The organism is Streptomyces panaciradicis, assembly GCF_023516615.1.
Taxonomy (GTDB): Bacteria; Actinomycetota; Actinomycetes; order Streptomycetales; family Streptomycetaceae; genus Streptomyces; species Streptomyces panaciradicis.
Map to the genome: position 1 here is coordinate 54664 of NZ_JAMGBF010000019.1, position 109819 is coordinate 164482.

Annotated in this window: 114 protein-coding genes, 1 tRNA gene, 4 pseudogenes and 1 riboswitch (2 of these 120 running past the window's edge); of the genes and pseudogenes, 67 read left to right on the forward strand and 52 right to left on the reverse strand. The window is 71.1% G+C overall.

Annotated elements, in window-relative coordinates; genetic code table 11:
* A protein-coding gene (ygfZ, locus tag M8J74_RS08110) for a CAF17-like 4Fe-4S cluster assembly/insertion protein YgfZ (RefSeq protein WP_249835744.1) crosses the window boundary here: on the forward strand, window positions 1–226 show its 3' portion. It extends 740 nt beyond the left edge of the window; the window shows 226 of its 966 coding nt (coding positions 741–966); the start codon falls outside the window, past its left edge; it ends in the stop codon at window positions 224–226.
* A gap of 50 nt (window positions 227–276) precedes the next feature.
* Here the strand turns inward: ygfZ and dtd are convergent, their stop codons facing one another.
* Window positions 277–702, reverse strand: coding sequence for a D-aminoacyl-tRNA deacylase (gene dtd / locus M8J74_RS08115; protein ID WP_249835745.1), 426 nt, complete (start codon window positions 700–702; stop codon window positions 277–279).
* A 159-nt stretch (window positions 703–861) separates the two neighbouring features.
* On the opposite strand from dtd, the gene M8J74_RS08120 reads away from it, so the two are divergent.
* The 3 genes from M8J74_RS08120 (at window position 862) to M8J74_RS08130 (ending at window position 4221) form a co-directional block, all read left to right on the forward strand.
* On the forward strand, window positions 862–1470 hold the full coding sequence (locus tag M8J74_RS08120; RefSeq protein ID WP_058924535.1) for an RsiG family protein: 609 nt from the start codon (window positions 862–864) through the stop codon (window positions 1468–1470).
* 126 nt (window positions 1471–1596) lie between these two features.
* Complete coding sequence (locus M8J74_RS08125) at window positions 1597–2853, forward strand: GNAT family N-acetyltransferase (protein WP_249835746.1); 1257 nt, start codon at window positions 1597–1599, stop codon at window positions 2851–2853.
* Window positions 2854–3297: 444 nt separating this feature from the next.
* Window positions 3298–4221, forward strand: coding sequence for a winged helix-turn-helix domain-containing protein (locus M8J74_RS08130; RefSeq protein WP_249835747.1), 924 nt, complete (start codon window positions 3298–3300; stop codon window positions 4219–4221).
* A 36-nt stretch (window positions 4222–4257) separates the two neighbouring features.
* Here M8J74_RS08130 and M8J74_RS08135 read toward each other — a convergent pair whose 3' ends face one another.
* Entirely contained in the window at window positions 4258–4446 is a 189-nt protein-coding gene (locus tag M8J74_RS08135) for a hypothetical protein (RefSeq protein WP_058924538.1), read from the reverse strand.
* A 169-nt stretch (window positions 4447–4615) separates the two neighbouring features.
* Here M8J74_RS08135 and M8J74_RS08140 point away from each other — a divergent pair, with 169 nt between their 5' ends.
* From M8J74_RS08140 to M8J74_RS08170, 7 genes are all read left to right on the forward strand, one after another.
* The gene (locus M8J74_RS08140) at window positions 4616–5494 is read left to right on the forward strand and encodes a GntR family transcriptional regulator (protein ID WP_249835834.1); all 879 of its coding nucleotides are present in this window, start codon (window positions 4616–4618) and stop codon (window positions 5492–5494) included.
* Between the two features lie 29 nt (window positions 5495–5523).
* Window positions 5524–6243 carry an HAD family hydrolase gene (locus M8J74_RS08145; protein WP_249835748.1) on the forward strand — a complete coding sequence of 240 codons (720 nt, stop codon included), beginning with the start codon at window positions 5524–5526 and terminating at the stop codon, window positions 6241–6243.
* Between the two features lie 333 nt (window positions 6244–6576).
* Entirely contained in the window at window positions 6577–7449 is an 873-nt protein-coding gene (locus M8J74_RS08150) for a GntR family transcriptional regulator (RefSeq protein WP_249835749.1), read from the forward strand.
* 339 nt (window positions 7450–7788) lie between these two features.
* Window positions 7789–9876 (forward strand): aminoglycoside phosphotransferase family protein, encoded by a 2088-nt coding sequence (locus M8J74_RS08155; protein WP_249835835.1) that lies wholly within the window; start codon window positions 7789–7791, stop codon window positions 9874–9876.
* Between the two features lie 81 nt (window positions 9877–9957).
* Entirely contained in the window at window positions 9958–10845 is an 888-nt protein-coding gene (locus M8J74_RS08160) for a hypothetical protein (protein WP_249835750.1), read from the forward strand.
* A 21-nt stretch (window positions 10846–10866) separates the two neighbouring features.
* A complete protein-coding gene (locus M8J74_RS08165) occupies window positions 10867–11472 on the forward strand; it encodes a TetR/AcrR family transcriptional regulator (protein ID WP_249835751.1) in 606 nt (201 codons plus the stop codon).
* A 69-nt stretch (window positions 11473–11541) separates the two neighbouring features.
* The gene (locus M8J74_RS08170) at window positions 11542–13578 is read left to right on the forward strand and encodes a HelD family protein (protein ID WP_249835752.1); all 2037 of its coding nucleotides are present in this window, start codon (window positions 11542–11544) and stop codon (window positions 13576–13578) included.
* 54 nt (window positions 13579–13632) lie between these two features.
* On the opposite strand, the gene M8J74_RS08175 is transcribed toward M8J74_RS08170, so the two are convergent.
* The gene (locus tag M8J74_RS08175) at window positions 13633–14481 is read right to left on the reverse strand and encodes a nitroreductase/quinone reductase family protein (RefSeq protein WP_249835753.1); all 849 of its coding nucleotides are present in this window, start codon (window positions 14479–14481) and stop codon (window positions 13633–13635) included.
* A gap of 178 nt (window positions 14482–14659) precedes the next feature.
* Between M8J74_RS08175 and M8J74_RS08180 the strand changes: the two genes are divergently transcribed.
* Both M8J74_RS08180 and M8J74_RS08185 read left to right on the forward strand, forming a co-directional pair.
* Window positions 14660–15289, forward strand: coding sequence for an RraA family protein (locus tag M8J74_RS08180; RefSeq protein ID WP_249835754.1), 630 nt, complete (start codon window positions 14660–14662; stop codon window positions 15287–15289).
* Window positions 15290–15332: 43 nt separating this feature from the next.
* Window positions 15333–15824: pseudogene (locus M8J74_RS08185) on the forward strand (HAD domain-containing protein).
* Window positions 15825–15869: 45 nt separating this feature from the next.
* On the opposite strand, the gene M8J74_RS08190 reads toward M8J74_RS08185, so the two are convergent.
* Window positions 15870–16382, reverse strand: a complete 513-nt coding sequence (locus M8J74_RS08190) for an AAA family ATPase (RefSeq protein ID WP_249835755.1) — start codon at window positions 16380–16382, stop codon at window positions 15870–15872.
* Between the two features lie 87 nt (window positions 16383–16469).
* On the opposite strand from M8J74_RS08190, the gene M8J74_RS08195 reads away from it, so the two are divergent.
* From M8J74_RS08195 to M8J74_RS08205, 3 genes are all read left to right on the forward strand, one after another.
* Entirely contained in the window at window positions 16470–17054 is a 585-nt protein-coding gene (locus M8J74_RS08195; RefSeq protein ID WP_249835756.1) for a helix-turn-helix domain-containing protein, read from the forward strand.
* 58 nt (window positions 17055–17112) lie between these two features.
* Complete coding sequence (locus M8J74_RS08200; protein WP_249835757.1) at window positions 17113–17781, forward strand: hypothetical protein; 669 nt, start codon at window positions 17113–17115, stop codon at window positions 17779–17781.
* Between the two features lie 131 nt (window positions 17782–17912).
* Window positions 17913–18251: a DUF2516 family protein gene (locus M8J74_RS08205; RefSeq protein ID WP_283947913.1), complete on the forward strand. Its 339-nt coding sequence runs from the start codon at window positions 17913–17915 to the stop codon at window positions 18249–18251.
* Between the two features lie 443 nt (window positions 18252–18694).
* Here M8J74_RS08205 and M8J74_RS08210 read toward each other — a convergent pair whose 3' ends face one another.
* The 3 genes from M8J74_RS08210 to M8J74_RS08220 form a co-directional block, all read right to left on the reverse strand.
* Window positions 18695–19999, reverse strand: coding sequence for a PP2C family protein-serine/threonine phosphatase (locus M8J74_RS08210; RefSeq protein ID WP_249835758.1), 1305 nt, complete (start codon window positions 19997–19999; stop codon window positions 18695–18697).
* Window positions 20000–20250: 251 nt separating this feature from the next.
* The gene (locus M8J74_RS08215) at window positions 20251–21318 is read right to left on the reverse strand and encodes a C40 family peptidase (protein ID WP_249835759.1); all 1068 of its coding nucleotides are present in this window, start codon (window positions 21316–21318) and stop codon (window positions 20251–20253) included.
* Window positions 21319–21512: 194 nt separating this feature from the next.
* A complete protein-coding gene (locus M8J74_RS08220; protein ID WP_249835760.1) occupies window positions 21513–22307 on the reverse strand; it encodes a class I SAM-dependent methyltransferase in 795 nt (264 codons plus the stop codon).
* A 340-nt stretch (window positions 22308–22647) separates the two neighbouring features.
* Between M8J74_RS08220 and mshA the strand changes: the two genes are divergently transcribed.
* Window positions 22648–23985 (forward strand): D-inositol-3-phosphate glycosyltransferase, encoded by a 1338-nt coding sequence (gene mshA / locus M8J74_RS08225; RefSeq protein WP_372500133.1) that lies wholly within the window; start codon window positions 22648–22650, stop codon window positions 23983–23985.
* Window positions 23978–24487, forward strand: a complete 510-nt coding sequence (locus M8J74_RS08230; RefSeq protein WP_249835762.1) for a type III secretion system chaperone family protein — start codon at window positions 23978–23980, stop codon at window positions 24485–24487. The genes mshA and M8J74_RS08230 overlap by 8 nt, the downstream gene beginning before the upstream one ends.
* A 44-nt stretch (window positions 24488–24531) precedes the next feature.
* Here M8J74_RS08230 and M8J74_RS08235 read toward each other — a convergent pair whose 3' ends face one another.
* On the reverse strand, window positions 24532–25353 hold the full coding sequence (locus tag M8J74_RS08235) for an AraC family transcriptional regulator (RefSeq protein ID WP_249835763.1): 822 nt from the start codon (window positions 25351–25353) through the stop codon (window positions 24532–24534).
* 49 nt (window positions 25354–25402) lie between these two features.
* On the opposite strand from M8J74_RS08235, the gene M8J74_RS08240 reads away from it, so the two are divergent.
* Entirely contained in the window at window positions 25403–25828 is a 426-nt protein-coding gene (locus M8J74_RS08240; protein WP_058924556.1) for a DUF2000 domain-containing protein, read from the forward strand.
* A 371-nt stretch (window positions 25829–26199) separates the two neighbouring features.
* A complete protein-coding gene (locus M8J74_RS08245) occupies window positions 26200–26424 on the forward strand; it encodes a hypothetical protein (RefSeq protein WP_058924557.1) in 225 nt (74 codons plus the stop codon).
* A gap of 137 nt (window positions 26425–26561) precedes the next feature.
* On the opposite strand, the gene M8J74_RS08250 is transcribed toward M8J74_RS08245, so the two are convergent.
* Entirely contained in the window at window positions 26562–27863 is a 1302-nt protein-coding gene (locus M8J74_RS08250) for an MDR family MFS transporter (protein ID WP_249835764.1), read from the reverse strand.
* 151 nt (window positions 27864–28014) lie between these two features.
* Between M8J74_RS08250 and M8J74_RS08255 the strand changes: the two genes are divergently transcribed.
* Entirely contained in the window at window positions 28015–28776 is a 762-nt protein-coding gene (locus M8J74_RS08255) for a phosphoglyceromutase (protein ID WP_249835765.1), read from the forward strand.
* Window positions 28777–28856: 80 nt separating this feature from the next.
* Here the strand turns inward: M8J74_RS08255 and M8J74_RS08260 are convergent.
* From M8J74_RS08260 to M8J74_RS08270, 3 genes and pseudogenes are all read right to left on the reverse strand, one after another.
* A pseudogene (locus M8J74_RS08260) lies at window positions 28857–29300 on the reverse strand (tyrosine-type recombinase/integrase); the annotation flags it as partial.
* A gap of 98 nt (window positions 29301–29398) precedes the next feature.
* Window positions 29399–29947 (reverse strand): hypothetical protein, encoded by a 549-nt coding sequence (locus M8J74_RS08265; RefSeq protein ID WP_249835766.1) that lies wholly within the window; start codon window positions 29945–29947, stop codon window positions 29399–29401.
* A 204-nt stretch (window positions 29948–30151) separates the two neighbouring features.
* Window positions 30152–30547: a hypothetical protein gene (locus tag M8J74_RS08270; protein WP_249835767.1), complete on the reverse strand. Its 396-nt coding sequence runs from the start codon at window positions 30545–30547 to the stop codon at window positions 30152–30154.
* Between the two features lie 285 nt (window positions 30548–30832).
* On the opposite strand from M8J74_RS08270, the gene M8J74_RS08275 reads away from it, so the two are divergent.
* The 3 genes from M8J74_RS08275 (at window position 30833) to M8J74_RS08285 (ending at window position 32781) form a co-directional block, all read left to right on the forward strand.
* Window positions 30833–31234: a hypothetical protein gene (locus M8J74_RS08275; protein ID WP_249835768.1), complete on the forward strand. Its 402-nt coding sequence runs from the start codon at window positions 30833–30835 to the stop codon at window positions 31232–31234.
* 258 nt (window positions 31235–31492) lie between these two features.
* On the forward strand, window positions 31493–31864 hold the full coding sequence (locus tag M8J74_RS08280; RefSeq protein ID WP_249835769.1) for a GIY-YIG nuclease family protein: 372 nt from the start codon (window positions 31493–31495) through the stop codon (window positions 31862–31864).
* A gap of 509 nt (window positions 31865–32373) precedes the next feature.
* On the forward strand, window positions 32374–32781 hold the full coding sequence (locus M8J74_RS08285) for an NUDIX hydrolase (RefSeq protein ID WP_249835770.1): 408 nt from the start codon (window positions 32374–32376) through the stop codon (window positions 32779–32781).
* A 20-nt stretch (window positions 32782–32801) separates the two neighbouring features.
* Here the strand turns inward: M8J74_RS08285 and M8J74_RS08290 are convergent, their stop codons facing one another.
* From M8J74_RS08290 to phoU, 4 genes are all read right to left on the reverse strand, one after another.
* Complete coding sequence (locus M8J74_RS08290) at window positions 32802–33026, reverse strand: hypothetical protein (RefSeq protein WP_203237707.1); 225 nt, start codon at window positions 33024–33026, stop codon at window positions 32802–32804.
* Between the two features lie 334 nt (window positions 33027–33360).
* Complete coding sequence (locus M8J74_RS08295; RefSeq protein ID WP_249835771.1) at window positions 33361–34152, reverse strand: glycosyltransferase family 2 protein; 792 nt, start codon at window positions 34150–34152, stop codon at window positions 33361–33363.
* A gap of 122 nt (window positions 34153–34274) precedes the next feature.
* Window positions 34275–34427, reverse strand: a complete 153-nt coding sequence (locus tag M8J74_RS08300; protein WP_174267409.1) for a hypothetical protein — start codon at window positions 34425–34427, stop codon at window positions 34275–34277.
* Between the two features lie 194 nt (window positions 34428–34621).
* On the reverse strand, window positions 34622–35323 hold the full coding sequence (phoU, locus tag M8J74_RS08305; protein WP_058924563.1) for a phosphate signaling complex protein PhoU: 702 nt from the start codon (window positions 35321–35323) through the stop codon (window positions 34622–34624).
* A 227-nt stretch (window positions 35324–35550) separates the two neighbouring features.
* On the opposite strand from phoU, the gene phoR reads away from it, so the two are divergent.
* Together phoR and phoP are read left to right on the forward strand one after the other, a co-directional pair.
* The gene (gene phoR, locus M8J74_RS08310) at window positions 35551–36813 is read left to right on the forward strand and encodes a two-component system sensor histidine kinase PhoR (RefSeq protein WP_249835772.1); all 1263 of its coding nucleotides are present in this window, start codon (window positions 35551–35553) and stop codon (window positions 36811–36813) included.
* A gap of 5 nt (window positions 36814–36818) precedes the next feature.
* Window positions 36819–37490 (forward strand): two-component system response regulator PhoP, encoded by a 672-nt coding sequence (phoP, locus tag M8J74_RS08315; protein ID WP_004000192.1) that lies wholly within the window; start codon window positions 36819–36821, stop codon window positions 37488–37490.
* Window positions 37491–37581: 91 nt separating this feature from the next.
* On the opposite strand, the gene M8J74_RS08320 is transcribed toward phoP, so the two are convergent.
* On the reverse strand, window positions 37582–38226 hold the full coding sequence (locus M8J74_RS08320) for a DUF461 domain-containing protein (protein WP_249835773.1): 645 nt from the start codon (window positions 38224–38226) through the stop codon (window positions 37582–37584).
* Between the two features lie 590 nt (window positions 38227–38816).
* On the opposite strand from M8J74_RS08320, the gene M8J74_RS08325 reads away from it, so the two are divergent.
* From M8J74_RS08325 to M8J74_RS08350, 6 genes are all read left to right on the forward strand, one after another.
* Window positions 38817–39299 (forward strand): CarD family transcriptional regulator, encoded by a 483-nt coding sequence (locus M8J74_RS08325; RefSeq protein WP_003953493.1) that lies wholly within the window; start codon window positions 38817–38819, stop codon window positions 39297–39299.
* Window positions 39300–39572: 273 nt separating this feature from the next.
* Window positions 39573–40325, forward strand: coding sequence for a 2-C-methyl-D-erythritol 4-phosphate cytidylyltransferase (gene ispD / locus M8J74_RS08330; protein WP_249835774.1), 753 nt, complete (start codon window positions 39573–39575; stop codon window positions 40323–40325).
* Complete coding sequence (ispF, locus tag M8J74_RS08335) at window positions 40312–40809, forward strand: 2-C-methyl-D-erythritol 2,4-cyclodiphosphate synthase (RefSeq protein WP_249835775.1); 498 nt, start codon at window positions 40312–40314, stop codon at window positions 40807–40809. Before ispD ends, ispF begins: the two co-directional genes overlap by 14 nt.
* A gap of 147 nt (window positions 40810–40956) precedes the next feature.
* Entirely contained in the window at window positions 40957–42357 is a 1401-nt protein-coding gene (cysS, locus tag M8J74_RS08340) for a cysteine--tRNA ligase (protein ID WP_058924568.1), read from the forward strand.
* A gap of 97 nt (window positions 42358–42454) precedes the next feature.
* The gene (gene rlmB, locus M8J74_RS08345) at window positions 42455–43396 is read left to right on the forward strand and encodes a 23S rRNA (guanosine(2251)-2'-O)-methyltransferase RlmB (RefSeq protein ID WP_249835776.1); all 942 of its coding nucleotides are present in this window, start codon (window positions 42455–42457) and stop codon (window positions 43394–43396) included.
* A gap of 117 nt (window positions 43397–43513) precedes the next feature.
* On the forward strand, window positions 43514–45169 hold the full coding sequence (locus M8J74_RS08350; RefSeq protein ID WP_249835777.1) for a DoxX family protein: 1656 nt from the start codon (window positions 43514–43516) through the stop codon (window positions 45167–45169).
* Window positions 45170–45310: 141 nt separating this feature from the next.
* Here M8J74_RS08350 and M8J74_RS08355 read toward each other — a convergent pair whose 3' ends face one another.
* The 3 genes from M8J74_RS08355 to M8J74_RS08365 form a co-directional block, all read right to left on the reverse strand.
* Window positions 45311–46042 (reverse strand): nucleotidyltransferase family protein, encoded by a 732-nt coding sequence (locus M8J74_RS08355; RefSeq protein ID WP_249835778.1) that lies wholly within the window; start codon window positions 46040–46042, stop codon window positions 45311–45313.
* A 103-nt stretch (window positions 46043–46145) separates the two neighbouring features.
* On the reverse strand, window positions 46146–46604 hold the full coding sequence (locus M8J74_RS08360) for a hypothetical protein (protein WP_249835779.1): 459 nt from the start codon (window positions 46602–46604) through the stop codon (window positions 46146–46148).
* Between the two features lie 229 nt (window positions 46605–46833).
* Window positions 46834–47970 carry an ABC transporter ATP-binding protein gene (locus tag M8J74_RS08365; RefSeq protein ID WP_200703756.1) on the reverse strand — a complete coding sequence of 379 codons (1137 nt, stop codon included), beginning with the start codon at window positions 47968–47970 and terminating at the stop codon, window positions 46834–46836.
* Between the two features lie 217 nt (window positions 47971–48187).
* On the opposite strand from M8J74_RS08365, the gene M8J74_RS08370 reads away from it, so the two are divergent.
* Window positions 48188–48261: transfer RNA gene (locus M8J74_RS08370), tRNA-Thr, on the forward strand.
* Between the two features lie 20 nt (window positions 48262–48281).
* On the opposite strand, the gene M8J74_RS08375 is transcribed toward M8J74_RS08370, so the two are convergent.
* Window positions 48282–48779: a GNAT family N-acetyltransferase gene (locus tag M8J74_RS08375; RefSeq protein WP_249835780.1), complete on the reverse strand. Its 498-nt coding sequence runs from the start codon at window positions 48777–48779 to the stop codon at window positions 48282–48284.
* A 10-nt stretch (window positions 48780–48789) separates the two neighbouring features.
* Window positions 48790–49713, reverse strand: a complete 924-nt coding sequence (locus tag M8J74_RS08380; protein ID WP_283947915.1) for an aminoglycoside phosphotransferase family protein — start codon at window positions 49711–49713, stop codon at window positions 48790–48792.
* Here M8J74_RS08380 and M8J74_RS08385 point away from each other — a divergent pair.
* The 3 genes from M8J74_RS08385 to M8J74_RS08395 all read left to right on the forward strand — a co-directional run bounded on the left by M8J74_RS08385 (window position 49712) and on the right by M8J74_RS08395 (window position 54537).
* On the forward strand, window positions 49712–50368 hold the full coding sequence (locus M8J74_RS08385; protein ID WP_249835782.1) for a rhomboid-like protein: 657 nt from the start codon (window positions 49712–49714) through the stop codon (window positions 50366–50368). The two genes, M8J74_RS08380 and M8J74_RS08385, sit on opposite strands and share 2 nt — an antisense overlap.
* 10 nt (window positions 50369–50378) lie before the next feature.
* Window positions 50379–51788, forward strand: a complete 1410-nt coding sequence (locus M8J74_RS08390) for an NAD(P)/FAD-dependent oxidoreductase (protein WP_249835783.1) — start codon at window positions 50379–50381, stop codon at window positions 51786–51788.
* A gap of 115 nt (window positions 51789–51903) precedes the next feature.
* On the forward strand, window positions 51904–54537 hold the full coding sequence (locus M8J74_RS08395; protein ID WP_249835784.1) for a glycosyl hydrolase: 2634 nt from the start codon (window positions 51904–51906) through the stop codon (window positions 54535–54537).
* An 86-nt stretch (window positions 54538–54623) separates the two neighbouring features.
* Here M8J74_RS08395 and M8J74_RS08400 read toward each other — a convergent pair whose 3' ends face one another.
* Entirely contained in the window at window positions 54624–56126 is a 1503-nt protein-coding gene (locus tag M8J74_RS08400; protein ID WP_249835785.1) for an MFS transporter, read from the reverse strand.
* Between the two features lie 56 nt (window positions 56127–56182).
* Complete coding sequence (locus tag M8J74_RS08405) at window positions 56183–57151, reverse strand: zinc-binding dehydrogenase (protein ID WP_249835786.1); 969 nt, start codon at window positions 57149–57151, stop codon at window positions 56183–56185.
* A 197-nt stretch (window positions 57152–57348) separates the two neighbouring features.
* On the opposite strand from M8J74_RS08405, the gene M8J74_RS08410 reads away from it, so the two are divergent.
* Together M8J74_RS08410 and M8J74_RS08415 are read left to right on the forward strand one after the other, a co-directional pair.
* A complete protein-coding gene (locus tag M8J74_RS08410; protein ID WP_249835787.1) occupies window positions 57349–58074 on the forward strand; it encodes a pentapeptide repeat-containing protein in 726 nt (241 codons plus the stop codon).
* 4 nt (window positions 58075–58078) lie between these two features.
* A complete protein-coding gene (locus tag M8J74_RS08415; protein ID WP_249835788.1) occupies window positions 58079–58699 on the forward strand; it encodes a hypothetical protein in 621 nt (206 codons plus the stop codon).
* Window positions 58700–58721: 22 nt separating this feature from the next.
* Here M8J74_RS08415 and M8J74_RS08420 read toward each other — a convergent pair whose 3' ends face one another.
* Complete coding sequence (locus M8J74_RS08420; protein ID WP_058924608.1) at window positions 58722–59222, reverse strand: hypothetical protein; 501 nt, start codon at window positions 59220–59222, stop codon at window positions 58722–58724.
* Window positions 59223–59260: 38 nt separating this feature from the next.
* On the opposite strand from M8J74_RS08420, the gene M8J74_RS08425 reads away from it, so the two are divergent.
* Window positions 59261–60667, forward strand: coding sequence for a M1 family metallopeptidase (locus M8J74_RS08425; RefSeq protein ID WP_249835789.1), 1407 nt, complete (start codon window positions 59261–59263; stop codon window positions 60665–60667).
* 37 nt (window positions 60668–60704) lie between these two features.
* Here the strand turns inward: M8J74_RS08425 and M8J74_RS08430 are convergent.
* Window positions 60705–61667: pseudogene (locus M8J74_RS08430) on the reverse strand (M4 family metallopeptidase); the annotation flags it as partial.
* On the opposite strand from M8J74_RS08430, the gene M8J74_RS44990 reads away from it, so the two are divergent.
* The gene (locus M8J74_RS44990; protein WP_372500137.1) at window positions 61665–62117 is read left to right on the forward strand and encodes a hypothetical protein; all 453 of its coding nucleotides are present in this window, start codon (window positions 61665–61667) and stop codon (window positions 62115–62117) included. The pseudogene M8J74_RS08430 and the gene M8J74_RS44990 sit on opposite strands and share 3 nt — an antisense overlap.
* Window positions 62118–62358: 241 nt before the next feature.
* Window positions 62359–62793 (forward strand): hypothetical protein, encoded by a 435-nt coding sequence (locus tag M8J74_RS08435; RefSeq protein ID WP_249835790.1) that lies wholly within the window; start codon window positions 62359–62361, stop codon window positions 62791–62793.
* 290 nt (window positions 62794–63083) lie between these two features.
* On the opposite strand, the pseudogene M8J74_RS45200 reads toward M8J74_RS08435, so the two are convergent.
* Together M8J74_RS45200 and M8J74_RS08445 are read right to left on the reverse strand one after the other, a co-directional pair.
* Window positions 63084–63482, reverse strand: a pseudogene (locus M8J74_RS45200) (site-specific integrase); the annotation flags it as partial.
* Between the two features lie 54 nt (window positions 63483–63536).
* Window positions 63537–64064 carry a GNAT family N-acetyltransferase gene (locus tag M8J74_RS08445; RefSeq protein WP_249835791.1) on the reverse strand — a complete coding sequence of 176 codons (528 nt, stop codon included), beginning with the start codon at window positions 64062–64064 and terminating at the stop codon, window positions 63537–63539.
* A 232-nt stretch (window positions 64065–64296) separates the two neighbouring features.
* Here M8J74_RS08445 and M8J74_RS08450 point away from each other — a divergent pair, with 232 nt between their 5' ends.
* Window positions 64297–64677 (forward strand): hypothetical protein, encoded by a 381-nt coding sequence (locus tag M8J74_RS08450; RefSeq protein ID WP_249835792.1) that lies wholly within the window; start codon window positions 64297–64299, stop codon window positions 64675–64677.
* On the opposite strand, the gene M8J74_RS08455 is transcribed toward M8J74_RS08450, so the two are convergent.
* The 3 genes from M8J74_RS08455 to M8J74_RS08465 form a co-directional block, all read right to left on the reverse strand.
* A complete protein-coding gene (locus M8J74_RS08455; RefSeq protein WP_249835793.1) occupies window positions 64656–65258 on the reverse strand; it encodes a Uma2 family endonuclease in 603 nt (200 codons plus the stop codon). The two genes, M8J74_RS08450 and M8J74_RS08455, sit on opposite strands and share 22 nt — an antisense overlap.
* Before the next feature lie 52 nt (window positions 65259–65310).
* Window positions 65311–66171: a helix-turn-helix domain-containing protein gene (locus M8J74_RS08460; protein WP_249835794.1), complete on the reverse strand. Its 861-nt coding sequence runs from the start codon at window positions 66169–66171 to the stop codon at window positions 65311–65313.
* A gap of 187 nt (window positions 66172–66358) precedes the next feature.
* Complete coding sequence (locus M8J74_RS08465) at window positions 66359–66841, reverse strand: ATP-binding protein (RefSeq protein ID WP_249835795.1); 483 nt, start codon at window positions 66839–66841, stop codon at window positions 66359–66361.
* Window positions 66842–66995: 154 nt separating this feature from the next.
* On the opposite strand from M8J74_RS08465, the gene M8J74_RS08470 reads away from it, so the two are divergent.
* Both M8J74_RS08470 and M8J74_RS08475 read left to right on the forward strand, forming a co-directional pair.
* Window positions 66996–67871, forward strand: a complete 876-nt coding sequence (locus M8J74_RS08470; RefSeq protein ID WP_249835837.1) for a helix-turn-helix domain-containing protein — start codon at window positions 66996–66998, stop codon at window positions 67869–67871.
* On the forward strand, window positions 67868–68071 hold the full coding sequence (locus tag M8J74_RS08475) for a DUF397 domain-containing protein (protein WP_249835796.1): 204 nt from the start codon (window positions 67868–67870) through the stop codon (window positions 68069–68071). Before M8J74_RS08470 ends, M8J74_RS08475 begins: the two co-directional genes overlap by 4 nt.
* A gap of 52 nt (window positions 68072–68123) precedes the next feature.
* On the opposite strand, the gene M8J74_RS08480 is transcribed toward M8J74_RS08475, so the two are convergent.
* A complete protein-coding gene (locus tag M8J74_RS08480) occupies window positions 68124–68699 on the reverse strand; it encodes a TerD family protein (protein WP_249835797.1) in 576 nt (191 codons plus the stop codon).
* Window positions 68700–68867: 168 nt separating this feature from the next.
* Between M8J74_RS08480 and arfB the strand changes: the two genes are divergently transcribed.
* Window positions 68868–69305, forward strand: a complete 438-nt coding sequence (gene arfB / locus M8J74_RS08485) for an alternative ribosome rescue aminoacyl-tRNA hydrolase ArfB (RefSeq protein ID WP_058928331.1) — start codon at window positions 68868–68870, stop codon at window positions 69303–69305.
* A gap of 53 nt (window positions 69306–69358) precedes the next feature.
* Window positions 69359–70234, forward strand: coding sequence for a sigma-70 family RNA polymerase sigma factor (locus M8J74_RS08490; protein WP_249835798.1), 876 nt, complete (start codon window positions 69359–69361; stop codon window positions 70232–70234).
* Here M8J74_RS08490 and M8J74_RS08495 read toward each other — a convergent pair.
* Together M8J74_RS08495 and M8J74_RS08500 are read right to left on the reverse strand one after the other, a co-directional pair.
* On the reverse strand, window positions 70231–70707 hold the full coding sequence (locus tag M8J74_RS08495) for a GNAT family N-acetyltransferase (RefSeq protein ID WP_249835799.1): 477 nt from the start codon (window positions 70705–70707) through the stop codon (window positions 70231–70233). The genes M8J74_RS08490 and M8J74_RS08495 overlap by 4 nt on opposite strands.
* A 70-nt stretch (window positions 70708–70777) precedes the next feature.
* Entirely contained in the window at window positions 70778–71362 is a 585-nt protein-coding gene (locus M8J74_RS08500; protein ID WP_249835800.1) for a flavin reductase family protein, read from the reverse strand.
* Window positions 71363–71700: 338 nt separating this feature from the next.
* Here M8J74_RS08500 and cdgB point away from each other — a divergent pair, with 338 nt between their 5' ends.
* Together cdgB and M8J74_RS08510 are read left to right on the forward strand one after the other, a co-directional pair.
* Window positions 71701–73356, forward strand: a complete 1656-nt coding sequence (cdgB, locus tag M8J74_RS08505) for a diguanylate cyclase CdgB (RefSeq protein WP_249835801.1) — start codon at window positions 71701–71703, stop codon at window positions 73354–73356.
* A 129-nt stretch (window positions 73357–73485) separates the two neighbouring features.
* Window positions 73486–74433, forward strand: a complete 948-nt coding sequence (locus tag M8J74_RS08510) for a carbohydrate-binding protein (RefSeq protein WP_249835802.1) — start codon at window positions 73486–73488, stop codon at window positions 74431–74433.
* On the opposite strand, the gene M8J74_RS08515 is transcribed toward M8J74_RS08510, so the two are convergent.
* The 3 genes from M8J74_RS08515 to M8J74_RS08525 form a co-directional block, all read right to left on the reverse strand.
* Window positions 74430–75359, reverse strand: coding sequence for a 1-phosphofructokinase family hexose kinase (locus tag M8J74_RS08515; protein ID WP_249835838.1), 930 nt, complete (start codon window positions 75357–75359; stop codon window positions 74430–74432). The two genes, M8J74_RS08510 and M8J74_RS08515, sit on opposite strands and share 4 nt — an antisense overlap.
* Before the next feature lie 107 nt (window positions 75360–75466).
* Window positions 75467–76612, reverse strand: coding sequence for an N-acetylglucosamine-6-phosphate deacetylase (nagA, locus tag M8J74_RS08520; RefSeq protein ID WP_249835803.1), 1146 nt, complete (start codon window positions 76610–76612; stop codon window positions 75467–75469).
* A complete protein-coding gene (locus tag M8J74_RS08525) occupies window positions 76612–77553 on the reverse strand; it encodes an ROK family protein (RefSeq protein WP_249835804.1) in 942 nt (313 codons plus the stop codon). The genes nagA and M8J74_RS08525 overlap by 1 nt, the downstream gene beginning before the upstream one ends.
* Before the next feature lie 109 nt (window positions 77554–77662).
* On the opposite strand from M8J74_RS08525, the gene M8J74_RS08530 reads away from it, so the two are divergent.
* The 3 genes from M8J74_RS08530 to otsB are packed head-to-tail and all read left to right on the forward strand — an operon-like array spanning window position 77663 to window position 80110.
* Window positions 77663–78928 (forward strand): ABC transporter substrate-binding protein, encoded by a 1266-nt coding sequence (locus M8J74_RS08530; protein ID WP_443744576.1) that lies wholly within the window; start codon window positions 77663–77665, stop codon window positions 78926–78928.
* Window positions 78929–78958: 30 nt separating this feature from the next.
* Window positions 78959–79192 (forward strand): DUF3263 domain-containing protein, encoded by a 234-nt coding sequence (locus tag M8J74_RS08535; RefSeq protein WP_058924627.1) that lies wholly within the window; start codon window positions 78959–78961, stop codon window positions 79190–79192.
* Between the two features lie 60 nt (window positions 79193–79252).
* On the forward strand, window positions 79253–80110 hold the full coding sequence (otsB, locus tag M8J74_RS08540) for a trehalose-phosphatase (RefSeq protein WP_249835805.1): 858 nt from the start codon (window positions 79253–79255) through the stop codon (window positions 80108–80110).
* Window positions 80111–80196: 86 nt separating this feature from the next.
* Here otsB and M8J74_RS08545 read toward each other — a convergent pair whose 3' ends face one another.
* Together M8J74_RS08545 and M8J74_RS08550 are read right to left on the reverse strand one after the other, a co-directional pair.
* A complete protein-coding gene (locus M8J74_RS08545; protein ID WP_249835806.1) occupies window positions 80197–81594 on the reverse strand; it encodes an alpha,alpha-trehalose-phosphate synthase (UDP-forming) in 1398 nt (465 codons plus the stop codon).
* Window positions 81595–81657: 63 nt separating this feature from the next.
* Complete coding sequence (locus M8J74_RS08550) at window positions 81658–82602, reverse strand: glucosyl-3-phosphoglycerate synthase (RefSeq protein ID WP_249835807.1); 945 nt, start codon at window positions 82600–82602, stop codon at window positions 81658–81660.
* Between the two features lie 171 nt (window positions 82603–82773).
* A riboswitch (SAM riboswitch) is annotated at window positions 82774–82928 on the forward strand.
* Window positions 82929–82946: 18 nt separating this feature from the next.
* Here M8J74_RS08550 and thrC point away from each other — a divergent pair.
* The 6 genes from thrC to M8J74_RS08580 all read left to right on the forward strand — a co-directional run bounded on the left by thrC (window position 82947) and on the right by M8J74_RS08580 (window position 90194).
* A complete protein-coding gene (gene thrC, locus M8J74_RS08555; RefSeq protein WP_249835808.1) occupies window positions 82947–84233 on the forward strand; it encodes a threonine synthase in 1287 nt (428 codons plus the stop codon).
* 112 nt (window positions 84234–84345) lie between these two features.
* Window positions 84346–84621 (forward strand): MoaD/ThiS family protein, encoded by a 276-nt coding sequence (locus M8J74_RS08560; RefSeq protein WP_249835809.1) that lies wholly within the window; start codon window positions 84346–84348, stop codon window positions 84619–84621.
* 442 nt (window positions 84622–85063) lie between these two features.
* Entirely contained in the window at window positions 85064–85270 is a 207-nt protein-coding gene (locus M8J74_RS08565; RefSeq protein WP_019057200.1) for a cold-shock protein, read from the forward strand.
* A 359-nt stretch (window positions 85271–85629) separates the two neighbouring features.
* The gene (gene groL, locus M8J74_RS08570) at window positions 85630–87252 is read left to right on the forward strand and encodes a chaperonin GroEL (protein ID WP_142153018.1); all 1623 of its coding nucleotides are present in this window, start codon (window positions 85630–85632) and stop codon (window positions 87250–87252) included.
* Window positions 87253–87426: 174 nt separating this feature from the next.
* A complete protein-coding gene (locus tag M8J74_RS08575; protein WP_249835810.1) occupies window positions 87427–88545 on the forward strand; it encodes an NADH:flavin oxidoreductase in 1119 nt (372 codons plus the stop codon).
* Window positions 88546–88670: 125 nt separating this feature from the next.
* Window positions 88671–90194, forward strand: coding sequence for a carboxylesterase/lipase family protein (locus M8J74_RS08580; RefSeq protein WP_249835811.1), 1524 nt, complete (start codon window positions 88671–88673; stop codon window positions 90192–90194).
* A 13-nt stretch (window positions 90195–90207) separates the two neighbouring features.
* Here the strand turns inward: M8J74_RS08580 and M8J74_RS08585 are convergent, their stop codons facing one another.
* From M8J74_RS08585 to M8J74_RS08595, 3 genes are all read right to left on the reverse strand, one after another.
* A complete protein-coding gene (locus M8J74_RS08585; protein ID WP_249835812.1) occupies window positions 90208–90777 on the reverse strand; it encodes a hypothetical protein in 570 nt (189 codons plus the stop codon).
* Between the two features lie 101 nt (window positions 90778–90878).
* Window positions 90879–91811 (reverse strand): N-acetylmuramic acid 6-phosphate etherase, encoded by a 933-nt coding sequence (murQ, locus tag M8J74_RS08590; protein WP_249835813.1) that lies wholly within the window; start codon window positions 91809–91811, stop codon window positions 90879–90881.
* A 61-nt stretch (window positions 91812–91872) separates the two neighbouring features.
* The gene (locus tag M8J74_RS08595; protein ID WP_249835814.1) at window positions 91873–92811 is read right to left on the reverse strand and encodes a MurR/RpiR family transcriptional regulator; all 939 of its coding nucleotides are present in this window, start codon (window positions 92809–92811) and stop codon (window positions 91873–91875) included.
* A gap of 54 nt (window positions 92812–92865) precedes the next feature.
* Between M8J74_RS08595 and M8J74_RS08600 the strand changes: the two genes are divergently transcribed.
* Together M8J74_RS08600 and M8J74_RS08605 are read left to right on the forward strand one after the other, a co-directional pair.
* Window positions 92866–93276, forward strand: a complete 411-nt coding sequence (locus tag M8J74_RS08600; protein ID WP_249835815.1) for a DUF8819 family protein — start codon at window positions 92866–92868, stop codon at window positions 93274–93276.
* Window positions 93273–93551, forward strand: coding sequence for a DUF4031 domain-containing protein (locus M8J74_RS08605; RefSeq protein WP_058924640.1), 279 nt, complete (start codon window positions 93273–93275; stop codon window positions 93549–93551). Before M8J74_RS08600 ends, M8J74_RS08605 begins: the two co-directional genes overlap by 4 nt.
* Here M8J74_RS08605 and M8J74_RS08610 read toward each other — a convergent pair.
* Together M8J74_RS08610 and M8J74_RS08615 are read right to left on the reverse strand one after the other, a co-directional pair.
* Window positions 93533–94591, reverse strand: a complete 1059-nt coding sequence (locus M8J74_RS08610) for a GNAT family N-acetyltransferase (RefSeq protein ID WP_249835840.1) — start codon at window positions 94589–94591, stop codon at window positions 93533–93535. The genes M8J74_RS08605 and M8J74_RS08610 overlap by 19 nt on opposite strands.
* Window positions 94592–94610: 19 nt before the next feature.
* A complete protein-coding gene (locus M8J74_RS08615; RefSeq protein ID WP_249835816.1) occupies window positions 94611–95273 on the reverse strand; it encodes an HD domain-containing protein in 663 nt (220 codons plus the stop codon).
* Window positions 95274–95318: 45 nt separating this feature from the next.
* Here M8J74_RS08615 and M8J74_RS08620 point away from each other — a divergent pair, with 45 nt between their 5' ends.
* Both M8J74_RS08620 and M8J74_RS08625 read left to right on the forward strand, forming a co-directional pair.
* A complete protein-coding gene (locus M8J74_RS08620; RefSeq protein ID WP_249835817.1) occupies window positions 95319–95993 on the forward strand; it encodes a maleylpyruvate isomerase family mycothiol-dependent enzyme in 675 nt (224 codons plus the stop codon).
* Window positions 95994–96094: 101 nt separating this feature from the next.
* The gene (locus M8J74_RS08625) at window positions 96095–96796 is read left to right on the forward strand and encodes a copper homeostasis protein CutC (RefSeq protein ID WP_249835818.1); all 702 of its coding nucleotides are present in this window, start codon (window positions 96095–96097) and stop codon (window positions 96794–96796) included.
* A gap of 4 nt (window positions 96797–96800) precedes the next feature.
* Here M8J74_RS08625 and M8J74_RS08630 read toward each other — a convergent pair whose 3' ends face one another.
* Complete coding sequence (locus tag M8J74_RS08630; protein ID WP_372500139.1) at window positions 96801–98861, reverse strand: HelD family protein; 2061 nt, start codon at window positions 98859–98861, stop codon at window positions 96801–96803.
* 307 nt (window positions 98862–99168) lie between these two features.
* On the opposite strand from M8J74_RS08630, the gene M8J74_RS08635 reads away from it, so the two are divergent.
* Window positions 99169–99351 (forward strand): hypothetical protein, encoded by a 183-nt coding sequence (locus M8J74_RS08635; RefSeq protein ID WP_200705676.1) that lies wholly within the window; start codon window positions 99169–99171, stop codon window positions 99349–99351.
* 111 nt (window positions 99352–99462) lie between these two features.
* Window positions 99463–99843 (forward strand): hypothetical protein, encoded by a 381-nt coding sequence (locus tag M8J74_RS08640; protein ID WP_249835819.1) that lies wholly within the window; start codon window positions 99463–99465, stop codon window positions 99841–99843.
* A 10-nt stretch (window positions 99844–99853) separates the two neighbouring features.
* On the opposite strand, the gene M8J74_RS08645 is transcribed toward M8J74_RS08640, so the two are convergent.
* From M8J74_RS08645 to M8J74_RS08655, 3 genes are all read right to left on the reverse strand, one after another.
* A complete protein-coding gene (locus tag M8J74_RS08645; protein WP_249835820.1) occupies window positions 99854–101497 on the reverse strand; it encodes a DNA repair helicase XPB in 1644 nt (547 codons plus the stop codon).
* 55 nt (window positions 101498–101552) lie between these two features.
* Complete coding sequence (locus tag M8J74_RS08650) at window positions 101553–102452, reverse strand: UTP--glucose-1-phosphate uridylyltransferase (RefSeq protein ID WP_249835821.1); 900 nt, start codon at window positions 102450–102452, stop codon at window positions 101553–101555.
* Window positions 102453–102532: 80 nt separating this feature from the next.
* Window positions 102533–105040, reverse strand: a complete 2508-nt coding sequence (locus M8J74_RS08655) for a helicase C-terminal domain-containing protein (protein ID WP_249835822.1) — start codon at window positions 105038–105040, stop codon at window positions 102533–102535.
* 133 nt (window positions 105041–105173) lie between these two features.
* Between M8J74_RS08655 and M8J74_RS08660 the strand changes: the two genes are divergently transcribed.
* On the forward strand, window positions 105174–106172 hold the full coding sequence (locus tag M8J74_RS08660; protein WP_249835823.1) for a hypothetical protein: 999 nt from the start codon (window positions 105174–105176) through the stop codon (window positions 106170–106172).
* Between the two features lie 66 nt (window positions 106173–106238).
* Window positions 106239–106898, forward strand: a complete 660-nt coding sequence (locus M8J74_RS08665) for an HAD family hydrolase (protein ID WP_249835824.1) — start codon at window positions 106239–106241, stop codon at window positions 106896–106898.
* Here the strand turns inward: M8J74_RS08665 and M8J74_RS08670 are convergent.
* A complete protein-coding gene (locus tag M8J74_RS08670) occupies window positions 106877–107125 on the reverse strand; it encodes a hypothetical protein (RefSeq protein ID WP_058924653.1) in 249 nt (82 codons plus the stop codon). The two genes, M8J74_RS08665 and M8J74_RS08670, sit on opposite strands and share 22 nt — an antisense overlap.
* Window positions 107126–107289: 164 nt before the next feature.
* Here M8J74_RS08670 and M8J74_RS44445 point away from each other — a divergent pair, with 164 nt between their 5' ends.
* Together M8J74_RS44445 and M8J74_RS08680 are read left to right on the forward strand one after the other, a co-directional pair.
* Window positions 107290–107673, forward strand: a complete 384-nt coding sequence (locus tag M8J74_RS44445; RefSeq protein ID WP_058924654.1) for a cold-shock protein — start codon at window positions 107290–107292, stop codon at window positions 107671–107673.
* 18 nt (window positions 107674–107691) lie between these two features.
* A complete protein-coding gene (locus M8J74_RS08680; RefSeq protein ID WP_249835825.1) occupies window positions 107692–108213 on the forward strand; it encodes a hypothetical protein in 522 nt (173 codons plus the stop codon).
* 55 nt (window positions 108214–108268) lie between these two features.
* Here M8J74_RS08680 and M8J74_RS08685 read toward each other — a convergent pair whose 3' ends face one another.
* The 3 genes in view from M8J74_RS08685 to M8J74_RS08695 are tightly spaced (each overlapping or abutting the next) and all read right to left on the reverse strand, a layout consistent with a single transcriptional unit that may run on beyond the window.
* Window positions 108269–109120, reverse strand: a complete 852-nt coding sequence (locus M8J74_RS08685) for a 1,4-dihydroxy-6-naphtoate synthase (RefSeq protein WP_249835826.1) — start codon at window positions 109118–109120, stop codon at window positions 108269–108271.
* Window positions 109110–109811: a futalosine hydrolase gene (locus M8J74_RS08690; protein ID WP_308406020.1), complete on the reverse strand. Its 702-nt coding sequence runs from the start codon at window positions 109809–109811 to the stop codon at window positions 109110–109112. Before M8J74_RS08690 ends, M8J74_RS08685 begins: the two co-directional genes overlap by 11 nt.
* A protein-coding gene (locus M8J74_RS08695) for a DUF2771 domain-containing protein (protein WP_249835828.1) crosses the window boundary here: on the reverse strand, window positions 109781–109819 show its 3' portion. It continues 474 nt past the right edge of the window; the window shows 39 of its 513 coding nt (coding positions 475–513); its start codon lies off the right edge, out of view; it ends in the stop codon at window positions 109781–109783. The genes M8J74_RS08690 and M8J74_RS08695 overlap by 31 nt, the downstream gene beginning before the upstream one ends.

The window sequence follows — 109819 nt, forward strand, 5'->3', positions numbered from 1 at the left end:
CCTGCACCTGGACGGCAGCGAGGTCCACCTGCCCGGCGCCGGTACCGAGATCCGCCTCGCCGACGAGGACCCCGACGGCCGCAAGATCGGCTTCATCACGACGTCCGTACGCCACCACGAGCTCGGCCCGGTGGCCCTCGCCCTGGTCAAGCGGAACGTGCCGGTGGACGCCCCGCTGATGGCGGGGGAGACGGCGGCGGCGCAGGAGGTCGTCGTCGAGCCCTGAGGTCCACGGATGTCCGGCCGGACATCCTGCGATGTCCGGCCCGACGTCCTTCAGATCTCCAGCAGGACGGTGAACGGGCCGTCGTTCGTCAGCGACACCCGCATCTGCGCGCCGAACCGGCCCGTCGCCACCGTCGCTCCGAGCGCCCGCAGCTGGGCCACGACCTCGTCGACGAGGGGTTCGGCGACATCGCCGGGGGCGGCGGCGTTCCAGGTGGGGCGGCGCCCCTTGCGGGCGTCGCCGTAGAGCGTGAACTGGCTGATCACGAGCAGCGGGGCGTCGAGGTCGCTGCACGACCTCTCGTCCTGCAGCATCCGGATCGACCACAGCTTGCGGGCGAGCTGGGCGGCCTTCTCCTTGGTGTCCTCGTGCGTGACCCCGACCAGGACGCACAGCCCCTCGCCGCTGATCTGCCCGACCGTCTCGCCCTCGACGACCACGCTCGCGCCGTCCACCCTCTGCACCACTGCACGCATGCGACCATCATGCCGGGCCGGCCACGATCCCCCGTGCGCGGGTCGATTATTGATCCTTAACCCCCCATCTGGGGCCGATCGGGGGCACTCGGTCACATAGCGGCCACTTGGGGTGGCACGATGCTGTCCACACGCCGGTCGAGGGGACGGTAGAGGCACATGAGCACACCGAGTACCGGGCGGCCTGAAGGGGCTGTCTCGTTGGTTCGAACGGGAGAGCGGATGGTCTTGCGGCCGCCCGTGCAGCGCACCGACAGCCCGGGTCCGCGGCTGCCCGCCGGTCCGCCCGAGCACGACCTGACCTTGCTGAGCCTCCCAGAGCTGCGCACCCTGCGCCGGGACGCCCAGCGTGACGAGGCCGACCTCAGCTATGTCCGCCGGCTGCTGCAGGGCCGTATCGACATCCTGCGCGCGGAACTGGCACGGCGGTCTCCGGCGGGGGCGGCGTCCGTGGTCGAACGGCTCTCGGAGATCCTCACGGACGCCCCGGCCCGCCACCGCTCCTCGGCCCGCCACGTCACGCTGGGCACCCCGTACAGCGAGGAGTACCGGCAACTGGCCGCCGACATGCTGGCCGAGGTCGAGCTCTCCGACCTGGCCGCCCGCACGGACCTGGAGCTGAACACCGCCATGGGCCGCCTCGTGCGCTACGAGCAGCAGGTCTCCCGGCGCCGGCAGCGGCTGCAGCGGACGACGGACGACTGCAGCGCCGAGATCACGCGGCGGTACCGGGAGGGCGAGGCCCAGGTGGACGACCTGCTGGTGTGAGGCGGGGGAGCGGGGCGCGGGCGCCGCGAGGGACGGGGTGCGGGCGCCGCGAGGGACGGGGTGCGGGCGCCGCGAGGACGGGAAAAAGCCCGCGACACCTCGGCGGCGTAGACCTACCGTGAGCCCATGAGCCTCTCCGCCGACATCGACGTCCGCCCGATCACCGAGGCCGAGTTCCCCGACTGGCTGCGCGCAGTGAACACCGGCTTCCTGCGCGAACCCACCCCCACGGAAGCCGAACTGGACGCCCGCCGCATCCAGTTCGAGCCCGGCCGCTATCTGGGCGCCTTCGACGGGGGCAGGTGCGTCGCGACGTACCTCTCCTTCGCGCAGGAGGTCACCGCGGTCGGCGGCGCACCGGTCCGGGCCGACGCGGTGTCCGGCGTCACCGTCACCGCCACCCACCGCCGGCGCGGCCTGCTCACCCGCATGATGAGCCGGGACCTCGCCGAGGCGAAGGAGCGCGGCGACGTCGTGGCCACACTGATCGCCGCCGAGTACCCGATCTACGGCCGCTACGGCTTCGGCCCGGCGACCAGCGCCGCCGAGTGGACCGTCGAGACCCTGCGCACCGGCCTCGACCCGCGCTGGTCCGGCCCCACGGACGGCGCCCGGGTCGACCTCGTGGACGCCGAGGAGGTCCGCAAGTTCGGCCCCGAGCTCCACGACCGCTTCCGCCGGGCCACTCCGGGCGCCGTCAGCCGCAGGGACTGGTGGTGGCAGGTCAACACCGGCGCGCTGCGCTTCCACCCGAAGTGGACCGAGCCGTTCTTCGCCGCGTACCGGGCGGCCGACGGCACGCTCGAGGGCCTGGCCGCCTACGAGGTGGAGGACTGCTGGGGAGAGGGCAAGCAGCAGCCGCAGGACACGGCGTCCGTGCGGGGCCTGATCGCGACGACCCCGGCCGCCGAGCGGGCCCTGTGGCTCCACCTCGCCTCGATCGACTGGGTCACGCGCGTCAAGACCGGCCCCCGCGCCCCCGACGACCTGCTCCCCCATCTCCTGCCTGACCCGAGGGCGGCCCGGATCACCTCGCAGGCGGACTGGCTGTGGGTGCGGATCCTGGATGTCGTACGGGCCCTGGAGGCGCGCACGTACGAGGGTTCGGGCTCGCTGGTGCTGGAGGTGAGTGACCCGGCCGGTTACACGGGCGGCCGCTTCCGCCTGGAGGCGTCACCACAGGGCGCGACCTGCGCACCGACGCGGGACACGGCGGAACTGTCTCTGGATGTGGCCGAGTTGGCGCGACTGTGGCTCGGTGACGAGTCGGCGGTGCGGCTGGCGGCACTGGGCCTGGTGCGGGAAGAACGAGCGGGCGCCGCCCTGGTGGCCGACGCCCTGCTGCGTACGTCCAGGCGGCCTTGGTGCCCGGACATGTTCTGACGTCCCTTCCGCTCGACGGCGTGTTGCCTGTTCATCCGTAGCTGTGCATTTCAGTGGTTGTGCTCTTCAGCGGTTGTGCTCTTCAGTTGTCGGGCTCTTCAGTTGTGACGGTGCGGGTGGAGCTGTTCGGTTGTGGCTGTGCCTGAGGCTGTTGAGTTGTGGCTGTGCGGGTGAGGCTCTTCGGTTGTCGGTGTTCAGTTGTGGCTGTGCGTCGGACTGACCGGGCTCCCGGCTCCCCTCCGGAAGGGAGCCCGGCCAGTCGAACCGGGATCAGGCCTCGAGTCCGGTGGACTTGCAGCTCCGGTGGACTCTGCAGCCAACCCTTCGAAAGCTTGACCATGTCGTCGAAGTTGGCGACCAACTTCACTTCACTTATCTCCGCTTGGAAGCGTCTCATAACCACCTTCCCCGGAACTGCCGGAAGATGGCGGGAAGTTGTAGTGTTTGGTTGTGGACCCGAAACACGCCTCCGCCAATGGAGGGACGCGGTCACAGCGGTCACAGGCGTCACAGGCGTCACACCAAGAGGTGGCCGACGAGCTGCGCGCCCGGATCAGGTCGGGCCGGCTCAGCGCGGGTCAACGCATGCCCACCCAGGCGAAACTGGCCGACGAGTTCGGCGTCGAGCGCGGCGTCGTACGCCAGGCGCTGCGAATCCTGCAGTCCGAACACCTGCTGACCAACGTATCGAAGGGCGCTCCCGCGACGGTGGCTCCCGATCCGGGGCTGGTCAGCGCCCTGACCGGCCCCGGAGCCCCACCGCTGCCCACGATGGTGGCCCTGGCTCCCCGGATGGCGAACGCCTTCGCGGCCCCGCACGTCGAGATCGACGCCCTCTGCCTGACCTCGGTGTCCCTCACCCTCGCCATCGGCGAACCACTGCGCCAGATCCACGCGGGGCGATGGAAACCGGCCAAGTTGGACGTCCGTGTGCTGCTGCCCAGCCGCGACATCGAACTGGCTTTCCCCACACCGGTGGACCCCGCCGTCGACGGCCGGCTGCAGCGCCGCTGGCTGGCCCAGCGCAACGCCCAGGGCCAGGTCCTCAAGCACAACCTGCTGGCCCTGCGGTCCACGCACGGCATCGACGTCCGCGTCACCTTCCGGGCCCTGCCCTTCACCCCGCCGGTGAAGCTGTACCTGCTGAACGGCGAGGAGGCCCTCTTCGCGTACTACACGCTGACGCGGCGCGAGGAGGAGATCGACCACGAGCATCTGGAGATGTACGACGCCGAGGGCACCCAGTCGATGCTGTTCGCCTTCAAGCAGGGCGCCGGCTTACGCGACACCACGTTCGTCGAGCAGTCGCACCTGTGGTTCAACGCACTGTGGGAGACGATCAGTTCGGAGCTTGTGCTCACGAGCTGAGGTCTCCCACAGCGTCCGAACGGGCGGTTCCTCGGTTCATAGGGCGGGCCCCGTGACCAGCAGGGCGAGCACGACGGCCCCCATCGAGCTGACGGCCGGGTTCTTGGCCTTGAGGCCCACGGTGAGCAGGAGCAGGCCGATGATTCCGGAGACGCCGTACTTCGACTGGATGGTCTGCTCGATACCGACGACGAAGATGGCGGAGAGGAGGGCGAGGGCAGGCACGGTGTTCCTCCTTCAGGTGGGGAGTCGGCGGGATCGAGAAGTCGAGGAAGCAAAACTTCCGCCAACTAGACCAAGTTGGCAACCAACTCCAACTAGGTTGTCCCCACTTGGTACCTACTCATAAACAACTCGCGGACAACTCCCGATAGATGGATGTGAGTTGTACCGTTTGGTCGTGACCCAGGAGAACGTGGCAGTGAACGGCAGCAGAAGGCTCTCCCCCCAGGAGATCGCCGACGTCCTGCGGGAGCGGATCAACGACGGCGACCTCAAGGCGGGCGACCGCCTGCCCACCCAGGCCGAACTGGCCGAGGAGTTCGGGGTGGAACGCGGCGCCGTCCGCCAGGCCCTGCGCGCACTCCAGGAGGACGGCCTCCTCACCAACGTCAGCAAGGGCAGCCCGCCGCGCATCGCCACGCCGACCCCGGCCGTCGGCGAACCACAGCCGACGATGGTGGGGTTGGCGCCACGGCTGACGGAGGCGTTCTCGGCACGGCACGTGCGCGTGGACGTCGTCTGCCACACCTCCGAGACCCTGATGCTGGCCCTCGGCGAACCGCTGCGCCGCATCCACGCGGGTGAACTCTGCCCGGCCTCGATCGCCTTCCGCGTCCTGATGCCCAGCCGCGAGATCAACCTCGCCTTCCCGGTGCCGGTCGAGCGGGACTCCGACATCGACACGGTCCACCACCGATGGCTGACGATGCGCAACGCCCAGGCCCAGGTGCTGCGGCACAACCTGTCCGCCATACGCTCCACGCACGGCATCGACGTACAGATATCCTTCCGCGCCCTGACCTTCACCCCGCCCGTGAAGCTGTACCTGCTCAACGGCGAGGAAGCGCTGATCGGTTACTACATCCCCACCAAGCGCGAGGAGGAGTACCAGAGCCAGACCCTGGAGATGTACGACGCCCTCGGCTCGGCCTCCGTCCTCTTCTCCTTCGTCAAGCGAGCAGGCCAGCGCGATGCCGCGTTCGTCGAGGAATCCCAGAACTGGTTCGACGCCCTCTGGGAAACCATCACGACGGACCTGACACTCTCCTAGTGACTTCTGATACGACGCAGACTGAAGCGGTGGCAGCAGAGACCGAGAACGACACGGAGAAGATTCGAGACCTGATCGCACGCACACGCGTCGTGCTGTGGGACTTCGACGGCCCGATCTGCCGGCTGTTCGCCGGCCATTCGGCGGAACGGGTGGCGAACGAACTCGCCGGATGGCTGGAGAGCCGAGGCCTGAACGGCCTGCTGACCGAGTCCGAACGGGAGTCCCTGGACCCACACGTGGTCCTGCGCGCGGTGGACCGCAGGCATCCGCGCAGCGACCTGGTGGTGGAACTGGAGGAACGCCTCACCCAGGAGGAACTGAGGGCGACGGCCACCGCATGGCCCACGGCCTACGCCGACGCCCTGATACGCACCTGGTCCGCCGTCGGCTCACGGCTGGCGATCACCACCAACAACTCCCCCCGCGCCGTCCGCAGTTACCTGGCAAGCCGCGACCTGACCTCCTGCTTCGCCCCGCACATCTACGGCCGTACGCAGAACCTCCACCACCTCAAGCCCGACCCGCACTGCCTCAACCGTGCCCTCAGCGCCACGGGGGCCTCTCCGTCGGCCGCGCTGATGATCGGCGACACCCCCTCGGACCTCGAAGCCGCGCAAAGGGCCCGCGTCCCGTTCCTCGGCTACGCGCGTAACGAACAGAAGGCCAAGCTCTTGAGGCAAGCCGGAGCCGAGGTTGTCGTCGCTTCTCTGAAGCCGCTGCTCGGGGCGTTGGGTTGGCGGGACTAGCGCCGCCGACCGCACGGCTCTGCGCTCCCGGCCGGCCTGCCCGCCGACGCCGCCGAGCCGTCAGGTATCCGGCAAGTCCGACGGCCCAACCGACTACTTGGAACAGTACGTCGAGGTCCACAGTGGTGCCCGGAACATGGAGGCCCACGGCTTCCACCTCTCCTGCCACATGTGGCGGATCCGACAACTTGTCGGTGGCCTTGCCTGGTTGTCGGTTCCAGTCGGGCATGCCCTGTCAACTAGATCCAGAAATAGGCAGGTTGAGGTGACTGTCGGTCCACTTGTCTTCCGTGAGGTGGTTTGCTTGTCGGCCGGAAGCGGAACGAAGGCGGTGTGACTGCCAAACGGAGCGGAGACGGACGGGCCTTCCAACGGGTGTCCGCCCAGATGCGGGAGCGGATCGCCGACGGCACCTATCCACTGGGCGCCCAACTCCCCTCCCAGGTGCAGCTCGCACGTGAGTTCCACGTCTCCCGCGACACCATCCATCGCGTGGTGCAGGAGCTGGGCAACGAAGGGCTGATCGACAACCGCCAGGGAAAGCGGGCCCGCGTCAAGAAGAACCAGCTCATCCACTCTCCGGCGCCCCGCGCCACCCGGTCGCGCCAGCAGATGACGCTCGGTCCCTTCATCAGCGAGGCCTTCGAGCGGCCCGAAGTCACCCTCGACGTCTACACGCTGACCTCCGAGTCACTCGAGACGCACATCAAGATGCAGGCGGAGCGGATCGTGGCGGGCGCCATCGCGCCCCAGCGGATCGCGCTGCGCATGCTCCTTCCCGCCGACTACCTGAATCTGCCCTACCCTCAGGTCAAGGGCGACCCGGACAACCCTCTGCTGCGGGAGCGGCTGAAGCGCATAGCGGCCCAGCACGAGGCGTCGCTGTGCCGGCTGCTGGGGAGTCTGAAGGCGGAGAAGCGGGTTTCGTCGGTGGAGTTGGAGATCCGGCGCACGCCTCTGACGCCGATGTTCAAGTTCTACCTGATCAACGGAACCGAAGTGCTGCACGGCCTGTACGACTTCATCGAGCGCCCGATCGTCCTGGAGGACGGTGGCGTGATCGAGGCACTGGACGTCCTGGGCTACGGCGCCGCTCTCACGCACCATCTGAGGGACTCCGACCCCACTTCACCGGGCTCGATCTTCGTGCACGACATGCAGAAGTGGTTCGACTCGGTATGGGGTCTCCTCGCTGCACAGGGGTAGTCGTCACGCGGAGCGAGGTGCGGACCGCCGACGGCAGACACACCTCTGACACGTTTCTGCGCTAGCATGCGCGCCATCTCCGGTGAACGACATCTCCGGTTCATGCGTACGGGATGGCAAAAACTACGCCAATCTCTGGCGACCAGATGCAGATTTGTGGCAAATCACCCATTGTGGCCACTCGAGTGTGTCGCTGGTCGTCTCCTGTAAGACGCTGCGGTCAGCGCTCTTGCCTTTTTGCTGTCTGTCGAACCGGTATCCGGAGGATCAGTGGATAAGGTGCCTGTCCTTCCTGATACGGCGGGGATCTACCAGGCTTTTCTGGCGCGCGCCGGGAAAATGGGGCAGGCGAGCAATGGCTTTCACAATCAGAACTACGTTCTACCGCTCACTCCACCCATGGCGCGGTTGCTGAATCGTGATCCCGGCGCTTCCGTCACTGTCCGTATCCGGCGAGCCTCCGCGCTTCCCGTGGTGATCAGGAGCTGGGAGGACGAAGCGGAAATTCTTCGGGCCGTCAGAGCAGTCCTGCCCGAAGGGCCGCAATGTCTGTTCAAAGGAGAAGGATTCGCAATCCACAGCTATGTGGAAGGCGTACCCCTTTCGAGTGTCTGCGGGAACGGTAAGCCCGTCGACACCCTGCTCATGAAGGCGCTGGCGGACCTCCTCGCGACGATGACGCAGGTGCCGCATGAGGCCCTGCCGAAGCTCCCGTCGTTCTGGCCCAGCGATCGCACGGACAGTCAGGGGTTCCTGCGAACGCTCGCCAGGATGGCCGACCGGCAGATCAGGGAACCCAATTGGCCGCAGTTCGGTGACCTGTTCGCCGCGCTCGGAATCCCCGAGGACGCACTGCTCCGGTTCGCCGACCGGGTCCCGGCCATGGCAGCGCGTCCCTACAGCCTGCTCCACGCGGATCTGCACCGCGACAACCTGATCATGTCGTACGACGGTGCTTCACCCCTCATCTGTGTGGACTGGGAGTTGGCCACCTTCGGGGATCCCCTGCACGACCTTGCGACCCACCTGATCCGCATGCGCTACCCGGAGCATCAAGCGGATGAGGTGGTGGACGCTTGGGTGTGTGCCATGGAAAAGGCCCGTCCTGAGGCCGCCACCGGAGTGGTCAAGGACCTGCGCCACTACATCGCCTTCGAACGGGCGCAGTCCGTCTACGCCGACGTGATGCGGGCGGCGCAAACCCTGAAGGGCCCGATCGACCAGAAGGGTCTGGATGCGGCCACCCAAGCGGTGCGGCGTGCTCTGGAGGCGGCGGCGAAACCGCTCTGGCTGGCGAAGGTGCCGGACGAGCATCGGATCGAGCAGATCCTGTTCCGTTGGCGGGCACGCGCGGGTGGTGGGTTGAGCCTGTACACCACGGGCTCCGACTGGCACCGGGACGAGCGGGTTCTCGAGCGGGACGACTTTCCTGAGCGGGCGGTGAACGACGCGCTGCGGGCCGAGGGCGAGGCACCGGCCAGCAGGGTGTTCAAGGGGACGGCGCACATCAACACAGTGGTGAGCGTGCCGAACGTGGACTCCTGTGTCGTCGTGAGGCGTGTGGTGCCTGGTGTGCGCAGGCGAGAGCGGGGCTTTCTCAGCGAGCACGCGGTTCTCGGCGCCATCGAGAAGTCCGGCGTCGAGGTGGCGGCCCCGAGGATCCTCGCCCTGGGCTGGAGCCACGACGGGGCTCGCTTCGCCATCCACACGTACGTCGGTCCGCAGGAGATCCACCGCTCGCCCAACCACCCGGTCAACGGCCTGCTTCCGCGTGAGGCCGACAAACTCGTGGACCAGCTCTGCGCTCTGACACAGGTCGACTACTTGCAGGTCGACCCGCTTGCGGGCCAGGGTCACTTCTACCGCTGGCTGAGCGACAATCTGGTCGAACTCGTGCGGGGGCTGCCCAAGGAGTCCCAGCAACTGGCCCGTGTGCTCGGGTTGCCCGACGCCGACCTGTTGGCGCAGATCCTCAACCGCCACATGGTCAGCCACAGGGCGCCGGCTCTGCTGCATGGCGACCTGAACCCCTGGAATCTCGTCCGCCGCGACGACGCTCTAGCGCTGACCATCATCGACTGGGAGATGGCGCTGGTCGGCGACCCGCTCTACGACCTGGTCCGGCACATGCATCTGACCCCCACGCGGCCGGAGATCCGCGATCGCATGTTCCGCCGCTGGGAGCGGCTGCTGCCGGTCCAGTACACGACCAACTGGCGGCAGGACTGGCGTGTCTACCGTTGGATCGAGAATGTGCGATCGGCCTACGTCGACCTGGACCGACTGGTGACGGGCGCGAGCCTGGACGCCCCCAACGTGCAGCGAGCCCTGAAGTCGTACGCCATGACCCTGGCCGCCGCCACTGCTTCACTCGGCCTGCGTGTCCGCCCGTCCGCGAACCCCTATCTTGCCCGCGCCCTGGCGTAGGGAGACCATGACACCACCACAGGCGGGCCTGTCCACGGGACGTGGTGCCCACTGGACGGCCGAGGGGTGGAGGGGCGGGGCATGGCCGAGCGGGGGAACGGGCAGGCCGAGGCCGGCATGGGCCGGCAGCTGAGGCGCTATCAGGAACGCTTTGAACCAGTGGTGACGCGCGTCCTGCTGCTCGGGATCTTCACCACAGGGCTGACGGCGCAATTCGTGAAACCGGTCGGTGACGCCTTGGAGGGCAAGGCGTATCTCGGCGGAGCACTGCTCAGCCTCGTCGGCTATGTGCTGTACGACCAGATGAAGGAGCTCACCGCGTCGGTCAAGGTGCCGACGCGCAATCTCGTGGCCTCGAGCGAGTTAGGCAGTTTCGTGAGCGACGCCTTCGAAGCCCGGAAGGTGGACATCAGCTTCCTCGGCTACACGGGGGAGACGCTCTACCACACGCTGTACCACCGCTTGGAGGGCCGGTTCGACAATCCGGGATCGACTCGGAGGGTCACCATCCGCATGCTGGTACCCGACTTCGGGCAGCCGATGATCGTGCCCGCCAGAGTCGGTGAGGGCACCAGCACCGTGGACGATCCCGACTTCCGCAAGCGGATGGAGCGGCGCTGCCGCGAGTACGACGGGATCCTGTCGGAGCTGGCAGACCGGCTCACCGCCACCACTCGTGTCTCCGTTCACTGCGAATACCGCCTCTACCCGGGCATCCCCCGGGACAAGATCTGCATCTTCAACCGCGAACAGGTCCTGCACGGCCTGTACGACCTTTCGGCGCGGACGCGCCTGTTCCACACCGGCCCCGAGTACATCGATCCCAAGGGCTACCGCACGGACCTCAACGTATGGTCCCGCGAGGGCACCGCTGCCGCCGGGGAAGCCGTGGCCCAGTGGAACAAGCACTTCGACGACCTCTGGGCGCTCGCCACGGTGCCGCAATGGCGGCAGCGATCGACCGTGTGACGGAGCCGTAGGCTCACCTCCATGACCGACATGGGCCTGCGGGAGCGCAAGAAGCAGCAGATGTACGAGGTCGTCTCCGAGACCGCCATCCGCCTCTTCCTGGAGAGGGGCTTCGACGCCGTCTCCGTGGCCGAGGTCGCCGCCGCGGCCGGGATCTCCAAGCCGACCCTCTTCCGGTACTTCCCGGCCAAGGAAGACCTCGTCCTGCATCGCATCGCCGATCACGAGCAGGAGGCCGCCCGCATCGCGGTCCAAGGGCCGACGCCGATCGCCGCCCTGCGCCGGCACTTTCTCGACGGGCTGGAGCGGTCCGACCCCGTCACCGGGCTCAACGATCACCCTGCCGTCCTCGCCTTCCACTCCCTCCTCTACGGCACCCCCTCCCTCGTCGCCCGCGTCCACGCCTACCAGCAGCGTTCCGAGGACGCGCTCGCGCAGGCGCTCGGCGGTGGGCTGGAGGCGCGACTGGCCGCGGGGCAGATCATCGCCGTCCAGCGGATCCTCGCGCTGGACAACTGGCGGCGCATCGCGGCAGGCGAGCCCGTCGACGACGTGCGGCCGGACGCCGTCGCCGCCGCCGAGCGGGCGTTCGGGATGCTCGCCGCCGGGCTGCCGCAGTTCGCCTAGCAGCAGCAACACTGCCGATACTCGGTAATAAATTTAACTCGGTTACATTTTGTCGGTACCCTCGTCCCCATGACGTCAGCCGACCCCGCCGCCCTGACCGACTCCCTCCACCAAGAACGCGCCCACCACGACCGCTGTCGCGCCGCCCTCGCCGCCATGGTCGACGGCGCCCAGGAACAGGTCGTCGTCGGTGAGGACGTCTCCGCCTCCGGCGCGGACGCCGAAGTCCTGGGCTACCGGTTGCGCAGCCAGGCGAAGCACATGCGTGAGCTGCCCGAAGGCCCCCTGTTCTTCGGACGGCTGGACCACGCCGAGGACGCGGGCGAGCACGCCGGGCAGAGCTACCACATCGGGCGGCTGCGGATCAGCGAGCAGCCCACCCTCCCGCCCCTCGTCGTCGACTGGCGCGCCCCCGTCTCCCGCGCCTTCTACCAGGCGAGCGCCCGCGACCCGCAGGACGTGGCGAACCGGCGGCGGTTCGGCTGGGCACCCGGCAGCACGGGCGACTCGGCGGACCTGACCGGGTTCGAGGACGAGCACCTCGCACGGGGCGAGTCACGCGTCAGCGACATCGTCGCCCGCGAGATCGAACGCCCCCGCGTCGGACCGATGCGGGACATCGCGGCGACCATCCAGCCCGAGCAGGACGATCTCGTACGAGGGGCTCTGGGGCTGTCGGTGTGCGTGCAGGGCGCCCCGGGGACGGGGAAGACCGCCGTCGGACTGCACCGGGCCGCCTATCTCCTCTACACCCACCCACAGCGCATCCGGCGCGGCGGACTCCTCATCCTCGGCCCCAACCGCACCTTCCTGTCGTACATCTCCGAGGTGCTTCCCGCCCTCGGCGAGACCGGTGTGCGGCAGTCGACGCTCCAGGAGGAGATCGCCCGGCATCCTGTGAAGGGGTACGACAGCGGCACGGCGGCCGCCCTCAAGCACGACGCGCGCATGGCGGAGGTGCTGCGCCGGGCGCTCTACGCGCGTGTGTCGGCCGAAGGCGTCGACGCCGTCGAGATCGCGGACGGGTCCTACCGGTGGCGGGTGCCGGCCGGTGAACTCGTGCGGATCGTGGCGGACGTGCGGGCGGAGGAGCCGCCGTACGCGACCGGGCGCGAGCGGGTGCGGTCGCGGGTGGTGCGGGCCGTGCAGCTGCAGGCCGAGCGACGGGCGGGACCGCAGAGCGGGGCGTGGGTGCAGAGGATCTCGCGGGCACGGGCGATCACCGCCTACCTGGACACGGTGTGGCCGCGCGTGCGGCCCGAGGAGGTCGTCGCCCAACTGCTGTCGGACGAGGACGACTTGAGTGCCGCCGCCGTTGGGCTCCTCGACACCGCCGAGCAGCGGGCCCTGCTGTGGGACAGGCCGCCGCGGTCCTGGAAGTCGGCCCGCTGGTCGTCGGCCGATCTCGTCCTGCTGGACGAGGTCGCCGGGCTCGTCGAGCACCCCGAGGGCTACGGCCACGTCGTCGTCGACGAGGCCCAGGACCTCTCCCCGATGGAGTGCCGGGCGATCGCTCGGCGCGTGCCCTTCGGATCGCTCACCGTCCTCGGCGACCTCGCGCAGGGCACCACGCCCTGGGCCGCGCGGTCGTGGGAGACGAGCCTGCGCCACCTGGGCAAGCCCGAAGCGGCCGTGGTGCCGCTGACCACCGGGTTCCGGGTGCCGGCGGCCGTCGTCACGCTCGCCAACCGGCTCCTGGAGCGGCTGGACGTCGACGTACCGCCGGGCCGGTCCCTGCGCCAGGACGGGGAGTTGAGGGTGCGGGCGGTCGCGGGGGAGGTGACGGCCGGGGTCGTGGACGCCGTACGGGACGCGCTGCGCGGAGAGGGGTCCGTCGGCGTCGTCGCCGCCGACGCGGACGCCGAGCCGGTGCGGGCCGCGCTGGAGGCGGCCGGCATCCCGGCCGCCGGACCGCAGGAGCTGGGCGCCCGCGTGGCCGTCCTACCGGCGAGTGTGGTCAAGGGACTCGAGTACGACCATGTCGTCGCCGTAGAACCGGCCGCGATCGCGGAGGCCGAGCCGCGCGGACTGCACCGGCTGTACGTCGTCCTGACCCGCGCGGTGTCACGGCTGGACGTGGTGCACGGGCGGCCGCTGCCGTTCTAGGACGCGTGTCGAAAGTCGACACATGCCCTGGCCCCGGCCGCCCGTGCGCCGCGATCAGTTCCCCGCGTCGAGGAGCGGGATCAACTCCTGCTCCTCATAGGTCAGATGGGCCTCCAGCTCCAGGGTCAGGCGCTCGACCTCGGCGCGGGCGGCCGCCGGGTCCCCGGTGCCGTCGGTCACGGCGCGGCGCAGGTCCGCCACGAGGACGGCGATGCGTTCGTGCTCCTCCCGCAGCCGCCGCAAGGCCGGGGCGGCCCCGGGATGGCGGTCCGCGAGCAGCGGGAACATGACCGTGTCCTCGCCGGCGTGGTGGGTGTGCAGGCCCTGGCAGAAGGTCAGGCAGTTGACGCGGAGCTGGGCGCCGAGGGTGCTGCCGCCCGTACCGTTCGCCATCTCCTCGCGGATCAGGGCGAGTTCGCGGCGGAAGACGTCGTGGACGAGCCTGATCGCCTCGCCGGGGGAGGAGGCGTTGATGTCCGGGGGACCGGGACGGGCGATCTCGTGGAGGGCGACGACGGGGATGAGCCGTTCGGTCTTCCTCTGGTACGCCGCCCAGCCCGCGTCGGCCTCCACCGCACGCGCCCAGGCGCGCTCCCGCTCCTCGCCGTCCAGGACGACGGCCCGGGCCTCGTACCGGAACACCCCGCTGTCGACGCTCACTTGGGGGTGTGCGAGGAGATTGCGGTACCAGTCGGGGTGCCGGTCCGAGCCGCCGGCCGAGGCGATGACGAGGACCCGGCCGTCTCCGTCGGGGAGATAGCCGACGGGGGTGGTGTGCGGGGTGCCGGTGCGGGCGCCGGTGGTGGTGAGCAGAAGGAGCCGGGCTTTTGCGAAGTACCCGGTCAGGCGGCCTTTGTTGGCGCGGAACTCGTCGATGACCTGTTGGTTGAAGTCGTTGGGCATGGGGTGGGTGCTGCTTTCTCTGCGGCTGCGGCGGGAATCTCGGGAGGTTCCGAAGGCGGTGCAGAGAAGGCGGCGGGCTCCTGGCCCGCCCCGGCCTCACTCAGAGGCCGGGCACCCAACTCGCTCACGGCACAAGGCCGACCCGGCAGTCATGGGAAGGGACGGTAGCGTCGCGTTCATGACTGACGCCAGCGAATTCCCGTTCCGGTCCGTCCCCGCCACCACCCTCGCCGACCTGCTCGGCCGGCGGCAGGTCATGGACATCGGGATCCGCCCGCTGTGGGGGCCCGTCGGGCGGGTGGCCGGTCCGGCCTTCACCGTGCGCTGCCCTCCGGGCGACAACCTCATGCTGCACGCGGCCATCCACCGGGCGCCCGCCGGATCGGTCGTCGTAGTCGAGTCGGGGGACACCGACTGGGCGCTGGCGGGCGGCAACGTGTGCGCCGTCGCCCAGCGGCGCGGCGTCGCCGGCTTCGTCCTGGACGGACTGATCCGCGACCTCGGCGAGGTCCGGGAGGCGCGGTTCCCGGTCTTCGCCCGCGGCGTCATCCCGATCCCGGGCGCCAAGGCCGCCGCGACGCCGTTGAACGAGCCGGTGACCTGCGGAGGCGTACGCGTCGAGGCCGGTGACATCGTGGTCGCCGACGAGGAGGGCGTGGTCGTCGTCCCCGCCGCGCGAGCCGGCGAGATCCTGGCGGCCGCCCGCGCCAAGCTCGCCAAGGAGGCCGCCGAGCCGCTGGAGGCGTGGGAGCAGGCGCACCGGGCGCGGATCGACAAGATCCTCGCGGAGCAGGGCTTCGAGGACTGACGCCCGTTTCCTCCCCCGCCCTCCGTCGCCGATGCTGTCCTTGATGCTTCTCTTCCTCGACATCGACGGAACGCTCCTGCCCTTCGGAGCGGCGACGCCCTACCCGTCGTACCTCGCGCTCCGCTCCGCCCGGCGCCGCGGCGGCGCATCCGCTGCTGGACCGCATCGACCCGGGGCTCGGCGTCCGGCTGGCGGCGCCGGGTGCGAGCTGGTGTGGGCCACGACGTGGCTGGACGACGCGAACACCTGCGTCGCCCCCTGGCTCGGACTGCCCCCGCTGTCCGTCGTCGACTGGCCGGACGCCGAGGACGAACCGGCCCGGCTGCACTGGAAGACCCGTCCGCTGGTGGCCTGGGCGGCCGGCCGCCCCTTCGTCTGGCTCGACGACGAACTCACCGCGACCGACCGCACCTGGGTGGCCGCCCATCACCCGGCGCCGGCATTGCTCCACCGGGTCGACCACCGGCACGGGGTGACGGACGGGGACCTCGCCGCGGTGAGGGAGTGGCTGCGGAGTCCGGCCGAACTCGCGTGACCGACGGCTTCGGGGTGCTGGAATGACTCCGGCGCCGGGCGCGGGTCACTTCCCGACGGCCCCGGCGATCCGCGCGGCCGCCTGCTCCGGCGTCAGGCGCGTCGTGTCGACGACCTCGGCCTCGGCGTGCAGCCACGTGCGGGCGGCCTCGGCGTAGGGCTCCAGGTACCGGAGGCGGAACGCGGAGGGGCCCATCACCGTGTCGCCCTCGATGCGCCGGCGTAGCGTCTCCTGGTCGGCGTGGAGGACGAAGTGCCGTACGGGGACGGCGAGTCCGGCGCTGATCTCGCGCCAGTACCGCTCGACCAGGACGGTCATGGGCATCACGAGGGTGCCGCCGGTGTAGTCGAGGACCCGGCGGGCGGTCTCGACCACGAGGGGCCGCCACGGCGGCCAGTGCTGGAAGTTGTCCGTCTCGGGCAGCCCGGGCCGGATGTCCATGAGCGTCTCGCCGACCTTCTCGGCGTCGAACACCCGAGACCCCGGTAGGAGCCGCTGTACGAGGGCACTCGTCGTCGTCTTGCCCACGCCGTGGGTGCCGTTGATCCACACGATCATGGCGTCACGCTAGCCCGACCGAGTGGTCTAGCGCACTATTGCAAGCAGCTGCTTGCAATAGTTAGCGCAAGGGTGCACAGTGGAGTCATGGCATCGCTCAACGTCGGCAATCTCGGTGAGTACCTGCGCGAGCAGCGGCGCAACGCGCAGCTGTCGCTCAGGCAGCTCGCCGACGCCGCCGGGGTGTCCAATCCGTACCTGAGCCAGATCGAGCGCGGACTGCGCAAGCCGAGCGCGGAGGTGCTGCAGCAGGTCGCCAAGGCCCTGCGGATCTCCGCCGAGACGCTGTACGTCCGCGCCGGCATCCTCGACGCCGAGCGGGACCGGGACGAGGTGGAGACGCGCGCCGTCATCCTCGCCGATCCCACGCTGAACGAGCGGCAGAAGCAGGTGCTGCTGCAGATCTACGAGTCGTTCCGCAAGGAGAACGGCTTCGGGGCCGAAGCGGACGGCGACGAGGACGACGCGGCCCGGACCAACGCCGCGGTCGTCGAGGCCGTCCGGTCCGGCGACGGCACGGTGGACACCGAGGGCGACGACACAGTCGTACGCCGCGACCGGAAGGCACCCGAGACCCGCGCGGCCGGCGGACGCAAGGACGCCGCGCGCCGCACCCGCACGTCCGACGGCAGCGACGCCGAACCGCACGACCCGCAGCAGCCTGCCGGCTGAGCAGAACTGCCCGGGACCCAAAACCCTCAGCTGAAAGCGACCGGGAAGGACCATCGTCATGGCCATCACCGACGACCTCAAGAAGACCCTCAGCAACCCGACGCCGCTCTACTTCGCCGCCGGTACCGCGGACCTCGCCCTCCAGCAGGCCAAGAAGGTGCCCGGGCTCGTCGAGCAGCTGCGTGCCGAGGCCCCGGCCCGCATCGAGGCCGTGCGCAACACCGACACCAAGGCCGTGCAGGAGAAGGCGCAGGCCAGGGCCAAGGAGGCGCAGGCCCGCGTCAAGGAGACGCAGGAGTCCCTCCAGGCCAAGGTCAACGAGTTCATCAGCACCCTCGACGGTGACTTCAAGAAGCTCGGCGCCACCCTCGACGCCGACCTGAAGAAGTTCGGCGAGACCGCCCAGGACATCGCCCTGCGCGGTGTCGGCGTCGCCGCCGAGTACGCCGTCAAGGCCCGCGAGACCTACGAGAAGGTCGCCGAGCACGGCGAGCAGGCCGTGAAGACCTGGCGCGGCGAGGCCGCCGAGGGCATCGAGTCCGTGGCGGAGAACGTCGAGGAGCTCGCCGTCGCCGTCGAGCCCAAGGCCGAGCCGGTCGAGGTCAAGACCGAGCCGGTCACGCCGGCCACGGCCACCGCCGTCTCCACGCCCAAGAAGCCCGTGGCCAAGAAGGCGCCGGCTCCCCGCAAGACCACCGCGAAGAAGACCACGCCGCCCGCCAAGTGACACGGACGGGTGAACGAGTACGGGCCGGGCACTCCAGAGGTGCTCGGCCCGTTGTTCGGGTAGCGGGAGTACGGCACCGGGTACGGTGACGGCGTAAGGACGAGCCGAGTCGGGTGGTGGACGTTGTGCTGATGCAGGGCTTCGCAGGGTTCCTGGGGCTGCTCTATCTGGCCATGGTGATCCTCGCCGTGGTGGCGCTGGTGATGGCCGCGCTCTTCCGCGACGACGCCTACCGGGCGGCCGACAAGCAGAACAAGGGCTTCTGGCTGATCATCCTCGGCGTCGCGGTGGCGGTGAACCTCCTGGTGCCGATGCTGTTCCTGCAGCTCGCGGGCCTGGTGGCCTCGATCGTCTTCTTCGTGGACGTCCGCCCCGCCCTCAAGCAGGTCTCGGGCGGCGGATTCGGCCGCCGCCGCGGTGGCGGCAGCAGCAGTGACGGCCCCTACGGCCCGTACAACGGCGGCCGCTGACCCGGAAGCCCCGCGCGAGGGCCGAGGCTCCCCGGCCAAGGCCCTCCGCCAAGGCCCCGACCCCCGAGGCCTCGGCCCACCCGGGGCCCCAGACCACCCGGGACGTCGGCCCACCCAGGAGGCATGCCCACCCGGACCTCGACCACCTGAGGCCTCAGACCACCCGGGACCTCAGGCCCCCCCGAAGCTAGCCTCAGACCACCCGGGCCCTCAGACCCCCAGAGCCAGCCTCCGACCACCCGGGCCCTCAGACCCCCAGAGCCAGCCTCCGACCACCCGGGACCTCAGGCCCCCCCGAAGCTAGCCTCAGACCACCCGGGACCTCAGGCCACCCCGAAGCTAGCCTCAGACCACCCGGGACCTCAGACCCCCAGAGCCAGCCTCCGACCACCCGGGACCTCAGACCCCCGAACCCCCGAACCCCCGAACCCCCGAAGCCGGCCTCAGACCACCCGGTCCAGCAACAGCACCGCGACGTCGTCCGTCAGCTCGCCGCCGTTGAGGTCGCGCACCTCGTTCACCGCGGCCCGCAGCAGTTCCTCCCCGCCGAGCCCCTCGCTCAGCAGCCGCCGGACCATCTCCACCATGCCGTCCTGCCCGAGCCGCTCCAGTCCCTCCCCGACCCGGCCCTCGATGAGCCCGTCGGTGTAGAGCATCAGGCTCCACTGCGGACCCAGCTCGACCTGCGTCCGCGGCCACCGAGCCCCGGGCAGCAGCCCCAGGGCGGGCCCGTTGTTGTCGTACGGCAGCAGCTTCGCGGGCCGGCCGGGCCGCGCGATCAGCGGCGAGGGATGGCCCGCCAGGCAGAGGCCGGCCCGCCGCCCGTCCGGCGCGATGTCGACCGTGCACAGGGTCGCGAAGATCTCGTCGTCGGCCCGCTCGTGCTCCAGCACCTGCTGCAGGGTCCCCAGCAGCTCGTCCCCGCACAGACCCGCGAGCGTCAGCGTGCGCCAGGCGATCCGCAGCTCCACGCCGAGCGCGGCCTCGTCCGGGCCGTGCCCGCACACGTCGCCGATCATGGCGTGCACGGTGCCGTCCGGCGTCCGTACGACGTCGTAGAAGTCCCCGCCGAGCAGTGCGCGCGACCGCCCGGGCCGGTACCGCGCGGCGAAGCGCAGCTGGGAGCCCTCCAGCAGCGGAGTGGGCAGCAGGCCCCGCTCCAGACGCCGGTTCTCCTGCGCCCGCAGCCGTCCCTCGGCGAGCCTCCGCTCAGCCGTGTCGGAACGTTTCCTCTCCACGGCGTAACGGATCGCCCGGCTCAGCAGCCGTGCGTCCAGCTCGTCGCGGAAGAGGTAGTCCTGGGCGCCCACCCGAACGGCCTCGGCGCCGCGCTCGGCGTCGCCGGAGGCGGTGAGCGCGAGCACGGCGTGCCGGGGGGCGAGCCGCAGCACGTGCTTGAGCACGCCGAGCTCGTCGTTCTCGGCACCCCGCCCGGGGGCGGGCAGGGCGAGGTCGAGCAGGATGCAGTGCACGTCGTCGGTGAGCAGCCGCTCGGCCTCGGTGAGGTTGCGGGCGGTGCGGACCCGGACGGGCGTGCCCGCCGAGTCCCGCAGTTCGGGTACGACGGTGGAGCCGCCCGGATCGTCCTCGATCAGCAGCAGCGTCAGAGGTGTGGTGGCGGCGTGGCTGTCGACCTTGGCTTCCTTGCTCGGGGACGGGTCCATGGAGGTGCCGCCTCGATGTGCGGCCGGCGCCTGACCACTCTCCGCGGCCGAGAACGCTCGCTGCCGCGGTATGGGTACGGGCATCGTCTTGAGTTCCTTCCCTCCCCCCGAGGGCGCGGTGGACCGAGGGACCTCGAACCACCGACGGGGACCATAGCGGTAGTCGGCGGGCGAGCGGAATGGTGTGGGCCACGTCGCCGGCACACCGGCCACTGTCATATGCCGCGATCCGTACCGCAGTTGGACAGGTCGGCCCACCAGCGGGAATGACGAAGGTCACGTCCGCACGGCGTTTGGATCCGTCCCCGGGTGCCGTGCGTCACGTGGCGCCGGTCTCACGCGTCCGGCCGCACCACTCCGAGGATCGGCATGGACCCGGCGCCCGCGATCGTCACGGTCCGCCCGGGCCGCGGGGCGTGCACGATGGCGCCGTCACCGATGTACAGGGCGACATGGCTGGCGTCGTCGAAGTAGATGATGAGGTCCCCGGGCCGCATGTCCTTGATGTCGACGTGCTTGAGCTGCTTCCACTGCTCCTGCGACGTACGGGGGATGGGGCGGCCGGCGTTCAGCCATGCCTGCGAGGTCAGCCCCGAGCAGTCGTAGGACTTCGGCCCCTCGGCGCCCCACACGTACGGTTTGCCGATCTGGTCGGTGGCGAACTTCACGGCCTTCCTGCCCTCTTCGGACGCCTTGCCGTTGATGTCCTTGAGGATGCCGGAGTCGAGCCAGGCGGTCTGCGCCTTGTAGGCGGCCTCCTGCTCCAGCTTCGCGAGCCGCTCCTTCTCCTCCTTCTGCAACCGCCCTTGAAGCTTCTCGGCCTCCGAGATCTGCTTCTCGATCTTCTTCCGGGCCGTGTCCTTCGCCTTGCGGTTGGCCTCCAGCTTCTTCCACTGCGCGGAGGCGTCCGCCGCGTACTGCTGCAAGTCCTGCTGGGTACGGGTCATTTCGGCGATGAGCCCCTTGGTGGCCCGCTGCCCCTCCAGCACCCTGCCCGCACCGTCGAGGAACTCCTGCGGATCGTCGCTGAGCAGCAACTGCGCCTCGTCGGGCAGCCCGCCCCCGCGGTACTGCGCGGCGGCGGCGGCCCCCGCCCGCTTCTTCAACTCGTCCAGCCGCTGCTGGCTCTTGACGATTTTCTTCGCCAGATCGACGATCGCGGCGGACTGCGTCCGTGCCCGTTCCTCAGCCGCGTTGTAGGAGTCCGTGGCCACGGCGGCGTCGTGATAAAGCCGGTCGAGTTCGGCCTGGACGGCCTCAAGCTCACTACTGGAGACAGGAGTCGCCGAAGCGCTCGGCGTGGGCGTAGGGCTCGCGAACGCCGTCCCCGGCGCCGCCAGTACGGTGACCGCGCAGACCACGGTCACGGCGGTCGCGATCAGACCGCGCTTGCCCGCACCCATACCGCTCCCCCAAACCTGATTTACCGTCAGTAACTTACGGTCGCTCGGGGGATCGTGCCACGGTCAGGCGCAAAACGACAGAGCCCGTCGCACCCGAAACTTCCCCCCGCCGCCTCCCCTCGTGACGATCTCCCCGCCTTTGTGACGAACGCCGCACCGCAACCGTTCCCCCCAGGTCACAGCCCCGAAAGCCGTCACCCCCGGGGCTTCAACGCCTCCCACGCCACCGTCACTTCGCCCTGCCGCCACCGCCCGGGCCCGTCCACCACGGGCCAGTCGCCCGCCAGATCCCGCACGGCCCGCATCCAGCGCTGCCGCGCACCATAGGAGGCATAGGGTGCCGCAGCAGCCCAGACCCGATCGAAGTCACGCAGAAACTCATAAACACCCTCCCCCGGAACATTCCGATGGATCAGAGCCTTGGGCAGCCGTTCCGCGAGATCCGACGGCCGCTCCAACGACCCCAGCCGCGTGGCGAAGGTGACCGTGCGGGGCCCCTCCGGCCCGAGCGCGACCCACACATGCCGGCGCCCGATCTCGTCGCAGGTCCCCTCCACGAGCAGCCCGTCCGGCGCCAGTCGCCCGCACAGCCGCTCCCAGACCCCGGGAACCTCCCCCTCGTCGTACTGCCGCAGCACGTTCGCGGCGCGGATCAGCACCGCCCGCCCCACAGTGGGAATCTCGAACCCGCCGTGCAGGAAGACGAGCCCGTCCCGCTCATAGCGCTTGGCCGCGGCGACCCTGGCGGGCTCGATCTCGACACCCACGACCCGCGTCCGCGGAGCCGCGCCGCGCAAACGCTCCAGCAGCTCCACGGCGGTCCACGGGGCGGCGCCGTACCCCAAGTCCACCGCGACGGGATCGACGGCACACCGCAGGGCCCGCCCCTGCACCGCCGCGATCCACCGATCCATCCGGCGCAGCCGATTGGGATGGGTGGTCCCGCGCGTCACGTTCCCCACGGGGCGATGGATGGCACGGGCGGTCATGCCTACGAGGGTAGGCGTCCGCCACGGGCGCAACGGCGAGAAGGGGCCGTGCCGGGGGGTGCCCGCCCGCAGTGTCGGGCGTCCAACACCGTCCACATGCACCCGACGGCACCGCCCGACCGAGGACGGACACCCCCCGGCACGGCCCCGACCCACCGCACCGCGCGCCCACCACCCACCCACCTCGCACCCACCACGCACCGCACCCACCACGCACCGCACCGCACCGCACCCACCCACCACGCACCGCACCCCCGAACAGTTGAGCGACATCCGGTAATGCTTCGGCAAAAACGTCACCCCCCGGAATGGGAACGCCTCCCTCCGCTGTTCACCCAGGTTGAAGGCCCCCGCCCGGCATGCCCGCAGCAAGGAGGAACGCCCAGTGAGCCGACTGAGGCTCCACCGCCGCCCCCGCCGCGTAGCCATGCTCTCCGTGCACACCTCCCCGCTCCACCAGCCCGGCACCGGCGACGCGGGCGGCATGAACGTCTACATCGTCGAACTGGCCCAGCGCCTGGCCGCGATCAACATCGAGGTAGAGGTCTTCACGCGCGCCACGAGCGCGACCCTGCCCCCCACGGTCGAGCTGTCCCCCGGCGTCCTGGTCCGCCACGTCGACGCCGGCCCCTACGAGGGCCTGGCCAAGGAGGACCTCCCCGCCCAGCTGTGCGCCTTCACGCACGGCGTCATGCAGGCATGGGCCGGCCACCGCCCCGGCTACTACGACCTCGTCCACTCGCACTACTGGCTCTCCGGCCACGTCGGCTGGCTCGCGGCCCAGCGCTGGGGCGTCCCCCTGGTCCACGCCATGCACACCATGGCCAAGGTCAAGAACGCCAACCTCGCCGACGGCGACACCCCCGAGCCCGCCGCCCGCGTGATCGGCGAGACCCAGATCGTCAACGCGGCGGACCGCCTGATCGCCAACACCTCCGAGGAGGCGGACGAACTCGTACGCCACTACGACGCCGCGCCCGCCAAGGTCGCGGTGGTCCACCCCGGCGTCAACCTCGACCGCTTCCGCCCCGCGGACGGCAGGGCGGCGGCCCGCGCCCGCCTGGACCTCCCGCAGGACGCCCTGATCCCCGTGTTCGCCGGCCGCATCCAGCCACTCAAGGCGCCGGACATCCTCCTGCGCGCGGTGGCGGCACTCCTCGACGACCGCCCCGACCTGCGCTCCCGCATCGTCGTCCCCATCGTCGGCGGCCCCAGCGGCAGCGGCCTCGCCAAGCCGGAGGGCCTGCAGAAGCTCGCCGCCCGCCTCGGCATCGCGGACGTGGTCCGCTTCCGGCCGCCGGTGGACCAGGACCAGCTGGCCGACTGGTTCAGGGCGGCGTCCGTCCTCGTCATGCCGTCGTACAGCGAGTCCTTCGGCCTGGTGGCGATAGAGGCACAGGCGGCCGGCACCCCGGTCCTGGCCGCCGCGGTCGGCGGACTCCCGGTGGCGGTCCGGGACACCGAGACCGGCTACCTAGTACGGGGTCACAACCCCGCCGACTACGCGCGCGTGCTCCGCGCCTTCGCCGACGACCCCGCGCTCACGCCCCGCATGGGCGCCGCGGCGGCCCGCCACGCCCAGTGCTTCGGCTGGGACACCGCGGCCGCCGCCACGGCGGACGTCTACACGGCCGCCATGCAGTCGCATCGCCGTCGCGTACGCTCCCACCATGGCTGACGGAGAGCAGGCGACACAGGCGGCCCAGATCGTCGAGACGGTCCTGAAGGACGCGGAACTGGAGTGGGAGAGCCCGGCCTCCGGCAACTACGTCGTCCAACTCCCGGGCACCCGCAAGCTCAAGACGACGGTCTCGCTCCTCATCGGCCGCCACTCCCTCTCGCTCAACGCGTTCGTCATCCGCCACCCCGACGAGAACGAAGGCGCGTTCCACCGCTGGCTCCTGGAGCGCAACCTCAAGCTCTACGGCATCAGTTACGCCGTGGACCACCTCGGCGACGTCTACGTCACCGCCAAGCTCCCCCTGTCCTGCGTCACCCCCGACGAGATCGACCGCCTCCTCGGCCAGGTCCTGGAGGCGGCGGACGGCAGCTTCAACACCCTGCTGGAACTGGGCTTCGCGTCGGCCATCCGCAGGGAGTACGAGTGGCGCGTCTCCCGCGGCGAGTCGACCCGCAACCTGGAAGCCTTCGCCCACCTGACCGAACGCCCCACGGACTGACTCACCCGCCTCACTCTGCCGAGCCGCGCCGCAGCACGTCGTACTCACAGGCCGGAGTGACCCGCTAGCCGTCCCTTTTTCGCCGCGTACCGACCCGGCGTCACCCCCACCAGTTTGCGGAAGTGGCGGGTGAGGTGGGACTGGTCGAAGAAGCCGGTCGCCGAGGCCACCTCGCCCGGGGGGCGGCCGTCGAGGAGCAGGCGGCGGGCGCGGTCGACGCGGCGGGAGTTGAGGTACTGGTGCGGGGCGATGCCGTAGGCGGTGGAGAAGGCCCGTACGAGGTGGGCGGGGTGGGCGTGGAGCAGGGCGGCGGCGTCGTCCAGGGTGAGCCCGGCGACGACGTGCTCGTCGAGGAGTTCGCGCAGCCGGCGGGCGAGGGCGGGGTCGGGGCGCGGGCCGTCCGTGAGCAGGCGGGGACGCAGGTGGGCGCGCAGCCGCTCGCCGATGAAGGTCAGCCGGCTCTCCGCCTCCAGTTCGTCGCCGGGGTGCGTCAGGGCGCCGTGGAGTCGGCCGACGCGGTGGCGCAGCTCCGGGTCGCGCAGGTCCGGCCGGTCGACGGCGGGGCCGATCAGGCCGTCGGGCAGGTGGGTGGCGTCGAGGTACAGGACGCGTTTGCGGAAGCCGTGCGGGGTGGCGGGGGAGCCGTTGTGCGGGACGTGCGGCGGGAGCAGGGTGACCGTGTCGTGCGGGGTGCCGTGCTCGTGCCGGTCGAGGTCGTACCGTACGGCCCCGTCGTCCACGATGAGCAGCGTCCAGGCGTCGTGGACGTGCATCGGGTAGGCGTACTCGGTGAAGTGCGCGTGGAAGACCTCCACGACGCCCGGCACGGTCGGGCGCCACGCGGAGACTTCCTGCGCGGTGGCCATGCAAAGAACGTACAAGACGAGGTCGCCGGGCGGTCGGCAGTCTCGTTCCATGAGCAGCGAACCCATCCGTTTCGACACCAAGATCGCCGTCCTGCTGCGGGAGGACCTGGAGCCCTGGCAGCGTCTGAACGTCACCGCCTTCCTGGTCAGCGGCCTGGGCACCCAGGTCCCCGAGGTGGTCGGCGAGCCCTACGAGGACGCGGACGGCGTCCAGTACCTGCCGATGTTCCGCCAGCCCGTGATGATCTTCGAGGGCACCAAGGAGACGCTGACGGCGGCGCACGCGCGCGTGCTGTCCCGGGCGCTCCCGCGCGCGCTCTTCACCTCCGACCTGTTCGCCACGGGCAACGACCGCGACAACCGGGCGGCGGTACGGGCCGTGGGGACCGGGGAGCTGGATCTGGTGGGGCTGGCGGTGTACGGGCCGAAGAACGCGGTGGACAAGGTGGTGAAGGGCGCACGGATGCACCCGTGACGCCTTCTGACCCCGCACAACCGGAACCCGATCGCATCGCGACCGAATCCCCGACCAAATCTGCACAGTGAATGCGCAACCCCGTTCCAAGCGGGTTCGGTTGAGGCCGAGTTGTCCGGTTCGGCAAGGCCGCCGCAACGGCTGCCATGTCCCCCGGCCGGGCGCGCCTGTAGAGAACCCGGCACCAACTGGTGTGGGCACCCACACGGTTCGCTCGCGAACGCGCCCAACTGCCCTGCCGCCAGCGGGTACGGACTGGATGCCCGGCACCCGGCGTGGTTTGATCCTGCGCACCGCGGCATGCCCGTCTGTACCCCCAGCGGGGCCGCCTCCCCCCCATGTGGACCATCCATGCGAAGGGCAGTTTCCCCATGAACTCCGCTCCCCAGGTGCAGACCGCCGAGATCTCCGACGCCGACCTCGACAACGTCTCCGGTGGCCTGAGCCCCCAGGCCGCCGTCACCGTCGGCTCCACGACGCTCGGCACCGCGGCCGTGCTGTCCGAGGTCGACTCGGTGAAGGCGACCGCCCTCGGTGTCGTCGGCGGCGCCCTCGGCGCGCTGCCGCAGCACGTCGGCGTGGACGTCTGCCTCTGACGAACGCGCGCGTCGCGATCCGCGAACGCCCACAGCACCGAGCCCCCTACCGGCGGAGAAGGCGGTAGGGGGCTCGGTGCGTACGTCCGCGTCCGCGTACGTCCGCGTACGTCCGCGTCCGCGCGCGTCCGTGCAGGTCAGCCGGCGGCGACCTCGGGAGCGGCGGCGCTCACGGCCCGCTCCACCACCGCTCCCTCTTCCGACGCCTCCTCCATCGCCTTCTCGGGTCCCTCTCCCCCCTCCGGCATACGGCGCATCAGCACGCCGTACCCCACGGCGGCCAGGGTGCCGACGACCGCGCACAGCCCCCACAGCCATCCGGCGCCGAAGTGGTCGATGACCACGCCGGACATCAGGGGCGCGATGAGCGCGGCCAGCGACCAGGACAGGGTGTAGACGCCCTGGTAACGGCCGCGGCCGTGGACGGGGGAGAGCCGGACGACGAGGCCCGTCTGGGTCGGCGCGTTGATCATCTCGCCGAGCGTCCACACGCACACGGTCAGGGCGAAGAGCCCGACCGACCCCGCGAAGGCGGTGAGCCCGAAGCCGTAGCCGGCGAGGACGGAGGAGACGACGAGCAGCCGCCGGGGGTCCCGGTCGGCGATGAACCGCGTCAACGGGATCTGCAGGGCGACGATCAGGATGCCGTTGACGGCGATGGCGAATCCGTAGTCGGCGGGCGTGAACCCGGCCGCGCCCATCGCGACGGGCAGGCCGACCGAGCCCTGCTGGAAGACGAGGGCGACGAGGAAGGACAGGCCGACGACGCCCATGTACCGCCCGTCGCGCAGGACCGTCCCGAGACCGATGCCCGCCTCCGCCTCCCGCTGCTTCGCCGTCCGCTCGGGCCGCGACTCGGGCAGCTTCAGGAACACGACGACCGCGCAGACGGCGGTCATGCCGGCCTCGATCAGGAAGCCGGCGACGTAGCTGAACTCGGCGATGAACCCGGCGGCCATGGAGGAGACGGCGAAGCCGAGGTTGATGGCCCAGTAGTTCAGCGAGAAGGCCCGTACGCGGTCCTCGGGCCGGACGATGTCGGCCATCATCGCCTGTACGGCCGGCCGGGAGGCGTTGGAGGCCATGCCGACGAGGAAGGCGACCCCGGCGATCGCGACGGGGTCGTGGACGAAGCCCAGCAGGGCCACGCAGGCCGCGGTGGAGGACTGCGCGATCAGCAGCGTGGGCCGCCTGCCCAGCCGGTCGGCCATCACCCCGCCGCCGAGCGAGGAGACGACCCCGCCGAGACCGTGCAGCGACGCGACGAGACCGGCGTAGGAAGCGGAGTAGCCGCGGTCCAGGGTGAGGTAGAGCGCCATGAAGGTCGCGACGAAGGCGCCGAGCCGGTTGACGAGGGTGCTCGTCCACAGCCACCAGAACTCGCGGGGGAGCCCGGAGACGGTCTCCCGGGCGGCACGTCTCAGACTGGCGACGGACATGACGGATCCCCCACAGGTGTAAGCGGCTCAGGCGGCAGGGACAACTTACGAAGTGGGGCTCAGGTGAGCCACTCAATTAACAGATGCCGTCAACTGTCCGGCCTTCGGGCAGCCACGCGACCGGGCGAATGCGTGGATTACGCTCTGACCCATGGCCGACGCACCGTACAAGCTGATCCTCCTCCGCCACGGCGAGAGCGAGTGGAACGCGAAGAACCTGTTCACCGGCTGGGTGGACGTCAATCTGAACGAGAAGGGCGAGAAGGAGGCAGTCCGCGGTGGCGAGCTTCTGAAGGACGCCGATCTTCTCCCCGACGTGGTCCACACGTCCCTCCAGAAGCGCGCGATCCGCACGGCACAGCTCGCCCTCGAGGCCGCCGACCGCCACTGGATCCCGGTCCAGCGCAGCTGGCGCCTGAACGAGCGCCACTACGGCGCCCTCCAGGGCAAGGACAAGGCGCAGACCCTCGCGGAGTTCGGCGAGGAGCAGTTCATGCTGTGGCGCCGTTCCTACGACACCCCGCCGCCGCCGCTCGAGGACGGCGCGGAGTGGTCGCAGTCCGACGACGCGCGCTACGCGACGATCCCGCCGGAGCTGCGCCCCCGCACGGAGTGCCTGAAGGACGTCGTCATCCGCATGCTGCCGTACTGGTACGACGGCATCGTCCCCGACCTCCTGGCCGGCCGCACGGTCCTGGTCGCCGCCCACGGCAACAGCCTGCGCGCCCTGGTCAAGCACCTGGACGGCATCTCGGACGCCGACATCGCGGGCCTGAACATCCCGACGGGCATCCCCCTGTACTACGAACTCGACGCCGACTTCAAGCCGCTCACCAAGGGCGGCAAGTACCTCGACCCGGAGGCGGCCGCGGCCGCGATCGAGGCGGTCAAGAACCAGGGCAAGAAGAAGTAAGCGCCCACGAATAAGCCCCCTGCCTGCGGTTTCTCCGCTGGGAGGGGGCTTTGCGCTGCCGCTGGGCCGTCTCTGGGCCGTCAGGTGCTGGAGGGGGCCGACCGGGCCGTGCCGAAGACGGCGGCGACCGCCTCGCGGGTGCGCTCCTGGCTCGACGGCATGAGATGCGCGTACACGCGGAGGGTCAGGCCCGGGTCCGAGTGGCCGAGGTACTCGGCGAGGGCCTTGATGTCTTCTCCCGCGTCCAGGAGCACCGAGGCGTAGAAGTGGCGGAGGGCATGCATGCCGTTCTCGCGCGACTCGGCGTACGACCCGCACGACTTCCGCTCGGGGATCGCACCGGCCGAGGCGAGGGCCCGCTTCCACACCTCCTCGTTGAGCGACGTACGCCATACGTGCCCGCCGCGCGGTCCGGTGAAGATCAGCCGCTTGGACACCGGAGGCCCGTCCGCAACCTTCCACGGCAAGGTGATCTCGACCGGTGGGAATCGCTTCATGTGGGCGCGGAGAGCGTCAGCCGTCCTCGCTACCAGGGAAACCCCAGGTCAGAGGCGCCTGGCCATACGCGTTTCCGCCCAGGGCTAGCCGTACGGCAAGATGAGGTGTTTCTCTCCAGCGGGACTCAGTCCTCACCCACCTGCAGCAACACCACGGTGTAGGAGCCGCCGGTCCCCGCAACGACTCCATCGAAGGTATGTCGAGTGACCCGGTCCCATGCCCGTGCTCGGGGCGAGAGGTCGTTGATGTTCGTGTACCAGACGGACTGCTGGCCCAGCAGGCGCACCACACGTTCCGCCGCTCGATGGGCGTGGGCACGGTCGCGGCGTCGCGTGCCCGGGAATACGAGGTCATCGGTCGCCAGGTAAGCCAAGAGCTCTACGGCGCGCTCACCGTCAATTTGCGAGAGTGCGTCCTCGACCTCTGCCGGTGTGTCAGGGCCGACTGCCCCCTCTACGGCATAGTCCTTCCAGACGTCTTCCGCCTTGGTGACCACTTGGTGGACGGCTTCCGCAACAGATCCGCCGGCCTGGTCGACTACGCCGCCGAAGACCCCTTCTTCCCGTGACAAAGAGCCGATCAGGGCGTGTAGTTCCGCAGCTACATCCACCGAGCCATTGTTCCACCCGGCCAATGCCGACCGTGCCACGGCTGTGCCGCAGCGTGCAGGCATGCGGTGAGTGTCTAAGTGCGTGACAACGCGGACGGACGGCGGCGAACAGGCGCGGACGCCTGTGGACCATCGCACCAGGTGAAAGCCACACCGGGGCCTGGCCGAACGGCTGCCCCGGTTGCTTCGGGACGAAGAGGTCCAGAGTTCAAGGCCTGAGAAGCCAGCAAACTAAGCGCTGGCTTCGCGAGTCGGACCCTCCTACGGTCAGGCAAGCGCAGGCATGAAGCCGCCGCGGGCAGTGCCCGAGGACAGCAGGGCGGACCACTCGAGTGCCTCGGGCAGGCGGTCCAAAGACAGCACGACTGCTCCGCCGGCCTGCTCCGCATCCGCGCACCAGTCGCCCATGCCGGCAGATGCTGTGTCATCGTCGGCCCCGCCGACCACCGGGGCGGCGAGAGCGGGGACGACGAGCCCGTGGTCCCCAGGTCCGTCCACCACGCACAGGGTGAGTCGGGGAACAATGCTCCAGCCCTCGCACAAGGGGACCCCCCTGTCCGACGCGGTCAGGAGCGGCAAGGCATCGTGGACAGGCGCATCGGCCAGTAGGAGCACGGGCGTGGCACCACGGACGAACAGCGTGTTCTCAGGATCCAGCAGCACGGGACCACTCTCGCAGACCGGAGCATCGGTGCCGCAGCGGGGTGCCGAGCCGGCCAGCGAGCACGCGTCGGCCACAGTCATCGAACCAGCGCCTGATATCCATCGTTGACGTCAACAGCCCGGAAACCGCGGGGAACACCGGGGAACCAGTCGACCGCCTACCAGGCCCCGACGTTTCGCAGGTTTGAATCCTGCCGGGAGCAAAGCCAGTAGGGCCAGCTCAGGAGCGACCGGCCTCGTGCCACGTCGGCCGCGCTGTCAGTCCTGGCCTGTACCTTCCCGCTCATGGCTGAGAGACCGACCACGAGCTGGCGTCACGGCATAGCGGAGGAGGCCGCGGAGCTCGCCGCCGGCATCCTCGACCCTGAGTGCGCGTGCATGGCAGGGCTGTTCCCCGAGGAACTGCTCACGGCGACCGATGCAGTCCTCTGCTCATTTGAGGGCCAGCTTGCCGGACTTGGTGATGCCAGCGACGAGCAGGTCTTTGCTGCAGTGGAGAGCGTCGTCCTGGCCCTCAACGCGGTGAACGAAGCCCACAACGGGAGCGCCTTCGAAACCGACGAGCGCGAGGAGCTGTGCCACTACATAGACCAGTCGCTCACCGAGCAGGGCGTCGACGTCGTCGCACTGACCGCTCGCCATGGACTGGGCCGTTACCAGCTCACGGACAAATGGCGGAAGTGGTAGGGACGCGCCCTGCTGGGCCAGGGACGCTCTGTCAACGTCGCCCAGTAGCCTGCGACGATCAACCGTGGCATGTCTGGAGGCTTCGTGGAGGCTACCGCTCTCGTCAGTCCTATTCGGTTGTGGTCGGCACTGGAGGTCTTGGAGCGTCCGAGCCCTGTGCCGGCTGCGGCAGGGGTCTATGGGTGGCACTTCAAGCAGCCGCCACATTCGGACCTGGAGGCTGGGCGTCTGCTCTACGTCGGAATAGCTCCGCGGTACATGGCGAACCGGACCAGCACGCAGAACCTGCGCAAGCGGGTTCGCTACCACTACCGGGGCAACGCCGCTGGCTCGACGCTGAGGCTCACCCTCGGATGTCTGCTCGGACTTGAGCTGCGCCGCGTGGGCAGTGGCAAGCGGATGACTTTCGGCAAGGTCGGCGAGGCCACCCTGAGCCAGTGGATGGCGGACAACGCGCGGGTGTGCTGGATCGAGCGGAGCGAACCGTGGGACCTGGAGTCGCAGCTCATCTCTCAGCTCGACCTCCCGCTGAACCTCGACCAGAACCGGCACAACGCGTTTCACACTCGCTTGAAAGAGCTCCGGGCCCGAGCACGTCAACAAGCACGGGAGTTGCCCATCAGCTCGTAGGCCGTCGAAAGGACGGCCGGGCCGTTGTCTGGGCCGTCCGAGGCCGCTCGACAGCGGCCAACGACGACCACCAGAAGCACGAGTCCGCCACCCCTGACCAGCAAAAACCCAGCTCCTTAAGATCCCAGGCAAGACCCAGGGCAAGAAGAAGTAACCGGTACCGATCAATCCCCCTGACCGCGGGTTCCTCGCCGACAGGGGGCTTGTCGCTGCCCCGGGTCCTCAGGACTTCAGCACGTCCGGCTCGGGCTGTTCCCTTCTGATCCGGAGCGGTCGAGAGCCGTTCGACGAGATGGACCGTTCGCTCAGGTCAGCGGCGGCCGATGGTCAAGCTGCGGCTTTGACGCCGTGCCCGTTGGCGCCTTCGGAACGCAGCGTCAGGCGGACCTGGTGGTCGAAGGCACCTTCATTCCCGTTCCCATGCCGACCCGATTGGCACAGCCGGCACGCACGGTGCGCAGCCGTCCACCGCATGCGTGAAAGGGCGGCCTTCGCTACCGTCCCGAGTCGTGGCAGAAGTCGGCCGTGTGCCCGAGAAGGTGGCGTGGGTTCTCGTCCGGGACGGGCGGGTGCTGGTGACGCGTAGTCGTGGCAGGGATCTCTTCTACTTCCCCGGTGGCCACCGTGAGCCGGGTGAGTCCGACGCCGAGACGCTGGTGCGGGAGATCGACGAGGAGCTGCGGGCGGCGATCGACCCCGGCTCCATGGGGCACTTCGGCACCTTCGAGATCGGCGAGGGCCATCCTGAGCACGGTCCCTTCCGGATGATCTGCTACACCGCAGATCACCGCGGTGAGCTCACTCCGTCGCGGGAGATCGCCGAGAAGGCGTGGTTCGCCTACGCCGACAGGGGCCGGGTCTCGGCCGTCGACAGGATGGTCTTCGACGCGCTGCGCGAGGCGGGCCGGCTTCTCTGAATCGCTGGCGGTGCGTGTTCTCAGGTGCCGCTCTCCGGCCCCCACCGCTCCGGACCCACCCCCCGCCAGTCGATCCACGGTGAGTCCGCGACCTCCGAGGGGTCGATCTCCAGGCCGGCGCGGCGGAGGAACTCGGCGACGTCGACGACGTTGTGGGCCAGGCCGAGGATCTCGCCGTCCACGCGTACGCGCCGGCCGCCCGTGGGCGAAGGCGGGTGCACGATCACGCGTATGGGTCCGGTCATGCCCTCAGGATCGTCCGGGACATACGGTCCCGCATTCCGGTACGTCATTCGAGGACTCCCAGCTCGGTGTCCGGACGGCAGAGGGCGCACGCCGCGATGTCGGGCCGGCGCATCAGGAGGCAGCGCGGACGCGGCCCGCACCTTCGCTGATCGCACCTTCAGCGACCGCACCCTCCGTGACCTCGCCGACCACGTCGACCTCGACCGAGCCGCTCACCTCACGTCCCACCCAACCGACCCGGGCCGATGGGGGACGGCGTTCCACTCCTGCTGTGCCTCGGCGGCCGGGTCGGCGGGAAACGATCGCATGCCTGAATTCAAGCATGTGTTCGATTTACGCGTCCAATGGCGGACGCCCGGTCCCGGTCCAGTTCCGCAGCGCGCGGGCGTGTTCGCGGATCAGCGACATGCGGGCCTGCCATTCCGGGCCGGCGGTGTGGTGCGGGTGCGCGGTGATCTGGGCGCCGTGCTTGCGGTAGAGCAGGCCCGTCTCGTCGTGGAACCACCCGTCCGCCAGGGCGTCGAGTCCGAGGAGGAGACCGGTGTCGCCGGACGCCGGCAGGGCCATCCACCCGCCCAGCAGCGCGAGCAGCGCACGCCGGACGCAGAGCGTGGCGGGGTGGACGCGCGGCCGGTGGTGCTCGTCCCAGAAGGGGAAGGCGCTGCCCCGGGGGAGCAGGCCGGGCGGCGGGTCGCTGAGTTCGAAGGAGACGGTGCTGCCGTCCTCGAGGAGGTCGCTGACGCGCGAGGTGGTCCAGCCGATCTCCGGCCGCTCCTCCAGTACGGCGATGTCGCGGGCGAGGACCCCCTCGGTCAGCTCGTCGTCGGCGTCGAGGTTCTTGACGTACCGGCCGGTGGACCGTGCGAAGGCCAGGGTGCGCGCCACATGCGGGCCGCCGTGGCGGGCCGTGGAGATCCGCACGCGCGGGTCGTCGTCGGGGAGGTGGGCGGCCGCGTCCACGCCGGGCCCGTCCTCCTGCACGCACCACTCCCAGGACCAGCCGTCGGGCAGCCGCTGGGTGCGCAGGGAGGCGTACGCGGCCGGGAGGAACCGTACGGCCTCGCCGTGCACCGGCGTGACGACCGAGACGACCTCGTTGTGGACGGGGGTGTGGGTGACGGTCATCCGCTCCGGCGCTCCCGAGACGTGTCGTGGATCAACTCGCCGCCGAGCCTATTACCGCCCTGCACACGGCCATGAGCGAAGGGCCCCGGTGCGCTCACCGGGGCCCTTCGCTCACTTGGGACTCATCCGCACTGACACGGATTGCCCGACTGGCACCCGCAGCCGCAGCCCGAGCCGCAACCGCACGCGCCGAAGAGCGGGAGGCTCTTGGTCTCGGCGGGCCGGTCCGTCTCGCGCTCCTGCGTCGGGTCGGGCGTGGTGGGGGCTTCGGCCATGGGTCCTCCTGGAGGCCTAGAGGCTGGTGCCTGTGCCCATTGCATGCCCGCTGTGCTGGGCGCATCAACGGCGCACGGTGGCGTCCGCACGCCCTGGCTCACCCGGTCACGCCCCTCGGCCGTGCCGTTCGCACGCCCTGGCGTCACCCGGTCACGCCCCTGGCCGTGCCGGCCGCACGCCCTGGCGTCAGCGGTCACGCCCCCTCGGCGCCCGCCACCTGCTGGATCTCCGGCTGGATGTCGGTCTGCAGCACGTCCGCGTGCTCACCGGTCACCAGGAACACCACGCGCTTGGCGACGGCCACCGCGTGGTCGGCGAAGCGCTCGTAGTAGCGGCCGAGGAGGGTGACGTCCACCGCGGTCTCGATGCCGTGCTTCCAGCGGTCGTCCAGCAGGTGCTGGAAGAGCGTGCGGTGCAGCAGGTCCATCTCGTCGTCGTCCTGCTCCAGCTGCATCGCCAGGTCGACGTCCTTGGTGATGATGACCTCGGCCGCCTTCGCCATGAGGCGCTGGGCGAGCTGACCCATCTCCAGGATGGTCGCGTGCAGGTCGTGCGGGATGGCCCGCTCCGGGAAGCGCAGCCGCGCGAGCTTCGCGACGTGCTGGGCGAGGTCGCCCGAGCGCTCCAGGTCGGCCGACATGCGCAGCGACGTGACGACGATCCGCAGGTCGGTGGCGACCGGCTGCTGGCGGGCGAGCAGGGCTATGGCCCTGGCCTCCAGGTCGTGCTGGAGCTCGTCGACCTTCTGGTCGCCTTCGATGACGGCCTCGGCGAGCTTCAGGTCGGAGTCGAGGATCGCGGTCGTGGCGCGCCCGATCGCCGACCCGACCAGTCGGGCCATCTCCACCAGACCGTCGCCGATCGAATCAAGTTCCTCGTGGTACGCGTCCCGCATCAGGGGTCCCTCTCTTACGTACGTGTGCCTCGGGGCTTCGGGGATCAGAAACCAGCCGCCGAACCGCTGCTGTGAACCCCACGCTCCCACGATCCGGCCGGAACGCGTCGGATTCCGTCATCCCAAATGAACCATCCCTGGCTCCAAGGTGAACTCTGGGCGACGAGTGTTCGAGCTCGCACGTCGACGGCTGTGGCGATGTCGTACCGCCTGCTTAACCTGTTTGCATGGACGTGAACGCGGCGGTCGCCGCAGCGGCAGCGATCGCCGGGGTGCTCACCGGTGTGATCGCCATGCTGGCGTTCCGCTGGAGCGAGCGGGAGCAGAAGCGCCCCACGCGTACCTCCCTGCACACCGACCCGGTGCTTCCCCCGGGGGTGGACACCGTTCTGTCCGTGCTCCGGTCGTCGGCCGTCGTCCTGGACGAGGCCGACGCCGTCGTCAAGGCCAGCTCCGCGGCGTACGCCCTGGGACTGGTCCGCGGTGGCCGGCTCTCGGTCGAGCCGATGCTGCAGATGGCGCGGGACACCCGGCGGGACGGGGAGATACGCCAGGTCGAGCTCGACCTGCCGCGCCGCGGGACCGGCCGGGGCGAGGCCCTCGCCGTCTCCGCCCGCGTGGCGCCGCTGGGCTCCCGGCTGGTGCTGCTGCTGGTGGAGGACCTCACCGAGGCCCGCAGGATCGAGGCGGTACGGCGCGACTTCGTCGCCAACGTCAGCCATGAGCTCAAGACCCCCGTCGGCGCGCTCTCCCTGCTGTCCGAGGCCGTCATGGACGCCTCCGACGACCCGGAGGCCGTGGAGCGCTTCGCCGGACGCATGCAGATAGAGGCGACGCGGCTGACCAACCTGGTGCAGGAGCTCATCGACCTCTCCCGGGTGCAGAACGACGACCCGCTGGAGGACGCCGAGCCGGTCCGGGTCGACGAGCTGGTCGCCGAGGCCATCGACCGCTGCCGCCACCAGGCCGGCGCCAAGCAGATCACCATGGCCGCCGGCGGCACCGCCGACCTGCACGTCTGGGGCAACCGCGGCCAGCTCGCCGCGGCCCTCGGCAACCTCGTCGAGAACGCCGTGAACTACTCCCCGGCCCGGACCCGGGTGGGCATAGCCGCCCGCAGGGTGACCGCGCCCGGCGGAGACCTGATCGAGGTCGCCGTGACCGACCAGGGCATCGGGATATCCGACAAGGACAAGGAGCGCATCTTCGAGCGCTTCTACCGCGTCGACCCGGCCCGCTCCCGTGCCACCGGTGGTACGGGCCTCGGTCTGGCGATCGTCAAGCACGTGGCCGCCTCGCACGGCGGGGAGGTCACGGTGTGGAGCGCCGAGAACCAGGGCTCCACGTTCACCCTCAGGCTGCCGGAGGCGGGTGCGGCCCGTGACCGCGCCCAGCAGCATCCCTACCTCGACGGTCTCGACGAAGAGACCGGCGAACCCCCCGAGTCATCCCCGTACGAACCGCTTCCCGCCCCGGAGGTCCTTCCGTGACCCGAGTGCTCGTCGTCGAGGACGAGGAGTCCTTCTCCGACGCCCTGTCCTACATGCTCCGCAAGGAGGGCTTCGAGGTCGCCGTCGCGACCACCGGCCCCGACGGACTCGACGAGTTCGAGCGCAACGGCGCCGACCTCGTCCTCCTCGACCTGATGCTGCCCGGGCTGCCGGGTACCGAGGTGTGCCGCCAGCTGCGCGGCCGCTCGAACGTCCCGGTGATCATGGTGACCGCCAAGGACAGTGAGATCGACAAGGTCGTCGGCCTGGAGATAGGGGCCGACGACTACGTGACCAAGCCGTTCTCCTCGCGCGAGCTGGTGGCCCGCATCCGTGCCGTCCTGCGCCGCCGCGGCGAGCCCGAGGAGGTCACCCCGGCCGCCCTGGAGGCCGGCCCGGTCCGCATGGACGTCGACCGTCACGTGGTGACGGTCTCCGGCTCCAAGGTCGACCTTCCCCTGAAGGAGTTCGACCTGCTGGAGATGCTCCTGCGCAACGCCGGCCGCGTGCTGACCCGCATGCAGCTCATCGACCGCGTCTGGGGCGCCGACTACGTGGGCGACACCAAGACCCTCGACGTCCACGTCAAACGGCTGCGCGCCAAGATCGAGCCGGACCCGGGCGCGCCCAGATACCTGGTGACGGTGCGCGGGCTGGGCTACAAGTTCGAGCCGTAGGCGGACCGCGGCCCGGCCGACGGGCCCATGGACGACGGACAAGGGCGGGACCTCATGACGAGGTCCCGCCCTTGTGTGCGTTCGGGCTTGCTCAGCCGGCCGACCCGCTCGCGGACGCCGAGCCGGTCGGGGTGGCCGGGGCCGAGGCCGAGGCCGAGTTGGACGGGCTCGGGGAGCCCGACGCGCCCTTCGTCGGCGTGGCGCTCGGGGCGGTCGTGGGGACGGTGCTCGGGCCCCACTTGGTGAAGTAGCTCTCGGCCGGGACGACGAAGCCGCGCAGGCTCACGTCACCGGTCTTGCTGAAGGTGAAGGTGATCTTCCGGACGCTGCCGTCCTGGACGGCCTCACGCCCGCTGGGCAGCACGGCGCTGGCGTTGCCCTGGCCGCCGATCACCACGGAGCCGTGCGCCGGGACGACGAGCTTGCCGTTGCCCTTGGCCGGCTTGACCTCGGCGGTCTGGTTGACGTTGGGAAGGGTGATGGCGTCCACGGTCTGCGCGGTGGCGCCGTTGTTGAACAGCGTCGCCGAGATCACGGCGGGACCGGAGGCCTGCGGATCGGGCTGGGTGATGATCAATGCGTTCTGGACCTGGATGTCGCCGACCTTGACGGCCGCGTTGTCCGGCTTGACCTGCAGGGTCTGGGCATCGGATCCGGCGCCGCACGCGGCGAGCGAGGCGATCGAGAACGCGATGGCGGCGGCGGCGAGTGCGCCGCGTCGAAGGCTGCTGCTCACGGCGGCGGCAACTCCTTGACTCGAACGTGGCGGCCGATAAAGCCGCCCTAAGTATCTGTCAGCGGCCATAGGTTACCGAGCCGTTCCCGAGCCGCCGCACCCGACCCTCCCTCAACGCGCGGGCTTCCCCCGGCAGGCGGGTGGCGTGGGGGCGCGTCCCCCATTCACATAAGCGCCCGAGTCATAGTCCGGGCCGGGGCACGCAAATCTTCGGTGAAGGAATGCGGGGTCCTTCCCGAAATTGATCACGCGGGCCACAACCGGTCCCGCGGCCACCCCCGGTGATCAATTCCGGAATCGACGCGGAAGTGACACCCGGCACCGAACGGAGTAGCGAAAGTCGCACATCTGGAACCGGACATTTGCGGATGTTCGGGCGCTCGTGGGGGCCTCCAGATGCGTGTAACGTACGGGTTTCACCTCCCCTGCAGAGCCCCTCCGACCTGCGAATACCTCCTTCCGCTCGGCCCGCGCAGCACGTTCCTGTTGCTGTTGTCAAGCCCCGAGATATGCCCTGACCTGCGAAAACGCCATTCAGAACCCGCCGTTTCCGTGTTACCCTGGATAGCCACGGAAGGGGTACCTGTCACATGACGTTCAAGGTTGGCGACACCGTGGTCTATCCCCATCACGGGGCCGCGCTGATCGAGGCCATCGAAACTCGCCAGATCAAAGGCGTGGACAAGACCTACTTGGTGCTGAAGGTCGCCCAGGGTGACCTGACGGTACGTGTGCCAGCGGACAATGCGGAGTTCGTCGGCGTACGTGATGTGGTCGGTCAGGACGGGCTGGACCGGGTCTTCGAGGTGCTGCGCGCGCCGTACGCCGAGGAGCCCACGAACTGGTCGCGTCGTTACAAGGCAAACCTGGAGAAGCTTGCCTCGGGTGATGTCATCAAGGTCGCGGAAGTCGTGCGTGACCTGTGGCGTCGCGAGCGTGAGCGCGGACTGTCCGCCGGTGAGAAGCGGATGCTCGCCAAGGCCCGCCAGATCCTGGTGAGCGAGCTCGCCCTCGCGGAGAACACCAACGAGGACAAGGCCGAGGCTCTGCTCGACGAGGTCCTCGCGTCCTGAACCACTGACGCAGGCGCAAGCCCGCTTCAGCACTCAGTACATCGAAATGCCGCGGTGCCCGATGACGTATTTCCGTCGCCGGGCGCTGCGGCATGTTCGTACCCAGGCGCGCCGTGCCGGTACGTCCTCTCGGGGTGGGCCCCCGATACTTGGTGTGCCGGGCCCGGGCAGCTGGCTCGACCAGGGTCACGGAAGGGTCCGGTCAAGGCGTCGCGCCCGGCACTTCCCAGGCCATACCCAACCAGGCCGAGCACACAAACCTGACAGGAACCGATGTCTGACGATTCGCGCCCTTCGCCCACGGAACCGCGCACCGCGGCCGTGATCCCGGCCGCCGGCCGAGGTGTACGCCTCGGCCCGGGCGCCCCCAAGGCGCTCCGCGCGCTGGGCGGAACCCCCATGCTCGTCCACGCGGTGCGCGCGATGGCCGCCTCCCGCGCGGTGTCCCTGGTCGTCGTCGTGGCCCCGCCCGACGGCGCCTCCGAGGTCAAGTCGCTCCTCGACGCCCACGCCCTGCCGGAGCGTACGGACTTCCTGGTGGTCCCCGGCGGCGACTCCCGCCAGGAGTCCGTGCGGCTCGGCCTCGACGCCCTGCCCCCCGACTACGACATCGTCCTGGTCCACGACGCCGCGCGGCCCCTGGTTCCGGTCGACACGGTGGACGCGGTGATCGAGGCGGTACGGGCGGGAGCACCGGCCGTCGTCCCCGCGCTGCCCCTCGCCGACACGGTCAAGGAGGTCGGTCCGGCCGAGCCGGGCGAGCCCGAGCCGGTGGTGGCCACCCCGTCGCGGGCCCGCCTGCGTGCCGTGCAGACCCCGCAGGGCTTCGACCGGGCCACGCTGGTCCGGGCCCACGAGGAGGTCACCGAGGACGTCACCGACGACGCGAGCATGGTCGAACGGCTCGGCCTGGGTGTCGTGGTCGTCCCCGGCCACGAGGAGGCCTTCAAGGTCACCCGCCCCCTCGACCTGGTCCTCGCCGAGGCGGTCCTGGCCCGCAGGAGGCTCAACGATGGCTTCTTCTGAGCCGTACCCGCTGCCCCAGGTCGGCATCGGCACCGACATCCACGCCTTCGAGGACGGCCGCGAGCTGTGGTGCGCCGGCCTGAAGTGGGAGGGCGAGGGGCCGGGGCTGGCCGGGCACTCCGACGCGGACGTCGTCGCGCACGCCGCCTGCAACGCGCTGTTCTCCGCCGCCGGACTCGGCGACCTGGGGCAGCACTTCGGCACCGGGCGCCCCGAGTGGTCCGGCGCGTCCGGCGTCACCCTGCTGACGGAGGCCGCCCGGATCGTGCGCGAGGCCGGCTTCCGGATCGGGAACGTCGCCGTGCAGGTCGTCGGACCGCGGCCGAAGATCGGCAAGCGGCGCGACGAGGCGCAGAAGCTGCTGTCCGAGGCGGCCGGGGCGCCGGTGTCCGTCTCGGGCGCCACGACCGACGGCCTCGGATTCCCGGGACGCGACGAGGGACTGATGGCCGTCGCCACTGCACTCGTGGTGCGCGCGGGCTGACGGGAGGGCGGGGGCACCCGGGACCGAGGTCGGGAAGGTGCCCCCTGTCGGCCGTACCGGCCCGGAGCGACCACCTGTGTCACGCGAATGCGTGCGGCCTGCACGGAAGGTCGCGAGGCACTGCCCGGCGCCCACTACCCTGGAGGCGTGACTATTCGCCTGTACGACACCAGCGCCCGGCAGATCCGTGACTTCACCCCGCTCACGCCGGGCTGCGTCTCGATCTACCTGTGTGGCGCCACCGTGCAGGCGGCCCCCCACATCGGGCACATCCGGTCGGGGCTCAACTTCGACATCATGCGCCGCTGGTTCGAGTACCGCGGCTACGACGTGACGTTCGTCAGGAACGTCACCGACATCGACGACAAGATCATCTCCAAGGCGGAGCAGCAGAACCGCCCCTGGTGGTCCATCGGTTACGAGAACGAGCGCGCCTTCACCGACGGCTACACGGTGCTCGGCTGCCTGCCGCCCACCTACGAGCCGCGGGCGACCGGCCACGTCACCGAGATGGTCGAGATGATGCGCGGGCTGATCGAGCGCGGCCACGCCTACGAGGCGGACGGCAGCGTCTACTTCGACGTGCGCTCCTGGCCCTCCTACCTGGAGCTGTCCCGGCAGGACCTGGACGAGATGCGCCAGCCCGCCGAGGAGGGCATCACCGGCAAGCGCGACCCGCGGGACTTCGCGATGTGGAAGGCGGCCAAGCCGGGCGAGCCCGACTGGGAGACGCCGTGGGGCCGCGGGCGCCCGGGCTGGCACCTGGAGTGCTCGGCGATGGCGCACAAGTACCTCGGCACCGCCTTCGACATCCACGGCGGCGGCCTGGACCTGATCTTCCCGCACCACGAGAACGAGATCGCCCAGGCCAAGGCGTTCGGCGACGACTTCGCGCAGTACTGGGTGCACAACGCCTGGGTGACCATGAGCGGCGAGAAGATGTCGAAGTCGCTCGGCAACTCGGTCCTCGTCAGCGAGATGGTCAAGCACTGGCGGCCGATCGTGCTGCGCTACTACCTCGGCACCCCGCACTACCGCTCCACCATCGAGTACAGCGAGGACGCCCTGCGCGAGGCCGAGTCGGCGTTCGCGCGGATCGAGGGCTTCATCCAGCGGGTCGTGGAGAAGGCCGGGGGAGTCGTCGAGCCGTCGGCCGACGTCCCGCCCGCGTTCGCCGAGGCCATGGACGACGACCTGGGCGTGCCGCAGGCGCTCGCGGTGGTGCACACCACGGTCCGGCAGGGCAACTCCGCGCTGGCGGCCGACGACAAGGAGGCGGCCGTCGCCCGGCTCGCCGAGGTGCGCGCCATGCTCGGCGTCCTCGGCCTGGACCCGCTCGACCCGCACTGGGCGGGCGAGACCGACCGCGGCGAGGACCTGCACGGCGTCGTCGACAGCCTGGTCCGGATGGTCCTCGACCAGCGCGAGGCGGCCCGGGCCCGCAAGGACTGGGCCACCGCGGACGCGATCCGCGACCAGCTCAACCAGTCCGGACTCGTCATCGAGGACGGCCCGCAGGGCCCCCGTTGGAACCTCGGGCCCCGCTGACACCGCCCCCGAACCGAAGATCGATTGTGCCGCCCGGCCCTCCGGGCGGCACACTGCATAGACGTACGCACACACTTCCGTAGAGAACAGGTAGGTCATGGCCACCAACAACCGCCGCATGTCCGGCAAGAAGGGCGCGCAGGTCGGCAGCGGCGGCCAGCGGCGCAAGGGCCTGGAGGGCAAGGGCCCGACCCCGCCCGCCGAGATGCGCAAGGGCCACAAGAAGAACCGCGTCGCCAACGCCAAGGCCAAGCAGTCCGTACGGCGTCCCGCGCCCCGCGGGCGCGGCGGCAAGTCCGCCTCCGAGCTGGTCGTCGGCCGCAACCCGGTGGTCGAGGCGCTGCGCGAGGGCGTGCCGGCCTCCACCCTCTACGTCCAGCAGTTCATCGACAACGACGAGCGGGTGCGCGAGGCCCTCCAGCTCGCCGCCGAGCGCGGGGGCATCAACCTCATGGAGGCCCCCCGCCCCGAGCTCGACCGGATGACCAACGGCCTCAACCACCAGGGCCTGGTCCTGCAGGTCCCGCCGTACGAGTACGCCCACCCCGAGGACCTCGCCAACGCCGCGTACGACGACGGGGAGGACCCGCTGATCGTCGCGCTCGACGGCGTGACCGACCCGCGCAACCTCGGCGCGGTCGTCCGCTCCGTCTCCGCCTTCGGCGGCCACGGCGTCGTCGTACCGGAGCGGCGTGCGGCCGGTATGACCGCCGGTGCCTGGAAGACGTCCGCCGGCACCGCGGCCCGTACGCCCGTCGCCCGTGCCACGAACCTCACCCGCGCCCTGGAGGCGTACAAGAAGGCGGGCATCGTGGTCGTCGGCCTCGCCGCCGACGGCGAGCACGAGATCGGCGCGCTGGAGGCCCTGCACGGGCCGGTCGTGATCGTGGTCGGCAGCGAGGGCAAGGGACTGTCCCGGCTGGTCGGCGAGACCTGCGACTACCGGGTGCGGATCCCGATGCCCGGTGGCGCCGAGTCGCTCAACGCCGGTGTGGCGGCGGGGATCGTGCTGTACGAGGCGGCGCGCCGACGCGGCTGAACACCCGTGCCCCTCCTCACCCGTGCGGGTCAATCTGGGCGTCCGGGACAAGCTTGACGGGGTCCGGACACATCCGGCGGGTCAAAGCAGTGTCCTAAACACACGTCACTCGGTTAGATGAGTGTGGACACCAGAACACCCCGCACACCCACGGGGGACCGCTCGTCGGGACTCGATTCCGGGTTCGACGACGCTCCCGCGCTGAGCATGGTGAAGGTGCCGAGCGATCCGGCGCAGGTCATCGTCAATCACGCCAGCTTCCGCGTGCAGCTCGGCGCGTCGACGCGCGCCCAGAATCCGCGGATCGCACGGCACTTGACCACCACCGACGAAACCGCCCGGGTCGCCGCCGTGGGCGTCGCGGCCGGGGCGGGAGCGAGTGCCGGCGGCCGCCGGCGGCCCGTCGTCTGGAGCGGCCGGTCCGCCCCCGACGACACCGGGGCCCACCGCCTGCTCCAGGCCGTGCGCAGCGGCAGCGTCCGGCACGGCGAGGACCCGTCCGCCGACGCCGGAGCCACCCAGGTCATCCCGCGCGTCCAGGTCGGCGGCGGCACCTACGACGAGATCTACGACGGGCTGGACGCGACCGTCGAGACCCCCGTCGTCGGCCCCCAGCGCACCCACGACGACACCGGCGGCACCCGCCTGCTGCCCGACATGCGTCCCGTCGGCAGCGCCTACGACGACGAACACGCCTACGGCGAGGGGGAGTTCGAGGACTTCGACGAGGCGGACGGACAGGACGGCGAGGACCGCCGCGGCAGGCGCCACGGCGACGACCCGGCGCGGCACGCGTACTACCCCGGCCGCCGTATGAACCTCGGCGTCGTCCTGCTGCCCCTGCGGATCTTCCTCGGCTTCATCTCCATCTACGCCGGCATGGGCAAGCTCTGCGACCCCGTCTACTTCGACGGCGGCAAGCGCGGCTCCATGGTCAAGTGGCTCAACACCCTGCATCCCTGGGACGTCGCCGAACCGCTGCGCCAGTTCGCGCTGCACCACCCCGTCGGCTCGGGCCTCGTGATCGCCTTCGCGCAGGTCCTCGTGGGCGTCCTCACGGTCCTGGGCTGCTGGCAGCGGGTGGCCGCCGTCTTCGGCGCGCTGCTCTCCGCCGCGCTCATCGTCACCGTCAGCTGGAAGACCGTCCCCGCCTACGACGCCCCCGACATCATCTATCTCGCCGCCTGGTCCCCGCTGATCATCGCCGGCGCCCCCGTCTACTCAGTGGACGGCCGTCTCGCGGGCGGTGCCTGGCGGCGTCTCGGCCCCCGCTCCGACATCTGGGAGCTGCGGCTCTACGTGCTGCGCCGGGGCGCCCTGATCACGGCCGTCGTCACCGGCCTCACCCTGCTCACCGGGTCCCTGCTCGGCGGCGCGGTCCGCGACGCCGACCGCGTGGTCGTCCCCGGGCCCGGCGAGGCCCCGCGCAATGAACTGCCGGGCTCCCCGCTGCCTCAGGAGCCCGGGCGCCGGCACTCGCAGTCCCCGTCGGCGTCCCACGCGCCCACCCGGGGCGCCACCGCCGGTACGACGCCCTCCTCGGGCGCGGCGACCACCCCGGGCGCGACCCGCGGCGCCACCACCGGCGCCCCGAGCCAGACCCAGGGCACCGCGGGTGCGGGTCAGGCCCCGCCGCAGCAGTCCTCCCCGGCCGGGGGCGCTCCCAGCACCACCTCCGGTCCCACCTCGGGCGGTTCCGGCTCGACGGGCGGCTCCGGCTCCGGAGGCACCTCCTCCGGCAAGCCGGGCCTGGTGGGCGGTCTGTTGGGGTAACCGAGCCGGTGGGCGGCATCCTGGGCGAGCCCACCGGCTGAGACGAACGGCCCAAGCGACGAGAAGGGCCCCGCACACGTGCGGGGCCCTTCTCGTGGGGTCGGTGACCCCGCTGGGCGCAGGGCGGGCGGCGAAGGGCGCTCAGCGCCCCAGGGCCGCCAGTTCCTTCGCGGCCTCGGTCAGGTCCTTCGCCGTGTCGATGGCGCGCCAGTACGCGCCCTGGGGGATCGTGAAGCCGGCCAGCCGGCGCTCCCGGGCCAGCCGGGGGAAGGTCGTCCGCTCGTGGTCCCCGCGTTCGGGGAGCAGCCCGGCGAACTCCGAGGAGAACACGTACACACCCGCGTTGATCTCGAAGGTGGACGGCGGCGCCTCGATGAAGTCGGTGATGCGACCGAACCCGTCGGTCTTCACAGCCCCCCACGGAAGCCGCGGCCGGGCCAGCGCGAGCGTCGCGACGGCGTCCCGCTCGGTGTGGAAGTCGGCCATGTCCCGCAGGGAGAAGCGGGTCCAGATGTCGCCGTTGGTGGCGTACCAGGGCCGGTCGGGGTGGGGCAGATGGGCGGCCGCGTACTTCAGGCCGCCGCCGCGCCCGAGCGGCTCCGTCTCCACGACCGTCGTGACGCGCACCGGCAGGTCGGCGGACTTCAGCCAGTCCTGCAGGACCTCGGCGAGATGACCACAGCTGACGACGACGTCCGTCACACCTTCCTCGGCCAGCCAGACGAGCTGGTGGCCGATGATCGGCGTCCCCGTACCGGGGATCTCGACCATCGGCTTGGGCCGGTCGTCGGTGTAGGGGCGCAGCCGGGAACCCTGGCCTCCGGCCAGGATGACGGCTTGTACGGGGCGGGAGGCGGCGGTCGGATGGGTCATGGACGGAACTGTACGACGCGTCCCGCGCGCGGCCCGATCCGGCGGGCCATCCTTAATCAGCCGTTACCCTCCTCCGAACCGATCCGAAGGAGGGCCGGCCGCGTCAGCCCTGCGCGGCGACGACGCCCGAGGCGAAGGACGTGTCGCAGACCGGGCGGGCGTACGCCTGCGCCTTGGTGGGCCCGTAGACGCGCGCCGCGGCACGGCCCAGGGCGCGGGCGATGGAGACGCAGTGCCCGGCGAGCGAGGGGCGCTCGGCCACGGCCTGCTGGAGGTGGGTGAGGACCACGCCGGGGTTCTTGTCCTGCAGTTCGGTCAGGAGCCGGTCGCGCAGCACGTCCTGCGGGGCACGGTGGACCGCCGCGGCGCCGCTCTTGGCGTCGTCGATCGCGTCGGACGCGGTCAGCACCGAATTGGAGGGACTCCCCGTCCAGTTGACCCGGGTGACCGCGAGGGTCCCGGACAGCACCAGAAGGACGGGCAGGACGAGGGCGAGCGTGCGGCCGACCCGGCGGGCGGGGCCCTGACCGCGTCGCGTCTGTTGGTTAGTGGAGTGCTTCACGCGAGTGAGGGTAGCGCCCGGTAATGATTTGGCGACATTTAGTCACCGGTTCGGGGGATGAAGTGGTGCCCCTTTTTGGGTACGGGGTTGACGTACGACGCTCGAAATGACCGGTCTGCCGGGGTATTTGTCGACAACGAAAAGGGCCCCGCAGCAGGTCGCGGGGCCCTCTTCGTCAACCTGGGGGATTTCACCCCGGTCGGTGGTTTCGTACCGGCGTCTGCTGACGTCAGTCGGTCAGGCGCTCACCGGTGGAGGTCGAGAACACGTGGGTCTCGCCCGGACGCGGGACCACGTGCAGCGTGGAGCCCTTCTCCGGAACGCGGCGGCCCTCGACACGGACGACCAGGTCCTTGGTGTGGCCGCCGACCTCGGCGGTGCCGTAGACGTAGCCGTCGGCGCCGAGCTCCTCGACGACGTTCACGGAGACCGCGAGACCGGCGGGGGCGTCGGCGGTGTCCTTCGTGAGGGTCGCGGCGGCGGCGCCGCCCTCCTCGACGATGTCGAAGTGCTCGGGGCGGACACCCACGGTGACGGTCTTGTCGCCCTTGTCGGAGGCGGCCTTCAGGGCGTCACGGTTGACCGGGACGACGCTGTTTCCGAACTTCACGCCGCCGTCGGTGATCGGCACCTCGACCAGGTTCATGGCGGGGGAGCCGATGAAGCCGGCGACGAAGAGGTTGGCCGGGCGGTCGTACATGTTGCGCGGGGAGTCGACCTGCTGGAGCAGACCGTCCTTGAGCACGGCCACGCGGTCGCCCATCGTCATGGCCTCGACCTGGTCGTGGGTGACGTAGACGGTGGTGATGCCCAGGCGGCGCTGCAGCGAGGCGATCTGCGTACGGGTGGACACGCGGAGCTTGGCGTCGAGGTTCGACAGCGGCTCGTCCATGAGGAAGACCTGCGGCTCACGCACGATGGCGCGGCCCATGGCGACACGCTGGCGCTGACCGCCGGACAGGGCCTTCGGCTTGCGGTCCAGGTACTCGCTCAGGTCGAGGATCTTCGCGGCCTCCTCGACCTTCTTGCGGATCTCCGCCTTGTTGACGCCGGCGATCTTGAGCGCGAAGCCCATGTTGTCGGCGACGGTCATGTGCGGGTACAGCGCGTAGTTCTGGAACACCATGGCGATGTCCCGGTCCTTCGGCGGCAGGTGGGTGACGTCGCGCTCACCGATGCGGATGGCGCCGGCGTTGACGTCCTCGAGCCCCGCGAGCATCCGGAGGGAGGTGGACTTGCCGCAACCGGACGGGCCGACGAGGACGAGGAACTCGCCGTCACCGACCTCGATCTCCAGACCGTCGACGGCGGGCTTCTCGGTGCCCGGGTAGATCCGGGTCGCCTTGTCGAACGTAACAGTGGCCATGGTGAATGGGCCCCCTTCTACCGGCAGGAACGTGCCGGACGATCCGTTGTAGGAAGGTGGTGGTGTAGTCCACGAGGGTGAACTGGCACAGGACGGTACCTGGCGTTCAGCCGGATGTCAGTACCCGGCGGCATGTGAACTTCGCGGAAATTTTCGACAGGGGCCCGCCGGGACCTGGGTACACTGCCACGGGCGCGTACGGGACGTACGCCCCCAGGCCTCCTTAGCTCAGCTGGCCAGAGCAACGCACTTGTAATGCGTAGGTCGTCGGTTCGAATCCGACAGGGGGCTCCGAGAAGTCCAGGCCGGACCTACTCCGGCCTGGGCTTTCGTGCTCCCCGGCCCAGGGCCGCCAGCTCCTCGCCCGTCAGGCGGTACATCGTCCACTCGTCCTGGGGGCGGGCGCCGAGGGAGTCGTAGAAGGCGATGGTGGGGGCGTTCCAGTTCAGGACGGCCCACTCCAGGCGCTGGTAGCCGCGCTCGACGCAGATGCCGGCGAGTTCGGCGAGGAGGGCCTTGCCGTGGCCGGCGCCGCGGGCGGTGGGGCGGACGTAGAGGTCCTCCAGGTGGATGCCGTGGACGCCGCGCCAGGTGGAGAAGGTCAGGAACCACAGGGCGAAGCCGACGGGCTCGCCCGTGGCGTCGTCGACGGCGATGTGGGCGTGGACGGCGGGCCGCTCACCGAAGAGGGCCTCACGCAGCTGCTCCTCGGTGGCCCTGACCTCGTGGAGCGCCTTCTCGTAGTCGGCCAGCTCCCGCACCAGGGCATGGATGACGGGGACATCGGCAACGGCAGCGGTTCGGATCATGCAGGTCAGGCTAGCCGTGGTGGTCGCGCAGGCGGCGGACCGTCTCCAGGTGGGTGGGGGTGAGGGGGCGGTCGTCCTCGAGGTCCCAGAGGGCGTTCTGCAGGGCGCGGCCCAGGGTCCAGGCGCGGGCGCGGGCGCGGTCCAGGGCGAGTACGTCGGTCATCGCGTCGAAGCGCCAGCGGACCTCGCCGGCCTCGAAGCGGTTGTGCAGGGCGGGCCAGAGCTCGAAGCCCGGGTCGCCGGCCAGCGGCTTGGGGTCGATGGCCAGCCAGGGGGCGCGGTGGGAGGCGAGGACGTTCTCGTCGTGCAGGTCCCAGTGCAGGAGGCGGTCGCCGGGTTCGGCGGCGACTTCGCGTACGGCGGCGGCGCAGTCGGCGATCAGGCGGCGGGCCTCGGCGTCCGGGACGCGCAGCAGGGCGCGGGGCGTCCGCTCCAGCACGGCCCGCGTGATGTCGCCGAGGCGGCGCAGGCCGGGCGGTGCGGGCAGCGCGGTCAGGTCGGCGAGCAGCCGGGCGATGACGAGGACGGCCTGCCGGGTGCCGGGGAGGGTGGAGAGCATGCGGCCCGCGTCGAGGCGTTCCAGGAGCAGGGTGCCGGTGGCCGGGTCGTGGTCGAGGAGGCGTACGGCCCCGTCGCCGTCCCAGGCGCGCAGCGCGACCGGCTCGCCCTCGCTCTCCTCCTCGAGCGGTTGGAGCTTGAGCACGGCCGGTGTGTCGTCCGCCCGAACGACCGGCAGGACCAGGGCGCTGACGCCGTGCATGGGGTCCCCGTCGGGGCGCAGGGCCCAGCGTCCGAGGAAGTCCTCCGCCAGTCCCGGCAGCCCCGCGACGAAGGCCCGCCCCGCCTCGCCGTTGAACCTCTCCTGCGCCGCCGCCAGTCCGTCCGGAATGTCGATCACCTTCGCGACGATACTTGCGTGGGTGAATCGCCCCATGCGAATTTTCCGGGGCTTCGGCGATCAGGTACGGGCCTATGTCCGCAGTGCCCCCGGCACGTACGTGTGGCTGGCCGTCCTGTTCGTCACCACGGTCGCGCTGCACCACATGTCCCCGGAGTTCGAGGAGCAGTTCCTGCGGCAGCGGTCCACGAACATCCACGAGCTGTCGAACGACCCGGTGCGGGTGCTGGTGCAGAGCGCGATGTGGATCGACAGCGGCCACTGGCTGCCGTACGCCGTGCTCTACACCGTCTTCCACGCGCAGGCCGAGCGCTGGCTGGGGACGCTGCGGTGGCTGATCGTGTGCGTGGCCGCGCATGTGCTGGCGACGCTGATCAGCGAGCTGGCGCTGCTGAAGGCGATCCGGGACGGGATGGCGCCGCACTCCGCGGTCGACACCCTCGACATCGGGGTGAGCTACGCCCTGGCCGGCGTCGTCGCCGTGCTCGTCTACCGGATCGCGCCGCCGTGGCGGTACCTGTACCTGGCGGTCGTGCTCGTCGTCTACGGGGTGCCGCTGCTGTCCACTCCCACCTTCACCGACCTGGGGCACTTCGTGTCCGTGGTGATCGGGCTCGGGTGCTATCCGCTGGTCAGAGGGCGTGGAAAAGCATGGAATCCGAAGGAGACAGTGGCCGCTTGGAGGGGTTAGCGTCCCGCCCATGAGCAGCTTGGCGAGCAGTGGCGTCGTGAACGGTGGCATCTCCTTCTGGTACGCCGACGACGGCTTCCCCGTGGTGCGGGAGCCGCTCGTCGGGGACGCGACCGCGGATGTGGTGATCGTCGGGGGCGGGTTCACGGGACTGTGGACCGCCTACTACCTGAAGAAGGCGGTGCCCTTCCTGCGGATCACCGTCCTGGAGCAGAAGTTCTGCGGGTACGGCGCCTCGGGGCGCAACGGCGGCTGGCTCTACAACGGGATCGCCGGGCGGGACCGGTACGCGAAGCTGCACGGCCACGAGGCCGCCGTACGGCTGCAGAAGGCCATGAACGACACTGTGGACGAGGTCGTCCGGGTGGCCGCCGAGGAGGGCGTCGAGGCCCACGTCCACAAGGGCGGGGTGCTCGAAGTGGCCACCACGGCCGCGCAGTTGGCCCGGCTGAGGGCGTTCCACGAGCACGAGGCGTCGTACGGGGAGAAGGACCGTGAGCTGTACGGCGCCCGGGAGACGGCCGAGCGGATCCGGGTCGCCGGCGCCGTCGGCTCCAGCTGGACCCCGCACGGGGCGCGGCTGCACCCGGTGAAGCTGGTCAAGGGGCTCGCGGCGGTCGTCGAGGCCCTCGGGGTGAGCATCCACGAGTCGACGCCGGTCACGGAGATCCGGCCCAAGCACGCGGTCACCCCGTACGGCACGGTCCGCGCGCCGTACGTGCTGCGCTGCACGGAGGGGTTCACCGCCGGTCTGAAGGGACAGCGGCGCACCTGGCTGCCCATGAACTCCTCGATGATCGCCACCGAGCCGCTCACGGACGAGCAGTGGGAGTCGGTGGGCTGGGCGGGCCGCGAGGCGCTGGGGGACATGGCGCACGCGTACATGTACGCGCAGCGCACCGCCGACGGCCGGATCGCGCTCGGCGGGCGCGGGGCGCCCTACCGGTTCGGGTCGCGCACCGACAACGACGGGCGGACGCAGGAGGCGACCGTCGAGGCGCTGCGCGAGATCCTCGTCCGGTTCTTCCCGCCGCTGGCCGGGGTGCGGATCGAGCACGCCTGGTCGGGGGTGCTCGGGGTGCCGCGGGACTGGTGCGCGACGGTGACGCTGGACCGCTCCACGGGCCTGGGCTGGGCGGGGGGTTACGTCGGTTCGGGCGTGGCCACCACCAACCTGGCCGCGCGCACCCTGCGCGACCTGGTGCAGCTCGACTCCGGGCAGGGGCAGCGGACGGAGCTGACCGAACTGCCGTGGGTCGGGCACAAGGTGCGCAAGTGGGAGCCGGAGCCGCTGCGTTGGCTGGGCGTGCAGGGCATGTACGCCACCTACCGGGCGGCGGACGAGCGGGAACGGACCGGCCACGGCGTGCGGTCGTCGCGGCTGGCGCGGTTCGCGGACCGGGTGGCGGGCCGGAACTGACGATCTTGGCCGGATTTCTTTACCGGCTGATTGCGTTCACAGGAGACTCTCAGTACCTCATTCCCATCAAAGCTGTTGGCCAGCTCATGTCACCGCTCCAAGGGGAGGGCACTTCATGACAGGCATCGGCCGGCGAAGAAGACGCGTATGGGTGGTGCTCGCCACCTCGGCGGCACTGGGACTGACGATCACTCAGGCCCAGGCGTCGTCAGGTCGCATCAGCCCGTTCGGCGTACGGGAACTCCATCAACAGGCTCTTCTGCAGCAGCAGAAGGGCCTGTCGGCCGCCTCCGCCACAGGGGAGGACGAAGGCGGCGACGAGGCGATGGAGGAGGCCGAGCAGGCCGACCAGTACGCGGAGGCGCGCACCTCGCCGGGCATCGTGGCGCCCGGCGCGTACGGGGCGGCGTACGACGCGCTCAAGAACCTGCCGCACACGCACGGCGGCTGGGACGACGTGACGCGGCTGCCCTACGACGCCGACGACCCGCGCTACCGGGACATCAACTCCAACTCCAGCGGCGGCGCGGGCCGGGTGACCGGCCGGGTCACCGGGCTGGCCGCCGACAACCACGGCTATGTGTACGCCGGTTCGGCCAACGGCGGGGTGTTCCGCTCCCACACTGGCGGCGGCCGCTGGACGAACATCTCCGACCGGCTGCCCGCCCTGTCCACCGGCGACCTGCAACTCGACGGCCACGGCCGCCTCTGGTACGCCACCGGCGAGGCCAACACCAGCGCGACCTCCTTCCTCGGCACCGGCGTGTACGTCCTCGACGACCCCCGGCACGACAGCTTCGGCAAGCGCGACCGGGTCGGCGGCGACGAACTGGAGTCCACCTCCATCAACGCCCTGCGGTTCGCCGGGGACAAGGTGTGGGCGGCCACCACCGCGGGCGTCTGGAGCCACTCCGCCAAGACCCTCAAGGGCCACTGGAAGCTGGAGTTCGCGCCCAACCCGGACTATCTGCCGGGCGGTTCGAAGGCGAGCGACCCGAGCGCCCCGTACAAGAACATCACCAGCGACATCGCGGTCGACCCGAAGGACCCGGGCAAGGTCGTGCTGGCCGTCGGCTGGCGCGGCGGCGACACCTACAACGGCTTCTACGCCAAGTCCGGCGGGAGCTGGCAGCGGCTCACCGGCCTCGGTGACCTGCCGAGCAACGCCGAGGACGTCGGCAACGTCACCTTCGCGCGCAGCGCGGACGGCTCGCGGTACTACGCCATCGACCAGTCGCCGGAGCAGACCGCGGAGAACCCGGACAGCGGCCTGGAGGGCATCTTCGTCTCCAAGTCCGGTTCCCCGACCGGCCCGTGGACGCGCATCGCCACCTACCAGCAGCTGCGCGACTCCGGTTCGGCGCTCACCGGCGCCGGCTACCAGCCCGGCATCCAGGCCTGGTACAACCAGTTCCTCACCGTCGACCCGAAGAACCCCGACCATGTGTACGCCGGTCTGGAGGAGGTCTTCGAGACCAAGGACGGCGGCAAGAACTGGAGCGTCCCCGGCCCCTACTGGAACTTCGGGTTCCCCTGCTGGTCCATCGACCCGAGCAAGCAGACCGGTGACTGCCACCAGACCGTCCACGCCGACCAGCACTCGGTCGCGATCGGCAGCAACGGGGGAGCCCCGTACGTCGTCGTCGGCGACGACGGCGGCGCCTTCCGCCGGCCGCTGTACGGCAGCGCCGACGCCTCCGGTCACGCCACCGACTGGAAGTCCCTGAACGACGGCACGATGGACGCCCTGCAGTACTACTCGGTCGGCGTCGGCGTCGACCCCTCCCGCAAGGGCCTCGCCGTCACCGGCGGCCTGCAGGACAACGGCCAGTCCCAGCTGCGGCCCGGCGACCGGGTGATGGGCTCCAACTTCGGCGGCGACGGCGGCGACACGATCACCGATCCGGCCAACGGCTGCAACATCGCCCAGGAGTACGTCTACCTGGCGGTGTCCGTCACCAACAACTGCGCCGTGAACGACGGGAGCTGGGTCACCGACCCGTCGAAGGCGACCACGTACTCCGTCGCCCCGCCCGACAACGCCACGAGCGAGGCACGCTTCATCGCCCCGCTGAACGCCGACATCAAGGACGCGAAGACCTGGGTCGCGGGCGGCCGGCACGTGTGGATCAACACCAAGGGCTACGCGATCCGCAGCGGCACCGAGTGGCTGAACGCCTACGACCTCGGCGCGGGCCACACGGCCACCGCCGTCGCCTCCTCCGGCGGCCGGGTGTACGCCGCCTGGTGCGGCCCCTGCAACAACCAGGGCTTCACCCGCGGCATCGCGGTGGGCAACGCCGACGGCACCGGCTGGCACCAGCTGAACCTGCCGGCCGACGGCACGGTCCCCAACCGCTACCTCTCCGGCCTGGCGATCGACCCGAAGAACGCCGACCACGTCCTGCTCGCCGTCAACGGCTTCTCCCGCAAGTGGACCGAGGGCCCCGGCGCGGGCGTCGGCCACCTCTTCGAGACCCGGGACGGCGGCCTCACCTGGAAGGACGTCTCCGGGAACCTGCCGGACGTGCCCGCCAACTCCGTTGCCCTGCTCAGGGGCGGCACGATCGCGCTGGGCACCGACCTCGGGGTGCTGGTGCGCACGCCGGGCTCGAAGACCTGGCGGGTGGCCGGCGACAACCTGCCGACCACCGCGGTCATGCAGCTGCGCACCGGCCCGGACGGGCGGCTGTACGCGGCCACGCACGGAAGGGGCATCTGGGCGATCGACACCCGCAAGCTGCGGTGAGCCGCTGAGGCGGTGAACGGGAAGGGGAGGGGCCCGCGGTCCGTGCGGCCCCTCCCCGTCTCTGTGCCCCCGCCCGGGACGGACGCCTACCCGACCGGCTCCGGCACCGGCGCCTCGGCCGGTACCCCGTGCCGGGGCGCCCGCGCCGTCACCATCAGGCCCGCGACCAGCCCCGCCAGCAGCATGATCCCGGCCGCGCACCAGATGGCGACCGTGTAGCCGTGCACCACGCCCTCCTTGGCGACCAGGGCCCGCTGGGCCGGGTTGTGCAGATGCGCGGCGATGTAGGTCGCGCTGCTGCTGGTGGCGATCGTGTTCAGCAGGGCCGTACCGATGGAACCGCCCACCTGCTGCGAGGTGTTGACGGTCGCCGAGGTCACGCCGGAGTCCTGCGGGGCGACGCCCGCGGTGGCGGTGGCGAAGACCGGCATGAAGGTCAGGCCCATGCCGAGACCCATCAGCAGCAGGGCGGGCAGGATCTCGGTGGTGTACGAGGAGTCGACCGTCATCCGCGTCAGCAGCATCATGCCGCCCGCGGCGAGGATCATGCCGGGGACCATCAGCGTCCGCGGCGGCACGCGGTTCATCAGGCGGGCGGAGATCTGCGTGGAACCGACGATGATCGCGGCGGTCAGCGGCAGGAAGCCCAGGCCCGTCTTCACGGGCGAGTAGCCGAGGACGACCTGCAGGTAGTACGTCATGAACAGGAACAGGCCGAACATGCCGATGGTGGCGAGCCCCATGGTCAGGAAGCAGCCGGCCCGGTCGCGGTCCTTGACGATGTGCAGCGGCAGCAGCGGCATGGGCGCCCGGGACTGCCACCACACGAAGGCCGCCAGCAGGACGGCGCCCACCGCGAACAGCGTCAGCACCAGCGGGTCGCCCCAGCCGCGCGGCTGGGCCTCGGAGAAGCCGTAGACGATCGCGACCAGTCCGCCGCAGCCCAGCAGGACGCCGGGCACGTCGAGGCGGGCCCCTGCCTGGCGGGGCCGGTCGTGCAGCAGGACGAAGGCGCCGACGACGGCGACGACCGCGATGGGGATGTTGACGTACAGGCACCAGCGCCAGTTCAGGTACTCGGTCAACAGGCCGCCGACGATGAAGCCGATCGCCGAACCGCTGCCGGCCAGGGCGCCGTAGATGCCGAAGGCCTTGCCGCGTTCCTTCGGGTCGGTGAAGGTCGTGGTCAGCAGCGACAGCGCGGAGGGCGCCAGGACGGCGGCGAAGGCGCCCTGGAGCGCGCGGGCGCCGAAGAGCATGCCCGAGCCGGTGGCGGCGCCGCCGAGCGCGGAGGCGGCGGCGAAGCCGATGAGCCCGATGATGAAGGTCCGTTTGCGTCCGACGAGGTCGGCGATCCGGCCGCCGAGCAGCAGCAGACCGCCGAAGGCCAGGGTGTAGGCGGTGATCACCCACTGCCGGTTGGCGTCGGACATGCCCAGGTCGCGCTGCGCGGAGGGCAGTGCGATGTTCACGATGGTGGCGTCCAGGACCACCATGAGCTGGGCGAGCGCGATGACCACCAGGCCCCACCAGCGGCGGGGATCGGCGTCCGCGGCAGCATCGGGTTGGTCTGTTCGGGTGACGCTCATCCGGTCAGAAGACCACGTATCGGGACGTAGCGCATCTGGGAGCGGCTTCTGGCTGGTCATGGCTCCAGTACCACCTTTCCGATCGTCCGGCGTGTGTGCAGTGCGTGGTGCGCGGCGGCCGCCCCGGCGAGCGGGAAGCGCGTCACGGCCGGGGTGAGCCGGCCCGCGGCGGCCTCGGCGAGGGCGCGGAGTTCGAGGGTCTGCAGGGAGGCGTTCCGGAACATCGCCGGGCCCAGGACCTGCTCGGAGACGCCGTCGACCAGGTAGGGCGAGCCGTCGCGGATGCCCTCGGCGGACCAGCCGAAGACGAGGTGTCTGCCGCCGGGACCGAGCAGGCCGACGGCCTGCCGGGCGACCTCGCCGCCGACCCCGTCGAACACGACGGTGGCGGGCCGGCCGCCGAGATGGGCGCGGACCTTGTCCGGCCACTGCGGGTCCCGGTAGTCGACGGCGAGATCGGCGCCCCCGGCCAGGACGCGGGCGGTCTTCTCCGGCCCGCCCGCGAGGCCCACGACGTGGGCACCGGCGTGCCTGGCGTACTGCACGAGCAGGGTGCCGATGCCGCCGGCCGCCGCCGGGATCACGGCGACGGCGTCCGGGCCGAGCTCGGCGAACTGCACGATGCCCATCGCCGTACGGCCTGTCCCGATCATGGCGACGGCCTCGGCGAAGTCCAGGTTCCGCGGGATCTCGTGCACCCGGTCGACGTCGACGACGGCCAGTTCCGCGTAACCGCCGGGCGCGAGACCGAGGTGGGCGACCACCCGCCTGCCCCGCCACAGTTCGGCGACGCCCTCCCCGAGGGACTCCACGACACCGGCGACCTCGCGGCCGGGGACGGTGGGAAGGGCGGGCAGCTCGGGCAGGGGGCCCCGGAAGCCCTCGCGCAGGGCGGTGTCGAGCAGGTGCACGCCCGCGGCCGCCACGGCGACGCGGACCTGGCCGGGGCCCGGCACCGGGTCGTCGGTCTCCTCGTAGGTCAGGTTCTCGGGCGGGCCGAAGGCGTGCAGGCGGACGGCGTGCATGACGGACTCCCTGGGTGCGGGTTCGTAGGCATCCGACTCTCCGACCTCGAGCTTGGTTGAGGTCAAGGGGTGAGCGCGCCGGCGGCGTTCTCGTTGGATAGGACGCCCCCCGCGCCCGGAATGTGACATGCGGGGTGTCGTCGCAGCTCAGGGCGATGGGAAGGGCGATTGTCAGTGGCGGGGTGCAGCATGGGGGCATGGTGAGGCGGGCGACGGTCAGGACGGGCGGGGACAGCGGCACCGGGGGCGGCTCCGGGGGTTCGCGGCGTACGGCGGTGAAGGCGGCGCGGCGGCCCGAGCTGCGGCTGTTCGATCTACGGCCCTTCGAGGGCGGGGAGTTGGAGCCGGACGGGGACTACGATGGTCTGGAGTTCCGGGAGGCGGACCTCGCCGGTCAGGACGGCGGAGGCGCCCGGTTCCTGGACTGCGCGCTGACCGGGTGCGCGGTGGACGAGACGCGGCTGCACCACGCGCGCGTGCTCGACTCGGTCCTGACGGGGCTGCGGGGTGTGGGCACGGACCTCGCGGAGTCGACGCTGCGGGATGTCGAGCTCGTCGACGCCCGCCTGGGCGGGGTGCAGCTGCACGGCGCGGTGCTGGAGCGGGTGCTGGTCCGCGGCGGCAAGATCGACTATCTGAACCTGCGCGCGGCCCGGCTCAAGGACGTCGTCTTCGAGAGCTGTGTCCTGGTCGAGCCGGACTTCGGGGGCGCCCGGCTGGAGCGGGTGGAGTTCGTCGACTGCGTGCTCAAGGGAGCCGACCTGACCGGGGTGGAGCTGAAGGACGTCGACCTGAGGGCGGCGGCCGAGCTGGACATCTCGGCCGGGGTGGAGAGATTGGCCGGGGCGGTGATCAGTCCGTCCCAACTGATGGATCTGGCGCCGGTGCTGGCGGCCCAGATGGGGATCCGGGTGGAGGGCTGACGCAGTGGGGAGCTTCTACGGGAACGTGCTCGTGGCACGGGCGTGCGACGAGGTGGTGCCGCTGCTCGACGGGCCGGACGGGACCGGGATACGGGGGTTCGCGCTGCCGGTCGGCCCCGGCCACACCGCCGTCTACCCCGACCCGGAGACCGACGCGCCGGACCTCGCCGGGCCGCTGAGCCGGCTGCTGGGGGCGCCGGCGCTGGGATCGTACGTGTTCGACTCGGACGTACTGATCATGCATCTGTACGTGGACGGGGAGCTGAGACACGCGTACGACTCGTGGCCCGGGTACTTCGACGAGCCGGCGGCCGACGAGGACGGGAACCCGCAGGACGAGGGGGTGTTCGCGTTCCCCGAGCCGGCCGGCGCCGACCCCGAGCCCTTCGTCCCGCTGGCCTTCGGCCCCGTGGACCGGGAGGCGCTGGAGTCCGTGCTGCGGGGCACACCGCTGGACCCGGACGACGGCCAGGACGGGCGGTACGTGTTCGCCAACACCCAGCACTACGACGCGATGCTCTGCCTCGGCCTGAACGCCTGCCGGCTGAGCACGGGCTACCACTACCTCTCGCTCGGCGGCCTGCCGCACGAGACGAAGGCCGAGGAAGTGCTGGCGATCGGCTAGGAGCCCTGGACGGGCCCCGCCGTCAGGAGACCCTGGGGAAGCGGGCCTGGAGGGTCCAGATCGCCGGGTTCTCGCCGAGGTCCTCGTGCAGGTCCACCAGGTCGGCGAGCAGGTCGTGCAGGAAGTCCCGGGCCTCGCGGCGCAGTTCGGCGTGGGAGAAGGTCAGCGGGGGTTCCTCGGCCGGCATCCAGTCGGCCTCGATGTCCACCCAGCCGAAGCGGCGCTCGAAGAGCATGCGGTCGGTGGACTCGGTGAAGTCCAGCTCCGCGTGCTGCGGCCGCGAGGCGCGCGAGCCCGCCGGATCACGGTCCAGCCGTTCCACGATGTCGCACAGGGCCCACGCGAAGTCGAGCACCGGCACCCATCCCCAGGCTGTGGACAGTTCCCGGTCCTGCTTGGTGTCGGCGAGATAGACGTCGCCGCAGAACAGGTCGTGCCGCAGGGCGTGGACGTCCACGCGCCGGTAGTCCGTCTGGGGCGGATCCGGGAAGCGGTTGGAGAGGGCGTAACCGATGTCGAGCACGTACGAGATGGTGTCACGCCCCGCATAGGATCTCTGACGTGTCCCGTTTCGCCCCCGTCGCCCCGGCCGCCGTCACCCTCCTCCTCGCCCTCACCGCCTGCTCGGGAGGCGTCCACGGCACCCCCGGCGGCTCGGGCGTGCACGACCCGTACTTCCCGAAGGCGGGCAACGGCGGCTACGACGTCGACCACTACGACCTGAAACTCGCCTACACCCCCGGCAAGGGTGGCCGGGGCGACCACCTCACCGGCACCGCGACCCTCACCGCCCGCGCCACCGAGGACCTCTCCGCCTTCGACCTCGACCTCAAGGGCCTGGACGTCGAGGACGTCACCGTCGAGGGCCGCCGCGCCCGCTTCCAACGCGCCGGGCAGGAACTCACCGTCCGCCCCCACGACGACATCCACGCCGCCGAGACCTTCCGCGTCACCGTCCGCTACTCCGGCACGCCCGAGACCATCACCGACCCCGACGGCTCCCAGGAGGGCTGGCTGCCCACCACCGACGGCGCCCTGGCCCTCGGCGAGCCGACGGGCTCCATGGCGTGGTTCCCCTGCGACAACCACCCCTCGGACAAGGCGACGTACGACCTCGCCATCACCGTGCCGAAGGGGCTGCAGGCCGTGTCCAACGGCGAGCCGACCGGCGAGCGGACCAGCGGGAACCGCACGACCTCCACCTGGCACACCGCCGAGCCGATGGCGAGCTACCTCGCCACGGTCGCCGTCGGCCACTTCGACATCACCCGCTCCACCATCGGCAAGGACCGTCTGCCGTCGTACGTCGCCGTCGACCCGGCGGAGGCGAAACCGGCCCGCAAGGTGCTGGCGAAACTCCCCGAGATCATGGAGTGGGAGGAGTACAACTTCGGCCCCTACCCCTTCTCCTCCACCGGCGCGATCGTGGACCGCCCGCAGGACGCCGGCTACGCCCTGGAGACCCAGAACCGTCCCGTCTTCCCCGGTGCCCCCGACACCGGCACCCTCGTCCACGAACTCGCCCACCAGTGGTACGGCGACTCCGTCACGCCGAAGACCTGGCGCGACATGTGGCTCAACGAGGGCTTCGCGACGTACGCGGAGTGGCTGTGGGACGAGGACCACGGCGGCGACAGCGTGCAGCACACCTTCGAGCACCTCTACGCGCACGGCGAGGACGAGTACCCCGACCTGTGGTCCTTCCCGCCGGGCAGGCCCAGCGGCGCCGCGCACATCTCCGACTCCCCGGTCTATGTGCGGGGCGCGATGGTCCTCCAGCAGATCCGCCGGACCGTCGGCGACGACACCTTCTACGACATCATCCAGGGCTGGGCCGCCACCCACCGCCACGGCAACGCGGACACCGCCGAGTTCACGGCGTACGTCGAGAAGAAGGCCCCGGGCAAGGACTTCGACGCGATCTGGCGGGACTGGCTGTACGGAAAGGGCAGGCCGGACCACCTGTGACGGCGACCCGGCCTGCCCAACGCCCTGCTGGAACAAACTAGTTGACGTTGACGGCCTTCCAGGCGGCCGCCACCGCGTTGTACTCGGCGCTGCCCGCGCCGTACAGGTCGCTCGCCGCCTTCAGGGTGCCGGTGCGGGCGCCCGCGTAGTCGGTCGAGGACGTGAAGTACGTGCTCAGGGCCCGGTACCAGATCTGGTCGGCCTTGGCGCGGCCGATGCCGGTGACCGTCGAGCCGTCGTAGGTCGGGGAGTTGTAGGAGACCCCGTTGACCGTCTTCGCGCCGCTGCCCTCGCTCAGCAGGTAGAAGAAGTGGTTCGCGACGCCGGAGGAGTAGTGCACGTCGAGGCGGCCGACGTTGCGCGACCAGTAGTCGGCGGACTTGCCGTCCTTGCTGGGCTTGTCCATGTAGCGCAGCGGGGTGCCGTTGCCGTTGATGTCGATCTTCTCGCCGATGAGGTAGTCACCGACGTCGGAGGAGTTGTTGGCGAAGAACTCCACCGAGGTGCCGAAGATGTCGGAGGTGGCCTCGTTCAGGCCGCCCGACTCGCGGCTGTACTTCAGCCCCGCCGTGGCCGCGGTCAGCCCGTGACTCATCTCGTGCCCGGCCACGTCGAGCGAGGTCAGCGGCTTGACGTTGCCCTGGCCGTCGCCGTACGTCATGCAGAAGCAGGTGTCGTCCCAGAAGGCGTTGACGTACGCGTTGCCGTAGTGGACGCGCGAGTACGCGGCGCGGCCGTCGCCCGCGATGCCGTTGCGGTTGAAGGCGGACTTGTAGAAGTCCCAGGTGACGGCGGCGCCGTAGGCCGCGTCGACGGCGGCGGTCTGGCGGTTGGCCGCGGTGCCGTCGCCCCAGGTGTCGTCGGCGTCGTGGAAGAGGGCGCCGGTGCCGGAGGTGCCGCCGTTCAGGTCGTACGTCTTGTGCCCGCCGCGTCCGCCGTCGACGAGGTCGAAGCCGCCCGAGGAGGAGGCGGTGGTGCCCAGGGTCACCGTGCCGCTGTGTACAACCTCACGGTCGACCAACTGCACACGTACTATGTGCTCGCGGGGGCCACGCCGGTTCTGGTTCACAACTGCAACGAGAGCGCGTGGACTCCTGACGAGAACTACTCGCCGCAAGCCATTGCTGCCAGGAGCGCGACGAGCAAGGCGTACTACGAGACTCCGCAGGATATTCACGATCTTGTGAGTGATGTCATCTCGAATCCGAACTACCCGCAGCGAATGACAGGCCCCGCTGGCAATAGGCGCCCTGATGTGTATGGGGCTAACGGAGCTCCCCGAGCGGCTCAAAGGTGGAAGGGTTCAGCCATTTACGATAATGGTGACCCGCTCAGTCAGGCTCGCATTCTAGTCGACGGAAATGGGAACATCGCTTACGTTGGAAGGGCCAAGGATGGATCGCATAATTACAACCAGATCATCCCTTACCCATGGGCTACCCGGCCGTAGTGTTTCATAACGGTCGGTAACCGCTATTGGGGGCTGGTGTGGGTGCTTCTCGAATCACTTGGATCAGCCTCCTGCGATATGCATTTTGGGGCCTTAGGTTATGAATGAGATGTCACTCTCGACTTCGCTTGCCAATGCTGGGCTGTGCTTGCTGGGAAACGCCGATGTGGCTGATCCGCTTATCCCTCCAACTCTCGCAACCTTTGCGACTAGTTGCTCCTCGGAGGATGGGGCATTTGGGGTGTCGGTCGAATTGGAAGATCCGGAGTTGTGGAGAAAGGCGAACTCTGAGTGGCATGGGCTGGCACTACGTAGTGGACTCTTTAGCGAGGCCAGCCCGCTTTTTCTGGTGGCGGTCAAAGGTTCGGATGTCGACTCCGTTGAGTGGCGGTGGGTGCGGGTCAAGTTGCTGGATGACTGGGACATTATTGGTGCTGGTGCGGCGTCTGGAATTCTTGGGAACGGTTTCTGTCGGCCTTCATTTGTCATGCTGTCTCTCGATGGCGACGCCATCTTGAGATGTGACGTTGGGCAGGAATCTATTGATTTCAGTGTTGTGCGCGAGCCTTATCGCGCTCAAACCCTCCGACGGCATGGAGAATGGATGACTGGTTCGCCGCGTGTCGATGAACTCACTCGTGCTGCGATAATGCGCTGGCTGGACAGTCGTAGTTGACTATATGCATTCAGTCAACCTATAACGTGCGACAGTAAACGGGAGTTCGTCTGTAGCAGGGCTCACGTTGCTCGGGACAGCAGTAGACGACGGCAACGTCAGCGGACGGATGCTGCGCGAAGCGGCGGGCCGTCGCCGTCGTAGGGCCCGGCGATGGCCTCTGATGGGTTGCGCAGAGCGCGGCCGAACGTCGCCGTTGAGTGGCGGAGGTTGTGGAACTGGATCGGCCGTCGGCGGGCGTCGCGGAGCAGGGCGTTGAAGTGCCGGGACAAAGTGGCCGGCTTCGGGGAGCGAGGGGTTTCAGCGCGGACGGTGCGGGCGCCATTGCGCGCAATCTCCTCCTCGCGCACGGTGTGCTCCAGGGTTGACTTGAGCACGGAGTGCACGTAGGCCAGGGCCAGCCGCGAGAGGTGCAGCACTGGCAGGTGGTGCGTAGGCGGCCGAGGCAGGTGCGGACCTCTTTTGCGGTGAGGCGGACGATCTTCTTGGTGCCGAGGCCGGGGATGATGCGGCGGCGGACGCAAGCGGCGTAGCGAGCGTGGGTGTTCTCCCGAAGCCGGTGGACGGCGATGCGGCCAAGCCGAGTACGTGTGGTAGTTGCTCACGGTGCTATCGACGGTAGCGACAGCAAGCCCGTGGTTGCTGTCGGCGATCGTTTCGGCGAGTTTGTCGGCAACCTCTTTGCGGGTGGGCGTTCAGCCAGTCTGATGAGGCTTGTCGGATACTGCATAACCCGGGCCCGTTCACCTCGAGGGGAGGTCCAGTTCCTTGCGCAGTACCGCGCACGGGCGGCCCAGGTCGCGGTCCGGGCGGTGGGCGATGACCTCGTAGCCGAGACCGGTCCAGAAGGCGAGGGCCTTGGGGTTGTTCTCCAGGACGGCGAGGCGGACCGCGGTGCGCCCGGCCTCGCGGAAGCCGTCCTCGACGAGCGTGGCGAACCGCCGTCCGAGACCCTGTCCGTGCAGGGTCGCGTCCACCATCAGCAGGCCGATCCACGGGTCCGGGTCGACCGGGTCGGGGTGGTGGGCGAGGGTGATGGCGATGCCGGCCAGCCGGCCCTCGCTGCGGGCGAGCAGGACCTCGGCGTCCGGGTGCGCCAGGTCGTCGGCCAGTGCGGTTGCCACCTGTTCGGGGCGGATGTCGTCCGGGTCGGGGAACTCGCCGCTGAGCGCGTGGAACGCGTGGTTGGAGGCGTACAGGGCCGTCAGCTCGGTGAGGAGCGGGCCCGGGATGTCGTGGTCGGGGGTGAGGCGGAGCGGTTCGAGGATCATGCCGCGGACGCTACCCGGACGCGCGGCGGCGGAGCGTCTGCTTTCCCTTGGTCTGGGTCGTGGTCCCGGTGACTTTCCGTCGCTCGCCTTGGTTTCCCCCGCATCCACCTCCAGCGCACCGGAGGGAGCAGACGTCACCGTCCCGCCCGCACGGGGACGCGCCCTAGGAGCGCCGCCCCGGCCTGAGCGAGGATGTCCCCGGAAGCCACGCCGCATTCGGGGACGGAAGCAGATGACCACCCAGCCACCGCCGTACGGGAACCAGCCTCCGCCGGGCTTCGGGCCGCCGCCCCCGCAGTACGCCCCCACCCCCGCCCAGCCCCCCGCCGAGGGGCCGGAGTTCATGGCGGTGGACGTCCACAACTCGATCGTGGTCGACGTCACCGGCGTCGCCTTCGAGGACCACGGCGCGGCCGTGGAGTTCTCCTGGCCGGAGATCCAGAGCGTCCACTACAAGGCGAGCCCCAACGGCAAGGCCCTGATGATGGCGGTGGTCCTGCCGAACGGGCAGTTCTACGAGTGCGTCGTCCAGGCCAAGCCCAAGGCACAGCTCGGTCAGTGGTTCGCGCAGCTGGCGGCGGTGCTCGGGTACTACCGGCCGATGGGCTGGTAGAGCGGCAGGCCGTCGGTCGGGATCGTCCAGTCGCCGATGGTGACGTCCTCGCCGTAGACGAAGTCCTTGCGGGTCGCGTAGCGGGGGCCGTCGGGGGTGGGGTGGATGTCGCTGAGCACGGCCCCGGTCCCGGTGCGGGGGTCGAAGATCGCGTAGACGGGGACGCCGATGAGGGGGTAGTCGCGCAGCTTGGAGACCCAGTCGTTGTCCGGGTTCGAGCGCGAGACGATCTCCACGGCGGCGACGAGCGAGCGGGGGTCGAAGGAACCGTCTCCCTCCATCTCCGCCTCGCTGATCACCATGACGTCGGGACGTCGCATGACGCCCTCGGGTTCGTCCTCGACGTCGGGCTCACCCGTATGGGCCACCAGTTCCTCGGGCATCACCTTCTCCAGGCGCTGCCGGACGCGCAGCACGGTGAGTTCGTGCGGCTTCGAGGGCGACATCATGTCGAGGACGATCCCTTCCTTGGTGATCTCGAACTTGCCGGGAAGGGTGTCGTCCGTGGAGTGCACGAAATCCCGCATGACCCGGTAGAGGTGGGATGCGCCCTGCCGCGCTTCGTCCGGGGCGATGGTCATGGCGCTCGCTCCTCGTCGTCTGTGCCCAGGGGCAAGGATCGTCGCCTTCATGCTAGGCGGCCTCGATGAGATCGGTTCGGCAGTCACCACAGCGTCCAGGGGCGGGCGAGCGGAAGGCGCGGTCGCAGCCGTCGCAGTTCTGGAGGGGATGGCGAACGGCCGGTTGCGACGCGCGGGGCCGTACGGGTGGCGGAGGCGGGAGCTGGGCCGTCAGACGGTGGGCCAGCAGGGCGGCCGGGCGGCACAGCGGTTCTGTGGGGAGCGCTGTGGTCAGGGCTTCTCGTACCGTCGCGGGCGTCACGTCCCGTTCCAGCCAGGCGGCCACGCCCGGGGCCAGGTGGGCCGTGTCCCGCTCGCTGAGGAGCAGGCGTCTGTCGTGGGTGCGGAGGGTCGCGAGCACCTGCGTGGCCTGCTCGATGAGGGCCGGGGCGGGGTAGGCGGGGCGTGGCACCGGGGGGAGTGGCTTGGGCGCCGTCTCCCTTTTAGGGCGGGTGCGCTGGGGACGCGGCGCGTGGTCGTCGGTGCGGTGGCCCGGCTGGTTGCAGGAGACCGTCCGCGTGACGATACGGCCGCCGGAGACGCGCCGGCGTTCGCGGCGCAGGTAGCCGTGGGCTTCCAGCTCGCGCAGGGCCGCCGCGATACGGGTCGCCCCTTCGGGGAAGCGAGCGGCGAGGGTCTTGATGTCGACGTGGGCGCGCTGGGGCAGCGACTGGATGTGCGTGGCCAGGCCGATGGCCAGCAGCGACAGCTCCGGATGCTGGGCCAGGTGGTTGCCGATCACCGTGAAGCGGGTGGTGTGGCGGGTGTGGTCGTGGACCAGGCCACCGGTTTCGGAATGCCGCCGGATCGGGTGTTTGTTGGCCGCAACGCGGGACTGGGCGTGCGGGGGCGCGCTAGGGTTTTTCGTGTCCATCAGGAAGAGACGACCTTCCTCGGTGGTCAGGCCCTCGCATCGGGATGCCAGTCCCTGCGAGGGCCGTTGCATGTGTGCGGTTGTGTTGCGCTGAGAGTAGGGCAGGCAACCAGGGCAAAAGCCAGCCGAGTTGGCGATGTTCACCCGGGCGGGTGAGGGGCTGGGGTTTGGTTTGGCGGGGGTTCTTTCACCGGGTTGTTTGTTGAGAAAAGAGACGGTCCGTGCCGCCGGAACGCGGTTCCACCGGAGCACGGTTCGCCGTGCTCCGGTCGAGGCGGATCTCGGCCCACACCGTCTTGCGCGGCGACAGCCCCGGTGCGACTCCCCACTTGTCCGCGAGGGCGTCGACCAGTACGAGACCGCGCCCCGACTCACCGTCGCCGTCAGGGAGTTCGGCGCACGGCATACGGTCACCGCGCGTGTCCGTCACCTCGATGCGCAGGGTGTCGGCGACCACGTAGAGCGTCAGCCGGAAGTCGCGGCCCGGCACGCGGCCGTGCGTCACCGCGTTCGCCGCCAGCTCCGCCACGATGTGCTCCGCCGGGTGCGACGGCAGTTCCCAGGCGTGCAGTTGCTCCGTGGCCAGCACCCTCGCCAGGCGGGCGCCGCGCGGGGTGGGGGAGAGCTGCACGCTGAAGTTGCGGATGGGGGTGGGGGATTCGTCGTTCACGTCACTCAGCGTGGCCGTCTCTGACTACCGTGAGGAGTGACTGCGTCGTTGCGTACGGTCACTGTCCGGAGCTTGTCCGGTGCTGTCCGGACTGTCGGTACGGGCCGTACGGGCAGGGGCGCGGGAGGGCCAGTACGACGGAGGGGCACGCGGGATGTCGGTGGACGCGGAGGCGGGACGGCTCAGGACCGAGGCGGACGAGCCGGGCTGGGAGGTCGATCCGGACGACGAGTGGGGCGTCGCGGTCATCGCCACGGTCGGGCGGCAGCTCAAGCTGCGGCGAGAGGCGGTGGGGATGCGCGCCGCGGACTTCGGCAGGGCCGTCGGGTACGGCGAGGACCTCGTCTACAAGATCGAGGGCGGGAAGAGGATTCCCCGGCAGGAGTATCTGGACAGGGCGGACGAGGTGCTGGGGGCGGGTGGACTCATCTCGGCCATGAAGGAGGACGTCAGCAAGGTCCGGTACCCCAAGAAGGTGCGGGAGCTGGCGAAGTTGGAGGCTCAGGCGGTCGAGTGCCAGCTCTACGACCCGCTCAACATCCACGGGTTGTTGCAGACACCGGAGTACGCGCGTGGGCTGCTGTTGATGCGGCGCCCCGCCTACACCGAGGACGAGGTGGAGCGCTTCATCGCCGCTCGCGTGGCGCGCAAGGCCGTGTTCGAGAGGGACCCGGCGCCCGAGCTCGGCTTCATCCTGGAGGAGTGGACGCTACGGCGTCCGCTCGGCGGCCGGGCAGGGCTGCACCGCCAGCTTCAACACCTGTTGGAGATCGCGCGGTTGCGGAACGTCGAGCTTCAGGTGATGCCGATGGATCGCGAGGAGCATGCCGGGATTGCGGGTGGCATCGAGGTGCTGAAGTTCGAGGACGGATCTGCTGTGGGGCGCTCGCCCGCGGTGGCCAACGGGCGGCCGGTCACGGAGCCCAAGCAGCTCCGTATCCTTGAGCTGCGTTATGGCATCATCCGGGCGCAGGCGCTCACCCCACGTGAGTCGACGGCCTTCATCGAGCAACTGCTGGGGGAAACATGACCCGCAACGCCCCTGCCCGAGAGATCTCCGAGCTGGCGTGGTTCAAGAGCAGCTACAGCAGCAGCAGCGAAGGCGACTCCTGCGTCGAGGTCGCCAACACCCCCGAAGCGATCCACGTCCGCGACTCCAAGCACGACACCCTCGGCCCCCGCCTGGCCTTCGCCCCGGCGACCTGGGCGGTGTTCGTCTCACGGACGTGAGCCCCCGGCTGCGGCGTACCGCACCCAGGGGCCCCGCTCAGCGCAGCGTCACTCAGACGTTGACGCCGAAGTCCTGCGCGATGCCGACCAGGCCGGACGCGTAGCCCTGGCCCACGGCGCGGAACTTCCACTCCGCGCCGTTGCGGTACAGCTCGCCGAAGACCATCGCCGTCTCCGTGGCCGCGTCCTCGGAGAGGTCGTAGCGGGCGATCTCGGCGCCGCCGGCCTGGTTGATGATGCGGATGTAGGCGTTGCGGACCTGGCCGAAGTTCTGCGAGCGGTTCTCCGCGTCGTAGATCGAGACCGGGAAGACGATCTTGTCGATGTCGGCCGGGAGGCCCGCCAGGTTGACGTTGATCGCCTCGTCGTCGCCCTCGCCCTCGCCCGTGCGGTTGTCGCCGGTGTGGACGATGGTGTTGTCCGGGGTCTGCTTGTTGTTGAAGAACACGAAGTGGGCGTCGGAGTAGACCTTGCCCTGCGTGTTGACCGCGATGGCCGAGGCGTCGAGGTCGAAGTCCGTGCCGGTGGTGGTGCGGACGTCCCAGCCGAGGCCCACGGTGACGGCGGTCAGGCCCGGAGCCTCCTTGGTGAGCGAGACGTTGCCACCCTTGGACAGGCTTACAGCCATGGTTGGGAGTCCTTTCCCTCGTTTATGTACGGCAGTGAACCTACAGCTACCGGTATGAACGCCAAGAGGGGTACCGAAGGTTCCAGGTGTCTTTACTTTCTTTACCGAACTTCGGGTGAACGGCCGCCGACGTTAATCGCGTGACGTGTGCGGGTCAGCCGCGCGACGATGGGGGACATGTCCGGTCCCTATCTCATCCGCGGCTCCGTCTCGCTCCCCGAGGCCGAGCTCATGTGGCGTTTCTCGCGCTCCTCGGGGCCTGGCGGCCAGCACGTCAACACCAGTGACTCCCAGGTGGAGCTGCGCTTCGACCTGGCCCGGACCGAGGCGCTGCCGGAGGTGTGGAAGGCGCGGGCGCTGGAGCGGCTCGCCGGGCGGCTCGTCGACGGCGTGATCGCCGTCCGCGCCTCCGAGCACCGCTCGCAGTGGCGCAACCGCGAGGCGGCGGCCGTACGCCTGGCCGCGCTGCTCGCCGAGGCGACCGCGCCGCCGCCCAAGCCGCGCCGCGCCACCCGCATCCCGCGGGGGATCAACGAGCGCCGGCTGCGGGAGAAGAAGCAGCGCTCCGACACGAAGCGGGGGCGTACGGGCCGCGACTGGTCGTAGGACGGCCGGGACCGTCTCTGTCACATCGCCGCCGTCCCGTTCGTCATAGGACCATGAGCGAGTACCGGATTCCCTCGGACAGCGAAGTCCTCGCCCGGCGGTTCGAGGCGCACCGCCCGCATCTGAGTGCCGTCGCCTACCGCATGCTCGGCTCCGCCGCCGAGGCGGACGACGCGGTGCAGGAGGCGTGGTTCCGGCTGAGCCGTTCCGACACGGACGACGTGGCGAACCTCGGGGGATGGCTGACGACCGTCGTCGGACGGGTGTGCCTCGACATGCTGCGCTCGCGCAGGTCGCGCGCGGAGGAGCCGCTGGAGCCGCCCGCGGGGCACACGCCCGTGGCGGACGTCTCCGGCGGGGCCGATCCCGAGCAGCACGCGGTGCTCGCCGACTCGGTGGGCGTGGCGCTGCTCGTCGTCCTGGACACGCTGACGCCCGCCGAGCGGCTGGCGTTCGTGCTGCACGACCTGTTCGCGGTGCCGTACGAGGAGGTCGGGGAGATCGTGGGACGCAGCCCGGTGGCGGCCAGGCAGCTGGCGAGCCGGGCACGGCGGCGGGTGCGGGGTGCCGACCGGGTGCCGGGTGGTGATCCGGGGCGGCGGCGGGCCGTCGTGGACGCCTTCCTCGCCGCCGCGCGCGACGGCGACTTCGAGGCCCTGGTCGCGTTGCTGGACCCGGACGTCGTCGCCCACAGCGACGCGGGCGTGAACACGGGAGCGGCCGCCGTGGCCAGGGGCGCGTCCGGCTTCCGGCACCTGGCCGCCGTGGCGCGGCCCGCGCTGGTCGACGGCGCCACGGGACTGGCCGTGTACGTCGACGGCCGGCTGGACCGGACGCTGGCCTTCACGTTCGTCGGGGACAAGATCGCCGCCATCGACATCGCGACCACCCCGGCGCGCGTCGCCGAACGCGAGGTGATCCTCGTCTAGAGGTCCAGGACGCCGACCGTCTGGTCGCCGCTCCTCTCTCCCGTCGTACGGAAGCCGAGGCCTAGGTAGAAGCCCTCGGGGCCGTCGGGGCCGGGATGCCAGGTGACGTAGCACTGCTTGCCGCCGCGGCGGCGGATCTCCGCGGCCACGGACTCGACGGCGAAACGGCCGTAGCCGCGGCCCTGCTCCCCGGCGGCGATGTTCAGCCGCCACAGCCCGGAGCGGAACAGGGTGCCGTCCTCCTTCCAGTCGATGTCGAGGAAGGCCATCAGGAAGCCGACCGGGCGGTCGCCGTCGACGATCAGGCGGGGCCAGGCGACGCCCGGGGGATGCACGTACGCCTCCGCCAGCGAGTCCGCGACCGGCTCGACCGCGTGCTCCTGGTCCGGGCGGATGCGGATGGCGAGGGCGGCCGCGAGATTGCCGGGGGTGATCTCCACCAGGCGGGGACCGGGTGGTTCGGGTGTCGTCATGCGCCGACCCTAGGAAGCGCCCACGCGCGCGTGCCACGCAATTACGGGCGGCCCCGCCCGGTGCGGGTCCTCACCCCAACTGGCGGTACCGCCCCCGGAAGTACGCCAGCGGGCCGCCGGTCGCGCTCGGTACGTCCGCCGTCAGGACGCGGCCGATCACCAGGGTGTGGTCACCGGCGATCACCCGCTGTTCGGTGCGGCACTCCAGGGTGGCCAGCGCGCCGCCCACCAGGGGCGCGTTCGTGGCCTTCCCCCGTATGTACGGGATGTCCTCGAAGAGGAGGCGGTCGCTGATGCGGCCCTTCATCGCGAAGCGGCCGGCGATGTGGCGCTGGCTCTCGGACAGCACCGAGACCGCCCACAGGGGCTGCTCGTCCAGGAGGTCGTCCATGCGGGCGCCGTTGCGCAGGCTGACCAGGACCAGCGGCGGGTCGAGGGAGACCGACAGGAACGCCGTGGCCGTCATGCCGACGTCCTCGCCGGCCGGCGCCGACGGGTCGTCGGGGTCCAGGGGCGGCTCCTGCGCGGTCACCAGGACCACACCGGCGGCCAGCCGGGACATGGCGGCACGGAACTCGTCGTTGCTCACCCCCTCAGCATGCCCGGAGGCGGGCCCGGCAGTGATCAGGGATGCGGCGGGGGGAGTCTTCAGCACACCGGGAACGCTAATCTCCGGCCCTCGCGGGCCGCATCGGGCCCGGGTCCGAGAACGGACCTAGGTCCTTCGGCGGACGGCGGGCGCGTCCATCACGTACGCTTCTGCGTCATCTCCACATCCGCACAAAGAATGCGTTCAGTAAACGCACAGGTAAAACGCAGAAACACCACTCAATTGTTCATCTTTCGCTGTGACTTGAGTCACAAGGGCCATGAATTGTTGACCCTGTGTACCGAGTGGGCAGCGCGCTGTGATTCAGTGGCTGAGAAGCTGCCAGAACGATACGCCGATGAGAACCCTTGATTCGCTGCGAGGTCTCGGGGGGAGGGCGAGCAATGGAGACCGAGTCGGAGCCTTACGTCCGCCTTGCGACCCTGCGGCAACTGCACCAGGTCATGGCCGACATGAACACCGCACGCAGTCTTGCGGACACGCTGCAGACCGTCGCCGACGGCGTCGTCACCGGCCTCGGCTACGAACTGGCGTGCGTCAACCTCGTCCGCCCCGACGGCGACCTCGTCGTCGCCGCCTTCGCCGGCAATCCCGCCGCCGAGGCGCTGATCACCGGCCGGGTCGGCTCCCGCGAGTCCTGGGAGCGCCGGCTGAGCATGGGCGAGCACTGGGGCGACCTGGTCTTCATCTCGCACACCGAGGGCTGGGTCCTCGACGACGACGACGTACCGCAGTGGTACACCGACGGGCCCGCGCCCCGCTTCGAGGACGAGTGGCACCCCTCCGACCGGCTCTTCGCCCCGATGTACACGCCTGCCGCGCCCGGCGGCTCCTGCGGCGAACTGATCGGCGTGCTGTCCGTGGACCGGCCCCGCAACGGCCGCCGGCCGGGCGCGTGGGGACGCGAAGCGCTCCAGATGTACGCGTTCCAGGCCGCCATCGCGATCAGCAACGCGCGTCTTCGCTCCAACATGCAGCGGGCACTGGTCAGGCTCGAAAGGGAGCAGCAGGCACTCAGGGCCAGCGAGGAGAGCTTCCGCCAGGCCTTCGAGTACGCCCCCTCCGGCATGGCCATCGCCGAGATGGGCGGCGACCAGCACGGCCGAATACTGCGGACCAACGACGCCCTGTGCCGGCTGCTCGGCCGGCCCGCCTCCGCGATGCGGCGCTACTCCTTCTCCGACCTCGTCCACCCCGAGGACATCGGCACGCTGCTGCGGACCTCCGCCGAGGGCGGACGCGCGGAGCTGCGCCTCGGACGCCGGGACGGCACGTACGTGTGGGTCTCGCTGCGCAACAGCGTCGTCGCGGACGCCGCCGACGGACCGCGCTTCCTGCTCACCCACGTCGAGGACATAGAGGAGCGCAAGCGCCGCGAGCAGCAGCTCGCCCACCGCGCCTCCCACGACTCCCTCACCGGCCTGCCGAACTCCGCCGAGCTGCGCTCGCGCCTGTCCTCGCGGCTGTGCCGGCGCGCCACCCACCCCGGCGCCCTGGAGTCCCTGGACGCGGCCTTCGGACACCCCGCCTACGACGTCAACGGCCACGGCTTCGACCTCCGGCCGGGCGGCACCGAGGCCTTCGACGCCTTCGACCACCACGTGCACACCGTCGCCCCCGAGGGCGAGCGCGACGACGGCACCAAGGGGCTCGCGGTCCTCTTCTGCGACCTCGACGGCTTCAAGTCGATCAACGACCGGTTCGGGCACAACGCCGGTGACGCGGTGCTCATCGAGGTCGCCCGGCGGCTGACCCGGGGCGTGCGCGACGGCGACACGGTGGCCCGGCTCGGCGGTGACGAGTTCGTCGTCCTCGCCGACGGCCTCGGCCGCGCCGACGCCCAGGACCTGGCCGTACGCCTGCGCAACGAGATCATCCAGCCCATCCGCGTCGACGGGCGGGCCATGCGGGTCGGCGCCAGCTTCGGCATCGGGTGGGCGCACTGTGGAATGACTGCGGACGAAGTGTTGAAGTCTGCCGACGAGCGGATGTACGTAGAGAAACGATCTCGTCCCAAACAGCATCGACGGGCCGGGTGAACCGCAGGTCAGGGCCGGGGAGGCGGAACGGTGCGATCCGAGTCACCCGTTTGGGGCACGGGGAGCGGGTAGGCTCGCAAGCTGACCCCCGAATCTCGCTCGACCCGCACCGCTGAGGAGTACCCAGGGATGACGTCCGGCAACAACGGCGCCAGCACGCCCGAGGACGACGACCCGTTCGGCTACCTCTACGCCGATGGGCAGGCCAACGGCGCCCAGCCGCCCTCCGGTGGCGGGTACGGCTACCCGAACGCCGTCAACCGGGTGCGCGCGGTCGGCCAGCGCCAGTACGGCCAGCCGGCCCAGGGGCAGCAGCAGACGGCCGCCTACGGGCAGGTGCCGCAGCAGCAGGGCGCGTACAGCCAGCCGAACGCCCACTACGCGGCGCCGGAGACGTTCCCCGGCGGCGGTGCCCCGACGGCGCCGCAGCAGTCGGCGCACGGCGGCGGGGGCGGCCGTCGCGGACCCAACACCAAGGGTCTGCTGATCGGCGCGATCGCCGTGGTCGCCGCGGTCGTCATCGGCATCGGCGTGGCGATGATGAACGGCAACTCGGACGACAAGGCGGGCGGCGACGCCTCCCCGACCCCGACGACGTCCCAGAACACCAAGCCCAGCCAGTCCCCGACGGGCGCGACGTCGACGGACCTCCCGAAGACCGACGCGAAGGACCTCCAGCTGGGAGGTGGCGCCGCTGTGACATCGGGCGTCGACGGCGCCCAGTCCTCGGACGGCACGTACGTGGGCAACCTCAACAACGTGGGCGCGTCGGTGACCTGGACGGTCGACGGCATTCCCAAGGCGGGCCTCTACACCCTCTTCGCGCACTTCAGCGTGCCCGGCCAGGACCAGTCGATGACGCTCAGCGTCAACGGCAAGAACTTCGGCAGCAAGTTGAACCTGGGCAACTTCGCGCATGCCAAGGACGGCGACTTCGCGAAGGGCTGGACCAAGACCTACTCCTGGCCGTCCCTTCAGAAGGGCACCAACACGATCACGCTGTCCTGCCAGGCCGGCGACAAGTGCAACGTCCTGCTGGACCAGCTGTACCTGAAGGCGGGCCGGGTCACCAGCTAGGCCGCACTGGCCTCGCCGGTCACCGTGACCCGCCCCGTCAGCTCCTCGTAGGTCGCGCGGTCGAATTCCCCCGCTGTTCGGGACTGGACCGTTGCCGCGGAGAGGGCTACCGCTCGGGTGAGGCGGTCCGGCCAGGGGAGGGCCTCGATCAGGCCCGAGACCAGGCCGGCCACCGCTGAGTCGCCGGCGCCCGTGGGGTTGCCGTGGACGTGGGTGGGTGGGGTGGCGCGCCAGCGGCCCTCCGGGGTGACGGCGAGGAGGCCGTCGCGGCCGAGGGACGTGACGACCGCCCTGGCGCCGCGCCTGCGGGCGTCCTGCGTGGCGCGCAGTGGCTCGTGGGAGCCGGTCAGTTCGGCCAGTTCGTCGGCGTTGGGCTTGATCAGGTCGGGGCGCGCGGCGACCCCGCGGCGCAGCGGCTCCCCGCTGGTGTCGAGCAGGACGGGGACGCCGGCCGCCTTCGCCGCGCGGACCAGGCCCGCGTACGCGCCCACCGGCACCCCCGGCGGCAGGCTGCCGCACAGGGCCACCGCCGACATCGACGGCAGCAGGTCCTCGTAGACCTCCTGGAAGGCCGCCCACTCGGCGGGCGTGATCGTGGGGCCGGGTTCGTTCAGCTGCGTCGTGTCGCCGGTGCGTTCGTCGACGACGGCGATCGTGCGCCGGGTCGGGCCGCCGACCGGGACGAGCGCGTCCACCACGCCGTGCGCGCGGGTGAGTTGCTCCTGGACGCTGCGGCCGGTGGAGCCGCCGGTGAAGCCGGTGACGGTCACCTCGTGGCCGAGGGCCGCCAGCACGCGGGCCACGTTCAGGCCCTTGCCGCCCGGGCGTTCCGTGACCTCGGAGACCCGGTGGGAGGCGTGCGGGCGCAGGCCCCGTACCCGATAGGTGATGTCGAGAGCGGTGTTCAGCGTGACCGTCAGGATCACCTGGGCCGACCTCCCCCGAAGACAGTTGCCGATGCGCGGGCCGACCGGACGGACGGCGGCCGTCATATTTTCGCAGGACGACCGCCGCGCTCAACACCCCGGACACATCACCCCAGTTGTGGATCGACCACCCATTCACCCCGGCGCATCACGCCCTTGAGGTCGAACTGCCGGTCCAGCAGCACCAGATCGGCGTCCTTGCCGGGCTCCAGGGAGCCGATCCGGTCGTCCATGCCGAGCAGCCGGGCCGGGTTGGCGGAGATCGCGGCGACGACGTCCTCGACGGGGAGCCTGTCGACCGTCACCGCCCGCTTGAACGCGCGGTCCAGGGTCAGGGTGGAGCCGGCGATGGAACCGCCCTCCACCAGGCGGGCGACGCCCTCGCTGACCTCCACCTCCAGCGGGCCGAGCATGTACCGGCCGTCGCCGAACCCGGCCGCGTCCATGGCGTCCGTGATGAAGGTCACCCGGCCCGCGCCCGCGCGGTGGAACGCCAACTGCAGTGCCGCGGGGTGCAGATGCGTGCCGTCGTCGATCAGCTCGACCGTGATCCGCTCGTCCTCCAGGAGGGCGGCGATCGGGCCGGGGGCCCGGTGGCCGAGGGGCGGCATGGCGTTGAAGAGGTGGGTGGCGACCGTGGCGCCGGCGTCGATGGCCTGCACCGTCTGCTCGTACGTCGCGTCCGTGTGCCCGATCGCCGCAATCACGCCGTGCTCGGCGAGGAGACGTACGGAGTCGATGCCGCCCGGCAGTTCGGTGGCGAGGGTGACCATCCGGGCCCGGCCGCGCGCCGCGTCGATCAGCTTGCGGACCTCGGCGGGGTCGGGGTCGCGCAGCAGCTCCTCGGAGTGCGCGCCCTTGCGGCAGGGCGAGATGAAGGGCCCTTCGAAGTGGATGCCGGCGATGTCGCCCTGCTCGGCGAGTTCGCTGAGCAGCCCGGCGCGCTGGGCGAGGAAGTCCATGTCGCCGGTGACGGTCGAGGCGACGAGCGTGGTGGTGCCGTGGAGGCGGTGGGTGTGGATGCCGTGGAGGACGTCCTCGACCGTGCCGGAGGTGAAGGAGGCCCCGCCGCCGCCGTGGTTGTGGATGTCGACGAAGCCGGGCACCAGCCAGTGGCCGCTCACGTCGACGACATCGGCGTCTTCGGGGGCCGCGCCGGCGATCCGCGTGCCGTCGACGACGACGCGACCGTCGTGCACGATCCCGGTGGGGAGCACCACCCGGGCACCGGCGAGAACCTTGCGAGAACCCATCAGGTGGTTACCTCCGTACGGTCGGTTGTGGTCAGCAGGTCCCAGGCCAGCAGCCCGGCACCGAGACAGCCCGCCGTGTCCCCCAGTGCCGCGGGGACGATCGACGGGAGTTTCTGGAAGGTCACCCGGCGTTCGACGGCCTCCCGCAGCGGTGTGAACAAGGTTTCCCCCGCCTCGGCCAGGCCGCCACCGACGATCAGGGTGCGCGGGTCCAGCAGGGTGAGGGCGGTCAGCAGGCCGTCGGCGAGGGCGTCGATCGCGCCCTGCCAGACCCGGACGGCGTTCGGATCGCCGGACGCGACGGCCCGCGCGCAGTCGGCGGCGTCCGCGTCCGGGTCGCCGCACGCCTTCGCCCACGCGTCGCTGACGGCGGCCGCGGAGGCGTACCGCTCCAGGCAGCCGGACTGCCCGCACGGACAGGGGGTCCCCCCGGGCCGTACGACGATGTGGCCGATCTCTCCCGCGAAGCCGTGCGCGCCCGACTCCACCCGGCCCGCCAGGCCGATGGCGCCCGCGATGCCGGTGCCCAGGGCGACGAACAGGAACCGGTCGGCGCCGCGGCCCGCGCCGATCCGGCCCTCGGCGAGTCCGCCGGTGCGCACGTCGTGGCCGAGACGGACGGGGGCGTCGAGCCGCCGGGACAGCAGGTCGCGCAGGGGGACGTCGCGCCAGCCGAGGTTGGCGGCGTAGGCGGCCAGGCCCCGCGTCTCGTCGACGATGCCGGGGACGGCGACACCGGCGGCCGAGGCGGGCTCGCCGAGGTGCTCGACGCCGTACGCGCGCAGCTCGGCGGCGAAGTCGAGGATGCCCTCGACGACGGCGTCCGGTCCGCGCTCGCGTCCGGTCGCGCGGCGGGCCCGGTGCAGCAGCTCGCCGCCCGCGCCGACGAGCGCGGCCTTCATCCCGGTGCCGCCCACATCGAGGGCGATGACGTGTCTCACGGAGGACAGTGTGACCCCACTACCCTTGAGAGGTCTAGTCCACTTGCGTGGTGTAGACCTTAGTGAGTCCACATATTGAACGGCGAGACAGTTGGAGCGTGGCGTAGCAGTGCAGCGGCGCAAGGCGGGAACGGTCGCGGCGGTCGCCGCGCTGGGGATGACGGCGACCCTCGGGGGCTGCGGTGTCACCGGCGGTTCGGGAGACGTCACCCTGAGACTGGTCGCGGCGGACTACGGCGACTCCGCCGCCAACAGCTCCCAGAAGTACTGGGACGAGCTGGTGAAGGAGTACGAGAGCAAGCACTCCGGCGTGAAGGTCGACGTCACCGTCTACTCCTGGAACGACGTCGACCGCAAGGTCAAGGAGATGGTGGACGCCGGGAAGGCCCCCGACATGGCGCAGATCGGCGCGTACGCCGACTACGCCGCCAAGGACGAGCTCTACACGGCCGACGACCTGCTCTCCATCAGCACCCAGGCCGACTTCGCCTCCCAGCTGGCCACGGCGGGACAGGTCAAGGGCGTGCAGTACGGGATGCCGTTCGCGGCCTCCACGCGGCTGCTCTTCTACAACAAGACCCTCTTCCAGGCCGCCGGCCTCACCCCGCCGAAGACGTGGAAGCAGCTCGCCGCCGACGCCGCGGCCCTCAAGGCGCGCGGCGTGACGTACCCGTACGCGCTGCCGCTCGGTCCGGAGGAGGCGCAGGCCGAGACGATGCAGTGGATGCTCAGCGGGGGCGGCGGCTACACCGACACCGTCGGGACCTACGGAATCGATTCGGCACAGAACGTCGCCACCTTCGACTGGCTCAAGGACGACCTGGTCGGCAAGGGCCTGACCGGGCCGGTCCCGCCGGGCCGGCTCAACCGCGCCACCGCGTTCTCCGCCTTCGCCAAGGGCGAGGTGGGCATGCTCAACGGCCACCCCTCGCTGATGAAGATCGCCGCGAAGAAGGGCGTGAAGTTCGGCATGGTGCCGATGCCCGGCACGCACGGCCAGAGCAGCACCTCGATGGGCGTGGCCGACTGGATGATGGCCTTCAAGAAGAACGGCCACGCGCAGCAGGTCGGCGACTTCCTCGACTTCGTCTACGACGAGAAGAACGTCCTCTCCTTCTCGCGTGAGTACGACCTGCTGCCGGTCACCAACTCGGCGTCCGAGGTGATGAGTTCGGACAAGCGGGACGCCGACCTCAAGCCGTTCCTGGACGAGCTTCCGCAGTCCGAGCTGTACCCGGTCGGCAAGACGTCGTGGGCGGCGGTCAGCGCGGCGGTGAAGAAGCGCATAGGCCAGGCGGTCGGGGCGAACGCCAGCCCCGCCGCCACCCTCTCCCAGCTGCAGGCGACGGCGTCGACGGCGGAGAGCGCGGACTGACTGTCGGTGGCGGGGGCTACGGTTCGCGGTATGGAACCGGAGCAGCTGGGGGAGCGTGAGCGGGCCGTCCTCGCCCTGGAGCGCCGGGGTTTTCCCGGCCCCGGCGCCAAGGAGCGCGCCATACGCGAGGAGCTGGGCCTGGCCCCCGTCCGCTACTACCAGCTCCTGAACGCCCTCCTGGACGACGAGCGGGCCCTCGCCCACGACCCGGTGACGGTGAACAGGCTCAGACGGGTGCGGGAGCGGCGCCGGTCGGAGCGCTGACGGTTCCGGCGCGTTGCGCGAGCCGCGCATGCCTGGTCCCATCCCGGTTAGGGTCCCCGTATGGGCACCCACACGGACACGGACCCCCTGCCGACGCCCGCCACGCGGGCCGGTCGCGAGGGGCTCGCCGCGATTCTCGCCGATCCCGGGAAGGCGGTGCTGGCCTTCGACTTCGACGGCACCCTCGCGCCGATCGTCCCCGACCCCGAACAGGCCCGCGCCCACCCGGACGCCGTTCCCGCGCTGGCCGCGCTCGCCCCGAAGGTCGCCTCCGTCGCGGTGGTCACCGGCCGGCCGGCCGAGGTCGCCGTCCGCCACGGCGGCTTCGCGGGCGTCCCGGGCCTGGAGCACCTGGTCGTCCTCGGCCACTACGGCGCCGAGCGCTGGGACGCCGTCAGCGGTGAGGTCGGCGCGCCCGCCCCGCACCCCGGCGTCGCCGCCGTCCGCGCCGAACTGCCGGGCCTGCTGGAGCGCTCCGGCGCCGCCGGGCAGGGGGCGTGGATCGAGGAGAAGGGCGGCTTCGCGGTCGCCGTGCACACCCGCCGCGCCGCGGACCCGCAAGCCGCCTTCGAGGCCCTGCGCGAGCCGCTGACCGCCCTCGCCGCCCGGCACGGCCTGATCGTCGAGCCCGGCCGCCTCGTCCTGGAGCTGCGCCCGCCGGGCATGGACAAGGGCGTCGCGCTCACCCGGTACGTCCGCGAGACCGGCGCCTCGGCGGTCCTGTACGCGGGCGACGACCTGGGCGACCTGCCGGCCTACGCGGCGGTGGACCGGCTCCGCGCCGACGGCACACCGGGACTGCTGGTGTGCAGCGGCAGCGACGAGGTGACAGAACTCAGCCGACAGGCGGACCTGGTGGTCGCCGGCCCAACCGGCGTGGTCGCCCTCCTCTCAGCCCTGACCTCCCACCTGACCTGACCCCCGCCGCGCGGCCCGCCTCGGCAGCCGCCCGCCGTGCGGTTCGGTTCGGCCGGTGTTCGTTCGGGCGGAGGCCGGGGTCTTCGTCAGCTCGGCTGGTTCAGCAGTGCGTTGAGTTGGTCGAGGAACCACTGGGCCGGGGGTAGCGCGGTCGCCGATGCGGCGAGGCGCTTGGCGCGATCGGCGCGTTCCCCCGGGGGCATGGTCAGCGCGGTGTGCAGGGCGCGGGCCGTGCCGATCACGTCGTAGGGGTTCACCGTCACCGCGTCCTCGGCCAGCTCCTCGTACGCCCCCGCCTCCCGGGACAGCACCAGCGCGCACCCCTCGTCGGAGACGACCGGGACCTCCTTGGCGACCAGGTTCATGCCGTCCCGGATGGGGTTGACGAGGGCCACGTCGGCCAGCCGGTAGGCGGCCAGGGACCGCGCGAAGTCGTCCTCCACATGGAGCACGACCGGGGTCCAGCCGGGCGTGCCGTAAGCGGAGTTGATCTCCTCCGCCACGCGCTGCACCTCGGCGGTGTAGTCCCGGTAGACCGCGAGGTCCTGCCGGGAGGGGTAGGCGAAGGCCACGTGCACGACCCGCTCGCGCCACTCCGGGTGGTCGTCGAGGAGCTGCCGGTAGGCCAGCAGCCCGCGCACGATGTTCTTCGACAGCTCGGTCCGGTCGACCCGCACGATCGCCTTGCGGCCCGCGCCGATCTGCTCGCGCAGCGCGGCCATCCGCTCGTCGACGTCCGCCTCGTGCGAGCGGCGCCGCAGGAAGTCGGCGTCCGCGCCGAGGCCGTGCACCCCGACCCGGGTGTCCCCGAGGCCGCCCACGAGCGCCGTGCAGGCCGTGAACGCCTCCGCCCAGCGGCGGGTGAGGAAGCCCAGCCGGTCGGCGCCGAGCATGCCGCGCAGCAGCTGCTCGGCGATGTCGTCGGGCAGCATCCGGAAGTAGTCCACCGGTGCCCACGGCGTGTGCGAGAAATGCGCGATCCTGAGGTCCGGCCGCAGCTCCCGCAGCATGCCCGGCACCAGGCACAGGTGGTAGTCCTGCACCAGCACCGCCGCGCCCTCGGCGGCCTCCTCGGCCAGCGCCTCGGCGAAGGCGCGGTTGTACGTCTCGTACGACGCCCACTGCCGCCGGAACTCCGCGTCGAAGGCCGGCTCCAGGGGCGTCTGGTACAGCATGTGGTGGACGAACCAGAGCACGGAGTTGGCGATGCCGTTGTACGCGTCGGCGTGCACCTCCGCCGGGACGTCGAGCATCCGCACGCCGGGCTCGCCCTCCCCGCGCCGCACCGCCTCCCGGTCGCCGTCGGAGAGCGCGGAGCACACCCACAGGGCGCCCGCGTCGGGACCGATCGCCGACAGGCCGGAGACCAGCCCGCCGCCGCCCCGTTTGGCGGCGAGCGAGCCGTCCTGCTGGAGTGCGTACGAGACCGGGCCGCGGTTGGACGCGACCAGCACCTGATGGGCAGCGCCGTGCGAGGAAGCCATACGCCTCAACGTAGCCCGGTCCGCAAACGCATAAACGTGACGACCGCCCGGTCCGCGTATGCCCTACGCCACCTTCCGGCTCGCGTACTCCGCGATCTCCGCCATCGGCGGCCGCTCCTCCGTGTCCACGGAGTACGTGCGCGGCTCGAAGCCGTCCGCGCCCCGTTCGAACTGGGTGAGGGAGGGGCGGACGAGGTGGCCGCGGGCCAGCCGGAGCTGGGCGGTGCGGTAGATCGCCGCCGCCATCCGGCCGAGGGCCTGGCCGTCCTGGTGGCGGTGCTTGCGGACGCCGACGTCCACCTGGGCGAGCGCGTCGATGCCCACCAGATGCAGGGCGTCGACCAGCATGCCCAGCTCGACCCCGTACCCGACGGGGAACGGCAGCTGCTCCAGCAGGGTGCGCCGGGCCGCGTACTCGCCGCCGAGCGGCTGCACGAAACCGGCCAACTGCGGCCAGTGCATGTTGAGCAGCGGGCGGGCCATCAGCTCGGTGACCCGGCCGCCCTGCCCCTGCCCTCCGGCCAGGGGGCGGTCGTACATGCCCTTGACCAGGTCGATCCCGGGGTCGGTGAGCAGCGGGCCGACGATCCCGGAGACGAAGTCGGAGGAGAACTCCTTCAGGTCGGCGTCGATGAAGCAGACGATGTCCCCGGACGTGACCAGCAGCGAGCGCCACAGGACCTCGCCCTTGCCGGGGACCGTCGGGATGCGGGGCAGGATGTCGTCGCGGTGCACGACCCGCGCGCCGGCCGCCGCGGCGACCTCGGACGTGCGGTCGGTGGAACCGGAGTCGACGACCACGATCTCGTCGACGAGCGGGACCTGCTGCATCAGGTCGTGGCGGATGATCGCGACGATGTCGCCGACCGTCTCCTCCTCGTTGAGCGCGGGCAGCACGACACTGACCGACTGGCCCGTGCGCTGTTTCGCGGCGAGGATCTGGTGCAGCGGGCGGTCGGTGACGGACCAGGAGTGGGTGCTCAGCCAGCGCTCGACTTCTTCCAGCACGTAGGCGGCTCCTCTGCGCTCTCTCGGCGAAACGGGACCAAGTAGGTGATCCATCTCGCGGTTCGGACGGCTATCTCAACTGTCCTGGCCTTCGGTTACAGTCTTGAACAACGCTCGTGACCATCGCATGTCGGGGGTCGTTACGCGTTCAACGAGTTCACAACTTCATACCGCTCATCCAGAGGGGCAGAGGGATACGGCCCGATGAAGCCCCGGCAACCCTCCAGCCGGTCTCGTAGATCACTGTTGATCATTCCGCGAGGCTCCCGGCTAGGGAAGGTGCCAAATCCGTCTCACGGCGAGATGCGTCGTGAGGAAGATGAGGAGAAAGGGCCTCGCCTCACATGGCTGCGCAGACTGTTGCAAGCACCACCGACTCCACGACCGTAGACCTCGGGCCCGCCGCGGCGCTTTCCTGCCGCGAGTGCGGTCACCGGGTGCCGCTCGGTCCGGTCTTCGCCTGCGAGGAGTGTTTCGGCCCGCTCGAGATCGCCTACGACTTCTCGGCCTACGACACCGAGGAACTCCGCAAGCGCATCGAGGCGGGACCCGCGAACATCTGGCGTTACGCGCCGCTGCTGCCCGTCCCGGCGGACGTGGCGGACAAGCCGAACATCAACCCCGGCTGGACCAAGCTCGTCAAGGCCGACAACCTGGCGCGCGAGCTGGGGGTCACCGGCGGGCTGTACGTGAAGGACGACTCCGGCAACCCGACGCACTCCTTCAAGGACCGCGTCGTCGCCCAGGCCCTGGAGGCCGCGCGCGCCTTCGGCTTCACCACGCTCTCCTGCTCCTCCACCGGCAACCTCGCGGGCGCCGTCGGCGCCGCCGCGGCCCGCGCCGGCTTCCGTTCCTGCGTGTTCATCCCGCACGACCTGGAGCAGGGCAAGGTCGTCATGGCCGCGGTCTACGGCGGCGAGCTCGTCGGCATCGAGGGCAACTACGACGACGTGAACCGCTTCTGCTCCGAGCTGATCGGCGACCCGGCCGGCGAGGGCTGGGGCTTCGTCAACGTCAACCTGCGGCCCTACTACGCGGAAGGGTCCAAGACCCTGGCGTACGAGATCTGCGAGCAGCTCGGCTGGCGGCTCCCCGACCAGCTCGTGGTCCCCATCGCCTCCGGCTCCCAGCTGACGAAGATCGACAAGGGGCTGCAGGAGCTGATCAAGCTCGGGCTCGTCGAGGACAAGCCGTACAAGATCTTCGGCGCGCAGGCCGAGGGCTGCTCTCCGGTGTCCGTCGCCTACAAGGCGGGCCACGACGTGGTCCGGCCGCAGAAGCCGAACACCATCGCCAAGTCGCTGGCCATCGGCAACCCGGCCGACGGGCCCTACGTCCTGGACATCGCGCGCCGCACGGGCGGTGCCGTGGAGGACGTGAACGACGAGCAGGTCGTCGACGCCATCAAGCTGCTGGCCCGCACCGAGGGCATCTTCGCCGAGACCGCCGGCGGCGTGACCGTGGGCGTGACGAAGAAGCTCATCGAGAACGGCGTGCTGGACCCGGCCCTGACCACCGTCGTGCTGAACACCGGCGACGGCCTCAAGACGCTGGATGCGGTGGCGGGCACGGGGCTGACCGCGACCATTCGCCCCAACCTCGACTCGTTCCGTGAGGCCGGGCTCGGCTAGCCGATCTTTCGACTGCGGGCCGGTGGGGGCTGGACGCGCCCACGCGGCGGCAGCCGCACACCGAACACAGCCCCGCGCCCCTGGGGCGCTTACCCGACCGGAGGTCTTGAACATGAGCGTGTCCGTCCGCATCCCCACCATCCTGCGCACCTACACCGGCGGCCAGGCCGAGGTGAGCGCCGAGGGAGCCACCCTCGCCGAGGTCATCGCCGACCTGGAGAAGAACCACACCGGCATCGCCGCCCGTGTGCTGGACGACCAGGGCAAGCTGCGCCGCTTCGTCAACGTGTACGTCAACGACGACGACGTGCGGTTCGAGCAGGGGCTGGAGACGGCGACCCCGGACGGCGTGGGCGTGTCGATCATCCCGGCCGTCGCCGGCGGCTGACCGAATGACCGATCATTACCTTCGGTAACGCCGGTTACGAAGAGTTCATCGAATTGCCCCCTCCGTGAGAGAAGCGGAGGGGGCAATTCAGTGTGGTTGAGCGCGGTACAGTTGGGGAACGCGCTGCTGATCTCCGGATCGGGAGCCCGGAATTCCTGCCGCAGGCCCGTCGAGATGCAGCCAAAGTGCGCATGTCTTTCGCGGCTTTTGTTCCCTTTATGGGGCCCGACTTGCCCTGAATTCGGCCGAATTCTTACTACATTCCGGACCCCTTCCGTCCAGAATTCTCGTCCGATTGACCTGTTGCAGACGGCAGTTGGGCAGATACATTCAGCCGCGGTCGACGCGTTCCGGCGCACGCCCCCAAACCGTGGGGGGTGAGGTCTGACCCGGATCCGCGAAGTGCGGGTCCGTGCAAGGGCCAGTAATAGGGGAGTTAGGCATGGCTCAGGGCACCGTCAAGTGGTTCAACGCGGAGAAGGGGTACGGCTTCATCGCGGTCGACGGTGGTGCGGATGTTTTCGTCCACTACAGCGCCATCCAGATGGACGGGTACCGCACCCTGGAAGAGGGCCAGCGGGTCGATTTCGAGATCTCGCAGGGCCAGAAGGGGCCGCAGGCGGACATGGTCCGACTGGCGACCAGCTGAAGCACGCGCCGGGTAGACAGCAGCGTCGTTCTTCTTTTCTTCGGAGGGCTCGTACCCCATGGGGAGTCATGGGTACGGGCCCTCCGGCATGTCCGCACTCCGGCGCGGCCGGCGCGCTCCGCCGGCGCCCCTCCAGCCGGCGTCCACAGGGACCGGTCCGCGGGAGGCGCTTGCACTCGGCAGGGGCGAGTGCTAATCATTGGCGTTAGCACTCTGAAGGTGAGAGTGACAAAGAAGGACCGGGTCGGTGAGGCCCGCAGGCCGGGTGGGGCAAGGAACCCACGGGTCGGCGAGCCGTCCGTCGCGGGCGCGGGCGCGGTCCGAAGGAATCACCCCCAGTCCTGGAGGGACCACTTCACATGGCCAAGATCATCGCGTTCGACGAGGAGGCGCGGCGCGGCCTCGAGCGCGGCATGAACCAGCTCGCGGACGCCGTGAAGGTGACGCTCGGCCCCAAGGGCCGCAACGTCGTCCTCGAGAAGAAGTGGGGCGCCCCCACGATCACCAACGATGGTGTCTCCATCGCCAAGGAGATCGAGCTCGAGGACCCGTACGAGAAGATCGGCGCCGAGCTGGTCAAGGAAGTCGCCAAGAAGACGGACGACGTCGCCGGTGACGGTACGACCACCGCGACCGTTCTCGCCCAGGCCCTGGTCAAGGAGGGCCTGCGCAACGTAGCCGCCGGCGCCAACCCGATGGCCCTCAAGCGCGGTATCGAGAAGGCCGTCGAGGCCGTCTCCGGTGCCCTGCTGGAGCAGGCGAAGGATGTCGAGACCAAGGAGCAGATCGCTTCGACGGCCTCCATCTCCGCCGCCGACACCCAGATCGGCGAGCTCATCGCCGAGGCCATGGACAAGGTCGGCAAGGAAGGCGTCATCACCGTCGAGGAGTCCCAGACCTTCGGTCTGGAGCTGGAGCTCACCGAGGGTATGCGCTTCGACAAGGGCTACATCTCGGCGTACTTCGCCACCGACATGGAGCGTATGGAGGCCGTCCTCGACGACCCGTACATCCTGATCGCCAACTCCAAGATCTCCTCGGTCAAGGACCTGCTCCCGCTGCTGGAGAAGGTCATGCAGTCGGGCAAGCCGCTGCTGATCATCGCCGAGGACGTCGAGGGCGAGGCCCTGTCGACCCTGGTCGTCAACAAGATCCGCGGCACCTTCAAGTCCGTCGCCGTCAAGGCCCCGGGCTTCGGCGACCGCCGCAAGGCCATGCTCGGCGACATCGCCATCCTCACGGGCGGCGAGGTCATCTCCGAGGAGGTCGGCCTCAAGCTGGAGAACGCCACCCTCGACCTGCTGGGCAAGGCCCGCAAGGTGGTCATCACCAAGGACGAGACCACCATCGTCGACGGTGCCGGCGCCAGCGACCAGGTCGCGGGCCGCGTGAACCAGATCCGCGCCGAGATCGAGAACAGCGACTCGGACTACGACCGCGAGAAGCTGCAGGAGCGCCTGGCGAAGCTCGCCGGCGGTGTCGCGGTCATCAAGGCCGGTGCCGCCACCGAGGTGGAGCTCAAGGAGCGCAAGCACCGCATCGAGGACGCCGTCCGCAACGCGAAGGCCGCCGTCGAGGAGGGCATCGTCGCCGGTGGTGGCGTGGCGCTCATCCAGGCGTCCTCGGTCTTCGAGAAGCTGGACCTCGAGGGTGACGAGGCGACCGGCGCCAACGCCGTGCGCATCGCGCTCGAGGCGCCGCTGAAGCAGATCGCCGTCAATGCCGGCCTCGAGGGCGGCGTCGTGGTGGAGAAGGTCCGCAACCTCACCCCGGGTCACGGCCTGAACGCCGCGACCGGCGAGTACGTCGACCTGGTCAAGGAAGGCATCATCGACCCGGCGAAGGTCACGCGCTCTGCCCTGCAGAACGCCGCCTCCATCGCCGCGCTCTTCCTCACCACCGAGGCCGTCATCGCCGACAAGCCGGAGAAGGCCGCCGCGCCCGCCGGTGGCGGCATGCCGGGCGGTGACATGGACTTCTGATCGACCTGCGGTTGATCAACGTCCTTACCAAGGGCGGCACTTCCTGCTCCGGCAGGGGGTGCCGCCCTTCGGCGTGTCCGGGGTCACAGGGGCAGCGGGAAATGCGCTGACGCGTGCGGAGGTTGACGTTGGAGCAGTGTCTATGCGTATGCACATACCGAGGAGTTTCCCCGCGTGACCGCCACCACCTCCCGCGCCGCCGAGATCCTGTCCCGGCCCACCGCGATCAACGGCCTGACCGTCCCCAACCGCATCGTGATGGCGCCGATGACCCGCCAGTTCTCCCCGGGCGGCATCCCCGGCGAGGACGTCGTCTCGTACTACTCCCGCCGCGCCGCCGCCGGGGTCGGTCTGATCGTCACCGAGGGCACCTACGTCGGCCACGAGTCGGCCGGGCAGAGCGACCGCGTCCCGCGCTTCCACGGCGCGGAGCAGCTCGCGGGCTGGCAGAAGGTCGCCGAGGCGGTGCACGCGGCGGGCGGCACGATCGTGCCGCAGCTGTGGCACATCGGCATGGTGCGCGAGCAGGGCGACCCGCCCTTCCCCGAGGCCCCCGCCGTCGGCCCCTCCGGCCTGGTCACCGCCGGTGCCGAGCCGACCGGCCGGGCGATGACCCAGCGGGACGTGGACGACGTCATCGGCGCGTTCGCCGAGGCCGCCGCGGCCGCCGAGCGCATCGGCTTCGACGGCGTGGAGATCCACGGCGCCCACGGCTACCTGGTCGACCAGTTCCTGTGGGCCGGCACGAACCGGCGCACGGACGCCTACGGCGGTGACCCCGTCGCCCGCACGAAGTTCGCGGCGGAGATCGTCGCGGCCGTACGGGAGACCGTGTCGCCCGAGTTCCCGATCATCTTCCGCTACTCGCAGTGGAAGCAGCAGGACTACACCGCGCGGCTGGCCGAGACCCCCGAGGAGCTGGAGGCGATCCTCACCCCGCTGGCGGCGGCCGGCGTCGACGCCTTCCACGCCTCCACCCGGCGGTACTGGCTGCCCGAGTTCGACGGCGCGGACCTGAACCTGGCCGGCTGGACGAAGAAGCTGACCGGCAAGCAGGTGATCACGGTCGGCTCCGTCGGGCTCGACGGCGACTTCATCCGCGGGTTCGCGGGCGAGGGGTCGCCGGTGCGGGGCATCGACGACCTGCTGGACCGCCTGGAGAGCGAGGAGTACGACCTCGTGGCCGTGGGGCGGGCCCTGCTGCAGGACCCGCAGTGGGCGGCGAAGGTGCTGTCCGGCCGCTTCGAGGAGCTGCTGCCCTACGACGCGGCGGCGCTGAAGTCCCTGAGCTGAACGGCGAGTTCGCGCCGTCCGCCGACCGCGGGCGGCGCTCGGTCCGCAGGCCTGCTTGATTTCGGCAGGTCTGTTCGTTTGAGTGGATCGGCAGCCCTGCATCCGCCACCCGTGAGGAGCCCACGATGACGACAGCGGACGGTCCGGTCGTACGCACCGCAGCCGGTGCGGTGCGCGGACGGCAGGAGGACGGGCTGACCGTCTTCCGGGGCGTCCCGTTCGCCGAACCGCCGGTGGGCGAGCTCCGGTTCCAGGCGCCCCGGCCCGTGCGGGCCTGGGACGGGGTGCGGGAGGCGTACGCGTTCGGGCCGCCGCCCCCGCAGGACCTCGGCATCCAGGGCCGCAAGGGCGAGCTGGACGTGCCCGACGGCGACGACTGGCTCACCGTCAACGTCTGGACCCCGCGGGCCGATCCGGCCGAGCCGCGTCCGGTGATGGTGTGGATCTACGGCGGCGCCTACAAACTGGGCCACTCCGGCAGCCCCGGCTACGACGCCCGGCGCATCGCGCGCGACGGCGACCTGGTCGTCGTCACCCTCAACTACCGGGTCGGCATAGAGGGGTTCGCGAGCCTGGAGGGGGCGCCCGCCAACCGGGGCCTGCTCGACCAGGTCGCCGCCCTGGAGTGGGTACGGGACAACATCACGGCGTTCGGCGGCGACCCCGGCCGGGTGACCGTGTTCGGCGAGTCGGCGGGTGCGGGATCGGTGGCGGCGCTGCTGGCGATGCCGGCCGCCCGAGGGCTGTTCGGGCGGGCGATCGCGCAGAGCGTGCCCGGCACGTACTTCTCCGGCGAACTCGCCCGGGACATCGCCGCCGAGATCGCCAAGGAGGCCGGTCTGCCGCCGACGGCGGCAGCGCTGTCCGCCGTGGACCCGCGTCTGCTGACCTCGGCCGGCGAGGCGCTGAGCGCGAAGATGCGGCAGTACCAGGACCGTTGGGGGCAGGCGGCCCCCACGGTCACGCCCTTCTCGCCGGTCGTCGACGGCGAGGTGCTGCCCACCACGCCCTGGCAGGCGCTGGCCGCGGGCGCGGCCCGGGACGTGGACCTGCTCGTCGGGCACAACCGCGACGAGTGGCGGCTGTTCCTCGTCATGGGCGAACTGCTCGGCAAGGTCACCGAGGAGCAGGCGGCCTGGGCCCTGCGGACCTTCGGGCCCGGCCCCGACGCGGAGTCGGCCTATCGCGCCGCCCACCCCGACGCCACCCCGAGCGATCTGTACGAACGCGTCCAGACGGACTGGCTGTTCACCATGCCCAGCCTGCGGCTCGCGGAGGCGCAGGTGGCGGGCGGCGGCAGCGCCCACTTCTACGAACTGACCTGGCCGGCGCCCGGCGCGGGAGGCGTCCTCGGTGCCTGCCACGGCCTGGACATCCCCCTGCTGTTCGGCACCTTCGACGCTGACCTCGGCAGCCTGCTCTTCGCCGGGAGCGGTGTCCCGGCGGAGGCGGAGGAGCTGTCTGCGCGCTTCCGTGCGTCGTGGACGGCGTTCGCCCGCACCGGCGACCCGGGCTGGCCGGCGTACGGGGAGGCCGACCGCCTGGTTCAGGTACTGGACGCGCGCCCCGAGGTGCGGCCCTACCCCGAGGAGGCCACACGGCGGCTGTGGGAGGGCCACGAGTTCACCGCGCTGCCGCTGCTTCCCTGAAGCCGGGGGCGGCTCAGAGGTTGCCCAGCGGTTCGATGTCGACCTTCACCGGGGTGCCCCACACGCGCAGCACCTCGTAGTCGGTGAACTCGTGCACCAGCCGGTAGGCCATGGCGGCGCGTGGGCCGCGGCGCTGGGCGGCGATGTACAGCTCCGCCTCGCGCCGGTCCCGCCTCGGCGTACCGCACAGCTGCCACTCCTGGCCCGTCCACAGCTCCGGCAGCCAGCGCTGCTGGGGCTGGGGGCGGTCGCCGCGGACGCCGTAGCGGGAGGGCGCGGACTCGGTGGGGTGCGCGGGCAGGGGGCCGCCGTTGAACTCGGCGCGGCGGGCCGCCCGGCGCCGGGTCTCGCAGAGCAGGCACAGGTCGGGGGCGCTCTTGTCCACGGGGCCGTTGGGGTGCTCGGCGCAGCGGGTGGCGGGTGCGGCCGTGGCGACGCTGTCCTCCAGGAGGTCCAGGGCGCGCCGCAGGTCGGCCCTGACCTCGTGCAGCCGGGCGTCCGGGGTGTCGGCGGTGAGGGCCTCGCCGTGCTCGCCGAGAAGGCGGAGGGCTCGGCCCAGGGCGGTGAGCTGGGCGTGGTTCATGGGTATCAGTCTGCGTCGTTCTCGCGTCCGGGGGCGTCGGTGTCCGTCACCGACACCTTCGCAGACGCCACTGACAACGATCCCAGGGCTCCCGGCACGGCCTAGTGGGCCGCCGCCAGGGCCGCTCGCAGGTGTCCGCCGGACTCCGCCAGCAGCCGGGCCGCCGTGGGGCCGTCGACGTCCGCGAGGAGGGCGAGGACGGCGTTCTTCACCTCGCCGTCCGTGGCCGCCAGCGCCCGCTCGATCTCCTCGTCCGGCGCGCCGGTGGCGAGGGCGACGATACGGCGGGAACGGGCCCGCAGCTTCTCGTTCGAGGCGCGTACGTCGACCATCAGGTTCCCGTACGTCTTGCCCAGCCGGATCATCGTGATCGTCGAGAGCATGTTGAGGACCAGCTTCTGCGCGGTGCCCGCCTTCAGCCGGGTGGAGCCGGTGAGCAGTTCGGGCCCGACGACGATCTCGATGCCGTGCTCGGCGGCCGCGGCGAGCGCGCTGTCGGCGTTGCAGGCCAGCCCGATCGTCAACGCGCCCTGCCGGCGGGCGTGTTCGACGGCCGCGATGGCGTACGGGGTGCGGCCGGAGGCGGAGATGCCGACCACCGTGTCGGCGGAGGTGAGGGCGAGGGCGTCCAGGTCGGCGCGGGCGAGGTCGGCGGAGTCCTCGGCGCCCTCGACGGAGGTGACCATGGCGTCGGGACCGCCCGCGATGAGCCCCACCACCTGCTGCGGATCGGTGTTGAAGGTCGGCGGGCACTCGGAGGCGTCCAGCACGCCGAGCCGGCCCGCGGTGCCGGCGCCCGCGTAGATCAGCCGCCCGCCGCCCGCCATGCGGTCGGCCACGGCGTCGATGGCGGCGGCGATCTGCGGCAGCCGCGCGGCGACGGCCGCCGGGACGGTGGAGTCCTCGCCGTTCATCAGCCGGGCGATCTCCAGGGTGGGCAGCCGGTCGATGTCGGCGAGGTCGGGACGGAAGGCCTCGGTGGTGAGCGATTCCAACTCGGCGCGCAGATCACGGGGGTTGGAGGTGGAGGTCATGGTGGAGCGGCTCTTTCGTGAAGTGCTGCCGGAGAACGTGAGAGGAGGAGGGGAAGAGGGTCTAGCGCCGGTGCCGGTGGGCGAGTGCCTCGTACGAGGCGGCCAGGGAGGGCGCCGCGGTCTCGTAGGTCTTCTGCGCCACTCCCACGAACAAGCAGTCCACGACCAGCAGTTGACTGGTCCGGGACGACATCGCGGCCGGCCGCAGCTCGCTCTCCCGGGCGATGGACGTCGTCAGCACATGGTCGGCGTACTGCGCGACCGCCCCGTCCGGCCGCCCGGTGATCGCCACGGTCGTCGCCCCGCGTTCGAAGGCCACCCGCAGCGGCTCCACGACGTCCCCCGTCGACCCCGAGTGCGTGATGGCGATGGCGACGTCACCCGCCCGCAGCTGCACCGCGTTCGTCACGGCCAGGTGCGGGTCGCTGTGCGCGTGGGCTATCAGCCCTATCCGCAGCAGCTTCTGCGTGAGGTCCTGGGCGACCAGCCCCGACGCGCCCACTCCGTACACGTCGATCCGCCGCGCGGTGGCGGCCGCGGCCACCGCCGCGCCCAGCTGCACGGTGTCGAGTCCGGCCGCCGTGTCGGCGAGCGTCTGCTGCTCGTCGTAAGCCAGTTTCGCCACGACGTCCGCGATGGGGTCGTCGACGGCGATGTCGGTGGTGATGGCGGGCGCGCGGCCCGACTGCTGCTGCGCCGCGAGCCCGGCGAGGGCGAGCCGCAGATCCCGGTACCCCGGGTACCCGAGCAGCCGGGCGGTGCGCACCACCGTCGCCTCGCTGGTGCCGGTGAGCTCGGCGAGGCCGGTGACCGTGAGGGCCGCGCAGCCGGCCGGGTCGCCCGCGACGGCCTCGGCGACGCGCTGCATGGAACGTGTCATGGAGGGGGCGAGGGTGCGCACCTTGGCGGCGAGGGCGGCGGGGGCGGGAGGCGCGGTGGGCGCGGTGCCCGGCGTGCCCGCGGCGTGGCCGGCGAAAATTTCCTTCACGTTCTGGGTCACGTATGAAAGATATTTTCGGGCGGGGCACCGGTCAAGAGTGCGCACAATGGGTGCATGGATCCCTCCGGCACCCCCGAAACACCCGACGCCCCGGTCACCCCTCTGGAACGGGCGCTGCACGTGGCGCGCGCCCTCGTGCTCGCCGACCTGGCCGCGGGGCGGGTCGCCGCGGCGGACGTGGTGTCCATGGTCGAGGACTCGGTGGCGCAGCGGCGCTGGTGGGTCGAGCAGTGGCCCGAGGGCGCGGAGTTCGTGACGGGGCTGGTCGCCCAGGACGTCCAGGACGCCCTGCTGGAGACGTACGGCCGCTGGCCGCTGTGCCCGGTCTGCGGCTCCGGCGACCCGCACGCGCTGGAGGTCGAGCCCGAACTGGGCGCCGACCCGCACTGGGTCTGCCACAAGGCGGGCGTGCGGGTGGCGGCGGTCGGGGCGCTGGGACCGGCCATGGGCGGGACGCCGGCGTGACCGTCTACATCGACCCGCCGGACTGGCCCGGTCACGGCCGGCTGTGGTCCCACCTCATCAGCGACGTCTCCTTCGACGAACTGCGGCTGTTCGCCGACGGGCTGGGCGTGCCGCGGCGCGCCTTCGAACGCGACCACTACGACATCCCCTCGCACCGCTACGCGGACGCGGTGGCGGCCGGGGCGGTGCAGGTCAGCAGCCGCGAGGTGGTGCGGCTGCTGACGGAGGCGGGGCTGCGGCGGCCCAAGGGGCGTGCTCAGCGCCCGAGTTCGTAGGCGAACTCCTCCTCGTCCTCGCTCACCTTCCGGAACCCGGCGCGGGTGACCACGGCCTGGGAGGGGAGGTTGTCGCGGTCGACCGTCGCGAAGAGCGACTGGACGTCGTCCCGGGCGAACGCCCAGTCGGCGAGGGCGCGCAGCGCCTCGGTCGCGTAGCCGTGGCCGCGGGCGGCCTCGACCAGGTCGTAGCCGACCTCCGCCCGTCCCTCCTCGTCGGGGACGCCGTGGAAGCCCATGCCGCCGATCGCCCGGCCGTCCTCGCGGCGGACGAGGACGAAGACGCCGAACTCCGGCCGGTGCACGCCCTCTTCATAGGCCTTGAGCATGAAGCCGGCGGCGTCCCGCGTGCCCGTGAACGGGCCGCCGGCGATCCAGTCGAAGCCGCCGTCGCCGCCGAGCGTCAGGTCGCGCGCGGACGCCGGTGTGACGCCCTCCAGGGTGAGGCGGTCGGTGGTGTGGACGAGGTTGTTGTGCCAGCGCCACTCGGTGACCGGCGCGCGGCCGGGCAGCTCGCCGCGCCCGGTGGCCCACAGCAGGGTGCGCCAGGCGTCGGCGCCGGGCCGGACGTGCGGGAAGATCGTGGTGAGGACGAAGTCCGCCAGTGCGGAGGGTGGTTCGTAGGCCGTCCGCAGGCCGGCCGTCATGTCGTACGTGTGCAGCAGCACCTCGGCGACGCCCATCGCGGCGAAGCCCTCGCGGTTCGCGCTGCGGAAGGGGTACGGGTGGAAGGCGCGGGCCTCGCGCGGGGCGGTGCGGACCGCCGCGGCGAGCAGGGCGCCCATCGACTCCACGAGGTGCAGCAGGCCGGTGTTGTCGGTGCCCTCGTCGAGCGTGATCTCGAAGGGGACGTAGCCGTCGCGGGCGCGTCCGGCGAGGTTCGCCGCGTACCCGACGAGGCACTCCGCGACGTGGAACGCCGTCTCGTGGACGGTCCAGTCCATCCCGGCCGCCCGCACCGCCGTCCAGTCCCGGTCCACCGCAGGCCGCAGCGCCGCGAGACAGCCCGCGACGGCCTCTTCCACCTGATCCCCGCCCATTGCACGCATGGGCCGAAGGCTATTCGGCCCCCTTCACGGCGGTCGACAGGATTTCCAGCTCGGCGGAGAGGTTGTAACGAGCCGTCGCCTCCCACTTCTCCTGCCCGTAGGGGGTCCTGAACAGCCGGGGCAGCGCGAGGAGCCGGCGCAGGACGTCGGCCCGTCCCGCGCGGAAGGCGTCGTTCGGCACGAAGTGGTACTCCTCGCGGACGGCCGCGGTGTAGGCGGCGTACGCGGTGGGCGGCGAGGCGAGGATCGCGAGGTCGGCGTCGCACAGCACCTGGCCGTCGCGGTCGTCGTCGGCGGGGTCGTGGGTGACGGTGAGCCGGACGAGCCGGGCCACCTCGGCGGCGGTGGCGTCGGGGACGCCGGCCTCGGGCAGGGCGCGTTCGGCCAGACGGGCGGAGCGCTCCTCGTTCTCGGACCGCTCCGGGAGGTAGACGGCGTCGTGGAACCAGGCCGCCAGCCGCACCGCGTCCGGATCGTCGGCGTACTCCTGGAGCGTGTCGACGTGGTCGAGGACGGCCACGAGATGCGCGAGCGTGTGGTACCGGCGCTGCGGCTCCTGCCAGCGGGCCAGCAGGTTGTCCGCGTACGGCACCGGGTCGGGGCCGGCGGCGGAGCCCCGGGCTCCGTCCAGCGCGCGGGTCCAGCGGGAACGCAGGGCGTCGAGATCGGCCATGCCCCCATTCTCCCGCCGATCACTCCCGGCCCCTAGCGTGACCCCATGACTACTACGACTCCCGAAGCGCGCGACCCCGAACTGCCCGGACGGCTGCTGGCCGCCGAGCGCGACGCCCTCGTACCGCTGCTGCGGGCCCGGCCGGACGCGGACTTCGCGCTGCCGACCGCCGGGTGCCCGGGATGGACCGTGCGGGACGTGCTCGCGCACTGTTCGTCCGCGCTGATGCGGGTGGTGGAGAGCCGGTTCGAGAAGGGCGTCTTCTCGCCCGAGGCCAACGACCGGGACATCGCCGAACGGGCCGCGTGGACCAACCAGCAGGTCGTCGACGAGCTGGAGCGCGGGATGACCGAGGCCGGACCGGCGATCGCCGAGGCGGGCGGGATCCTCGACATGGTCGCGCTGGGCGAGTGGGTGCACGCCGGCGACGTGCGCGAGGTGTGGGGCGAGCCGGGCGCCTACGCCGGCGCCGGGCTCCCGGACGCGCTCACTCTGCTCGCCCGGATCACCCGGGAGAAGGGCCGGGTGCCGCTCCACGCCGACCTGGAGGACGTGGACGAGCCGCTGCTGCTGGGCGAGGTGAGCGGGGAGCGGACACCGGCCCGTTTCATCGGCGGGGCCGCCACCCTCGTACGGCTGTACGCGGGGCGTCCGGTGCCGAAGGAGGCGTCGTACGAACTGGTGGGCGCGGAGGCGGGGGACCTGAACATCTTTGGCTGAGGGGCGTCGTCGTGCGGGCGGCGGCAGGGGCGTAGTCTTTGAATTGGACTAGACCTGTCTGCCGAAGTCGTACCGTCCGCCCGATCGACGAATGGGGTCCCATGAGCAAGCGTGCAGTCCTGGAGGTGATCGCCCTCGACGCCGAGGACGCGGTCGCCGCCCAGGCCGGAGGCGCGGACCGCCTCGAACTGGTCACCGACATGGCGGCCGACGGCCTCACCCCCGAGGCCGCCACGTTCACCGCGATCCGCGCCGCCGTCGACATCTCGCTGCGCGTGATGCTGCGGCTGGCGGACGGGTTCGCGGCGGGTGACGTGGGACGCGTGGTCCGGGCGGCACGCCGGATGCGGGAGGCGGGCGCCGAGGAGTTCGTGCTCGGGTTCCTCGACGACGAGGGCTGCGTCGACCTCGCCACGGTGGAGCGGGTCGTGGCCGAGCTGGACGGCTGCCGCTGGACCTTCCACCGGGCGATCGACCACACCGCCGACCGGGACGGGCTGCGCAAGCGGCTGGACGGGCTGCCGGGCCTGGACACCATCCTCACCGCCGGCTCGGCCGCGGGCGTCGACGACGGGCTCCCCACCCTGCTCACCGAGGCGGCCAGGGGCGGGGAACCCGGCTACGAGCAGCAACTGCTGGTGGGCGGCGGCCTCCGCCTGGACCACGTGCCCCGCCTGCGCACCGCCGGCATCGACGCCTTCCACATCGGCGGCGCGGCCCGGCGCGGCGGCTGGGACACACCGGTGTCCGCCGAGGCGGTCGGCCAGTGGCGCCGAGCCCTGGACGGCACGGCACCGCGCTAGCGGCTCACCCCTCCAGCTGGGGCGGCAGTGGTGCCGTGTGGGTGACGATCAGGCCGGAGACGGCTCGGGTCAGGGCCACGTACAGGCGCCGCAGCCCCGTCCGCTCGTCCGGCTCGCCGTCCACGACAGCCTGCGGCTCGTCCAGTACGACGTAGTCGTACTCCAGGCCCTTGGCGAGCGAGGCCGGGACCAGGGTGAGGCGGGTCTCGGCCGTCGTCTCCTCGCCCGGGGCCAGGTGGCCGATCCCGGCCGCCGACAGCGCCTCGGCCAGCGCGGGCACGCGGGCGTCCGCGGCGATCAGGCCCGTCGAGCCCTCGTTGCGCAGCAACTCCTCGCACGCGGCGACCACTTCGGCCGCCTCCGAGGTCGTCCGCACCGAGAAGAAGCCGGGGTTCTCCCGCACCGACGCGACCGGCGTGAGACCGGGGGCGATGTGCGGCAGCAGACGGGAGGCGTAGGTGATGACGTCCGTCGGGACGCGGAAACCGGCCGTCAGTTCCTCGATCACGCCGTCGGCCTTGCCCAGGTGCGCGAGGGCCTCGTCCCAACTCCGGGTCGCCCAGGGCGTGGTGCCCTGCGCCAGGTCGCCGAGGACCGTCGCCGAGCCCGTGGTGCAGCGGCGGCCGACGGCGCGGTACTGCATGGGGGACAGGTCCTGCGCCTCGTCCAGGACCACATGGCCCAGGGAGTGGGTGCGCTGCACGATGTCGGTCGTCTCGTCGATCAGCACGGCGTCCGCGGGCGACCACCTGGCCGCCTTCACGCTCCTGACCGGCTTCGCCCACAGGATCGTCTTGCGCTCCTCCTCGGTGAGGACGCCCTCCGCGTGCTCGGCCAGGAAGTCGGCGTCCGACAGCAGCCGCAGCACCAGCTTCGCCGGGTCGACCGGCGGCCAGACCTGCTTCACCGCCGCCTTCACCGCCGCGTTGCGGGCCACCGCGTCCTGCACCCGGTCGTCCGGCGCCTCGCCGGAGCGCTCCATCTGCACCAGCACCGCGTGCGCGATGCGCTGCGGAAGGGCCTCGCGGGCGGCGCCGTAGCGGATGTCCCGGTCCAGCAACTCGCGGACGATGTCCTGCAGTTCGTACGCCGGGACCCGCCAGCGGCGTGAGCCGCGCACCACGACGACCGGCTCGGTGGGCATCGTCACGTGCGCGTAGACGGCCCGCCGCAGGACCTGGGCCATCCGCGCGTCGCCCTTGACGACCGCGGCCGCCGCGTCGTCCGCGCCGCGCACCTCCACCTGCGCCACCAGGTCGTCCACCGTCGCCTGCTGCACGGTCAACTCGCCCAGCGCGGGCAGCACCTGCTCGATGTAGTGCAGGAAGGACCGGTTCGGCCCGATGACGAGCGTGCCGGTGCGGGCGAGGCGCTCGCGGTGGGCGTACAGCAGATAGGCGACCCGGTGCAGGCCGACGGCCGTCTTCCCGGTGCCCGGGCCTCCCTGCACGCACACCGTGCCGCCGAGCCCGGACCGCACGATCTCGTCCTGCTCCGGCTGGATGGTGGCGACGATGTCCCGCATCGGACCGACGCGCGGGCGCTCGATCTCCTGCTGGAGCAGCTTGCTGGTGCGCGCCGCCTCCGCCGGGTCGGAGAGGTGCTCGTCCTCGTACGCGGTGATCTCGCCGCGTGTGTAGCCGAAGCGGCGGCGCAGCGCGACGTCCATGGGGTCCTTCTTGGACGCCCGGTAGAACGGCTGCGAGACCGGCGCCCGCCAGTCGATGACCATGGGGTCGCCGTCGTGGTCGTGCACGTGCCGGCGCCCGATGTAGAAGCGTTCGCCGTACGCCCCCTCGGCCTGCTCCGCGCCGGGGGCGTGCAGGTAGTCGAGGCGGCCGAAGAACAGCGGGGTGTCGCTGAGGTCGGCCAGCGCCTTGATCCGCTCGTCGATCTGGCGGGCCAGGACCTCGGCGTTGACCCAGTTCGCGGTGACGTCCTTGATGTCGAGCGACTCGACGTCCTCGCGCATGGCACGCAGCGCGGCCCGCGATGCGGCGAGGTGGGAGCGCTCGCGGGAGAGGGGGTCGTCGAGGGGGGCGGGGTCGTCGACGGACGTGGACAAGGGGGTGCCTCCGAGGGTGCCGCGGGGTGGGTGGCTGCTGCGAGGTGCCGGCCGGTTTCCGTCCGGTCGGCGGCGCTCCGTCGAGGAGGCGGGCAAGAGCGGAGATTTTAGGCGAGGTGACCGTGCGGCGGCCAACCGGTTTTTCCGGGCCCGCCCGGCCGGCCCGGCTCGCATCCCGGCTCCCCCTAGGGGTTCACCCTTCCCTCCCCGGGTGGAGGCGCTCGCCCACAGGGGGTACCCAGGTATCACAGCAAGTGGGGACCTTGGGCCGATGCTCTCCTTATGTCCGGGACGCCACCATGGATACATGAGTGCAGCGACCATCACCCCGGCCCCCGGTCGCCCGTCCGGTGCGACCCCCGTCTCCGACCTCCACGGCACCCACCGCCTCGGCAACGCCCTCCGCGCGATCCGGGTCTTCGCCGGCGCCGCCTTCGACGTCGTCATACTCGGCGAGTACGGCGAGGAAGCGGGCGTCCGCCGCAAGTGAGCCGCGGGACCCGAGGCCATCCGGCCGCTCGGCCACCTGAGTAGGTGACCACCCGCGGGATGAGTATCCGCACCGGTGCCCCGCCCCGCGGCGCCCCGGTTCACTGCCCGTATGACCACACAGCACTTCGCGGCACAGCCCCCGGCCTCCGCGGACCCGGCCGGGCGGGACCCCAGGGCCTGGATCGCGCCACTGGTCGCGACGGTCCTCCTGGTGTTCCTGGGACCCGCAGCGGTGTTCTTCGGCGGCCTGTCCGCGATGGCGACGGACGCCTGCGGCCCCGACGACTGCTCGCCGGCACTCACCACGCACCTGAACCTGATCTACGGCACCCTCGAGTACGGCACCCTGCCCACCGTCGCCGCGCTGCTGGCGGCCTGGGTCCTGCCCTGGCAGCCGCGCTGGCTGCCCGTCCGCGTCCTCGCCGCCGTCGCCGCCCTGCTCCCGGCGCTGTTCGTCCTGCTGATGGTGTTCACCCTGCCCGCCCCCTGACGGCGAGGCCTCAGCCCCCCGCCAGGATCTCGTCGGCGTCCACGATCCGGTAGGCGTACCCCTGCTCCGCGAGGAACCGCTGCCGGTGCGCGGCGAAGTCCTGGTCGATGGTGTCCCGGGCGACCACCGAGTAGAAGTGCGCCTGGTGGCCGTCGGCCTTCGGCCGCAGCACCCGCCCCAGCCGCTGGGCCTCCTCCTGGCGCGAACCGAAGGTGCCGGACACCTGGATCGCGACCGTCGCCTCCGGCAGGTCGATGGAGAAGTTCGCGACCTTCGACACCACCAGCACGCTGATCTCGCCCTCGCGGAAGGCGTCGAAGAGCTTCTCGCGCTGGGCGTTGGAGGTCTCGCCCTTGATGACGGGCGCGTTCAGGTGCTCGCCCAGCTCGTCGAGCTGGTCGATGTACTGGCCGATGACGAGGATCTGCTGCCCGGCGAAGCGGCGTACCAGCGCCTCGGTGACCTTCCGCTTGGTCGCGGTGGTCGCGCAGAAGCGGTACTTCTCCTCCTGCTCGGCGGTGGCGTACGCGAGCCGCTCGGAGTCGGTGAGGTTGACCCGGACCTCCACGCAGTCGGCCGGGGCGATGTAGCCCTGCGCCTCGATCTCCTTCCACGGAGCGTCGAACCGCTTGGGGCCGATCAGCGAGAACACGTCCGACTCACGGCCGTCCTCGCGCACCAGGGTCGCCGTCAGCCCGAGCCGGCGCCGCGCCTGGAGGTCGGCGGTGAACTTGAACACCGGGGCCGGCAGCAGGTGCACCTCGTCGTAGACGATCAGCCCCCAGTCCCGGGAGTCGAACAGCTCCAGGTGCGGATAGACGCCCTTCCGCTTCGTCGTCAGCACCTGGTACGTGGCGATGGTGACGGGCCGGATCTCCTTGCGGGTCCCGCTGTACTCGCCGATCTCGTCCTCGGTCAGCGAGGTCCGCTTCACCAGCTCGTGCTTCCACTGCCGGGCGGAGACGGTGTTGGTGACGAGGATCAGCGTCGTGGACTTGGCCTGCGCCATCGACCCGGCGCCCACCAGCGTCTTGCCGGCCCCGCAGGGCAGCACGACGACCCCGCTGCCGCCGTGCCAGAAGTTCTCCACCGCCTGCTTCTGGTAGGGCCGCAGCGCCCAGCCGTCCTCGGCGAGCTCGATCGGGTGCGCCTCGCCGTCGACGTACCCGGCGAGGTCCTCGGCCGGCCAGCCCAGCTTCAGCAGGGTCTGCTTGATCTGCCCGCGCTCGGAGGGGTGCACGGCGACGGTGTCGGGGTCGATGCGGGCCCCGACCAGCGGCGCGACGCGCCTGGAGCGCAGCACCTCCTCCAGCACCGGCCGGTCGGTGGTGGTCAGCACCAGGCCGTGCGCGGGGTCCTTGCTCAGCGTCAGCCGGCCGTAGCGGTCCATCGTCTCGGCGACGTCCACGAGCAGGGCGTGCGGCACCGGGTAGCGGCTGAACTGCACCAGCGCGTCGACGACCTGCTCGGCGTCGTGCCCGGCGGCACGCGCGTTCCACAGCCCCAGCGGAGTCATCCGGTAGGTGTGGATGTGCTCGGGCGCCCGCTCCAGCTCCGCGAAGACCGCGATGGCACGACGGCACTCGTCGGCCCGCTCGTGGTCGACCTCCAGGAGCAGGGTCTTGTCGGACTGGACGATGAGAGGACCGTTCACCTACGCACTTCCCTTCCGCACGGCCAAACGTCCAGTGTGCCTCAATCGCGGGCGATCAGGGCCGGTCGGCCGTCGGCTCCGCCAGCCGGCGCAGGTGGGGGCCGTACTCGGGGTCGGCGAGGGCGTGGGCGAACTGGGCGGTCAGATAGGCCAGCGGGTTGCCGGTGTCGTACCAGCGGCCCTGGATGACCTGGCCGTAGGCGGCCTTGGTGGCGGCGTAGGCGTTGATGGCGTCGGTGAGGTAGATCTCGCCGGTGCGGTGCTCGTACCAGGCGCTGGTCTGCTTGCGCAGTTCCTCGACGATCCCCGGGGTGATGACGTAGCCGCCGATGGCCGCGAAGGCGGAGGGCGCGTCCTGCGGCTTGGGCTTCTCCACCAGGCCGGTGATGCGCAGCAGGCCGTCGCCCAGGTCCTCCTTGACGCGCGGGACGCCGTAGCGCTGGGAGTCGGCCGGGTCCATGGGGAGCAGGGCGAGGACGGGGCAGCTGGTGGCCTCGTAGGCGCGGATGAGCTGCTGGGCGCGCGGGACCTCGGCGACGAACACGTCGTCCGGCCACAGGACGAGCACGGGTTCGTCGCCGACGTTGCGGGCCGCGTTGAGCACGGGGGTGCCGTTGCCGTACGGGCCGTGCTGGTCGAGGTAGGTGATGTGGCCGCGCCGGGACAGTTCGGCGACCTCCTCCACGGCGTCCGCGTAGGCCGTCTTGCCGTCCGCCCGCAGCTGGGCGACGAGCGCGGGATTCGGCCGGAAATGGTCCTGGATCAGGCCCTTGCCGCCGGAGACGACGATCGTGATGTCGGTGATCCCGGAGGCGACCAGCTCGCGCACGGTGTGCTCGATGACCGGCTTGTCGCCGACCGGCAGCATCTCCTTGGGGATCGCCTTGGTGAGGGGGAGCAGGCGGGAGCCCAGCCCGGCGGCGGGGATGACTGCGCGGCGGATCGTCGTGGCCATGGGGTCCGTCCCTTTCGTCGGTCGTGGTCCGTCAGGACACTGCCCCTGCCGGGCCGCGCGGAGGCATGCGGAGGTCGGGTTCACGCCTCGTCGGCGAGTTCGGCCACCCCCGTCACCCGGTGCAGCGGGTACGTGCGCACCTCGTCCGCGGTGTGGTCGTACGCCGTCACGAAGCCGCCCTCGACGCGGATGGGGGCGATGACGCGCTGGCTGGCGGCGCCCTCGGCGTTGACGTAGCCGATCCACAGCGCCTCGCCGGTCAGTACGGCCGCCTGCATGGTGGCGAGGGTCTCGGCGGAGCCGGTACGGGGCAGGTCGCCGCCGGCGAGCGGGGCGGCGGTGGGCTTGCGCGGGGCCGTGGCGGCCAGGTCACCGGCCCGGATGGCGCGGATCGCGGCCGCGAGCAGGGTGGCGTCCGGGGTGGGCGGGCCGTCGGGGACCGGCTCGGGGGGTGTGCGCGGCGGGGTGCGGTGGGCGTCGGCGCGGGTGATCAGGACGTCGCCCTCGGCGGACTCGGCGGCCGGCGCGAAGCCCATCGCGCGCAGGCCCTCCAGCAGGGCGGCCGGATCGGCCTGGGCGGCGAGCACGGTGGGGGCGAGGCGGCGCAGGCGCAGGGCGGCGGCCCGCTTGTCGGCCATGATCTCGTTGAGCAGGGCGTCGTCGTCGCAGCGCACGTACGCCGAGGCCGCGCCGACCCTGAGGTGCCCGTGCCGGCGGGCCACGTCGTCGATGAGGTAGGTCAGTGGCTGCGGGACCGGCGTACGGGAGTGCGCGGCGAGGAAGGCGTGCAGGTCGGCGGCGGCCTGCCCGGCGTCCAGAGCGCGGCGCACGGAGCCGGGCGTGAACCGGTAGACGGTCGCCCCGCCCTTGGACTCGACGTCCGCGAGCACCCCGAGCATGGCGGCGAGCGGCCGCTGCAGCGGGCCGGGCGCCACGGCCGTGAGGTCGGCCTGGAGCAGCACGTGGTCGAGGGGGTCGGGCAGCAGCGGGGCGAGCAGCCGGGCGGCGGCCGCGGAGGCGACTGCCTGCTCGGCGGGGGAGAGGGGCTCCACGACGACCGGCGTGTGGTGCACGGGGAGCTTGTCGCCGGGTCCGGAGGGCTCCGCCGCCTTGTCGGCGGCTGGCGCCGGGGCCCCCAGCAGGGCCCGGCCGTGGGCGGAGAGCGCTCCGCGCCCGGTCACCCCGAGCAGTTCCGCCTCCGACAGGGTCCAGCGGGCGAGCCGGGCCCGCAGGTCGTCCTCGCGGCGCTGCGGCCGCTCCCAGGCCAGCCGGGCCAGCACCGACTCCGCCGACGGCACCGCGCCCTGCGGCAGTCCGGCCAGCAGGGTCAGCACCCGGTGGCGCACCTCCGGCGCGGCGGACCGGTCGAGGCCGGGGCCCAGCGCCGACAGCGTGCGGTCCTTCGCGTCCCGCCCGCCCACCAGCCCCGCCGTCCGCGTCGCCGTCAGCCACGCCTCCGCGAGCCTGGTCCAGCGCAGGTCGGCGGGCTGCTGCAGCCACTCGTCGTGCGCCGGGGTCGCCGCGAACCGCTCGTCGGCCTCCCCGTCGGACGCCAACAGCCCTGCGGCGTAGGCGAGTTCGACCCAGAAGGCGGCGACGGGCTCGGCGACGTCGAGGGCGACGGCGGTCCGCTTGAGGTCCCGCACGCTCAGCCCGCCCGCGCGCAGCACGGCGGGGCCGCCCTCGTCCCAGTCCTTGAGCAGCTCCTCGACGGTGGCCAGCGCGGTGTACGCCTGACCGGCCGCCGTCGTGTCCACAACCTGTGGACGGTGCACGGCCGTCGCCTCCAGGGCGGGCGGCATCGGTTCGGTCGTGCGGTGCGCGCGGCCCGCGCGCAGGTGCAGGGCGACCTCGCGGGGCAGCACGACCGTGCCGGGCGCGGTGGGCAGCAGCAGCCCGCGGTCCAGCAGCCAGCGCAGCCGGGGCGCCGGGTCGGCGGTGACCTGGCCGTACGGCGGCCCCCACACCAGCCGGTCGAGCACCTCGCGGGACTCCGCGGGCGCCTCGGCGAGCAGGGCGGCCATGCGCGCGCGGTCGCTGAACAGACCGGTCAGCGCGGCGACGGCGGAGACCGAGTCGTGCGTCGTGGCCAGGCCCGCCTTCGTCACGATCTCCTGGACGCGGCCCGGCGACATGCCCGCCGTGGCCTCCTGCACCGTGGGCCCGAGCCCCGTCGGGGAGGGGTGCTGCGGAGAGGGCGCGAGCAGCTCGCGGGCCGTCCGCACCAGCCGCAGCCGCTCGTCGTCGCCCCACACCAGCGCCTGCGCGCGCAGGGTGCCCAGGGCACGGGGGAGCGCGGCGGCGACGGCCGGCTCGCCCCGGTCGCCGGTCATCAGGCCGAGCAGTTCCCCGTACGACGCCGGGTCCCCGGCGACCGCCAGCGCCTGCGCCGTCTGCAGCGCGAACCGGTCCAGTCGTTCCAGGGCGCGCACGACCGAGGCCCGGGTGCCGGCCCGGGTGGCCAGCTGCGTGAGATCGGTGGGCACGGGGGTGATGAGATCGGGGCGGGCACGCAGCAGCTCCGACAGGGAGGCGTCGTCCCTGAGCCGGAGCGCCTCTGCGAGGGAACGTGGGCCGGGGGTGCTCATCTGACCCACGTTAGCGGGTACGAGATGGGGGCGTTCCGCTACGAAAGGGGCGGACGGGCGGAGAACGGGGTGTTCACCTGCGCTACCGTCGTCGCGACGGGGTATCCAACGCACCCGCCCCGGAGGGGACTTCGTGGGTATCGAGAGCGACAAGGTCGTCTACGAGTATCTGAGCCGGGTCGGCGACGTGGCGCAGCAGCGGCAGTTGCCCTCGGCCGCGCGGATGCGGCTGGTCTCGGAGCTGCGCAACGAGATCGACCGGCGGCGGGCCAAGGCCACCGTCGACAGCCCGGCCGCGGTGCGCCGGATCATCAACCGGCTCGGCAGCCCCGACGAGGTCGTCACGGCGGCCGGTGGCACCCCTTCCGCGGGAGCCGACGCCACCCCCACGCACGTGCCGGTGCAGCGGGACGACGAACCGGCGGCGGAGGAGCCGCGCAAGGGCCTGCGCCGGGTCGTGCCGCGCCCGCGCCCGAGCGGACCGGTGCCCCTGGACAAGCCGTCCGCCCCCGCCGACGCACCCACCCCGCCGCACCTCGCCGGCGCGCACGAACTCGGCGGCAGCGCGACCCGGCCCGACTGGTGGCGGGTGGACGGCACCCGCTTCGGCGACAGCCTGCCTCCGGGGTTCACCGGCGGTGTGGAGATCCCCGACCTGCTCAGGGCCCCACGCCCGCAGGAGGAGCGGGAGCCGGAGCCCGCGGCCGAGAAGACCGTGGAGCCCGTGCCGGAGGCCGTGCCCGAGGCCGTGGCGCCCGTCGCCGCCCGCCGCCGGTTCCTTGCGCTCCCCTCCGGCCGCTGGAGCAACCCGCTCCTGCTGATCGCCGCCGGACTGCTCGTCGCCGGCGCGATCCTCGGCAACTGGTTCGCCCTGCTGCTCGGCTGGCTCATCGCCTACGCCTCCCGCCGCCTGACCCAGAACGAGTCCAAGTGGGCGGTCGCCGGCATGCCGGGCCTGGCGGTGACGGCGGGAGTGGTGTGGCTGTGGGGCCGCAACGACGGCCGCTGGGGCGACCCCATCGCGCAGGGCCACATGAACGACGCGATCTCCCAGACCTGGCCGTGGGTGGTACGGGGCGCGGCGGTGCTGTCGGCGCTGTACGTCGTCTGGCGCTCGCAGCGCAAGGCGTAGGCGTGCGGACGATGTACGTGTAGGTCACACCGGGCGGTCGCCCGGCCGTCGTACGGGCCCGGCACAATGGCCCATATGGCCACCACGACCCAGCCCGCCCTCACCGTCGGCTTCGACCTCGACATGACCCTCATCGACTCCCGGCCCGGCATCCACGCCTGCTACCGGGCGCTGTCCGAGCGGACGGGGACGTACATCGACGCCGACCTCGCGGTCACCCGGCTCGGGCCGCCGCTGGCCGAGGAACTGGTCAACTGGTTCCCGGCGGAGCGCATCGAGGAGATGGCCGATCTGTACCGGTCGATGTACCCGGCGATCGCGATCGCCGCGACGCCCGCGATGACCGGCGCGCGCGAGGCCGTCGACGCGGTGCGGGCGGCCGGCGGACGGGCGATCGTCGTGACCGCCAAGTACGAGCCGAACGCCCGGCTGCACCTGGAGCACCTCGGCATCCGGCCCGACGAACTGGTCGGTGACCTGTGGGCCGAGGGGAAGGCCCTGGCGCTGCGCGAGCACGCCGCCGGGGTCTACGTCGGCGACCACACCGGCGATGTGCGCGGGGCGCGCACGGCCGAGGCCCTGTCGGTGGCCGTGGCGACCGGGCCGTGCAGCGCGGAGGAACTGACGGCGGCGGGGGCCGACGTCGTCCTCGGGGATCTCACGGAATTCCCGGCGTGGCTGGCCGAATACGACCGGTCCGGCTCCTATCGGCCCGCCCGCGCCTGACGCCGTCCGGCCGCGATGGAACGCAGCACTCCGGCGGCGGCGATCAGGAAGCCGACACCCATGAGCATGCTCAGTCCGAACATGAACGTGGGAAATGGTTTCGCGTGCAGAAGCAGTGGAGCCACCGTGACCAGAGTGGCCACGGCGCCGATGAAGAACACGATGGCTCCGGCACGGATCAGTCGGTCACCGGGCGCGGCGGAATTCGTTTGGGTTTTGTCACGCACCGGACCAGGGTAGTTCCCAGCGCGAAGGAACAACCCGGCGACGTCTTGTCACCCGCCTGAAGACCATTAGCCTTGGTACCGGCGGGTCCGCGACGACCCGCCCGAGTGCTATCAAGAGCCGTTTCCGAAGCAGTTTTCCGACGAGTACGAGGACGAGGACAGACGTGCCTACCGGCAAGGTCAAGTGGTTCAACAGCGAGAAGGGCTTCGGCTTTCTCTCCCGTGACGACGGCGGTGACGTCTTCGTCCATTCCTCGGTCCTTCCCGCCGGAGTGGAGACGCTCAAGCCCGGTCAGCGAGTGGAGTTCGGCGTGGTCGCCGGACAGCGCGGTGACCAGGCCCTCTCGGTGACGGTTCTGGACCCGACCCCGTCGGTCGCGGCGGCCACCCGCAAGAAGCCGGACGAACTGGCCTCGATCGTCCAGGATTTGACGACTCTTCTCGAGAACATCACGCCGATGCTCGAGCGGGGCCGCTACCCGGAGAAGACCGCCGGAAAGAAGATCGCCGGTCTGTTGCGCGCGGTCGCCGACCAACTCGACGTGTAACACCGCGGACCGGCCGGCATGGGCGAGACACGGACCGACTCCGGCGCCGGGGCCACCACCGGGGCCCCGTCCGCCGAGCTGCTCGAACGCATCCGGCGGCAGCGACGCCAGACCCTGGAGCTGCTCACGGTCTCCGCCGTCGGCCTGGTCCCGTGGACGATCCTGCTGTGGTTCACGCTGCCCAGCGGCTACACGGTCCGCCAGTGGCGCACGGCCTGGGTCGGCTTCGACGCCCTGCTGGTGCTCTCGATGGCGAGCACCGCCGTCCTGGGCTGGCGCCGCCACCGCGCGGTCGCCGTGGCGGCCACCGCGACCGCGGCGCTGCTGCTGTGCGACGCCTGGTTCGACGTGTCCCTGGCGCTGGGCACGCCGGACGTGTGGCTCTCGGCGGCCCTCGCGGTGGTCGTGGAGGTCCCGCTGGCCGTCTTCCTCCTGCGCAAGGTCTTCTCCATGCTCTCCCTGGCCCACTGGCCACCCCGCACGCCTCTCGCAGACGGTGACCAGGAGGCTCTCAAGGGGCGCGAGGAGCGGCGCGACTAGCCCCGACGAGCCCGCGGCCGCCCGACGGCCGGCCGCGGCACCCCGGTGGGCGCCGTCACGGGAAAGCCAGCGCCTCCGGTCCCAGCGCCGGGACCAGGCCCTCGGCCGCCGCCCGCGTGAGCAACCCCCGTACCGCCGCGTACCCGTCGTCGCCCAGGTCGGCCGTGAACTCGTTGACGTACAGCCCGATGTGCTGGTCGGCGACGGCCGGGTCCATCTCCTGCGCGTGCTCCATGACGTACGGCCGGGACACCTCGGGCGCGTCCCACGCAGCCCGCACGGACGTACGAATGGACGCGGCCAGCGACTGAAGCGTCGGCGCGCCCAGCGACCGCTTGGCGATGATCGCGCCCAGAGGGATGGGCAGCCCGGTGGTGTCCTCCCAGTGCTCGCCCATGTCCGCGAGCTTGTGCAGCCCGTAGTTCCGGTACGTGAAGCGCGCCTCGTGGATGACGAGACCGGCGTCGACCTTCCCGTCCCGCACGGCGGGCATGATCTCGTGGAAGGGCAGGACGACGATCTCGCCCACCCCGCCCGGCAGGGTGTCCGCCGCCCACAGCCGGAACAGCAGGTACGCCGTCGACTTCTCGCTCGGCACCGCGACCGTGCGCCCCGTGAGGTCGGCCCCGGGCTCCCGCGTGAGCACCAGCGGCCCGCAGCCCCGCCCCAGCGCACCGCCGCACGGCAGCAGGGCGTACTCGTCGAGGACGTACGGCAGCACCGCGTACGACACCTTCAGCACGTCGAACTCGCCGCGCTCGGCCATGCCGTTGGTGACGTCGATGTCGGCGAAGGTCACGTCGAGGGCGGGGGCGCCGGGCACCCGGCCGTGGGCGAGGGCGTCGAAGACGAAGGTGTCGTTCGGGCAGGGCGAGTACGCGATCCGCAGGGGCTGCTCACTGGTCATACGGGTTCCAACTCTCCAGGACGGGCCCGAGCTTCCCGAAGGCCGCCGTCAGGGCGGCGAGGGCGTCGCCGATGCGCCAGGCGGCGCGGTCGCGCGGGCCGACGGGGTTGGAGACCGCCCGGATCTCCAGCACGGGCACACGGTGGGCGGCGGCCGCCTCGGCCACCCCGAAGCCCTCCATCGCCTCGGCGAGCGCACGAGGGTGGCGGGCGCGGAGCTCGGCGGCCCGCTCGGCGGTGCCGGTGACCGTGGAGACGGTGAGGACGGCGCCGGGGCGTGCGCCGGTGGCGCTCACGATGTCTCGTACGAGTGTTTCCGGCGGACGGTGGGTGACGGTCCCGAAGCCGAGCTCCGTCACCGGCACGAACCCGTCGGCCGTCTCCGCCCCGAGGTCGGCCGCGGTGATCTCGTCGGCGACGACGAGCGAGCCGACGGGCGCCTCGGGCGGGAAGCCGCCGGCGATGCCGGCCGAGACGACCAGGCCGTAGGGGGCGCCTTCGAGGGCGGCGGTGGTCAGCGCGGTCGCGGTGGAGGCGGCCGCGAGGGCGGGCCCCACCCCGGCGGCGATCACCGTCACCGCGTCGCCGGCGAACGCCCCGGCCACCGCGTCCCGTTCGGCCGGGACGGCGGTGGCCACCAGGACACGTACGGCAGACGTGATCAGTCGTCCTTCTTCAGCTTGAACGACCACAGGCCCGT

Bases quoted from the DNA above. Each gene is read 5' to 3' on its own strand.
- dtd (WP_249835745.1), bottom strand. From the start codon at position 702: ATGCGTGCAGTGGTGCAGAGGGTGGACGGCGCGAGCGTGGTCGTCGAG.
- M8J74_RS08120 (WP_058924535.1), top strand. From the start codon at position 862: ATGAGCACACCGAGTACCGGGCGGCCTGAAGGGGCTGTCTCGTTGGTT.
- M8J74_RS08125 (WP_249835746.1), top strand. From the start codon at position 1,597: ATGAGCCTCTCCGCCGACATCGACGTCCGCCCGATCACCGAGGCCGAG.
- M8J74_RS08155 (WP_249835835.1), top strand. From the start codon at position 7,789: ATGGGGCAGGCGAGCAATGGCTTTCACAATCAGAACTACGTTCTACCG.
- M8J74_RS08160 (WP_249835750.1), top strand. From the start codon at position 9,958: ATGGCCGAGCGGGGGAACGGGCAGGCCGAGGCCGGCATGGGCCGGCAG.
- M8J74_RS08165 (WP_249835751.1), top strand. From the start codon at position 10,867: ATGACCGACATGGGCCTGCGGGAGCGCAAGAAGCAGCAGATGTACGAG.
- M8J74_RS08170 (WP_249835752.1), top strand. From the start codon at position 11,542: ATGACGTCAGCCGACCCCGCCGCCCTGACCGACTCCCTCCACCAAGAA.
- M8J74_RS08175 (WP_249835753.1), bottom strand. From the start codon at position 14,481: ATGCCCAACGACTTCAACCAACAGGTCATCGACGAGTTCCGCGCCAAC.
- M8J74_RS08180 (WP_249835754.1), top strand. From the start codon at position 14,660: ATGACTGACGCCAGCGAATTCCCGTTCCGGTCCGTCCCCGCCACCACC.
- M8J74_RS08190 (WP_249835755.1), bottom strand. From the start codon at position 16,382: ATGATCGTGTGGATCAACGGCACCCACGGCGTGGGCAAGACGACGACG.
- M8J74_RS08195 (WP_249835756.1), top strand. From the start codon at position 16,470: ATGGCATCGCTCAACGTCGGCAATCTCGGTGAGTACCTGCGCGAGCAG.
- M8J74_RS08200 (WP_249835757.1), top strand. From the start codon at position 17,113: ATGGCCATCACCGACGACCTCAAGAAGACCCTCAGCAACCCGACGCCG.
- M8J74_RS08205 (WP_283947913.1), top strand. From the start codon at position 17,913: ATGCAGGGCTTCGCAGGGTTCCTGGGGCTGCTCTATCTGGCCATGGTG.
- M8J74_RS08210 (WP_249835758.1), bottom strand. From the start codon at position 19,999: ATGCCCGTACCCATACCGCGGCAGCGAGCGTTCTCGGCCGCGGAGAGT.
- M8J74_RS08215 (WP_249835759.1), bottom strand. From the start codon at position 21,318: ATGGGTGCGGGCAAGCGCGGTCTGATCGCGACCGCCGTGACCGTGGTC.
- M8J74_RS08220 (WP_249835760.1), bottom strand. From the start codon at position 22,307: ATGACCGCCCGTGCCATCCATCGCCCCGTGGGGAACGTGACGCGCGGG.
- M8J74_RS08230 (WP_249835762.1), top strand. From the start codon at position 23,978: ATGGCTGACGGAGAGCAGGCGACACAGGCGGCCCAGATCGTCGAGACG.
- M8J74_RS08235 (WP_249835763.1), bottom strand. From the start codon at position 25,353: ATGGCCACCGCGCAGGAAGTCTCCGCGTGGCGCCCGACCGTGCCGGGC.
- M8J74_RS08240 (WP_058924556.1), top strand. From the start codon at position 25,403: ATGAGCAGCGAACCCATCCGTTTCGACACCAAGATCGCCGTCCTGCTG.
- M8J74_RS08245 (WP_058924557.1), top strand. From the start codon at position 26,200: ATGAACTCCGCTCCCCAGGTGCAGACCGCCGAGATCTCCGACGCCGAC.
- M8J74_RS08250 (WP_249835764.1), bottom strand. From the start codon at position 27,863: ATGTCCGTCGCCAGTCTGAGACGTGCCGCCCGGGAGACCGTCTCCGGG.
- M8J74_RS08255 (WP_249835765.1), top strand. From the start codon at position 28,015: ATGGCCGACGCACCGTACAAGCTGATCCTCCTCCGCCACGGCGAGAGC.
- M8J74_RS08265 (WP_249835766.1), bottom strand. From the start codon at position 29,947: ATGCCTGCACGCTGCGGCACAGCCGTGGCACGGTCGGCATTGGCCGGG.
- M8J74_RS08275 (WP_249835768.1), top strand. From the start codon at position 30,833: ATGGCTGAGAGACCGACCACGAGCTGGCGTCACGGCATAGCGGAGGAG.
- M8J74_RS08280 (WP_249835769.1), top strand. From the start codon at position 31,493: ATGGCGAACCGGACCAGCACGCAGAACCTGCGCAAGCGGGTTCGCTAC.
- M8J74_RS08290 (WP_203237707.1), bottom strand. From the start codon at position 33,026: ATGACCGGACCCATACGCGTGATCGTGCACCCGCCTTCGCCCACGGGC.
- M8J74_RS08295 (WP_249835771.1), bottom strand. From the start codon at position 34,152: ATGACCGTCACCCACACCCCCGTCCACAACGAGGTCGTCTCGGTCGTC.
- M8J74_RS08300 (WP_174267409.1), bottom strand. From the start codon at position 34,427: ATGGCCGAAGCCCCCACCACGCCCGACCCGACGCAGGAGCGCGAGACG.
- phoU (WP_058924563.1), bottom strand. From the start codon at position 35,323: ATGCGGGACGCGTACCACGAGGAACTTGATTCGATCGGCGACGGTCTG.
- phoR (WP_249835772.1), top strand. From the start codon at position 35,551: ATGGACGTGAACGCGGCGGTCGCCGCAGCGGCAGCGATCGCCGGGGTG.
- M8J74_RS08325 (WP_003953493.1), top strand. From the start codon at position 38,817: ATGACGTTCAAGGTTGGCGACACCGTGGTCTATCCCCATCACGGGGCC.
- ispD (WP_249835774.1), top strand. From the start codon at position 39,573: ATGTCTGACGATTCGCGCCCTTCGCCCACGGAACCGCGCACCGCGGCC.
- ispF (WP_249835775.1), top strand. From the start codon at position 40,312: ATGGCTTCTTCTGAGCCGTACCCGCTGCCCCAGGTCGGCATCGGCACC.
- rlmB (WP_249835776.1), top strand. From the start codon at position 42,455: ATGGCCACCAACAACCGCCGCATGTCCGGCAAGAAGGGCGCGCAGGTC.
- M8J74_RS08350 (WP_249835777.1), top strand. From the start codon at position 43,514: ATGAGTGTGGACACCAGAACACCCCGCACACCCACGGGGGACCGCTCG.
- M8J74_RS08355 (WP_249835778.1), bottom strand. From the start codon at position 46,042: ATGACCCATCCGACCGCCGCCTCCCGCCCCGTACAAGCCGTCATCCTG.
- M8J74_RS08365 (WP_200703756.1), bottom strand. From the start codon at position 47,970: ATGGCCACTGTTACGTTCGACAAGGCGACCCGGATCTACCCGGGCACC.
- M8J74_RS08375 (WP_249835780.1), bottom strand. From the start codon at position 48,779: ATGATCCGAACCGCTGCCGTTGCCGATGTCCCCGTCATCCATGCCCTG.
- M8J74_RS08385 (WP_249835782.1), top strand. From the start codon at position 49,712: ATGCGAATTTTCCGGGGCTTCGGCGATCAGGTACGGGCCTATGTCCGC.
- M8J74_RS08380 (WP_283947915.1), bottom strand. From the start codon at position 49,713: ATGGGGCGATTCACCCACGCAAGTATCGTCGCGAAGGTGATCGACATT.
- M8J74_RS08390 (WP_249835783.1), top strand. From the start codon at position 50,379: ATGAGCAGCTTGGCGAGCAGTGGCGTCGTGAACGGTGGCATCTCCTTC.
- M8J74_RS08395 (WP_249835784.1), top strand. From the start codon at position 51,904: ATGACAGGCATCGGCCGGCGAAGAAGACGCGTATGGGTGGTGCTCGCC.
- M8J74_RS08400 (WP_249835785.1), bottom strand. From the start codon at position 56,126: ATGAGCGTCACCCGAACAGACCAACCCGATGCTGCCGCGGACGCCGAT.
- M8J74_RS08405 (WP_249835786.1), bottom strand. From the start codon at position 57,151: ATGCACGCCGTCCGCCTGCACGCCTTCGGCCCGCCCGAGAACCTGACC.
- M8J74_RS08410 (WP_249835787.1), top strand. From the start codon at position 57,349: ATGGTGAGGCGGGCGACGGTCAGGACGGGCGGGGACAGCGGCACCGGG.
- M8J74_RS08445 (WP_249835791.1), bottom strand. From the start codon at position 64,064: ATGATCCTCGAACCGCTCCGCCTCACCCCCGACCACGACATCCCGGGC.
- M8J74_RS08450 (WP_249835792.1), top strand. From the start codon at position 64,297: ATGACCACCCAGCCACCGCCGTACGGGAACCAGCCTCCGCCGGGCTTC.
- M8J74_RS08455 (WP_249835793.1), bottom strand. From the start codon at position 65,258: ATGACCATCGCCCCGGACGAAGCGCGGCAGGGCGCATCCCACCTCTAC.
- M8J74_RS08460 (WP_249835794.1), bottom strand. From the start codon at position 66,171: ATGGACACGAAAAACCCTAGCGCGCCCCCGCACGCCCAGTCCCGCGTT.
- M8J74_RS08470 (WP_249835837.1), top strand. From the start codon at position 66,996: ATGTCGGTGGACGCGGAGGCGGGACGGCTCAGGACCGAGGCGGACGAG.
- M8J74_RS08475 (WP_249835796.1), top strand. From the start codon at position 67,868: ATGACCCGCAACGCCCCTGCCCGAGAGATCTCCGAGCTGGCGTGGTTC.
- M8J74_RS08480 (WP_249835797.1), bottom strand. From the start codon at position 68,699: ATGGCTGTAAGCCTGTCCAAGGGTGGCAACGTCTCGCTCACCAAGGAG.
- arfB (WP_058928331.1), top strand. From the start codon at position 68,868: ATGGGGGACATGTCCGGTCCCTATCTCATCCGCGGCTCCGTCTCGCTC.
- M8J74_RS08490 (WP_249835798.1), top strand. From the start codon at position 69,359: ATGAGCGAGTACCGGATTCCCTCGGACAGCGAAGTCCTCGCCCGGCGG.
- M8J74_RS08495 (WP_249835799.1), bottom strand. From the start codon at position 70,707: ATGACGACACCCGAACCACCCGGTCCCCGCCTGGTGGAGATCACCCCC.
- cdgB (WP_249835801.1), top strand. From the start codon at position 71,701: ATGGAGACCGAGTCGGAGCCTTACGTCCGCCTTGCGACCCTGCGGCAA.
- M8J74_RS08510 (WP_249835802.1), top strand. From the start codon at position 73,486: ATGACGTCCGGCAACAACGGCGCCAGCACGCCCGAGGACGACGACCCG.
- nagA (WP_249835803.1), bottom strand. From the start codon at position 76,612: ATGGGTTCTCGCAAGGTTCTCGCCGGTGCCCGGGTGGTGCTCCCCACC.
- M8J74_RS08535 (WP_058924627.1), top strand. From the start codon at position 78,959: ATGGAACCGGAGCAGCTGGGGGAGCGTGAGCGGGCCGTCCTCGCCCTG.
- otsB (WP_249835805.1), top strand. From the start codon at position 79,253: ATGGGCACCCACACGGACACGGACCCCCTGCCGACGCCCGCCACGCGG.
- M8J74_RS08545 (WP_249835806.1), bottom strand. From the start codon at position 81,594: ATGGCTTCCTCGCACGGCGCTGCCCATCAGGTGCTGGTCGCGTCCAAC.
- thrC (WP_249835808.1), top strand. From the start codon at position 82,947: ATGGCTGCGCAGACTGTTGCAAGCACCACCGACTCCACGACCGTAGAC.
- M8J74_RS08560 (WP_249835809.1), top strand. From the start codon at position 84,346: ATGAGCGTGTCCGTCCGCATCCCCACCATCCTGCGCACCTACACCGGC.
- M8J74_RS08565 (WP_019057200.1), top strand. From the start codon at position 85,064: ATGGCTCAGGGCACCGTCAAGTGGTTCAACGCGGAGAAGGGGTACGGC.
- groL (WP_142153018.1), top strand. From the start codon at position 85,630: ATGGCCAAGATCATCGCGTTCGACGAGGAGGCGCGGCGCGGCCTCGAG.
- M8J74_RS08580 (WP_249835811.1), top strand. From the start codon at position 88,671: ATGACGACAGCGGACGGTCCGGTCGTACGCACCGCAGCCGGTGCGGTG.
- M8J74_RS08585 (WP_249835812.1), bottom strand. From the start codon at position 90,777: ATGAACCACGCCCAGCTCACCGCCCTGGGCCGAGCCCTCCGCCTTCTC.
- murQ (WP_249835813.1), bottom strand. From the start codon at position 91,811: ATGACCTCCACCTCCAACCCCCGTGATCTGCGCGCCGAGTTGGAATCG.
- M8J74_RS08600 (WP_249835815.1), top strand. From the start codon at position 92,866: ATGGATCCCTCCGGCACCCCCGAAACACCCGACGCCCCGGTCACCCCT.
- M8J74_RS08610 (WP_249835840.1), bottom strand. From the start codon at position 94,591: ATGGGCGGGGATCAGGTGGAAGAGGCCGTCGCGGGCTGTCTCGCGGCG.
- M8J74_RS08615 (WP_249835816.1), bottom strand. From the start codon at position 95,273: ATGGCCGATCTCGACGCCCTGCGTTCCCGCTGGACCCGCGCGCTGGAC.
- M8J74_RS08620 (WP_249835817.1), top strand. From the start codon at position 95,319: ATGACTACTACGACTCCCGAAGCGCGCGACCCCGAACTGCCCGGACGG.
- M8J74_RS08625 (WP_249835818.1), top strand. From the start codon at position 96,095: ATGAGCAAGCGTGCAGTCCTGGAGGTGATCGCCCTCGACGCCGAGGAC.
- M8J74_RS08635 (WP_200705676.1), top strand. From the start codon at position 99,169: ATGAGTGCAGCGACCATCACCCCGGCCCCCGGTCGCCCGTCCGGTGCG.
- M8J74_RS08640 (WP_249835819.1), top strand. From the start codon at position 99,463: ATGACCACACAGCACTTCGCGGCACAGCCCCCGGCCTCCGCGGACCCG.
- M8J74_RS08650 (WP_249835821.1), bottom strand. From the start codon at position 102,452: ATGGCCACGACGATCCGCCGCGCAGTCATCCCCGCCGCCGGGCTGGGC.
- M8J74_RS08655 (WP_249835822.1), bottom strand. From the start codon at position 105,040: ATGAGCACCCCCGGCCCACGTTCCCTCGCAGAGGCGCTCCGGCTCAGG.
- M8J74_RS08665 (WP_249835824.1), top strand. From the start codon at position 106,239: ATGGCCCATATGGCCACCACGACCCAGCCCGCCCTCACCGTCGGCTTC.
- M8J74_RS08680 (WP_249835825.1), top strand. From the start codon at position 107,692: ATGGGCGAGACACGGACCGACTCCGGCGCCGGGGCCACCACCGGGGCC.
- M8J74_RS08685 (WP_249835826.1), bottom strand. From the start codon at position 109,120: ATGACCAGTGAGCAGCCCCTGCGGATCGCGTACTCGCCCTGCCCGAAC.